The following is a 105,079-nucleotide window of genomic DNA, read 5'->3' as shown; positions in this document are numbered from 1 at the left end:
TCAATGCCCTCGGCACTGCCGAGATCATTCGCGTGGCATAACGCCAGCGGGGTAAGGGGAAGTCATGCCTCAGGCGTGAGTTCTGCAACAATGCCACAGCAGTGAGACAGCTTTTGCCATCCCGGTGTATCAGCGAAACTACGGCTGGACGCGTATGCATTTCCAGCAGCTGTTCAACGACATCTTGGCAACTGGCACGGATAAGAGCCAGTCAGGGCATTTTATCGGCAGCATCGTAAACGTCACCAGAAATATAGCGACAGAAATGGGCGTGGAGGCGCAGAATAGTGATTTGCCAGAAGGTAAGTCGAAACGCTACAACCTGAAGCCTTCGAAGCGAAGCCCAACGCTTTAAAAAGGTGAACACAAGTCGGAAGTTTGAGTCTTCCCACCTCAAGCGCACATCATTTTCGAAATGGCGGACAAAATGGGGGGTGAGCTCGCGTGAATACCGGTTAAGTAACTGATTGGAAATGGATATTCTCGGTGCAGTGGCGGAGAGGAAGGGATTCGAACCCTCGAGACGGTTCCCCGCCTACACACTTTCCAGGCGTGCGCCTTCGACCACTCGGCCACCTCTCCGCCGACCGCTTTAGCGTGAGGGCTAGGGCAGGTGCAAGAGGCTAGCCAAGGAAATCTTGCAAAAACATGCCAGAATTCGACGGCGCCTGTCGAAATCCTGACCCGACGTTGGGTAAGGTCGCCTGCCCACGCCCAATCCACGCGGCAAGTCGTCAGATATCCAGGGCGATGTTCACCCGGCGGTTCTGTTTGCCCTTGTTTTCGATCTTGCCCAGGCGCAGGTGGCCGATCTCGCCAGTGCGGGCGACGTGGGTGCCGCCGCAGGGTTGCAGATCGACGTGATCCCTGCCCTGCCCGATCCGCACCAGTCGGATCCGGCCGCTGCCGCGCGGCGGCATGACCGACATCGTCTTGACCAGCCCGGGATTGGCGTCGAGCTCGGCTTCGCTGATCCATTCTTCGCTTACCGTCAGATCGCGGTCCACAAAGGCGTTCAGCGCCGCCTCTATGGCATCGCGGTCCTCGGGCGGGTCGGGCATCAGGAAATCCAGCCGCCCCTTGCCCGCACCGATGGCCCCGCCCGTCACCGGCAGCGGGATCACGACCGACAGCAGGTGCAGCGCCGTGTGGACCCGCATGTGGCGGTGACGGCGCTCCCAATCCAGTTCCTGATGCAGCAGACTGTCCACTGGCGGCAAGGCTGATGCCTCCGCGGGAACAAGCACGCAGGTGTCGCCTTCGCCCTTCAGCGTCGTCGCGATGGTAAGCCGCCCGCCGTGCCAGCTGATGCGGCCACTGTCGCCGGGCTGACCACCGCCCGTGGGATAGAAGATAGACGCAGCGCAGACGATCCCGCCTTCGGGCGTATGCGCCAGAACACGCGATTCCGTCTCGCGCTGATAGGGGCTGGTGCGGAAAATCGGGTCGGTACTCATCTGTCTCCATCTCCGGCGTCAGCGCCGGTATCGTTTGTCACATCGCCTTCGTCATGCAGCGCGCCGCGGGCCGCATCCTTGTCCTGTGTGGGCTGCGGCGTCGAAGGTGGCTTGGCCGCAAGCGCGGAATGGTGCCTGTCCGCCGCGTCGGCAGAATGCAGGGTTTCGGGATTACGCAGCCAGATATCGCGCTGAGCAAACGGAATCTGGATACCCGCTGCCTTGAACCGTTCGGCGATCTGGTGATTCATTTCGGTTCGGATGTTTATCACGTGGTTGATGTCGACCAGAATGGCGCGGATCTCGAACTCCATCGCATTCTCGCCAAAGCCCTTGAAATAGACGTAGGGTGCCGGGTTCATCATCACCTGCGGGTGTTCGCGCGCGATGCCCAGAAGAATGGATTCAACCTGCCGCGTGTCCGACCCATAGGCCACGCCCACCGACACGATGATCCGGCCCAGCGAATTGCCGCGCGTATAGTTGGTCACGTTGCCGGTGATCAGATCGGCGTTGGGGATGATCACGTCGGTCCGGTCAAAGGTCTCGATCCGTGTGGCCCGGACCGAGATATCTTTGACATAGCCCATCTGGTCGCCGACCTGAATCCAGTCGCCTTCGGAAATCGGCCGTTCGATCAGCAGGATGATGCCCGATACGAAATTCTGCACGATGGTCTGCAGGCCGAAACCAACACCAAGCGACAGGCCACCGGCAACAAAGGCAAGCGAGGTCAGATCCAGCCCGGCCGAAGAAATCGCCAGCAGCGCCGATCCGATAACCCCGGTATAGCCAAGTCCCGCCACGATGGCATTGCGCCCGCCGATGTCGATACGCGTCTTGGGCAGGACAGAGTTGCGCAGCGCCCCCTGAATCAGACGCGTGACGGCGTAGCCTGCGAAAAAGACCAGGATCACCCCCAGGAAATCGGTCGGCGCGATACGCGTTCCACCCACGGTAAAGCCTGCGCCGAACCGGGCCCAGACCTCGGTCAGATCGGCAACCCGCGCGCCCCAGATCAGAGCCAGTGGCGGCAGCAGCAAAAGGACAAGGATAAAGCCCAGCAGCACCGGGATCAGGCTTTGCGCCTCTTGCACCGTCTTGCCGGTAAAGAGCTGGAAGGCGTCGCCGATAAACCGCTGAATCACCAGCCCGGTGCCGACCAGAAGCAGCGTGGCAATGGTCTGAAACACCAGTACATCCGACAGGTTGGCATAGCCAATGGCCGCCAGCACCGGTGCGGCAATCGCCAGAAGCAGGATCAGCTGACCAACGATGCGCGCGACACGCAGGCGGAAGTAGATCGCGTCCTGTGGCTCTTCGCCGCCTGAATCCCCTTGGGCACGCGCATCCCGCAGGGTCTGGCCCAGCCGGAACAGCAACAGCGCGCAAAGCAGGGTGATCGGGAAATTCAGCACCGCCGCGGTTTCCGGCCCGTAGGCGTCTATGCGGCCCAGCAGCGCCAGCGCCCCCTTGAGGACAAGAGCCAACCCGATCAGAGTCACGTAATAACGCGCCTGGGCGCGCCGCCTGCGCACGATCGGCAGGGTCGCCACATCGTCGTCACGCGAAAACGACTGTTCGGCCAGCCAGCGTACGAACAGCGCCACACCGATCCAGATCGGCAGCCGTTCCAGCATCAGTTCGACCCGGTCCCCCACCAAACCGCTGATCCGCACCGCCGTGGCAAAGGCATAGACCCCCAGCAGCGGCAGAACGATCTGCCCCAGTGACAGCACGAACTGCCAGACACCGCTGCCCCGGCGTGTGCGGCGGCGCAAGACATTCACACCCACATGCACCCAATGCGGCCCCCGCAGCGTCAGCAGCATTGTCAGCACCAACAGCGTAAGGACAGTCGGAAGCTTTGCGACGATGTCAGCGCCGCTCCCTTCCTTGGTCCAGGCCGCAGAAGTTTCCGATGCCAGCAGACCCGCAGAACGCACCAGATCCTGCAGCGCCACACTCCAGTAGCTCGGCAGCAACGGACTGGGTCCCAGGGCGAGCATCTCTTCGGCTTTGCGGGTCCGGATGACATTGTCGATCTCACGGATCATCCCGTCGGCCCGGGTATAGGCCTCTTCGGCAGCCAGCACCGGCGCGCGTTGCTGGGCAAGCTGGTCATTCAGCTCCTTGCGCCGCGCGGCGATGTCGGGTGCCTCCCGGGAACCCTCCTCGGGCACCGGCCCCAGCGCATCCAGCTGGGCCTGCAGCGTCGCAACCCGTGCCTTTTGTTCGGACTGGGCAGACTGGAACCGTTGGCGGTAACCCGCAATCTCTGTGCGCAGCGTTTCAAGGGACTTGTTCGACGCCTCGCCATCGGCAAGCGCAGTTTCGGCCCGTACGGCAGTGCTTTCCCATCGCTCGTAATCAAGTGCGCCCGGCGCCTCCGTCTGCGCAAGGCTCGCACAGACGGTGATGAGCAGAAACGTCAGCGCAAGGCAAAGCTGGCGCAGCAAGGCCATCAGACGTCCTCGAACACCCCGGGAATACTGGCCGGCGCGCGGTCCAGCCACTTGGGCACCGGCAGGCCTTTGGCAGTCAGGAATTCCGGATTGAACAGCTTGGACTGGTAGCGGTTGCCATAGTCACAGAGCACGGTGACGATCGTGTGCCCCGGCCCCATTTCCTTGGCCATACGGATCGCGCCCGCGACGTTGATGCCGGTCGAACCGCCCATGACAAGGCCCTCTTCGCTCAGCAGATCAAACACGATCGGCAGCGCCTCGTGGTCCGAAACCTGGCAGACGAAATCGGGCGTGAACCCTTCGAGGTTGGCAGTGATGCGTCCCTGCCCGATGCCTTCGGTGATGGAATCGCCCTCGGATTTGAATTCGCCCGTGGTGTAGAAACTATACAGCGCCGCCCCCATCGGATCGGCAAGACCCACCTTCACGCCCTTGGGCTGAAGCGCCATGCCGACGCCCGCGACCGTACCGCCCGACCCTGCGGCGCAGATGAAGCCGTCCACCTTGCCGCCAGTCTGTTTCCAGATCTCGGGGCCGGTGGTTTCGATATGCGCCTGCCGGTTGGCCACGTTGTCGAACTGGTTGGCCCAGATCACGCCCTTGTCCGATGTGCGCCCCAATTCTTCGGCCAGACGGCCGGAATAGCGCACATAGTTGTTGGGGTTGCGATAGGGCGCTGCCGGGACCTGCACCAGTTCGGCGCCGGCCAGACGGATCATGTCCTTCTTTTCCTGGCTCTGCGTTTCCGGGATGACGATGACGGTCTTGAACCCCATCGACGCCCCCACCAGCGCAAGGCCGATGCCCGTGTTGCCGGCCGTGCCTTCGACAATCGTGCCGCCGGGCTTCAGCAGACCCTTCGCCACCGCATCCTTGATGATATACAGCGCCGCGCGGTCCTTGACCGACTGACCGGGGTTCATGAATTCAGCCTTGCCCAGGATCTCGCAGCCAGTCTCTTCGCTGGCCTTGTTCAGCCGGATCAGCGGTGTGTTTCCGACCGCGTCGGCCAGATCTTTTGCAATGCGCATGAAGGTCCCCTTCCAGACATGTTTTCCACGATGTAGGCCGCGTATGGCCTGAACTCAAGCCGCAGCGCGCAGGGCCAGCGTGGCGTCGTTTGGTCAACCCTAGGGGCTTCGCACCCAAACGGCCATCCGAAACAGGCCCCTAGCCCGGAATCAAGCGCGCCGGGCGCGCGCTGCGCAGGCGTCACACTGCGGCCCGCAGCCCGTCCCGCTTGCGCGCCAGCCACAGCAACATCATCACCAGCGGCCCGACATTGATCTCTCCACTATCGACCAGCGCCATCGCGGCATCAAAGCTGATCACATGGCTGCGGATATCTTCATTCTCTTCGGCTATGCCATTCAACCCTTCGTCCCGCTTCTCCAGCGCACAAAGCCCCAGAAAACAGTGAAAGAATTCGGTCGTATAACCGGGCGACGGATAGACATTCACCATCGGTCGCAGATCGCCCAGCGTCAGACCGGCCTCCTCGACCGCCTCGCGCCGCGCACAATCCGCCGGATCTTCGCCGGCATCGACCAGCCCCGCAATCGGCTCCAGCACCCAAGGCGCCGGATCGCCCCGGTGCACCGGACCATAGCGCAGCTGTTCGATCAACATGACCTGATCGCTCACCGGATCGTAGGGCAGCACAAGGGCGGCATCAAAGGCCACATAGGCCTCGCGCGACACAACCTCGCTCTGGCTGCCGTCAAAACGCCGGTGCTGCAGATCAAACGCCCTGATCCGGAAAAATCCATTGTAACCGGGCCGATAGCGCAGGATATTCACGTCATCCCGGGTCATGCCACTGCGCAGGGTCTGCGGTGCCGCCAGCGCCGCCAGTTCCTGTGCCCATCCCCGGGCACAGAAGAACGGCCATAGCTGCTGCACCTCGTCGACCGGCATCACGCCGAACTGGACCATCACCTCATGCGCCGCACTCAGGGTCATCGCCCCCCAGCGTGCGGCCCATTCCGCCAGATCCCACGGCGCCCCGGCCTGCCAGCGCCCGGGCGCCGGGAAATAGACCTGTGCCCTTGCCTGCCCAGCGCCGCTGCGAACCGTCACCTCGCGCAGGTCATATTGAAACCCACCCTCGTAATAGTTCAGCCGCGCCACATCGCCGTCACTCAGACCCCGCACCAACAGGCCCGCCACCCGCGCGCCCTCGGCCTGCGCGATCATAGGAAAGGAATGCCCGGCGACCCACCAGGCCCCATGATCGTCCAGCACCGCCGGAACCGCGCCGATCTGCGCCGCCGGTCGGTCCAGCACGATCTCAAGCAGCGGCACATGGCACAGGGTGCCGTAGAAAAACAGATCTGCCATGCCGTCAGTTACAGCTGCAAAGGGGGTGGTGGTACATGGCGGCTGGGAACATTGGTCTATCCTGGTCTGCTGATTGTGATCTGCGTCACATCGCAGTTACCGCTGTGAAACGTCGCGGCACAAGAGGCGAGGTAGAAATTCCACATCCGCCGGAACCTGTCGTCAAAGCCAAGCCTTGCCACCTCGTCCCACCTGTCGTTGAATGTTTCATGCCAGCGCCGCAGCGTCTGGCTATAACTCGGCCCGAACTCGACAGACTTTGCCACCGCCAGCCCGGCTTTGCGCACCTCTTCACGCAGCACCACCGGGCTGGGCAGCATGCCACCGGGGAAGATGTACTTCTGAATGAAATCCGGGCCGCGCCGATATACCTCCCAGCGCTTGTGCTGAACCGTGATGATCTGCAGCGTCGCCTGCCTGCCCGGTTTCAACCGTTCGCGTACCGCGTTGAAATAGACCGGCCAATACTTCTCGCCCACGGCCTCGAACATCTCGATGCTGGCGATACCGTCATAGCTGCCACGCGCGTCCCGATAATCCTGCAGCTTGATCGTCACCCGATCCGACAACCCCGCCTTCGCGATCCGATCTACCGCAAAATTGTACTGCTCCTGCGAAATCGTGAGGCCGGTAACCTTCAGCCCGCGCTCCCTTGCGGCATATTCGGCAAATCCCCCCCAGCCGCAGCCGATTTCCAGCACATGGTCCCCCGGAGACACCCCCATCTGGTCCACCATACTAGCATATTTGGCTATCTGCGCCGTCTCGGTGCTTTCCTGCCCAGTCTCGAACAGCGCCGATGAGTAGGTCATCGTGTCATCCAGCCACAGCCGATAGAAATCGTTGCCCAGATCGTAATGGTGGCTGATGTTGCGGCGTGCCTGCCGCTTGGAATTGCCCTGCCACCAGAACCGCAGCCGCTCAAACGCCCGCACCAGCCCCATCCCGGGAAACCCGTCATACAGCGCGTCATTATCCGCATGCACCAGATCCATGAACGCCATCAGGTCCGGTGTGCTCCACCACTTGTCCAGGTAGGCATCGCAGAACCCCAGATCGCCCTCGCGGATCAGGCGGGCAAAGATATCCGGGTTGTGAATCTGCAGCTCGGCCACCGGCCCGGGATTGCGCCCCTCTGCGCGAAACACCCGTCCATCCGGCAACACGAAATCGATGCGCCCTTTGTTCATGTCTTTCGACATCTCGAAGACTTGCGGAAAATACCGTGGCAGGCCCGTCTGGTCTTTGGTCTTGGTCAGGATCATAGGCACGCCCATCTGCGGAAAATCGACACAAAGGCTACGCCCGGCCAAGCCGCTATAGCAAGTGTTAACCAATTTCTTCACTCAGAAATCCCTGTTTGCATAAGCATTCAGCGCCGTCATGCGCCCCTCTGCGACGTCAACCACCGGCGCGGGATAGGGATCGCGGGGCGACAGGACCCATTGCTTTGGGATCGCGTCAAAATAACTCAACGCATCCCGCGAAGGTTCCAGACGGCCTTCGGCAATCCAGCGATCGGCATAGGCATGGGCGGGGTCGAATTTCTTCAGCTGGGTCACCGGATTGAACACCCGGAAATAGGGCGCCGCATCCGGTCCACACCCGGCCGCCCATTGCCAACCCATGGCATTGCTCGCCGGATCCCAGTCGATCAGCGTATCCTCGAACCATTTCAACCCGATCCGCCAGTGACACATCAGGTGCTTGGTAAGGTACGACGCAACAATCATCCGCCCCCGGTTGTGCATCCGCCCGGTCACATACAATTCACGCATCGCCGCATCGACAAACGGAATCCCCGTGCGCCCCTGCCTCCAGGCGATGACTTCGGCGCTCTGTTCATCCTCACTCCAGGGAAACCTATCCCAACCTTCCTTCCAGTTGTCCGTCAGGATGCGCGGCGTGTGCCACATCAGATGATAGGCGAATTCGCGCCAGACCAGTTCTTTCAGGAACGTCTCCGCCCCGGCCTTGCCCACATTCCGCGCCCGCAGCCCCGCGTGCCAGCATTGTCGCGGTGTGATTTCCCCCAGCGACAGGTTCTCTGACAGACCCGAGGTGCCATCGACCCCGGGCAAATTGCGCGCCTCGACATACTCGCCCACCTTATGCGCCATGAAATTGCCCAGCCGCTCCTGCGCCGCCGCCTCGCCCAACCGCACAAAGGGGCGCACCACGTCAGCGCCACGCCGCATAGCCGCGCCCAGCGCCCAATCCGCCAGAGCTTCACTTTCCGGCCAGACCTGCGGCGCCGGTATATTCAAAGGCTGTGCCAAAGGCTCGGGCACCTCCCGCTCCTTCACCGCCTTCCAGAACGGCGTGAAAACCTTGTAGAACCCGCCCGCCCCGGTCTGAACCTCCCAGGGCTCGAACATCAGATGCCCGGCAAAGCTGCGCGCCTCGATCCCGCGATCCACCAACGCCTCCTTGACGGCAGTGTCCCGCTCCACGCCTTCGGGGTCATAACCCCGCATCCAGTAGACCGCCTCGGCCCCGGTTTCCTCGACCAGCGCCTCCAGCACCTCGCGCGCAGGCCCGGACCGCAGCACCAGCCGACTGCCCACGGCACGCAATGCCTTTGCGTGATGCTCCAACCCCAGACCCAGCCGCCACTTCGGTGCCGCGCCCAGCCGGTCGACACTCGCGTCCTGCACAAAGACCGGTATCACCGGACATCCCGTAGCGATGGCCGCGACCAGCGCCGGATGATCGATCAACCTCAGATCCCGCCGGACCCACAATAGGATCGGTGCCTCACCTGTCATATCTGTCTCCCTGTCCCGCTCACTCACATAGCCCGCCAGATCAGAGATCAAACACAGCGACACCCGCCCTCACAACCCACGCTCCGCCGCGAACAGGCCGTTGCCCCTCAGCCAGCACCAGAAACCAGCGCGCGCGGCACGCGCGCTCAATCGGATCACGCCCAGACAAAAGGCCCCGGAGTCTCCTCCGGGGCCCATCAGCATCTCAAAGCAGACCGGGGATCAGCTCCGGCGTTCTGCCTGCAAGCCCCGAAAGATGGACCAGCACATCACCAGCAACACGATGGTGAACGGCAGACCCGTGGAAATCACCATGCTCTGCAACGACTGCAATCCGCCCGCCGACAACAGCAGCACAATGGCCACCGCACCTTCGAAGATGCACCAGAACACCCGCTGCGTCACCGGGGCGTCAACCTTGCCACCCGCCGTGATCGTGTCGATCACAAGTGATCCGGAATCCGACGAGGTCACGAAAAACACCACCACCAGCAAGATGCCGATAAAGCTGGTGATACCCGACAAGGGCAGCGCATCCAGCATCTTGAACAGCTGCAATTCCAGCGGTGCGTCCTGTGCCGCCGTATAGCCGTCAGCAACCACCTGATGAACGGCCGTGCCGCCAAAGACAGACATCCACAGCACGCAAACGAGACTTGGGATCAACAGCACACAGACCACGAATTCGCGTACCGTGCGCCCGCGTGATACCCGTGCGATGAACATGCCCACAAAGGGCGACCAGCTGATCCACCACGCCCAGTAAAACGATGTCCACCCTTGGGAAAAGTTCACATCCTCACGCCCGACCGGCATCGAAAGTGCCGGCAGATACTGCAGATAGGCGCCCAGCGCGTCCACGAACCCCGTCAGGATCATCAGCGTCGGCCCGACGAACAGCACAAACAGCAGCAGCAGCGCCGCCAGTCCCATATTGATCTCGGACAGCACCTTCACGCCGCCATCCAGACCACGCAGCACCGAAATCAGCGCAATCGCGGTGATCCCTGTGATCAGCAGCACCTCGGTCGTCGATCCAAGGGGTATCCCGAACAGCTCGTTCAATCCGGCACTCGCCTGCGTCGCGCCGAACCCCAGCGATGTCGCAAGGCCAAACAACGTGGCAAATACCGCCAGAATATCGATCACATGCCCCGGCCAGCCCCAGACACGCTCGCCCAGGATCGGATAAAAGGCCGAGCGGATCGTCAGCGGCAGACCCTTGTTATAGCTGAACAAGGCCAGCGCCAGCGCCACGATGGCATAGATCGCCCAAGGGTGCAGTCCCCAGTGAAAGATCGTCGCTGCCATACCCAGACGAACCGCGGCCGCCTCGTCACCGGCAGCAGCGCCCAGCGGTGCCCAATCCGTACGAACGCCGCCTTCGGATGCCACCCCGCCCATGGAGGATGAAAAATGGCTCATCGGCTCGGACACGCCATAGAACATCAGGCCAATGCCCATCCCGGCCGCGAACAGCATCGCAAACCAGCCGATATAGGTGTAATCCGGGCTTGCCTCCCTGCCGCCCAGCCGGACCGAACCCAGCGGGGTCACGATCAGAAAAAGGCAAAAGATCACAAAGATGTTCGCCGCGCCCAGAAAGAACCAATCAAACCCCTTGGTGACGCTGTTGAACAGCCAGCTGAAGACCGCGCCGGACTGCTCTGGCAGGGCCAGCGTGTAGAACACGAAGGCGACGATGCTCAGCCCCGAGATCAGAAAGACCGGGTTGTGAATGTCAAATCCGAACGGCCCGATCGAACTTTCGATATTGTCCTGCCCAATCGTATACTCCGTATCGATCAGATCCGAACGCCCTTCCGGGGCGGGTATGCCCTCGGTGCCACTGGCGTCTGTCATTTAGAAACTCCCTGTCCTGTTATGTTTCTTCACGTAGCCTGCTGTCAGCGCACGACCAGCACAGAGACCCGCGCATGTGTTGCCAGCGTTCCGCCATTGGACGGCCAGACATAGTCGGTCAGATTGGGAATATGGCTTGCCATCACGACAAGGTCCGCCCCCGTCTCTGTCACCGCCTTCAACAGCGTGGGATCCAGATCGATCGTCGGATCATGGCTTGTCATCGCATGCGCCTCGGTCTGGATGCCGCGTCCCTTGGCCTCTGATCTGGCAAAGGCCTCCAGCTTTTCGGCGAACTCCTTTGGCGTATGCGCAACTGAGGACGGCGTTGCCGCCGACACCCCGACATAGATCGCCACTGCACCATGCAGTTTTGCCAGGTCCGCCGCGCATGTCAGCGCCTTGTCCAGCTTTCCGGCATGTGCCAGATCGACCGGCACCATGATCCGTTTGAACATGCTGATCTCCTTTGTTTGCTTTCGCGCTGCCCCGGTGTTGTCCGCGCATTGCACGGTGCAATCGCAAGGCACCATATCGGCGCCATACCGGTCGGACAGCAGCGGCGTTTCAGCTTCCGAGTGTGGACATACTGCACGAAAACAACCGCATCCGCACCCCGGCTGCGGAAATTCCTTGGAAAATCAGAAAAACGGGCCGCCCCGTACCCCGGAACGGCCCGCAAAAGGCTGTCTTCTGACTGGCGTCAGGCGTTGACGTCGACGACCACCCGGCCCTTGACCTGCCCCTTCAGGATGTCCGCCCCCAGCTGCGGCAGATCCTCCAGCGTCGCGGGCTGTACCATCGCCTCGAGCTTGTCCATCGGCAGGTCCCGCGCGATGCGTGCCCAGGCCCGTACCCGGTTATCATAGGGCTGCATCACCGAATCGATGCCCAGCAGGTTCACACCGCGCAGCAGGAACGGCACCACCGTGGCAGGCAACCCCGCCCCCCCGGCCAGACCCACGGCCGCGACAGAACCACCGTATTTCATCTGCCCCAGCACCCGCGCCAGCATCGCGCCACCCACGGCATCGACACAGCCCGCCCAGGTCTCGGCCTCAAGCGGGCGCTTCACCGTCTCGGCCAGCTCCTCACGCGCCACGATCCGCGTGGCACCCAACCCCTTCAGGTAATCCTCGGTCTCGGGCCGCCCGGTCACCCCGGCCACCTGATAGCCCAGCTTGGCAAGGATCGCCGTCGCCACCGACCCGACACCGCCCGCAGCCCCGGTCACCAGCACCTCACCCTTCTCGGGCGTCAGGCCATGATCCTCCAGCGCCATAACCGCCAGCATCGCGGTAAAACCGGCGGTGCCCACCGCCATCGCCTGCCGCGTATCCAGCCCCTCGGGCAGCGGCACCAGCCAATCGGCCTTCACCCGCGCCTTCTGCGCATATCCGCCCCAATGGGCCTCACCCACACGCCAGCCGGTCAGCACGACCTTGTCGCCGGGCTTGTATCGCGCGTCTGACGACTCCTCGACCACCCCGGCAAAGTCGATCCCCGGCACATGCGGATAGTTTCGCACCAACCCGCCACCGGGGCCCACACACAACCCGTCCTTGTAGTTCACCGTCGAATAGTCGACCGCGACCAGAACCTCGCCCGCAGGCAGATCCTCAACCCCGATCTGCTTGACAGCGGCTGACGTCTTTCCCGTCTCCGCATCCTTCTCGACCACAAGTGCCTTGAACATCGCAATTCCTTTCCTGTGCAGGACCATCCGCCTGCGTCATCTATCCATAAATATCCCAAGGGGTCTCGGGGGCCCGAACCCTCACTCCGACCTGAACCTCAACTCCGGAAAACCCCGCGCAACCCCGACATCACCCGTTGCGGGATGGCGGGTGGGGCGTCGCGGCACGCGCGCGTCACCCCGACATTCCAAACTCACGCCTTCGGACCCTTCCAGTCGATCGGACAGATCTCTGCCGACTTGCCGCCAAAATCCCAGATCCGGCCATAGTCACGCACCTTGGACTTCAGCCCCTTCGCCGCGATGATATCCGGGCCCATCCAGTACTTGGAATTGCTGATCATCACCGGATGCTCCGGGTCCGCACCCTCCAGCATCTCGATCTCGCCCTGGATCTTGCGGCCGATATACAGCCCCCGCTTGCGCCCATCCCGCACGATTTCGACCTTTTCGCGCTCGGCCCCCACGATCTCGCTCACCAGCATGGTGAACAGCCCCGTCGTCCCGCCCGCAGCGCCCGAAAAGATCTGCAGCAACCCGTTGTAGGCCTTGCCCGACGCCCGCTCGTCCACATAGGCGGCGACCTTCCAGCCGCCCTCGGCCATGCGCCCCGGGATTTCGACCATCAACCCGACGTTCAGCCCGGCCAGCGACTCGCCCTCGTAATGTCCGGCGTCGATGGCAATCGCCATCCAGGCGTAACAATGCCCCTCGGTTGGGGGATGCGCGCCAAGGCTCACCACGCAGGGACAGAAGACCGTGCAGGAACAGTTCAGAAACAGCTCCCCCTTGATCGCCCAGTCCGTCGGCGCCATCTTGCGCCGCTTCGGGTTGGCCATACGCTGATCGATGCGCTGGCTGACGGGCAACCTGTCCGCCCCCGCTACACGTTCTATCGCCATTCTTTCCTCCTCAGATCAGACCCAAAGCCACGGCGCAAACCCCACGACAGCGCCCGCCACGATCAGCAACGCCCCCATCGGCCTTGTCACATAGTGCCCCACCTGCGGCAGTTTCTCGACCACCATGAACAACGTGGCAAGGCCCATCCAGGTCAGGCTCATCACCCCGCCGACAAACCCCAGCGCCATGAACCCCCAGCAGCACCCCAGGCAGAACACCCCCAGCGATGCCCCCATCCGCAATCCGCCATCAAACCCGGTGCGCCAGTGGCCGAGAAAATAAAGCGTCGGCGCATGGCAGACGCCATGGCACAGCTCCTTGGCGCGGCTAAACTGGAACGATCCAACAACCACCAGCAACCCGGCTGCCAACCAGCGCGACTTCGCTATCCCCAGCATGTCGATCAACCCGGCGAACAGCAGCCCCAACTGCGCCGCCGCGATCAGCGCCGCGAAGCCGACCCAGACCGCGAAATACCCCAGCACCACCCCCAGCCACCCGGCCCGGGTGCCATTGGCACTGACCATCAGATCCTCATAGGCGCGCAAGGTCGGCACCATGGTCGGCAGCATCATGGCCGCCATCATCACGGCCCACATCGCGAAAAGCGGCCCGAACCGCGCCATCGGCATATCCATCGTCATGCGCGGATCCATCCCGCGCATCGCCTCAGTCATGGTATCGGGGCGCCCCAGCAGGTCCAGTCCCATGTCGGCACTCATGACATACATCACCGCCCAGGACACCAGAATGGCCGCGAAAAAGCCCAGCCACAGCCCGCTACGAATGATGCCTTGCATGGCGTCCTCCCCGACTCATGTCTTGACCATATGAATGTCAGACATTTAAATACCGATCAAATCCTAATTGTAAGACATATGAAAATCATGCCGTCCAACCCAGCCGATCTCTCGGCCCAGATTGCCCAGTCGATCCGCGACGCCATTCTGGCGGGCAGGCTTCTTGTTGGCGAACGCCTGCCGTCGGAATCCGAACTGGCCGAACAGTTCTCGGTCTCTCGCCCCACGGTACGCGAGGCGCTGAAACGTCTGGCCGCGCAGAACCTCATCCGCACCCAGCGGGGTGCCACCGGCGGTGCCTTCGTCAACCACCTCTCGTACGAAGAGGCGCACAACCAGCAGATCACCACCTCGACCCTGCTCCTGTCAATGAACGCCATCAGCTTTGATGTGGCTTGCGAGGCGCGCTATGCCTTGGAACGCGCCTGCGCACCCCTGTCGGCGCAGCGCCGCACGGATGCCCACCTCAAATCCCTGCGCGCTGAAATCGGCACACAAAGCGAACCTGACCTCCCGGACGAAGCCTTCTGCGCCTCGGACGTCGCCTTTCACCGCGCTCTTGTCGATGCGGCGGGCAACCCGGTGCTGTCTTATCAGCTGGCAGGCGCGGTCGAAGCGATGCAGCCGCTGATGAACATGATCACTTTCACCGCCCGCTCGCGCGTCAGGATCATCGGCTTGCACAGCCAGATCGCGGATGCGTTGGAACGTTCCGATGCGGCTGCCACCGACGCGTCCCTACTCCGGCTCGAATCCTATACCCGCGACCTTGGCCGTGACGTGCTGGCCGCCCGCGCAAAAGGCTGAGCCATACCGCCAGCCATACGAAAACCATACGCTTTCCATACGCCTGCCATATCGCCTTTCGCCGCGTTTTCCCTTGGCTTTACGGGTGACTCCAGCGTCTCTCCCGGCCAACCGGCGCCGCTATAAATGGCATGCAGATACCTGAACGACCCCCATTGAAAAGCCGCACTATCGGCCCTATATTCAACTTGTCTGGCAACAGACTATGAACATAAACGCGCTCGTAATACGCGGATCGGACCCGGGGGCGGTACCCGGCCACTCCACCATATACCCGCTCATTTGGCGGCCATGGGGTGGAAATAGGATCGACGAACGTCTAAAGGGGTTTTGCTTTGTTTCGGTTAGGTACCACCGTTATCGGTCCGAAAAGTACAATTGCAAATGACAATCGTGCTCCGATGGCTGTTGCCGCGTAAGCGGTACCAAACATCGAAAACTTAAGCCCTTGCGCCTAGCAGCGTAAGGCGGGGTTCGCAGGCACCTGGCAACAGAAGCCTGCACTTTCCCCCCATCATTATAACTCTGTCCTTGACCGGAAACCGGATCCGGCGCCCAATGCCCCATGCTGCGCGCTGCATTAACCCTTCATTTACTACTTCAAGCAAGCCTTGCAAGCGCTTGTGAAACCGCACTTCTTTTGACAATGGACGTGTCAAATTCGGTCGATCCCAGTGAATACCGCCTGCAGGTGGACGGCCTTGCCGACGCGCTGCTGGATCCCGAAATCGCAGAAATTCTTGTACGCGACAGCGTCGCCCTTTCGGTCATCCAGTGGTCCGGCATTGACAGCCAGCAGCACACGCTGCCCTGGACCCGGATGCGCAGCCCGCTGGATGTCAGGAGTTTTTCCGCCGCCGCCCGCGCCATGCCACGCGCCTTTGTCCTGTCCGACACCGCCCCGGCCGAGGCGCTGTCCTATGCGCTTGACCGCTTCACCCAGGTGCCGGACTGCAAGCGCCGGATCATCGACGTGTCGGGTGACGGCACCCCCAATGCCGGATCAGAGGTCGGCCCGCTGCGCCGCCGCGCCGAACGCATGGGGATCACGATCAACGGCATCGCCATCGAATCCCTTGGCGTCGCGATCACGAACTTCTACCGTCGCCACCTGATCACCCGGGACGGTTTCGTCGTCACCGCACGCGGCCACCGCGATTACCCCCGCGCCATACGGATCAAAATCCTGCGTGAAATCAGTAAGGTACTTGGTTAGACACGCCTCCGCCAGTTGTGTCATTGACAGCTACCACCGGCACACGCACTCCTTCGCCGACAGGATAAAACGCCTTACGGAGTCCCGCGATGCCCCCTCCACCCAGTTGGCCCGAGATGTTGCATGTGTTCGGCCGCATCGGCCTGCTGTCCTTTGGCGGCCCGGCTGCGCAGATCGGCGTGATGCACCGCGAGTTGGTGGACGAACGGCCCTGGCTTAGCGAACAGCAATTCCTGAACGCTCTTGGCTTTTGCATGCTGCTGCCGGGCCCCGAGGCGATGCAGCTTGCCACCTATGCCGGCTGGCGTCTGCGCGGCACTGCTGGCGGGCTGCTGGCCGGGCTGCTGTTTGTTCTGCCCGGCGCGCTGGTCATTGCCGTGCTCACGCTTCTTTACGCCCGTTACGGCACCCTGCCGCAGACAGAATCTCTCCTGCTGGGCATCAAGGCAACGGTCATTGTCATCGTATACGAGGCCCTGCGCCGCCTGATGCGCAAGGGCTTGACCGGCCCGGCCATGTCCTGGGTTGCGGGTTTAAGTTTCGCCGCCATCTTCTTGTTCCAGATCCCTTTTCCGCTACTCATCCTTGCCGCCGCCGCCTTCGGCGCCACCCGCGCCAGCCCCGCGCCTGTGCAACAGACCCTCCCGACTGGAACGTTCCGACCGGGCGTGATCCTGCTCTGGGCCACGCTCTGGCTGCTGCCGCTACCGCTGCTTGCCCTCAGTGGGCAGACCCTGCTTTTCGACCTCTCGGCGTTCTTTGCCAAACTCGCCGTGGTCACCTTTGGCGGGGCCTATGCGGTACTGGCCTATATGGCACAAGAGGTGGTGACCGCCCGGGGCTGGCTTGACCCGCTGCAGATGGTCGACGCGCTTGGCCTTGCGGAAACCACGCCGGGGCCGCTCATCCTCGTGACCCAGTTTGTCGGGATGCTGACCGGTTACACGGCGGGCGGTACGGGCCTTGCACTGGCCGCCGGGGCGCTCACGCTCTGGATGACTTTTGTGCCCTGCTTTCTGTGGATTTTCGCCGGGGCGCCTTATGTCGAACACCTGCAGACCCGCCCACGCCTGCAATCCGCCCTTGGAGCCATAACCGCAGCGGTGGTCGGTGTGATCCTGAACCTCTCGGTGTGGTTCGCTCTACACGTCGTGTTCAACACGGTCACACAAGTCAACTTTGGCCCGCTCTCCCTGCCCATTCCCGACCCCGCCAGCCTGCGATCTGACGCGCTGATACTGACCGCCCTCGCCGCATTGCTTCTTCTGGTCCTGCACCGGGGGCCGCTGATCACTCTGCCGCTCATGGCACTGGCGGGTTGGGCCCTGTCGCTGCTCTGATAACACGCAACGCTTTGCCGGATGCCGCTGTAACGCCGCACCGGGAAAAATGCGCTGGCGTCCCCTTTTGTTTCGCGGCAAATAGAATATGCTGAGACCACAACCAGAAGGGATTGCGGCATGTCCCGCGGGATTGACTACGGAAATTTGATGCATCGCGCGATGCGTGGCCTCATCCAAGAGGTTCTCACAGCCGTTCAGGCCAACGGTCTGCCGGGTGATCACCATTTTTTCATCACCTTTGACACCGCCCATCCGGATGTGGAAATTGCTGACTGGCTGTCGGACCGCTATCCGGGCGAAATGACGGTGGTGATGCAGCATTGGTACGACAATCTTGACGTCACGGATGAAGGTTTTTCGGTTTCGCTGAACTTTGGCGAAGCACCCGAACTGCTGTATATCCCCTATGATGCGATCAAGACCTTTGTGGATCCCTCTGTCGAATTCGGCTTGCGCTTTGAAACGCACGAAGACGACGAGGAGGACGATGAAGAACCGGCCCCCGCCCCGGCCAGCATCGACAAAACCGACGAACCGGCGGCCAAGCCAAAGCTCGGCAAATCCGGAAAACCGGATAAAAAGGATGCCGATGTGGTCAGTCTGGACAGTTTTCGCAAATAACAGGGCCCGGCAGTTGATCTTGCCGATTGCCCCCTGACCTCGCGGACGGTAAACCGCGCGTAATTGCACAGGACAGGAACATTTCATGGCCCCGACATCCGCAACCCGCACCGAAACTGACAGCTTTGGCCCGCTTGAGGTCCCCGGCGAGAAATATTGGGGCGCGCAGACCCAGCGTTCGATCATGAACTTTCCCATCGGCTGGGAACGTCAGCCGGTCGCCATCATCCGCGCGCTTGGCGTGATCAAGAAAGCCTGTGCAACGGTCAACATGGCCCAGGGCGACATGGAAGCCGAAGTCGGCAATGCCATCACCGCCGCCGCCCAAGAGGTGATCGAGGGCAAGTTCGACGACAACTTCCCGCTGGTCGTCTGGCAAACCGGATCCGGCACGCAGTCCAACATGAACGCGAACGAGGTCATCTCGAACCGCGCGATCGAAGTTCTGGGCGGCGTCATGGGCTCCAAAAAACCCGTACACCCCAACGATCACTGCAACATGGGCCAGTCGTCGAACGACACCTTCCCGACCGCGATGCACGTCGCCATCGGGATGATGGCACGCGACACCCTGCTGCCTGGCCTGCGCAAACTGCACGCGGCCCTTGCCGCGAAGTCCGAAGAATTCAAGGACATCATCAAGATCGGGCGCACCCACACACAGGATGCCACGCCGCTGACACTGGGTCAGGAATTCGGCGGCTATGCCCATCAGGTGGCCAAGGGCATCGCGCGCGTCGAAATGTGCATGCCCGACATCTATGAACTGGCGCAGGGCGGCACCGCCGTCGGCACCGGCCTGAACACCAAGGTGGGCTGGGATACCCGCGTCGCGGCCGAAATCGCAGCCATCACCGATCTGCCGTTCGTCACGGCCCCGAACAAGTTCGAAGCCCTCGCCGCCCATGACGCGATGGTGATGTTCTCGGGCGCGCTCAAGACCGTTGCGGCCTCACTCTTCAAGATCGCCAATGACATGCGCCTGCTCGGCTCTGGCCCACGCTCGGGTCTGGGTGAGCTGATCCTGCCGGAAAACGAACCCGGCTCGTCGATCATGCCCGGCAAGGTCAACCCGACCCAGGCCGAGGCGCTGACCATGGTCTGTGCGCAGGTCATGGGCAATGATGCGGCTGTCGGCTTTGCCGGATCGCAGGGGCATTTCGAACTGAACGTCTATAACCCGATGATGTCCTACAACGTGCTGCAATCCATGCAGCTTTTGGGTGACGCGGCGGGCAGCTTTACCGACAACATGGTGGCGGGCACACAGGCCAACACCACGCGGATCGACAAGCTGATGAAGGAATCGCTGATGCTGGTAACGGCGCTGGCGCCGACCATCGGCTATGACAACGCCACCAAAGTGGCCAAGACGGCGCACAAGAACGGCACGACCCTCAAGGAAGAGGCGATTGCGCTCGGCTTCGTCGATGAAGAAACATTCGACCGCGTCGTGCGGCCGGAAGACATGATCGGACCCAAGGGATGAGCAATCTCACCAACCTGAACAAGGCCCGCAAGGACCGTAAACGCGACGCCGAAAAGCGGGACGCCAACATGCACTCCGCGAAATTCGGACGCAGTGCTGCCGACAAGCAGGCGCTTTTGGCCAAGATGAGCAAAGCCGCCAAGGCGCTGGACGGCCATAAGATTGATGATAAGGACGCGTGAGCGCGCGTCCCGTCAAACGCTCTCTGACCCTGCGTGGTCACCGGACTTCGGTGTCGCTGGAAGATGCCTTCTGGGCTGCCTTCCGCGACATCGCCGCAACCGAGGACAAGCCGATCAACCAGCTTGCTGCTGAAATCGATGCCGCACGGGAGCCGGATGTCGGGCTGGCCTCAGCCATCCGGGTCTTCGTGCTCGCACGATTCAGAGAGCGTTAACCGGGAAACGCGATGCTTTGTGGATGAGCACGCGTCATAGTTTCATTTCACCAGATATCTGGTTCCGGCAGATCTTCTCTGCCAAGGCCGCGCGCGACGGCGGCATCGTCCGCCGCTCTCTGCGCGACATCGATCGCATGATTGGACGCGAACCGTTCGAACGTGAATTGCACAGACGCGGCTACAGTGCCGTCTTCAATGCCGGGCAGGTCGTGATCTTCTGCAACAACGAACCTGTTCAACTGATGGCGTCGTCACAGCCACCCGCGCAAATGTTTTCATAAAACTTTTGCCAAGACTTTTCGCAAAAGTCTTGGTCCGGCGGCCCCGGATATATCCAAAGCCCGCCGAACCGAAATTACACAGGTTACAGTGACGCCTGATAGATCTTGTCGATATTGCCACCCAGCGCCGCGTTGAACTCTGCGTCGGACTGCTGCTTGCTCAGCCCCTCGGTCAGTGCGCGGGAAAAGCTCGCGATCATCTTGCCATTCTGCGCCAGACGGGCGCAGGCATCATCGGTCGAATAGCCGCCCGACAGCGCCACAACCCGCAGCACTTTGGGGTGATCCGCCAGAACGTCGTAGATATTCGCCTCTGTCGGGATCGTCAGCTTCAGCATGACGTCCTGCCCGTCCTCCAGAGTGTTCAGCTGCTTCAGAATCTCGTCCCGCAGCATCACCTCGGCCTCTGCCTTGGTCGCGGAATGGATGTTCACCTCAGGTTCGATGATCGGCACCAGACCCGCCGCGACAACCGTTTTGGCCACCTCGAACTGCTGCGCCACCACGGCGGCAATGCCGTCCGCGTTGGCCTCCTGAATGACAGACCGCTCCTTGGTCCCGAAGATGCCGAATTTGACTGCATCGGCCAGAAGCGCGTCCAGCTCCGGCATCGGTTTCATCATCTGCACGCCGTTCGCTTCGTCTTCCAGACCCTTGTCGATCTTCAGGAACGGCACGATGCCACGGTCTTCCCACAGCAGCGCTGCCGTCGGCTTGCCATTCACCTCGGCCCGCATCGTGCGTTCGAACAGGATCGCGCCCAGCACTTTTTCGGATGTGAAATCCGGCGCCAGAATGATCCGCGATCGCATCGCGTGAATCTCGCCATACATCTCTTCGTCGCCGGAATAGCTGCCCTCGTCCACGCCATACAATTTGAGCGCTTTCGGGGTTGAGCCGCCGCTCTGATCCAGCGCGGCAATGAAGCCCTTGCCGGTTTTCATGCGCTCGGCCTGAGCCAAAAATGTTGCCGATTTCTGTGCCATTGTCGTTCCACCACCCTTGCTGATCACGTTTGCAAAAGTCCTAAGGGAAAGATCCACACGATGGTAGGGACTCGTCACAGGTTTAGCGCTAACCTACTGAAATTAAGCGCTCCCTGCCCCGTGCGCTGCAACAGACTTGCTTTATCAACCTGCGGCAGTCCATCAAATCCGCTCAGGATGGGCAACAAAACCATGTTGTCGGAAGCGTTAGCCCAGCGTCGCCAGCGCGGGAAAATTCTCAAGGAGCCAGAAGGAAAAGCTTGAAAACGCCCCGGTCAGAAGCGCCAGACCGACCACGATCAGCAGCAAACCCATAACCCGTTCGATGACCTTCATATGCCGTTTGACCCGGTTCATCAGCGTCATGGCCCGGCTTAGGAAAAGGGCGGCCAGAAGGAACGGAATACCAAGGCCGGCCGCGTAGATGCCCAGCAACAGGGTCCCGCGCATGACCGATGCCTCGGAGGCTGCAAGCGACAGGATCGCGCCCAGCTGTGGCCCGATGCAGGGCGTCCAGCCAAAGGCGAAAGCAAGGCCAAGAACATAAGCGCCAAAGGCCGATCCGCCGCTGTCGCCCGCCTCTATTCGTGCCTCGCGGTCGAGAAAGGGAATGCGGAAGATGCCCAGGAAATGCAGGCCAAAAATGATCACGACAACGCCCGATATGCGCGACAGAAGCACCTGATTTTGCAGAAAGAACGCGCCAAAAGCTGAGGCCGTGAACCCAAGCAGCAGGAAGACCGTCGACAGCCCCATGACAAAGAACAGCGCCGCTGTTACCGCCCGGAACCGGGCTGACCCGCCGTTCTGCATCTCGGCCACACTGACGCCGGACATGAAGGCCAGATAGGGCGGCACGATGGGCAGCACGCAGGGGCTCAGAAACGACATCAAGCCCGCCAGAAGTGCGACGATCATTGCGGGCGCAAGCCCCGCGTCGATGATTTCGATTCCGAACATGTGACCGACATAGTGCATTGTTCCAGCGGCGTCACGCGACCAGCCGTCACAACCCTGTGGACAGCCTGTAACACTCCGCCTAAGTCATCTGGCATGACACATGATCTTGACGCGACCGGGCTGCTTTGCCCCCTGCCCGTACTCAAGGCGCGCAAGCGTCTGATGGCGCTATCGACGGGTGAGATCCTGTCCCTGCGCACCGACGACCCCGCTGCGGTGATCGACGTACCGCATTTCTGCGCCGAGGCCGGGCACCAGCTTCTGACATCGTCAGAGGACGGGTTGGCCATGGTCTGGACCATTCGCAAGGGCGGCTGATCAGCCTGCGCGGCCCCACAACACCCCACATAAAAAAGCCCCGGCGCATTTGCCGGGGCTTTTGCTTTTCTATTCTCAGAAAGGCTTAGCGCCCGATCGACCACCAGCCGCGTTTCTTCGGCTTCGAATCGCCCGGCTCATCGCTTTCAGACTCGGCAGGCTCCATCACCTTTTCAGGCTCACTCGCCGCCGCTGAAACTGGATCTGCCTCGGGCACAGCGACTACCGCGGCCGGGGTCTCAGCGACCACTGGCGTTTCGATAGCCTTCGGCGCCTGAACAGCTTCGGGTTCCGCAGGTGCGTCCGCGACCACCTCGCTCGCCTCGTCTTTAGCGACTTCGGCTGTCGGCTCCGGGGTTACCACCTCGGGTGCCTGAACCGCTTCGGGCTCGGGGGTGGTCACAGCTTCTACCGGGGCCGGGGCAGCCTCGGCAACTTCAACCGCCGGAGCCGCCTCGGTTGCCGTAGTATCCGCGACAGCTTCGACCGGCGCTTCTGCAACCACTTCGGGCTTTTTGCGCGTGCGGCTGCGGGTCCGCTTGGGCTTTGGCGCTTCTTCAGCCGTGGCCTCAGGTGCTTCGCCCTCTGCCGGGACCTCCGCCACTGGTTTCTTGGCACGTGACCGCGTCCGCTTTGGCTTGGGTGCTGGTGCGGCCTCTTCTGTCGGCGCCTCATCCGCCTGAACGACTTCGGAAGGTACCTCGGAAGGTGCTTCCACCGGTGCCTCGGCTGGTGTCACGGCATCGCCGGAACCCTGTGTCTGGGGCACCGCATCGCCGTTGTCATCTCCATCGCCGTTCTGATCGCCATTCTCGGCTCCACCAGCGCCCTTGCCCCGGCTGCGCCGACGCCGACGACGGCGCTTTTTCGGTTTGCCATCGTCATCCGAAGCCTCGGACTGCGGCTGGGTTGCCGCCTCGGGGGCTTGCTGTGTCTCTTCGACCTCAGCCTCCTCCTCGTCTTCGTCCTCGTCGACCTGATCTTCGTCGACCTGATCCATCAGCGACGTATCGACCGACACCACATGTGCCGTCACTTCGGGCACGGTACGGGTCGCGGTCTTGAACTTTTCAAGGCTGAAATCGGGGCTGACCAGATGCGGGTCGCCTTCGATCCGCACGGCCATGCCATAACGGATCTCGATCTGGGCGATATGTTCGCGCTTCATGTTCATCAGGTAGTTGGCGATGCCCACCGGGGCCTTGACCAGCACCTCACGCGAACGCTTGCGAACGCCCTCTTCCTCGATCTCGCGCAGGATGGACAGCGCAAGGTTATCGTCGGACCGGATCAGACCGGTGCCGTGACAGGCCGGGCATGGGGCGGTCGTTGCCTCGATCATACCGGGGCGCAGACGCTGACGGGACATTTCCATCAGGCCAAAGCCGCTGATCCGGCCCACCTGAATACGGGCGCGGTCAGTCTTGAGCTTGTCCTTGATCTTCTTCTCGACGGCGAGGTTGTTCTTGCGCTCGTCCATGTCGATGAAGTCGATCACGATCAGGCCCGCAAGGTCGCGCAGACGCAGCTGGCGCGCAACTTCTTCGGCCGCTTCCAGGTTGGTCTTGGTCGCGGTATCCTCGATCGAGCCTTCCTTGGTGGCACGGCCCGAGTTCACGTCGATCGCCACAAGCGCCTCGGTCACGCCGATCACGATGTAACCGCCGGATTTCAGCTGCACCGTCGGGTTGAACATCGAAGACAGGTAGCTTTCCACCTGATAGCGCGCGAAAAGCGGCATCTGTTCGGCGTAATGCTTCACGTTCTTGGCGTGGGACGGCATGATCATCTTCATGAAGTCCTTGGCGATGCGATAGCCGCGCTCGCCCTCGACAAACACCTCGTCGATGTCACGGTTATAAAGATCGCGGATCGACCGTTTGATCAGGTCGCCCTCTTCGTAGATCTTGGCCGGCGCGATGGATTTCAGCGTCAGCTCGCGGATCTGCTCCCACAGGCGCTGCAGGTATTCATAGTCGCGCTTGATCTCGGTCTTGGTACGCTTGGCCCCGGCGGTGCGCACGATCAGGCCGGCACCTTTCGGCACCTCGATGGTCTGCGCGATTTCCTTGAGCTTGGAGCGGTCGGCGGCGTTGGTGATCTTGCGCGAAATGCCGCCGCCACGGGCGGTGTTCGGCATCAGAACGCAGTAACGACCGGCGAGCGACAGATAGGTTGTCAGCGCCGCGCCCTTGTTGCCGCGCTCTTCCTTGACGACCTGCACCAGCAGGATCTGGCGCACCTTGATGACTTCCTGGATCTTGTAGCGCCGCGGGCGGGGTTTGCGCACGGGGCGGAAATCTTCTTCGGTGTCCTCATCGGCGATGGATTCGATGGTTTCGTCCCGGTCCGAAGCCAGCTGACCTTCGTCCGATGCCTCGTCGTTGCCGTTGTCGTCGCCATCCTGATCGTTGGTCGGCTCTTCGACCGGGGTCGCGGCGACGGTTTCCATCGGCGACAGGCCTTCGGTGTCCGCGCCATCCTCGTCGTCGAGGTCGATGGTTTCCATCCCCGACACTTCCTGAGTGGCGGTCGCATCGTCAGAACGCGTGGCCTCGGGCTTGGAGCGCGTCCGTGACCGGCTGCGCGAACGTTTGGGCTTGTCTTCCTCGTCCTCACGCTGCTGAGCTTCGGCATAGGCCTGCTCTTCGTCCATCAGCGCCTTACGGTCGGCGACGGGGATCTGGTAGTAATCCGGATGGATTTCGGAAAAGGCAAGGAACCCGTGACGGTTGCCGCCGTAGTCGACAAAGGCCGCCTGAAGCGACGGTTCGACCCGGGTTACCTTTGCAAGGTAGATGTTGCCAGCTAGCTGGCGTTTGTTTTCAGATTCAAAATCGAACTCCTCGACCTTGTTTCCGTCAACCACCACGACGCGGGTCTCTTCCGCGTGGGTGGCGTCGATAAGCATTTTCTTAGCCATTTTATCCGTTTGCACGCCAAACGCGCGCTGTGCCCTGGCGGGTGCAGCGCGGTATGGGGGTGTCTTGTCAAGGCGAGGGGCGGCGCGCAGGCAGGCAAGGACCTGTGGTCACTTGCGGTTTGCCTCAATGATATTGCGCGCGTCATCGCGGTTCTTCTCCGACGCATAAGCGGTTAGATCTGGTTGGATCCCGTCCGTTTGCGCCCATTTAATGCCCGACGCTATAGTGGCGCCCAGGCGAACTTGGTGGCCTTTCGGCCCTATCGGTCTGTCCAGATCGCGGGGAAATCCCGGGTCGACCTGTCCAGCGAAACTCGTGCGGCGTCTCGCGATACGCGAAAACGGCCTGCCAGACAGCATAAGGCCACGGCGCATGTCATGACAATGGGCAATCGTCCGGGCGGCGGATTTGCTGCCATTAAAGTTGTCAGCTGTCAACGCCCGAAGGGTGCAGGCCCCGCCCGATGCACACTAGGCGGGACCTGCCGGAAATTCTGTTGCAGGAAGGTGCCTTAGCCTTCAAACGCCTTCAACCGCTTGATCAGGCTCGACGTGTCCCAGCGCCCGCCGCCAAGGCTCTGCACGTCCTTGTAGAACTGATCCACCAACGCGGTCACCGGCAGCGACGCCCCGACCTCGTCCGCCGCATCCAGGCAGATGCCCAGATCCTTGCGCATCCAGTCCACCGCGAAACCGTGTTCGAACTTGTCGTCCAGCATCGTCTCGTAACGGTTGGCCATCTGCCATGACCCTGCCGCACCCTGGCTGATCACCTCGACCACCGCGCACCCGTCCAGACCCGCCTTCTGGGCAAAATGCAGCGCCTCTGACAGACCCTGCACCAGTCCGGCAATGGCGATCTGGTTGCACATCTTGGTCATCTGGCCGGCGCCGCTCTCGCCGATCCGGCGACAGATGCGGGCATAGGCGTCGATCACCGGCATCGCCGCCTCAAAGGCTGCTGCATCGCCACCGCACATCACCGACAGCGCGCCATTTTCGGCCCCCGCCTGCCCGCCCGAAATGGGGGCGTCCACAAACGGCACGCCGATGCTTTTCGCGGCCGCATAGAGTTCAGCCGTCACATTGGCCGACACCGTTGTGTGATCGACAAAAATCGCGCCCCTGCCCATCCCGGCAAAGGCGCCCTCATCCCCCAGACAGACCGAGCGCAGGTCGGCATCATTGCCGACACAAGACATCACGAACTCTGCGCCGCGCGCGGCCTCGACCGGAGTTTCCGCCATCGCGCCGCCATGTTCCGCGACCCAGGCCGCGGCCTTGGCGGTGGTGCGGTTGTAGACGGTGACATCGTGCCCGGCCTTGGCCAGATGCCCGGCCATCGGATAGCCCATAACGCCCAAACCCAGAAATGCGACTTTTGCCATGTTCGGCTCCCTCTTTTGACCTGTTCCCCCAAGTCGTGCCCGCTGGGTCGGCCCTTGGCAAGGGGGGCCGGGCGGGTTAACCCGGAGCCCACGCTCAACTGGCGCTCAAGACGGAGACGAACATGGGGTTTCTATTCAGATGGCTGCTGCGCCTTGCCTCGGCAGCTGTCGTTCTGACCGTTCTGGCGGTGCTGGTGGTCTACTACCTCGGTTCCCGGTCCCTGCCCGACTACAACAAGACGCTGGTGGTTTCGGGCCTGACTGGCGATGTCGAAATCGTGCGCGACAATTCCAACGTCCCCCACATCATGGCACAGTCGGACGAAGACGCGTTTTATGGCCTTGGTTATGCCCATGCGCAGGATCGCCTGTGGCAGATGACGCTGCTGCGCCGCACGGTGCAGGGGCGGCTGTCGGAAATCTTTGGCGCCCGCACCGTCGAGACAGACAAACTGTTGCGCAGGCTCGACCTTTATCCGCTGGCAGTGCTGTCTGTCGACGCACAGGATGCCCGCACACGCGCAGCGCTTGAGTCATACTCGGCCGGCGTCAACGCCCGGATCGCCGAAATCAACCGCGACTCGTTGGGACGGGGCGCGCCTGAATTTTTCCTCTTCAATGCGCCGCTGTCCCCCTGGCGGCCCGCAGATTCCATCGCCATCGTCAAACTGATGGCACTGCAACTATCCGGCCAAATGCGGGATGAGGTGCTGCGTGCGCGCACCTCGCTGCTGCTGCCTGATGCCGACCGGGTGGCCGATATCCTGCCCGACATGCCCGGCGAAGGAGTGGCCGCCCTGCCGGAATATGCATCGCTCTTCCCGGATCTGCCGCAATTCGCCCAAGGCCAGAATATCGGCAATGACATGCTGATGCCGGTTGCCCCGCGTGGTCTGGCCGGGGCATCAAACGCCTGGGCCGCAGCACCGTCACGCTCGGCCTCGGGCGGCACCCTGCTCGCCAACGATCCGCATCTCAGCTTTACCGCCCCGTCGATCTGGTATCTGGCGCGCTTGCAGCTAAGCTCCGGTGGGGTGATCGGCGGCACCATTCCCGGCGTTCCCGCGATCATGCTGGGCCGTTCGGAAAAGCTGGGCTGGGGCATCACATCATCCTATCTCGATGATCAGGACCTTTATATAGAAGAGCTGAACCCCGAGAACCCCGAACAATACCGTACCCCGGATGGCTGGAGCCGGTTCCGCACCCGCAAGTCCATCATCGACATCAAGGACTCCGCCCCGATCACCGTCACCCTGCGTTGGACGGAAAACGGCCCGGTGCTGCCCGGCACCCAGTTCGATCTGAACACCGTGACCCCGCCGGGCCATGTGGCGACCCTGGCCTGGACCGCGCTTTCGGCGCGCGACACATCGATGTCGGCGGCCATCGGCATGATGCATGCCGGGTCCGTGACCGAGGCACTGAAAGTCTCCGAAGGATATGTTGCCCCATCGCAAAACCTGACCCTGATCGACAGGGATACCATTGCGCTCAAGACCGTTGGCGCCATGCCGCGCCGGGATGCCAACCACCAAAGCCTGGGGCGCTTGCCCAGCCCCGGCTGGCGGTCTGAGAACCGCTGGCAGGGGATCCTGCCCTATTCCACCAACCCGGAATTCGTCGCGCCCGCGGGAGGAATTGTGGGCAATACCAACAACAAGATTATCGATCGCCCCTTTCCGATGCATATGAGTTTCGACTGGGGGGATTCTCAGCGCGTGGTGCGTTGGCAGGGCCTGATGCAGGGACGGCAGGTGCACACCCGCGACAGCTTCATCGAGGCGCAGCTTGATACCGTATCGGTCACCGCGCGCACCCTGCTGCCGCTGATCGGCGCAGATCTCTGGTATACAGGAGAGGCAGCACCGGACGGCACGCCCGAACGTCAGCGCCAGCGCGCGTTGCAGCTGTTGGCTGACTGGAACGGCGAGATGAACGAACACCTGCCCGAACCACTGATCTACGCCGCTTGGCTGCGCGCCCTGCAACAGCGGCTGATCCGTGACGAACTGGGCCCGCTCGCAGAAGAATTCGACCATGTGGAGCCTCTGTTCATCGAACGGGTCTACCGCGATGTGGATGGCGCATCGGTCTGGTGCGACATCCTGCGGTCTGCCCCGGTCGAAACCTGCACACAGATCGCACAGCTGGCGCTGGACGATGCCCTCGTCTGGATCGGCGAGAAGTTCGGCACCAACCTGGAATCCCTGCGCTGGGGAGAAGCGCATCAGGCGACCCATGACCATACGGTGCTGGGAAAGATGCCGGTGCTGCGCTATTTCGTGAACATCCGCCAAAGCACATCCGGCGGCGACAACACGCTCCAACGGGGGCAGACCTCAGGTCAGGATCCGGATCCGTTTCAGAACGTGCATGGTGTCGGCTATCGCGGCGTTTATGACTTTGCCGACCCGGATTCATCGGTCTTCGTCACCGCGACGGGGCAATCCGGGCACTTCCTGTCACGGCACTATGATGATCTGGGGCAACTCTGGCGGCGGGGGGAATACATCCCGATGTCGCTTGATCTTGACCTGGCGCAGGCAGCCGCAGTGGGGATCACGCATCTGGTACCGGAATAAGGCTGGCAGAAATTGTGCTGACGGCACCGGGCCATCAGTGAGGGGCGTTGCCCCTCACACTCCAAAGAATACTTTTAGGAAGATAAAGGGGCAGGTTTCTCTTTGATGCAGAGTGCGGCGGCCCTGGCAATCGGCGTCAGAGTTTTTCGAACTGCCGCGCATCCTGTGCCGTCCAGCGCACGGTAACGTCGAAACCGTCTTCGCCCTGCGTTTCCGTTTCGATCAGACCCTTCTGATGCAGCCATGCACGACGCTTGCCCTGATCGAAAGGAATGTGCAGATCCTGCACCGTCTTCGCGACTTCCAGCAGACCGGTCACAGTGGCCAGAAAACCCGGCAACCCCTCGCCCGTCAGGGCCGAAACGGCGTGAATGTTCGGGTCCCTGTTGGCGCGGTTGACGGCAGCGTCATGCGCCTCGCCCTCAAGCAGATCGACCTTGTTCCAGAGCTCCAGAACCGGGACATCGTCGCTCGCACCAAGTGACTTCAGGATGGTGCGGACATCCCGCGCCTGTTCCTCGGTATTCTCATGGGCGATGTCGCGGACATGCACGATGAGATCAGCCGCCAGTACCTCTTCCAGAGTGGCGCGAAAGGCCGCGACCAGTTCGGTGGGCAGGTCCGAGATGAAACCAACCGTGTCCGACATGATCACATCCAGCCCGCCGTCCAGCTTGACCGTGCGCATGGTGGGATCGAGCGTCGCAAAAAGCATGTCCTTGGCCATCACATCCGCCCCAGTCAGGCGGTTGAACAGCGTGGATTTTCCGGCGTTTGTATAGCCGACCAAGGCAACAATCGGATAGGGCACCTTGGCGCGCGCCGCGCGGTGCAGGGTGCGGGTCTTGGCCACCTTGTCGATCTGGCGGCGAATGCGCACTAGCTGGTCGTCGATGGCGCGACGGTCCGCCTCGATCTGCGTCTCGCCGGGGCCGCCGACAAAACCAAGCCCGCCACGCTGGCGTTCGAGGTGGGTCCAGGCGCGGACAAGGCGCGTGCGCTGATAGGACAGCGCGGCCATTTCGACCTGAAGCACACCTTCACGCGTGGCAGCGCGATCGGAAAAGATTTCAAGGATCAACCCGGTCCGGTCCAGAAGTTTGACGTTCCATTCCTTTTCCAGGTTGCGCTGCTGCACCGGTGTCACGGGTCCGTCGACGAGCACGAGTTCGACCTCGGCCTCGGCAAAAATCTCTTTCAGCTCGGCAATCTTGCCTTTGCCGAACAGCTTGCCGGCATGTGCCTTGGGCAGCGGCACGACATTGGATCCGACGACCTCCAGATTTGGCAGGGCCGCTGCAAGAGCCACCGCCTCGGACAAAGCTGTGGCGGCGACACGGCGGGCGCGATCCGATTTGATATCAGGATGCAGAACCCAGGCGCGGGTCACATGATCTGCGTGTTCTTTCAATTGTTGTCTTCACCGTCATACAGATTGATCGGCTGGGCCGGCATGATGGTCGAAATCGCATGCTTGTAGACAAGTTGGGATTGGCCATCGCGGCGCAGAAGGACGCAGAAATTGTCAAACCAAGTGATCACGCCCTGCAATTTGACGCCATTGATCAGGAAGACCGTGACTGGAACCTTAGTCTTGCGGACATGGTTCAGAAACGCATCCTGTAGGTTCTGTTTGTCGGAAGCCATTGAAATTGCCTTTTTTTCTTGTTCGCACTCCAATTACGGCGCGCCCTCGTTACCGCAAGTATGTAATGCGGCCCGGGGAACTTCCAGCGGAAATTCAACGATTATTTGCGGTTGCGGCAGAGTTGTCGCGCTGTGACGCTACTCTGACCAGAGCTCGGGCGTGAGGATCACGATCAGTGCGAGCATTTCCAGACGGCCCAGAACCATGGCCAGACACATGATCAGTTTCGTCTCGGGTGCCAGAGCAACAAGGTTCAGCGCCACCTCGTCCGCGAACACGATCAGGGGTCCGGTGTTGGACAGCGTGGCAATCGCAAGGATCATTGAGGATTCAAAATCAACGTTCAGCGCGGTAAAGGCAAGGGTCGTCGCCGCCAGCACCAGCGCAAAGAGCATGAAAAAAACCCAGGCGATGAATGCCCCTTCACGCCGGACGCGCACCGACAGAAGGCCGGAGCGACCGATGGAATTCGGGTGAATCAGCTTTTCCAACTCGCGCACGCCGTTGAGGTAAAGCAGGAACACCCGCAGCAACTTGACCCCGCCCGCCGTGGTGGCCACGCCCCCGCCGATCACCGCCAGTGCCATCAGGATCAGCCCCGGCGTGGCAAGGCCGGACCAGCCCTGTGCCGTGGCCCAGTCCACACTGACAAACCCGGTGGTGGTCAGGAAAGACAGCGTGGTAAAGATCGCCCCCCAAAGCGCATGCAGGGCCGCGATCAGGTTCTCTTCGTCGCCGACTTCGAACGAGGCGAGCCAGTGGCGCAGAAACAGGATGGACGGGACCAGAACCACCAGGGCCAGACCCATGCGGAATTCGGGATCATAAAACAGCCGGTTGCGCGACGCGTGATTGGTGTCGCCAGAGAAGGTCAGGCGCGACAGCGCAAAGAACATGAAGCAGAACAGGATCACCTCGCCGGCAAAGCCGCTGGAGGTCCCCGCCATCCCCCCGACCGGAGAGATGCCCGAGGTTGCCATGACCGACATGGCATGGCTGATCGCGACCAGAGGCGCATCCCCGGCCATCAGCAACAGGATCCAGACCGTCAGCGTCAGCCCGGCATAGACAGGGAACAGTGCACTTGTGGTGCGCGACAACCGCCGCGCCACTTCTGATACATTGTGGCGACTTTCCCCATTGGGCGTGGATTGCCCCGGCTCACCACTTGCCGTCACTTCGAATCCACCCAGCGTCAGCGGGGCAAGGATGGCAGCGGCCGAAATCCACATGAGCAATCCCCCCATCCATCCGACCAGTGCCCGCCAAAGGTGTTCGGGGCCCGACAGGCGCGCCGCTTCAAACAGGGTCGCGCCGGTGGTGGTAAGACATGACAGCATTTCGAAGTAGGCGTTGAGAAAGCTGGTGTTGCGCACGGCTCCATAGAACGGAACCGCCAGGATCAGCGGCAACACCGCAAAGGCGGCCAGCAGGGACAGCAGCTGGCGAAAGGCGCTTTGATTGTGTGGCCGCGTTCCGACGGCAATGCCGATCATGGTACACAGAACCAGCCCCACCACGCCGGGATACAGAAAGGCGCGCGCGTCCCGAAAATCTTCGATCGCCAGCGCAAAGGCAGCCGGAATAACCATCGCGGCGCAGGCGATGCCCGCGAGCAGAAGAAAGAACGGCAGGGCGAGCAAGCGGTTCATGGTTCAGAAGAAATCGATCGAGACCTGGAGCAGGCGCTCGACCTCGGCCACATCTTTGGCAAGTGCGAAAATGACGATGTGGTCGCCCTCTTCGATCTGCAGGGCACCGGTCAATTTGACCACCTTGCCCTGTTTCAACACGCCCCCCACCAGCACGCCTTCCGGGAAATCGATATCGCGCAGTTTCTGACCCGCGATGGGCGAAGTGGACAGAACTTCGGCTTCGATCACCTCAGCCTCGGCATCGCCGATGGAGTAAACGGCGCGCACCCGTCCGTGACGTATGTGGCGCAGGATCGAACTGACAGTGGTCGAGCGGGGATTGATATAGGCGTCGATCCCCAGCGGTTCGAGCAGCGGGATCAGCGTGGGGTCGTTGATTAGCACGATGGCCATCTTGCAGCCCGCCGCCTTGGCGCGCACAGCGGCCAACATGTTGGTCTTGTCATCATCGGTGACACAGAGAACGGCATCGGCCTTTTCGATGTTCGCCTCGGACAAAAGCCCCGCATCCAGCCCGTCGCCGTGCAGCACGATGGTCTTTTCCAGTGCTTCGGCAGCGCGTTCAGCGATCAGGCGGTTCTTTTCAATCACCTTGGCGCGCACACGCTCGGCCCGGGATTCGAGCTCGCGCGCCACGGCAAGGCCGACGTTGCCACCACCGATCAGCACCACGCGTTCCTGTTTGCGGTGCGATTTACCAAAGATTTCCATCGTGCGCCGGATGTCGTCCGCATGGGTGATGACATAGGCCGAATCCCCGACGAACAGTTGATCGCGCGCCTCGGGGGCGAACAGCGTGCCGTCGCGCCGGATCCCCACCACAACCGAACGCAGAGTCGAAAACAGGTCGGTCAACTGGCGCAGCGGCGTGTTCACGATGGCGCAGTCTTCCTCAATCGTAAGGCCCAGAAGCTTGGCCTTGCCGTCAAAGAAAATCTCGGTGTCAAAGGCGTTGGGAATGGCAAGGCGCTGCAATGCGGCCTCGGCCACTTCGCGTTCAGGGCTGATCACCACGTCGATCGGCATGTGATCGCGCCGGTAAAGATCGGAATAGATCGCCGTCAGATAGCTTTGTGATCGCAGCCGTGCGATCTTGCGCGGGATATTGAAAACCGAATGCGCCACCTGGCAGGTCACCATGTTGACCTCATCCGAATAGGTTGCGGCGATGATCATATCCGCATCCCGGGCCCCTGCCCGGTCCAGCACATCGGGATAAGAGGCAAAGCCAGAAATTCCCTGCACATCCAGCGTATCGGTCGCCCGGCGCACGAGGTCGGGATTGTTGTCTACCACGGTCACATCGTTGCGTTCGCCCGAAAGATGCCGGGCAATTTGCCAGCCGACCTGACCTGCGCCGCAGATGATGACTTTCATGCCGAGATCCCCGAGCCAATTTCAAACGTGAATGGCACGCCCGGCGCAAAGGGTCAATTCGGCACCGTGCGGCGTGATGGAAACAGGCCGCAAACTGGCAGACAAAGCAGCCTGCCAGCCCAGCACAATTGCCCCAAACGCCCGGCGCGGCTTAACCTGCGGTTTCTTCTTCGGCCTGAGCGATCCGTGGACCGCCTTTTGCCCCGGTCACCACGCCCAATGACTTCAGCTTGCGGTGCAAGGCCGACCGTTCCATCCCGACAAATGTGGCCGTGCGGCTGATATTCCCGCCAAAACGGTTGATCTGTGTCAGCAGGTATTCCCGTTCAAACGCCTCGCGCGCTTCACGCAGCGGCAGCGTGGCGAGAATGCCGGACAGCACGACGCGGCCCTCTTCGCCACCCATAGCAGTGTCCTGCGGTAGTTCGCGCGCCTCGATCTTGCCCGTGCCATCGCCCAGTATCAACACGCGCTCCACAAGGTTCTTGAGCTGGCGCACATTGCCCGGCCAGACCATCGTTTGCAGCAACGCCACGGCGTCTTCGGACAACTCGCGCAGAGCGAGACCCTGCGTCTTGTTGCAAAGTTCGATAAAGTGCTGGGCGAGCAGGGGAATATCCTCGCGCCGTTCCTCAAGGCTGGGCACAGCAATCGGCACCACGTTCAACCGATGGTACAACTCCTGACGGAAACGCCCGGCGTCAATTTCCACCGCCAGATCCCGGTTGGTCGAAGAGATGACCCGCAGATCCACGCGCACCTTGTCGCCGCCGCCGACCCGGGTGAACTGTTGATCAACCAGCACACGCAGAATCTTGGACTGGGTCCCCAGCGGCATGTCCGCCACTTCGTCGAAATAGATCACACCACCGTGGGCCTGCTCCAGCAACCCGGGTTCGACTCCGCGATCGGCAGTTTCACGGCCAAACAGCATCTCTTCCATCGACTCGGGCGCCACGCCCGCGCTGTTGACGGTGACGAAAGGTGCGTTGGCGCGGGCGGAATGGGTGTGAATATAGCGCGCCGCCAATTCCTTGCCCGCGCCCGCAGGCCCCGACAGCATCACCCTGCCATTGGATTTGGTGACCTTGTCAAGCTGCCCCATCAAAACGCGGAAGGCGGCACTGTCTCCCATCATCTCGGCGGTGGTGGTTTCGCGGCGCTTGAGCTTCTGGTTCTCACGGCGCAGGCGCGACGTTTCCATAGCGCGCCGGATCACAACCAGCAACTGATCGATATTGAAGGGCTTTTCGATGAAATCGTAGGCCCCCTGCTTGATCGCCGCGACGGCGATCTCGATGTTGCCGTGGCCCGAAATGATTACAACCGGCACATCCGGGTTGTCGCGTTTGACGGTTTTCAGGATGTCGATCCCGTCCATCTTGCTATCCTTGAGCCAGATATCGAGGATCAGCAAAGCGGGCAATTCCGAGTTGATTTCCGCCATCGCCTCGTTCGAATTCCCGGCAAGCCGGGTCGAATAGCCTTCGTCTTCGAGGATGTCACCGATCAGCTCGCGGATGTCACGCTCGTCGTCGACGATCAGAATGTCACTCATTGTACTCTCCTCAACACTTTAAGCCGTTTCTTTTTTAGGTATGTGCAGGTCAGGCCCTGCCTGAATCAGGGGCAGTCGGATGACCGCCATCGCTCCTGCATGGGTCGCGCCGTCAAACACCGGCGCATCTTCGAGAGTGAGGCTTCCGCCATGCTCTTCGATGATCTTCTTGACGATGGGCAGGCCAAGGCCGGTACCCGATGAACGGGTCGTCACGTAGGGTTCGAACAACCTTGCGCGGTCCACAGGAAGGCCCGTGCCATTGTCCATGATACGGATTTCGGCTTTGCCATCTACCGCGGCCGCGCTTATGCGGATTTCCGGCGCATACGCTGGATCAGGTTCGTTTTCGCGCCGGGTTTCGATGGCTTCGCCGGCATTCTTGATCAGGTTGGTCAGCGCCTGACCAATCATCGCATGATCCACACTGGTCCCCAGCTGCCTTGTCCCCAGATCGACGACGAAACGAACATCCGGCTGTCCGCTTTCTTGCAAGGACACCGCATCACGCAGCAGGTCCACAAGGTTTTCCTGCTGACGGTCGGGCTCCGGCATCCGCGCGAATTTCGAAAATTCATCCACGATGCGGCGCAGTATGTCTGTCTGGCGCACGATCACATCGGTCATGTGGTTCAGGCTTGCCGCCTGTTCGGCATCAAGTTGTTTACCGAACTTGCGGGTGATGCGCTCCGCCGACAGCTTGATGGGCTGCAAAGGGTTCTTGATTTCGTGCGCGATGCGACGGGCGACATCGCCCCAGGCCGCCATCCGCTGGGCACTGACAAGGTCGGTCACGTCGTCAAAGGCAACCACGTACCCCTCAAGGCTGGCATCCTCGCGACGCCGGGTCGCAACGCGGACAAGCAGGTTTTCAAGGCGCCCTTCTCGGCTGACCTTGATTTCCTCTTGCACGGTTTCAACGCCGGTCTCGCGGAGCCGGGCGAACAGGGCCGCAAATTCCGGCACCGCGACCGAGATCGGCACAGCACGCTGGATATCGGATGAACCCAGCAACTTTTGCGCAGAGCGGTTGACGAAAGTGATCTCGCCTTCCGCATCAAGGCCGACAACACCCGAAGTGACCGACCCCAGTACGGAATCAAACAGCCGCTGGCGGCGTTCGATCTGGCGGGTATTGTCCACAAGGGTCTGGCGCTGCCCCTTTAGCTGGCGGGTCATCTGGTTGAAATAGCGGCCCAGCATCGCGATTTCGTCATCGCCATCTTCTTCGATCACCTGCACGTCAAGATCACCGGAACCGACCCTCTGCGCCGCGCCGGTCAAACGGCCCACCGGTCGGCTGAGACGTTCGGCGAACCACAGACCCAGCCATGTCGCCGCAAGGATCAGCAGAACCGCAAAGCCAAGGTAAAGCAGTGCAAAATCGAACAGCCGCCTGCCCCGTTCGCTCTCCTGCTGCTGATAAAACTTTGCCGTCTGCTGGGTATCGTCGAGCAGGTTGAGGATGCCGCCATCGACCTCTCGACTGACATAAAGATAGCGGTCCACAAAGGCCTTGAGCGGCAGAAGTGCGCGAAACTCGTTGTTATCCCAGTCTTCGATCACGGCAATTCCGGCCTCGGTCGCCTCGGCGATCTTGGCAGCACCGGGGTTTTCGAAATCGAACAGGTAGGATCGTTCACCCCGTGCCCGAATTTCGCCCGTGCTGTCGATCACATAGGCTTCGCGCAGGCCGCGCTGGATCTGCGCCTGTCCCTGGCTCAGGATCTGGCGCAGCTCTCCATCGTCAAGGATGAAAGTGGCGCGACGGTTCGCATCCAAAAAATCGCCCAATGCCTGCGCATCCTGCACAAGGCCCTCGCGGTGTTCCGCCTCATAGGCTTCGGCCGCACTGAGCGATGCGCCGACGACATTGCGCACCCGTTCGGAAAACCACGTCTCAAGCCCGATGTTGATAGTGAGCACGGCAAAGACCGCGACGGTGATCGTGGGCAGCAGCGCCATGAGGGCGAAAACACCCGTCAACCGCAGATGCAACCGGGACCCGGCGGATTTTGCGCGTCGCGCGGCGATCATTCTGGCCACCCGCTGCAACACAAGTGCGGCAAGCAGAAGCACATAGATCAGATCCGCCAGCAGGACGAGCCGCAGGTTCAGCTGCTGCCCGCCGCCCTGATCGAATGGACCCAGCACCAGAAAGGTCGCAACAGCCAAAATCGGGCCGAGAAGAACCAGTCCCAAGGTCGCTACATTCTGCAGCTTGCGTGTCCGTCGCATACGAACCAGTCGAGACCAGTTCAAGGAACGTGCCCAGGTGGCCACAGCCAAACCTCTTCCAGATGTGCCGCTTTGCGCAGCTAACCGCCATATGTTGTGGTCTCTTCACCGCTAGATGCGGCGCGGCCACAGTTATGTGGCCCTTTTACATCAATTTGCGGCGGCGTGTCACGCGTATATCTAGGTCAGTGATTTTCTTACGCAGCGTATTGCGGTTGATTCCCAGAAGATCGGCACATTTCGCCTGATTGCCGCCGGTGGCGTCCAGCGCGATCTCGATCAGCGGGGCCTCGATCTCACGCAGGATGCGGGTATAGAGGCCCGGAGGTGGCAACATGTTGCCGTGCAGGTCAAAATACCGGCGCAGATGGCGTGCAACCGAGGTGCCCAGCTTTTCGCCATCGCCCCCACGCAGCACGGGGCCGGTATCGGGCTGGTTACCCAGCACGGATTCCACCTCGGGGCGGGTGATTTCCTCGGCACGGCTGGTCAACGACAGGCGCCGCACCGCGTTTTCCAGCTGGCGCACGTTGCCGGGCCAACTGTAGGCGCGGAACAATTCGTTTGCATCCTTGGACAGCCAGCGCTTTGGGCCGCCTTCCCTTTCGGACCGGGTAAGAAAATGTTCGGTGAGCAGCACGATATCTTCCACCCGCTCGCGCAGGGACGGCACAAAGATGGTGGCACCGCCAAGGCGATAGTAAAGGTCCTGACGGACAAGGCCGTCTTCCATTGCCTGCGACAGGTCGGTCTGGCTGGTGGCCATAAAGCGCGGCGCGTGTTCGCCGGGTACATCCATCATGCGAACGATGCGGGCCTGCACCTCATCGTCAAAATCGGTGATCTCGTCGATCAGCAGCGTGCCGCCCTTGACCCGCGCCAACACCCGTGCCGGACCTTCAAGGTCGGACAGATCTGAACTGGTCACCGTCACGAACGGCAGGTTGCGCCGATCGGAAAAGTCGTGAACCGCACGGGCGATCAGGGATTTACCGGTGCCGGATTCCCCACAGATCAGCACCGGCAGGTCGGTGTTCATCACCCGTGCCACCAGACGATACAGCGCCTGCATGGCGGGCGTCTTGCCCACCAGAGGCAGTTCGTCCGGACCGTCCGCATGTTCCATCCGCTCCTCGCGCCGGGGCGCGATATTACGCGACTCAAGCGCACGGGCCGTACGCTTCATCAGGTCCGGCAGATCAAAGGGTTTCGGCAGGTAGTCGTAAGCCTCGGCTTCGGCGGCCTGAATGGCCGTCATGATGGTGTTCTGCGCCGAAATCACGATGACCGGAAGGCCCGGCCGATCCTGTGCAATCTTCGGCAACATCTCAAGTCCGTTGCCATCGGGCATGACCACATCCGAAATCACCACGTCGCCCTTGCCCTCGGCGACCCAGCGCATCAGCGTGGTCAGCGAAGAGGTGGCATGTACCTTGCATCCGGCGCGGGTCAGTGCCTGCGTCAGAACCGTGCGGATCGTGCGGTCGTCATCCGCGACCAGAACCGTGCCATCCATCAGTCTTTCTCCTGTTTTTCTCGCGGTGCCATGGGCAGCGATATGCGAAATACGGTGCGTCCGGGTACGGATTCCACGGAAATCCAGCCGTCGTGGTCGGACACGATCTTGCTGACCAGTGCCAAGCCGAGGCCGGTGCCGTTTTCCTTACCAGACACGAAGGGTTCAAAAATTTCGCTCTTGATATGGTCCGGCAGCCCCGGGCCATCGTCAATGATTTCGATTTGCAGCGGCAAAGACTGGCCTGATCCGTCGGCGCGACGCAGTCGGAAGCTGTGTTCATAGAACGAATGCAGGCGGATGGTGCCGCCCTTGGGATCTGCCGCCTCTGACGCGTTCTTGAGCAGGTTCAGCACCACCTGCAACAGTTGGTCAGGATCGCCGTGCGCCAGCGGCAGTGAGGGGTCGTAATCCTCGACGATCTTCATATGCGCGCCGAACCCCAGCAGGGCCGAACGGCGGGCGCGGTCCAGAACGTCATGCACATTGACCTCGCGCCGTTCTGGCGGAGAGATGTTGCCGAACTGTTCGACCTGTTCCAGCAGCTTCACGATGCGGCGGGTTTCCTGCACGATCAGATCTGTCAGTTCCTGGTCTTCCTTGCTGAGTGACATCGACAGCAGTTGCGCCGCGCCCGTGATACCGGCCAGCGGGTTCTTGATCTCATGGGCAAGCATCTCGGCCATGCCGATGGCGGATTTCGCAGCCGATTTGACCGAATTGTTCTGCGTCATGCGTCCGGCAAGTTCGCGCGGGCTGATCAGCAGGATGGTCCATCCGGGACGGCCCTGCACCGGTGCCATCTGCAGATTGCACACCAGCGGCGCGCGCCGTCCGTTGCCGACATCCACATCGTTGACGAACAGTGGCGTGCCATTGGCGCGGGCGCGGGCAAGGCTTTCTTCAAGCGGGGCATCAACGGTAAGACGGTCCCAGATCGGCTGTCCCATCAGCCACTTGGATGAGTTGTTCATGAACCCTTCGGCGGCCGAGTTCATGTCGGCGATACGCTCTTCGGCATCAAGAAGGATCGCCGGAACCGGCAGCGACGACCACAGCATCAGATCGGTTTCGGCGTTCATGCGGCGGCCTGTTCGGGCTGTCCAACAGCATCCTTGATCAGGGTGATGACACGCGCGGGATCACGGTCTGTCAGGATCAGACGCCGCAGATCGGCGGGCGTTCCAGCCTGATCCATGTACCAGCCAAGGTGTTTGCGCGCCACGCGCACCCCCAGATCCTTGCCATAAAAGGCCAGCATTGCCTCGTAGTGTGCACAGATCATGTCGATCAGATCCGTGCCTTGTGGAACCTCCGGTGCGCGGGTGCCATAGAGGGCGGAGGCGATTCCCGCCAAGACCCAGGGTTGGCCCTGCGCGCCGCGCCCGATCATCACGCCGTCAGCGCCAGAGGCATCCAATGCGGCGCGGGCAGTGGCGGCATCGGTGATATCGCCATTCGCCACAACCGGGATAGATACAGATTCCTTGACCGCGCGGATCGCAGCCCAATCGGCACTGCCTTTGTAAAACTGGCAGCGCGTGCGCCCATGGATCACCACCATCTGCACCCCTGCACCTTCGGCGCGGCGCGCCATGTCTGCCGCATTTAGGCAATCCGAATCCCAACCCAGCCGCATCTTGAGCGTTACGGGCACATCGACCGCCCCCACAACCGCTTCGATCAGGGTCAGCGCGTGATCCGGATTGCGCATCAGCGCCGAACCGGAATAGCCGCCCACGACTTTTTTCGCCGGGCAACCCATGTTGATGTCAATCACGCGGGCACCGTTGGCCGCGACCATACGGGCGGCCTCTGCCATCCAATAGGCATCCCGACCGGCCAGCTGGACAGAAGTCTGCGCCGCGTCCAACCCCAGTTCCGCACGCTCACGGGTGCCGCGCCGGGCCTGAACCATCTCCTGACTGGCGACCATCTCGCTTACCACAAGGCCCGCGCCAAAGCGCGACACGAGGCTGCGGAACGGCAGGTCGGTGATTCCCGCCAGCGGAGCCAGCAGGACCGGTACAGAAAGCTGTGTCTGGGCAAGCTTGATCGTCAAGCGCCTATTCCTTGTGCAGTTGATCAGCAGGTAGCGTGACAGCGCGTAGCATACAATGATCCCAAAGGATTTCGCAGCCGCAGAATTATTGGTTGCTTAATTCTTAGGCATAATCCCGCCAGCGATTGCACCGCCTTGCCGCAACGCCTAAACGGGGAGCGGGAAAGAGGATGCGCCATGACCATCGCCGCTTTGATCGTCGCCGCTGGCCGTGGCACCCGCGCGGGCGGCGCGGTTCCCAAGCAATGGCAACAGCTTGGCGGCAAACCGGTGGCGCGCTGGACGCTGGAACGGTTCGCACACCTCGATCATCTTGTACTCGTCGTGAACCCGGATGACATGGGTCGGGCCGAAGCGGTTTGCAAGGGTCTGCCTGTGACACTGGTCGCGGGGGGCGCGGATCGGGCGGGTTCGGTGCGCGCGGGGCTTGAGGCTCTGGTAGATTCGGCGCCGGATCTGGTCCTGATCCATGATGTGGCGCGGCCCTGTGTCGAACGTCGGGTGATCGATACGGTGATCGATGCGCTGGCAGGCGCCGATGCCGCCGCCCCTGCCCTGGCGGTGACGGATGCCCTCTGGACCGGTGCGCAAAATCAGGTCAGCGGCACCCGGGATCGGAGCGGCCTTTACCGAGCACAGACACCGCAGGGCTTTCGCTATGACGCGATACTTGCCGCCCATCGCGCGCACCCCGGCGGCGCGGCGGATGACGTTGAGGTAGCGCGCGCCGCTGGTATTGCTGTGCTCATCACCCAAGGCGATGAACGCAACCTCAAGATTACCGGTCCCGACGATTTCGCCCGGGCCGCAGCCTTACTGGAGACTGGAATGGATATTCGCCTTGGCAACGGGTTCGACGTGCACCGCTTTTGCGACGGGGACCACGTCATGCTGTGTGGCGTCAGGGTCGCGCATGACCACGGCCTTGACGGGCATTCGGATGCCGATGTGGGCATGCATTCGGTGACGGATGCGCTTTATGGCGCGCTGGCAGAGGGCGATATCGGACGGCATTTCCCGCCCTCTGACCCGCAATGGAAGGGTGCAGAAAGCCACATCTTCCTGCGTCACGCGGTGGGTCTTGCCCGGGAAAAGGGGTACGAGATCAGCAATATCGACGTGACGCTGATCTGCGAATTCCCCAAGATCGGCCCGCATGCGGGTATTATGATGGAAAAGATGGCACAGATCATGGAGTTGAGGATGGATCAGGTTTCGGTCAAGGCGACCACATCTGAAAGGCTGGGCTTTACCGGGCGCGGCGAAGGTATCGCGGCGCTTGCCACCGCAGCGCTGGTGCGGGCATGAGCAAGCTTGTCACAACCGTTCTGGGGGTCGGCTATCTGCGCCCCGCGCCGGGCACCTGGGGTTCGCTCGCGGCATTGCCGCTGTTCTGGGTCTTGCATGTGCTGGGTGGCTTCTGGCTGGCGCTGATTGCAGTGGTCGTAATGCTTGCGCTTGGCTGGTGGGCGACACAGCAGGAAATCGCGGGCAAGGCAAATCAGGACCCGTCAGAGATCGTCATCGACGAGGTCGTGGGCCAGTGGATCGCGCTTTTGCCGGTCTCCTTTGGCGCAGGCATGATGGGGGTGGACGTGCTCAGGCTCTGGCCCGGCTGGGTCGCGGGTTTCCTGCTGTTCCGTCTGTTCGACATCTGGAAGCCCTGGCTTGTCGGCATGGCCGACCGGCGTGGCGGTGCATTTGGCGTGATGCTGGACGATGTTATTGCCGGCGTATTCGCGGCGCTGGTCGCCATCGTGCTGGCGGGCGTAGCACACGGGTTTCTGATGTGAGCCAGACGCTGGCACAAGCCATCCTGGCAAAGGCCATGGCGCAGGGCCGGACAGTGACCTGCGCCGAAAGCTGCACCGGTGGCATGGTCGCGGCGGCCCTGACGGATGTCGCCGGATCGTCCGATATCTTCGAGCGCGGCTTTGTCACCTATTCCAACCGCGCCAAGCAGGAAATGCTGGGCGTCACTGCCGCGACGCTGGAAACGTACGGTGCCGTGTCCGAAGAAGTCTGCGCAGAAATGGCGGTGGGCGCACGGGCCGCAGCCGGGGCAGATGTGGCGGTTTCGATCAGCGGTATCGCCGGTCCGGGCGGGTCAGAATTCAAACCCGAGGGGCGGGTGTGCTTTGGTCTGGCGGACGCTTCGGGAGTGCGTTGCGAAACCATCGAATTTGGTGCCTTGGGCCGGGCGCAGGTGCGGGCCGCGGCGACACGGCATGCGCTGGAACTGATCCTCGCGGCGCTGAAACGCACCTGAGGGCGATTAGCCCCGCCTCAGATCAACGCCGCGCCGATATCCGCCGGTGCAGCCTCTTCATCTACCAGAGACACAAGCAGCGACACGCGCTCCGCCCCAATCAGGCTTTCCGCCTTGGCCTGCACCTTTGCCCGCCTCTGCTCCAACGGGATTGCGCCGGTCAGATCATGCCGGGCGAGCCGTTCGGTTCCGTCCTTCATCACTAGGGTGATCTGGCTGGCCGTTTCGGCCACATCCTCGTTACCGATAACAACGACCCGGTCGCGCAGTGCCGTGATGCGCGCATCCGCACACAGCGCGTCGGTATAGCTGTCGAGCCGCGCGGTATCCTGGCCCAGAAGCCGCATCGCCAGCACCTGAGTATAAGAAAACTTGGCCTGAAGTCCGGTTTGCGGCGTAGCAATGTTGCACACAGTCAGCCAGCGCGGATGGGTAGACACCCGGATCTGTGCGACATCGTCAGGCGTCACCCCACCAATCGCGACAAGCGCTTCGAGAGCGGCGTGAAGACCGTGGCAGCAGGCGTGGAATTTGTGACTCACATCGGTGAAATGCCAGTCCACCCCCAGCCGATCCAGCGCGGATGGATCGGATTCGCCGTGATGCGTCGCCCCGAACCCCTGCGCGCAGTCCATCGCATCGCGGCGCGGGACAAAGCCGTGGCTGACCAGCAGCGCGGCCTCGACCCCGTTGGCGGCTGCGATCCCGGCGTTGAACGGCTTGCCCATACTGCCGAACTGCGCCTTCAGCCCCGAGGCGCGCGTCGCCAGAAGGCCCAGCACATCAGCCATCCCATCCGGACCCAGACCCAGCAACCGCCCCGCCGCAAGACCGGCACCAAAGGCCCCCGCCGTCGCGGTCTGGTGAAAGCCGATCTGGTAGTGCCCGCGTCCCAGCCAAAGGCCGGTGCGCACCGATGCCTCGCAACCGATCAGGCAGGCCGTCTGGAACGCCGCACCGGACGCGCCCACACGTTCCGCCACCGCCAGCGCGGCAGAGACAACGGCAACTGAGGGATGCCCGATATGTGCGAAATGGGTGTCGTCGTAATCCAGCGCATGGCTGACTGATCCGTTGATCAGTGCCGCCATTCGCGCGGGAACACGCTGCGCCATCGCCAGCGCATGGGCCTGTTCGTCGCCGCCCTCTTCGTTTGCCAATGCGCGCACAGCCTTGGCCACCGGTTCGTCGCGCCCGGCAATGCCGACCGCAAGCCAGTCAAGGATCGAAAGACGCATGACCGCACGCACCGACGCGGGAATGTCACCGGCATCAAACCCAGCCGCGAATTCCGCCAGCGCCGGGGTTACCGCCGCCCTTGTTGCCTGATCCTTCATCGCGTGCCCCTCCGGTTACCGGCGGAGCATATCATCGGGTGCTCAGCCGTAAAGCTCTGCCGCGCGGCGTTCGAATGCCCGCACGACGCGCTGCATCGCCTCGTTGAACACAAGGCCGATGATGCGCTGAAGCATCGCGTTCTTGAACTCGAAGTCGACGAAAAACGCCACCTCGCAGCCGCCTTTAACGTCCCGGAAGGCCCAGTTCGATTTGAGATAGCGGAACGGACCGTCCAGATATTCAGTGTCGATCTGCATGTCATTCGGGTGCAGCGTCACCCGGCTGCCAAAGCGTTCGCGGAATACCTTGAAACTGATCACAAGGTCGGCGAGCATCACGCTGGAGTCGCCTTCGGGCGTGACCGAACGGATACGTGCAGCCGCACACCAGGGCAGGAATTTCGGATAATCCTCCACATCGGCCACCAGATCGTACATCTGCCGGGCGGTGTAGGGTAAATTTCTGGTCTCTGAATGGGTGGTCATGGGGCCTCGTGTCTGTGTTGCGTCCCGTGGATCGCCGCGACCCGTTTGCGCCGTGACATTGGCCGAGTAAGTCGTATGCTGCGCCCGGAAAATCAAGGGCAACCAGCAAGAGAGCTTCATGACACAACGTCCCTACGTTATCGACGAGTTGATTTCGGCCAAGGCCATTGCGGCCAGGATCGAGGTGCTGTGTCAAAAAATTCACACAGAATTCGAAGGCACCGACAAGCTGGTGGTGGTGGGCCTTCTGCGCGGCTCTTTTGTCTTCATTGCCGACCTTGTGCGGGAACTGACCCTTCCGGTCGAGGTCGATTTCCTTGAGGTGTCGTCCTACGGCGATGCCATGCAAAGCAGCCGCGAAGTGCGCATCCTCAAGGACCTGCGCGGCCAGATTGAAGGCCGCGATGTGCTGGTTGTCGAGGATATCGTCGACACGGGCTATACACTCAGCCATGTCACAAACCTGCTCAATTCGCGTAATCCCGCACGGCTGCGCACCATTGCCCTGCTGGACAAACCGTCGCGCCGCGAAGTGGATTTCAAGGCCAACTGGACAGGATTCGAAATTCCGGACGAATTCGTCGTCGGCTACGGCATTGATTACGCCCAACGCAATCGCAACCTGCCCTATATCGGCAAGGTCCGCTTTCCGGATAGTCCTGAGACATAAACTGGCGGCATGTTTTTCACGTGCCGCGACGCGTGCGATCACCCGACAGGGGGTCACGATAACTTTAGTTGCACCAAATGCGTGATTTAACGTTACCTTTGGTCATGCATTAGGGAGATCATGATGAAAAAGACATTTGCTCTGCTGGCCGGTCTGGCCGTTTTCGCAACCGCCCCCGCTTTTGCCCAGGACGATTTTTCCGGTCACGTAAAGGCCCGTCAGGGTCAGTTTCGTATTCTGGCGATCAACCTTGGCATACTGGGCGGCATGGCCAAGGGCGAAACGCCCTATAACGCCGAGATGGCACAGCATGCGGCGGATTCGCTGGTGGCTGTTTCGCATATCTATGAACCACCGCTCTGGCCCGAAGGGTCCGACAACATGAGCATCGATGGCACCCGTGCCCTGCCGTCGATCTGGGACGAGCGCGATGATTTCCTGTCCAAATGGGATGCACTGGGCGTCGCGGTCGCCGGTATGCAAGAGGTCGCGGCCACCGGTCAGGCGGCCATCGGCCCGGCAATGGGCAAGGTTGGTGGTGCCTGCAAGGCCTGCCATGACAAACACCGCGCGCCCAACAACTGACAACAGGGATGCGTAAGGCCCTGACATTTGTGGCGCTCGCGGCCCTTGTGGCGGTCGGCGCCGTGCTGTTCGTGACCAGGCCCACGCCCGTGAACGAGGCCGCGTTTTCCAACCTGACCGGCAGCGACACGCAGGGCGAATTGGTGTTCATTGCCGCAGGTTGCGCATCCTGCCATCACGCCCCCGATGCCAAGGGAGAGGCAAAGTTGGTACTGGCGGGTGGGCAGCGTTTCGTGTCGGATTTCGGTACGTTTGTTGCGCCCAACATCTCTCCCGATCCGCAGGCCGGGATCGGTGGCTGGACACTGACCGATTTCGCCAGCGCAGTGACGCGGGGCGTGTCGCCCGAGGGTCAGCACCTCTATCCCGCCTTTCCCTACAGCGCCTACACGCACATGGTGCCACAGGACGTTGCTGACCTTTGGGCCTATCTGCGCACGCTTCCCGCCAGCGACGTGCAGAGCCAACCACACGAGGTCGGATTTCCCTTCAATATCCGCCTTGGCCTTGGTCTCTGGAAGATGCTTTTCATGTCGGATCAATGGGTTGTGGCCGACACCGATGACGAATCCCTGACCCGTGGGCGCTATCTGGTCGAGGCGCTGGCGCACTGCGGCGAGTGCCACACGCCGCGCAATGTTCTGGGCGGATTGCAACGGAATGCCTGGCTGAGTGGTGCCGAAAACCCAGACGGGCCGGGGCGTATTCCGGCGCTGACACCGGACAAACTGACCTGGTCGGAAACCGATATCGCCTACTACCTCGAAACCGGATTTACCCCGGATTTCGACAGCGTCGGCGGGCATATGGTCGAGGTGGTGGAAAACTTTGGCAAACTGCCCGCATCTGACCGTGCGGCGGTTGCGGCCTATCTCAAGGCCCTACCCGAACCGGCGAAAAACTAGCGATTCCGGCATATGGCAACCGTATGGAAAGCGTATGGTTTTCGTATGGCTGGCGTATTGCTGCTCCGGTGGCCCGGGCCGCCGGCATTGCGCTTATTCTGTTTCAAGATACGCAAATCCGGCGGCGCAGTCAGCACCACCGCAGGTCAGGCGCGCGCCAGTTTCGCCTCACGCGCCGCACGCAGCCGGGCAAAGTCATCGCCCGCATGATAGGATGACCGCGTCAGCGGGGTCGCCGACACCATCAGGAAGCCCTTACCCAGCGCGGCCTTTTCGTAACCGGCGAATTCGTCCGGATGGACGAAACGGTCGACGGCATGGTGTTTGGGGGTTGGTTGCAGATACTGGCCGATGGTCAGGAAATCGATATCGGCGGCGCGCATATCTTCCATCACCTGCATGACGGCCTGCCGGTCCTCGCCCAATCCGACCATGATTCCGGATTTGGTGAACATCGACGGATCCATTTCCTTGACCCGCTGCAGCAGGCGCAGTGAATGGAAATATCGCGCCCCGGGCCGCACCTCGGGGTAAAGGCCGGGCACTGTTTCCAGGTTGTGATTGAACACATCGGGCCGCGCGGCCACGACCTTTTCCAGCGCTTCCGGGCCACATCTGATGAAATCGGGCGTCAGGATTTCAATCGTTGTGCCGGGGCTGCGGTGGCGGATGGCGCGGATGGTCTGGGCAAAATGCTCGGCCCCGCCGTCCTCTACGTCATCGCGATCAACGCTGGTGATCACAACGTGGTTCAGACCTAGTTTCTGAACCGCATCGGCCACCCGGCCCGGCTCAAACGCATCAAGCGCCTCGGGTGGTTTGCCTGTGGCGATATTGCAAAAGGAACAGGCGCGGGTACAAACCTCGCCCATGATCATCATCGTGGCATGGCCCTGCGACCAGCATTCGCCAACGTTCGGACAGCTCGCTTCTTCACAGACGGTCACAAGCTTGTGTTCCCGCATGATTTTGCGCGTATCGGCATAACCCTGACCGCCCGGTGCACGCACACGAATCCAGTCGGGTTTCTTGGGTTGGGGATTATCCTTGCGCTTCGCCTTTTCGGGGTGGCGCTGCTCGGGTATCTTGAGATCTCGCACTTGGTCTTCCCCCCGCAAATTCCTGACACATGCCCTATAGCATAAGGGACTGCAGTGGGCAGTACCAGTGCTGCATAGCCGTCATGCAGCACTGAGCATCCCCAATTTTAGCGAGTGCCCCAGCAGCCATCTGAGGCAGCTTGCTTGACCCCACGGGCGCTGCACATTCCCCCCTAGCCGATCAGCCCGCCGCCTGCGCCGATGGTTGCATCGTAATGGCGGTGCAACCGCTGCAGCGCGATGCGCAACACGATCTTTCCGGAACGCGCTGACCAGCCCATTCGCTTTTCCGCAGTTTCCAGCCCCTCAAGGTGGCAACAGCAGCGCATTGCCACATCGGCGAGTCCCGGTCCCAGCTCTCTGAGCGCCGCTGCAACCCGGGTGCGCGCCGCTTCGGCACCACGCGGGACTTCGGTGCCGCACCGGCTGGTCTCGCCGCCGGTTGTCAGGAACTGATCCCAATTCTGCCCGACGCGGGCGTTCATCTGGCTCAGCTCGAAATCCTCGCGCAGGCGTTCGCCGGCGCTTACCAGATCGTCGCCCAGAAACGGCGAGCCGTCCCTTTCACGCCGCCGGGCAAGGGCCGCCAGAGGGCTGTCGCCGACCGAATAGCGCGTGCGCGCCCCGCGCGGGTCAAGCTCCTGACGCTCCATCTCGTCCTCTGCCGCGCGCCCCGACAGCTGCCCTGCGGCAAAGCTGGACTGAGCTTCGGCGAAGCCACGCAGACGGCTTTCCTGTTCGGCCATCAGCATGCTGAGCGCGGCGCGCCCCGCCGCAGTGATCCGGTAGCGCGCAATACGGCCGGGCGTCACGCAGGCGATCCAATCCTTGAGGGCCATGGCCTGGGCGATCGTGCTGTCGACAACGGCCGTGCGGGTCGTGCCGCCATCGGCCGTATCGCGAACGACAACGGCCTTTTCCATTTCCGCCGCCACGGCCAGCATCGCGCCGGTTTCGCTGAGACGGCGCAGGATGCGCCGGGCCTCGCGAGCCAGCGTTTTCTGGTCGACGTTTGCGGGGTTTGAAGAGACTGAGGCATTCATCTTGGCAGTTTCCTTTTGATGCTGTCCGACGTCCGTTTGTGAGAGCTGTTGACCCAATCGGCGCAGCGCCGCGTCAACAAGTGGATCGTCGCGTCGGTTTTCCAGTTTGCGCACCTGGCGCAGGACGGTCGAGGCATGGCAGCCCGCCTGTCTGGCCAGGGCTCGGATCGGCAACCCGGTTTCGATGTGAACGAGGTAATTCCGCGCGGCTTCAGGTACCCAGCCAGGCAGGGCATCTTCGATCAAGTCACGCGGCGTGCGGATCATAGTCCGGCTTCCTTTTTAGGCGGCTGAGATATCCACAGAGATATCCCCAACAGTTTTCGGAACATTTGCGGTTTATCGTTACTTGCTGGTTAACAAATTTACACATGCGTAAGGATTGTTGCGAATTTATAAACAGTTGTGAACACCGCGGGCGGTTTCTGGCAGCACTACGCAACGCCCTCGTGACTCGTGGCATCAGTGTCCCGAACCATGAGGGAGATACCCATGTCCAACGCTCTTAGAATTTTCGAATCGATTCGCCGCCCCCGCCTGCTGATCCGTACTGCCCGGATCGGCGTGGCTGACTACCGACGCAGCACGCAGCTGCATCGCCTGCTGGGGGCCTCCAGCCTACCTGCCCACGGCACGGCGCTGGAGAGGTTGATCGAGATTGAAAAGGACCTGGAACAGCGCCGCACGGATTGTGCAGCGTCCTATTCCGTGAGCCGCCACATCGAGGTGCTGGTCGCAATGATGGGAGAGGCGCAGCTGCTGCGCGCCTCATACACCCCGGTTCTGGTCGCTGGCTGACGCGGAAACAGCCTAGAGAAACGCGTCCGGGACAGAGGCCTTTTTCTGCGCGACAAAGGCCTCGAGCGCCTCTGCGATGGCCGGGTCAAGCGGGGGTTTCTGATAGGTGTCCAGCTGCCGTTTCACGCGCTGTGTGGCCAGAGCCATCGTGTCGCGTGCACCCTCTTCGCTCCAGGTCTCGAATGGCTTGTAGTCGAACAGATCCGAGCGCCAGAAGGCCGTCTTGAAATTCGCCTGTGTATGGGCACAGCCAAGGTAATGCCCGCCCGGTCCGACCTCGGCGATGGCATCCATCGCCTGGGCATTTTCGTCGATCTGAACGCCCTTTGCGAGATGGTGAAGTGCTCCGAGCTGGTCCGCATCCATCACGAATTTCTCGTAGGATGACACCAGCCCGCCTTCAAGCCAGCCACAGGCGTGCAACATAAAGTTCACGCCGGACAAAAGCCCCATATTCAAGGAGTTGGAGGTCTCGTAGGCGGCCTGCGCATCGGGCAATTTCGACCCGCAGAAAGACCCCGCCGACCGGTAGGGCAGTCCCATCCGCCGCGCCAGTTGCCCGGCACCATAGGTGATCAGCGACGCCTCGGGCGTGCCAAAGGTGGGCGCACCCGAATTCATGTCGATCGAGGTCACGAATGCGCCAAAGATCACTGGCGCGCCAGCGCGCACAAGCTGCGAATAGGCGATGCCCGCCAGAACCTCGGCCAGGACCTGCGTCAGCGTTCCGGCGACGGACACCGGGGCCATCGCCCCCCCGACGATAAAGGGGCTGATGACACAAGCCTGATTGTTGGCCGCATAGATTTCAAGCGCGCCCATCATCGTGTCGTCAAATGTCATCGGCGAGTTGATGTTGATCAGGCTCGTCATCACCGTGTTGTCCTGCACGAACTGCTTGCCGAACAGGATCTCGCACATGTCGACCGAATCCTGCGCCCGGCTCGGCTCGGTCACCGACCCCATGAAGGGCTTGTCCGACAGGGTCATATGGGCGTGCAGCATATCAAGATGCCGTTTGTTCACCGGCACATCCGTCGGCTCGCATACCGTGCCGCCTGAATGGTGCAGCCATTTCGACATGTAGCCGAGCTTCACGAAATTGCGGAAATCCTCTATCGTGGCATAGCGGCGGCCCTTTTCGGCGTCATGCACGAAGGGCGGGCCATAAACCGGCGCCAGAACAAGGTTTTTCCCACCGACGACGACGTTGCGTGCAGGATTGCGGGCGTGCTGGGTGTACTGCGCGGGCGCGGTGCTGCACAGTTGACGCGCCAGACCGCGCGGGATGCGGACGCGCTCGCCCTCGACCTCGGCGCCAGCGGCACGCCAGCGATCAAGTGCGGCGGGATTATTGACGAAATTCACGCCAATCTCGGCCAGCACCGTTTCGGCGTTGGCCTCGATGATCTCCAGCGCCTCTTCGGTCAGCACTTCGAAATTGGGGATGTTACGCTCGATATACTTCGCCGTCTCAAGGCTGATGGCTGTGCGTTCGGCCCGCCGGGCTGCCCCGCCGCCGCCGCGGGTGCGTCTACCGGTTGCTGCTTCAGTCATACGCCCATCCTTCGGCAAGTGGGCCACACGGGCCCCCAGAGTTTTTCCGGTGTTACCCCGCGGTGTCCTCCGGCTGAGGAGTGTTTGCGCCACTTCAGGGGCAAAAGCGACATCCTGCAAAAAGTGGTGACACAATACATTCTCACGTTTAGATATTTGATACTGGGAATGTGTTTCCGGGGACAAGGCCCGCTTCAGAGGCTGACAAAACAACATTGACCTGCCGGAACACGTCAGGTCAGGGAGGAACAGTATGAATTATTCGGATTTCCGCCGCAAATGCGCGGCCGGAGGGATTGCGGCAACCTGCCTGTTCGGGGCTGGACCGGCTGCGGCCACCAACGGTTACATGGCCAATGGTTACGGCGGCGGGGCAAAGGGTATGGCGGGGGCCGGCGTCGCCGTGGAAGCGGGCGTTCTCGGGCTTGCGCAGAACCCGGCATTCGGGACGCGGATCGGAAACGTGGCCGGGTTCTGCCTGACCGGGTTTGCGCCCAAGCGCGGCTATTCCGTTTCGGGGGCCGGACCGATCACCACCGGATCGCAGACCAGTGTGAACGACGCCTTTCTCATCCCCTGCGGCGGGGTGAATTTCCAGCTGAACGACCGCACATCACTGGCATTGTTCGCCTTTGGCAACGGCGGCATGAACACGCAATACGCCACAAACCCCTTTACGCCGGGTTATGGACCGTCGGCCACAGCGCCGCTGGGCGTGAACCTGGAACAGTTATTCCTGTCTGCCAGCCTTGCCTATGACGTGAACGAACGCTTGAGCTTTGGCGTCGCGCCGATCCTAGCCATTCAACGCTTCAGCGCGACCGGACTCGAAAATTTCGACAACGCATCCTATTCCTCCAGCCCCGGTGACATGACCAACAACGGTGACGACTGGTCCACCGGATTCGGCCTGAACCTTGGTGTGGCTTATGAGGCATCTCCCGGCCTGACGCTGGGGGCATCCTACCGGAGCCGCATCAACATGGAGGAGTTCCATAAGTACAAGGGCCTGTTCGCCGAACAGGGCGATTTCGATATCCCCGCCGTCGCCACCGTCGGCCTCGCCTATACCCTGCCGCAGCAACCACGCCTGACGCTGACGGCAGAATACCAGCGAATCTTTTACGGGGACGTGAAATCCCTGGCAAACACCGGAACCGCGATCACCGCCCCCTTTGGTGCGGACGACGGCCCCGGCTTTGGCTGGGACAACATGGACGTGATCCGCGTGGCTGCGATCTTTCGCAGCACCGACCGGTTGATGTTGCGCGGCGGCGTGTCCTACGCCACCCAGTTCGCCGAGAAGGAAGAGGCGTTGCTCAACATCGTGGCGCCTGCAACGCCGCAGTGGCACCTTTCCGTGGGTGGGACCTATAAGGTCAACGACAAGTGGAGCATCACCTCTTCTTTCACCCATGCCTTCAGCAACGAGATCTCCGGCATCAACCCGGCGCTGTCGCCAGCACAGCCGATCACGCTGCGCATGGAGCAGAATGAATTCGCAATCGGCGCGAGCTATCGCTGGTAGAACAGTTTCTATTGCGAAAGACCGGGCCCGGGCACCGGATAAGAATTGCGTCGCATCCGGGGCCAAAGTGACTTTTACCGGCGCGCCTGCCGCGGCGTGTCCGGGCACGACTGATTTTTGCGAAAATGCGCGCTTTAAGATAGTATTCAGGGATTGGACCTCAGAACAGCGTCATCTCGCGTCTGACAGGCGCGGTTAGAGTCACCTCAACGCGATGGATCCGCCATGAACCGACATGCCCTTGCCCTCTCCCTTTTTGCCACGACATTTTGCGCCGCCGCCCCGTCCTATGCCGAAGACCTGTGCCTGGGCTTTGGCCCGCAGACACCGCGCGACATCGGCATGCACATCGGTAGCAACCCGCGCAGCTTTTCCCCCGCGCCCGGGCCAGAGGCGATGAACCTGTGCAACCTGCACACCCATACCAATGCCGAACACAAGGGTCCGGGCTTTTCGCTCTCAGCCGGTGACGGCGAAAACGGCGGCTTTCAGTGCAACGAAACCGCGACGCTAAGCCCGAGCGACCTTGCCGAGCCCGAAACTGGCCACACGAGCTTTCACGGCGTTAAACCGGGTGACACGATCGAGGTGCACTGGGTCTACACCTCCTGTGACGTATCCCCCGGACCGGGCCTTGGGTCATGCTCCTCGGCCGCCTGCGCCAATCCGCAGCTGCGCGTCGAATCGCAGGTCTTTCTTGTCGTGAACGATCCCGGCGCTCTGGATTTCGGCGATTACGCCAAAGTCACCGTTGGCGCGAACGGCCGGTTCCAGCCCGCGGCCCTGCCCTCGGACACCGGCACTCCGGTTCTGTTTGCGGGTTCGACCACCGGGCCAAGCTATACCGAGGCGATCTGTTCGCCGATGCAAGTCACCTGGAACGTCCGCCCGACCTGCGCGCGTCTGGACATCTCCTCTCTCAATCGCTGGGCGGCAGAGGGCAATGTCTTTGAAGAAGAGCACAGCCATGGTGTTCGCCAGCTGGTGACAGCGCCAGAACTGCTATCGCCGATCAACTAAAACGACCCGCCAAACGGCGCGGGCGGCATGGGGCGCCGCCCCTACCGCCTGCGCCGTCACCCCCGGTGTATTTTTGGGCAGATGAAGACTGGCGAAGGTCCGTTTTCATTTTCCCTGAACCATGCCCGCCAGTGGCGTTTTGATCCTGTCCACAGCGCGCATGCTACGGCGCAACGCCTCTGCTGGATTCACTGCAATGACCACAGTCCTCTTGCGCCGCGTCCCGCTTGGCCCTAATGGGCAGATATGACCCAAACCCAGCATGACCGCCTGTTAATCATAGACTTTGGCAGTCAGGTGACGCAGCTCATCGCGCGCCGCCTGCGTGAACTCAATGTCTATTGCGAAATTCACCCTTTCAACGCCGTGACGCCCGCCTTTCTGGCCGACTTCGCACCCAAGGCGGTGATCCTGTCCGGGGGGCCGTCCTCGGTCTTTGACGACGGCGCACCACAGCCCCCGGCCGAAGTTTTCGAACTCGGCGTTCCGGTTCTGGGCATCTGTTATGGCCAGCAGGTCATGATGCACATGCTTGGCGGGCATGTTGAACGTGGCCACGGCACCGCCGAATTCGGCCGCGCCTATGTGACCCCGACCGAAGACAGGATTGACCTGCTCAACGGATGGTTCCTCGAACAGCGCGAACAGGTCTGGATGAGCCACGGCGACCACGTGTCGAAAATCGCACCCGGGTTCAAGGTCTATGGCACCTCCCCCAACGCGCCTTTCGCCATCACCGCTGACCTCGACCGCCGGTTCTACGCCGTGCAGTTCCACCCCGAGGTGCATCACACCCCGAACGGCCGCACATTATACGAAAACTTCGTAAAGGATGCCGGGTTCACCGGCGACTGGACGATGGAAGCCTACCGCGAAGAGGCGATCCGCAAGATCCGCGATCAGGTCGGCAACAAAAAGGTAATCTGCGCGCTGTCCGGCGGCGTCGACAGCTCTGTCGCCGCAATCCTCCTGCACGAGGCGATCGGCGATCAACTTACCTGCGTCTTTGTCGACCACGGGTTGCTGCGTCTGAACGAGGCGACCGAAGTCGTCACCATGTTCCGCGAACATTACAACCTGCCCCTGATCCACGCCGATGAATCCGAGCTGTTCCTTGGCAAGCTTGACGGCGTCAGCGACCCCGAGACCAAGCGCAAGATCATCGGTGGATTGTTCATCGACGTCTTCCAGAAGTACGCCAACCAGATCGAAGGCGCGGAATTCCTCGCTCAGGGCACGCTTTATCCCGACGTGATCGAATCGGTCTCCTTCAGCGGCGGCCCCTCCGTCACGATCAAGAGCCACCACAATGTCGGCGGCCTGCCGGAAAAGATGGGCCTCAAGCTGGTCGAACCCCTGCGCGAACTGTTCAAGGACGAAGTGCGCGCATTGGGTCGCGAACTTGGCCTGCCCGACAGCTTCATCGGACGTCACCCCTTCCCCGGACCGGGTCTGGCCATCCGCTGCCCCGGAGAGATCACGCGCGAAAAGCTGGAAATCCTGCGCAAGGCGGACGCGGTCTATATCGACCAGATCCGCAAGCACGGGCTTTATGACGAAATCTGGCAGGCCTTTGTCGCGATTCTCCCGGTGCGCACAGTCGGCGTGATGGGCGACGGGCGGACCTATGATTTCGCCTGTGCCCTGCGCGCCGTGAACAGCGTCGATGGCATGACGGCGGATTATTATCCCTTCACCCATGAATTCCTGGGCGAAACCGCGACCCGCATCATAAACGAGGTCAAAGGCATCAACCGTGTCACCTATGACGTGACCTCCAAGCCTCCCGGCACGATCGAGTGGGAATGAGCAAGAGCTAAGGGGGTTTTCGGACTGACAGCTTGCGAAAACCTCCCTCGAACGCGCTTGGTGGACCATTCTTCCGATCCAGAGTTGAGCAATCAGATATGTCCATGATCCATCTGACCGGCACCCTGACCTGCGCCCCCGACCAGCAGCAAAAGGTACGCGACGCCCTGCCCGACCACATTGCTCTGACCCGCGCAGAGCCCGGCTGTCTGGAATTCGAAGTGGTCGAAACGCAGCCGGGCACCTTTGCAGTGTCGGAACTCTTCATCAATCAGGCGGCGTTCGACGCCCATCAGGCCCGCACCCGTGCCAGCGCATGGTTCGGCGTGACCAATGGCATAACGCGCGATTACAAGATCACCGAGGCCTGATCCCGTCTTGCCAATCCCTGCTGGTTAACGGCAGATGCTTGGCAGGAGTAGGAGCCCCCGAAATGTCCCTGAATTCGAACACATGAGCGACACCCTGCGCGCCAGCCTCTGGATGATCGGGGCGATCCTGTCCTTTACCTCAATGGCGGTGGCGGGCCGCGCGGTCAGCCTCGATCTCGATACATTCGAGATCATGATGTACCGCAGCCTGATCGGCCTGACGCTGGTGCTGACGGTTGCGACCCTGGCGGGCACGCGCAGCCAGATCACCACCCGCAGCCTTGGCCTGCACCTGATCCGCAACATCAGCCATTTCACCGGGCAAAACCTGTGGTTCTTCGCCATCACGGTGATTCCCCTGGCACAGGTCTTTGCGCTCGAGTTCACCGCACCACTCTGGGTCATGGTCCTGTCACCGCTGGTGCTGGGCGAACGGCTGACGCGGACACGGGCCATATCCGCAGTGTTCGGCTTTATCGGCATCCTGATCGTCGCGCGCCCCAGCCCGGAAACCATTGATACCGGGCTGCTGGCCGCCGCCGGCGCTGCCGTCGCATTTGCCCTGTCAGCGGTATTCACCCGCCGCCTGACACGGACCGAAACGATCACCTGCATCCTTTTTTACCTAACCGTCATGCAGGCAGCCTTTGGTCTGATCTGTGCGGGTTTTGACGGCGATATCGCCTTGCCCAGTGCCGCGAACTGGCCCTGGATCGTGGTGATCGGCTGTGCCGGGCTGGTGGCGCATTTCTGCCTGACGACGGCACTGCGCATCGCCCCCGCCACGGTTGTGATGCCCATTGATTTCGTGCGCCTGCCAGTGATCGCGATCCTGGCGATGCTGATCTATGCCGAACCGTTGGACCCTTATGTCTTTCTGGGTGCAGCAATTATTTTCGCCGCGAACTACTTCAACATCCTGCATGAAACGCGAGGTGTGGCTGGAACGTAACGTCACGCGTCCCTGTCGCCGATGTGACGCTAAGTCAAAGATTGAATGGTGACCGAACCGATGTAGCGTCCGGGCTGAGGAGAGACTTTTTTCAGGGATGAGGACAACATGAATAAAATACTGGTTGGCGCTTCCGCGCTTGCCCTTGCTGCGGGGACCGCTTCGGCGGGCGGCATCGAACGCACGACGCAATCCGCGATGGTGCTTTATGAAAAAGGCAACCATGCTGAACTTTCGTTCGGCTTTGTTTCGCCATCGGTCACTGGCACCAGCCGGACCCTTGTGGCGGACATCGACAACGTCGCCAGTTCTTTCTGGCTACCCAGCGCCGCGATCAAGATGCAGTTCAGCGACACGCTGTCGGCGGCGCTGATCATCGACCGTCCTTATGGCGCGGACATTGCCTATGAAGACGGCAATCCGATGCTGGGCGGAACCACTGCGGAAGCCTCCAACACCGCGATCACTGCCCTGCTGAAATATCAGTTCAACCCGAATTTCAGCGCTTTCGGCGGCCTACGTCATTCCCAGGCCGACGGTGATATCCAGCTGCGCGGCGCCGCTTATGGCGCAGTCAACGGCTACGATCTGAACCTCAAGAGCAACGGCGCCTATGGCTATGTGCTCGGCGGTGCCTATGAGCGTCCCGATATCGCGCTGCGCGTGGCACTGACCTACAATTCGAAAATCACCCATGACTTCAAGACGACGGAAAGCGGCCCGCTGGTCGATCCCGACGGCCCCGGCCCCGCGCCCGCGATGCCCCTGCTGAACGGCTCTTCCACGACAGACGTCGATCTGCCCGAAAGCTGGAACCTCGAATTCCAGACCGGTATCGCCGCTGACACGCTGCTTTTCGGTTCGGTGCGTTACGTCAAGCATTCGCAGTTCAAGCTTGATTCAGAGCAGTTCGTGACCGTGGTCGGCAGCGGCCTGATCGACCTTGAAGATACCACCACTTACCGTGTTGGCGTCGGTCGCCGGTTCAACGACCAGTTCTCTGGTTCGATCGCCGTCGCCTACGAAGCCGCTGGCGACAAGCTGGTATCACCGCTGGCCCCGTCCACCGGCTATACCAGCGTGACACTGGGCGGATCCTACAGCGTGACAGACAGCCTGACCCTGTCGAGCGGGATCAGCTATATCTGGCTGGGCGATGCGCAGCCTGAAACCGGCACCCCCGATGTGGCCCGCGCCGATTTCGAAAACAACTCGGCCGTCGGCCTTGGCGTCAAGATCGCTTACAAGTTCTGATACAATTCTGAGATGAACAAATGGACCGCCCAGCCCTCGTGCCGGGCGGTCTTTTTTTGCGCCAACACTATTGCCGCAAGATCCGGGTCGCACAGATCAACCGGTTTGGCATAGAACCCGGGAATGACACAGCAAACCTCGCTCTCTGCCCGCGCCTGGGCTGAACTCGCCCTTCTGGCCCTGATCTGGGGCGGCTCGTTCCTGTCCATTCGCACGGCCCTGGACGAAATCGGGCCGCTGACATCCGTGCTGCACCGTACCTTCTGGGCCATGGCCGTGCTCTGGATCTTTATCGCCCTGCGCCGGATGTCCCTGCCCCGCGATCCCCGGATCTGGGGCGCTTTCCTGATCATGGGGCTGCTCAACAACGCCATCCCGTTTTCCCTGATGGCCTGGGGGCAGTTGCATATCCCCAGCGGGCTGACGTCCATCTTCAATGCCGCCACGGCGATCTTTGGCGTGCTGGTCGCGGCGCTGGTCTTTGCCGATGAACGGCTGAGCGCGCGCAAGGCCACCGGCGTCATGATCGGCTTTGCCGGGGTGGCCATCGCCATCGGCCCCGGCGCGCTGCACTCTTTCGACATCACCTCGCTTGCGCAGTTGGCCGTGCTGGCGGGCACCCTGTCCTATGCCTGCGCCGGGGCGTGGGCGCGCAGCACCCTGCGCGGCGTGCGCCCCCAAATAGCCGCAGCCGGGATGCTGACCGCTTCGACCCTGATCATGGCACCCCTCACACTCTGGTTCGAAGGTGTGCCCAGCCTGTCCCTGCTCCCCGAAACATGGGTTTCCATCGGCTATTACGCCGGCATCGCCACGGCGCTGGCCTATCTTCTCTACTACCGCGTGCTGGCCATGGCGGGCAGCGGCAACCTCATGCTGGTGACACTGCTGATCCCGCCGGTTGCCATCACCCTCGGCGCGCTTGTAAGGGGCGAGGCACTGTCGCACGCCGCCTACGGCGGGTTTGCCCTGCTCGTGCTGGGGTTGCTGGTGATCGACGGGCGAATCTTCCAAAGGATCAGGCACAGGGCCAAGCGGAACGTTTGACGCCACCGCGCGCTCTGGCTACCAACAGGTCACACACTCTGACCAAAGGCGCGCCTCCAATGCTCTATGACTCTGCCGATGCCTGGCTTTCCGCGCCCCGCAAGCGCGTTCTTCTGTTTGCCATGTCGGGTCTGGGCAAGACGCATGTATCCGACATGCTGCGCAAACGCGGCGACTGGTTTCACTACTCGATCGATTACCGCATCGGCACCCGCTACATGGGCGAATATATCGCCGACAACGCCAAGCTGCAGGCGATGAAGGTGCCCTTCCTGCGCGACCTGCTGATGAGCGATTCGATCCACATCGGATCGAACATCACCTTTGACAACCTTGCCGCCGTGTCGGCCTATCTGGGCAAACCGGGGGATGAGGCCCGGGGCGGCCTGCCGATCAGCTCCTATCAGCGCCGACAGGATCAGTTCGCCCGCGCCGAAAAGCAGGCGCTGCTGGACACCGGCTATTTCATCGACCGGGCCGAAGAACTCTATGGCTATCCGCATTTCGTCTGCGACACCGGTGGGTCGATCTGTGAATGGGTCGATGCCGACGATCCCGCCGATCCGATCCTGTCGGAACTGTCGCGCCACTGCCTGATGGTCTGGATCCGTGGCACCGAGGCACATACCGAAGAATTGATCCGCCGGTTCGACCGCGCGCCCAAGCCGATGGCCTATCAGCCGGAATTCCTGATGCGGGTCTGGACGGAATACCTGGCGCTGAACAACTGCGCCGAAACGGATGTGGACCCCGATGCCTTTATCCGCTGGACCTACGCTCAGGCCCTCGCCCACCGCCAGCCGCGCTACGAAGCCATGGCGCGCAACTGGGGCATCACGGTCGAGGCGTCCGATCTGGCCGATGTCAGCACCCAGCAGGGATTCGAGGCGGTGATCGCTCAGGCGCTTTCCCGGCAAGGCTGACCAGCGCCCGGCGGTCGGACGTAGCATCTGGCGCGGCGCTTACTTACCTCCCGTCAACCACCCAATACGCCCGCGGCTTGTGATAGCCGCCGCTCTGACCTATCTCTGACCCGCCGATATGCAAGGATCCCAAGATGCCGATCAAGCTGCCCTCCGACCTGCCCGCCTACGCCGTTCTGTCGCGCGAAGGTGTCATGGTCATGCCCGAGGATGCCGCATCCCATCAGGACATCCGGCCCATCCGCATCGGCCTGCTCAACCTCATGCCCAAGAAGATCCAGACGGAAACCCAGTTCGCCCGGCTCATCGGCGCGAACCCGCTGCAGATCGAATTCAGCCTGATCCGCATGTCCGAACACGAGACCAAGAATACCGCCGCCGAACACATGGAGGCCTTCTACCGCCCCTTCTCCGAAGTCGAGGCGAGCGGAGAGAAGTTCGATGGCCTGATCATCACCGGCGCCCCGATCGAACATCTGGATTATACCGATGTCACCTACTGGGATGAACTCACCCGGGTGTTCGACTGGACCCAGACCCATGTGCATTCGACATTCGGCGTCTGCTGGGGCGGCATGGCGATGATCAACTATTTCCACGGCGTGCCCAAACACCTGCTGCCGCACAAGGCCTTTGGCTGCGCACGTCACCAGAACCTTGCGGCCGCCTCACCCTATCTGCGCGGCTTTTCCGACGACATGGTGATCCCCGTCAGCCGCTGGACCGAACTGCGCCGGGACGAGATCGAGGCCGCAGGCCTGCCGGTGCTGATCGACAGCCACGACACCGGCCCCTGTCTGGTCGAGGATACCGACCACCGCGCACTCTATATCTTCAACCACCTGGAATACGACAGCGACACGCTGAAACAGGAATACGACCGCGACGTAGCAGCCGGTAATCCGATCAACGTACCCGCCAATTACTACCCCTCGGACGATCCCAGCCAGAAGCCCCTGAACCGCTGGCGCAGCCATGCGCATCTTCTCTATGGCAACTGGGTCTCCGAGCTCTACCTGACGACTCCCTTCGACATGACGCAGATTGGCCAGGCAAGCACCGATTTGCGCAAGTAGCGCAAAGGTGCCTGTATGAGTATCCGTATCCTGATCTTTCTGTCGCTGGTCCTTCTGGCGGGCTGCTCTGCGCTGGTCAGCCAGCGCAACGCCACGCGCGAGGCAGAGGCGCTGCGCAATTGGCCGCCCATCGGGCAGTTTTTCGATCTGGGTGACGGGCGCCGGGTACATGCCTATGTGACCGGGTCCGGGCCGGATCTGGTGCTGATCCACGGCGCGTCCGGAAATCTGCGTGATTTCACCTTTGATTTTGTCGACCGGGTCAAAGACCGCTACCGGGTCATCGCCTTTGATCGCCCCGGCCTTGGCTATACCGACCGGGCATCGGACGCCTACGGTGGTGCGTTCAACGCGACAGCCGAAAGCCCCGCAGAACAGGCCGACATGCTTTGGGCCGCAGCGCAGAAACTGGGCGTGAAGCGGCCCATCGTGTTGGGGCACTCCTATGGCGGCGCGGTCGCCATGGCCTGGGGGCTGGACCACCCGGCGTCGGCGCTGGTGATTGTTTCGGGCGCGACCATGCCATGGCCCGGGGATCTGGAATTTTCCTACACCCTGCTGGGCTCTGCCATCGGCGGGGCGGTCGTGCCCCCCGTCATCACCGCCTTTGCCGGAAATGAGCAGGTCAACGCCGTGGTCGCCGATATCTTTGCGCCCAACCCGGTGCCTGCGGGTTATGCACAATACGTCGGCCCCCGCCTGACGCTGCGCCGCGCGTCCCTGCGCGCCAACAGCCGCCAGGTGAACAACCTGCGCCCGCACGTGGTCACGATGTCGAAACGCTACCCCACCATCACTCTGCCGGTCGAACTGGTGCATGGCGGCGCCGACACCACCGTGGGTCCCGACATTCATTCGCGCCCGCTGCATGCGCTGCTGCCCAACAGCCGCCTGACCATCCTGCCCGGCGTCGGACACATGCCACACCATGCGCAACCCCAGGCAATTGTCGATGCCATCGACCGCGCGGCACAAAAGGCAGGGTTGCTCTGAAGCTTGACGCAGGCAGATCGGGCCGCCACTCTGACCAGCGGTCAGGGGTGCGCACGGCATGGATATTCGGGCGAAAGTAACGATCTACGGCTTAACGCTCGGTCCGCTCGGCGCCGTCGTAGGCAATGTCTGTGGTTGGGTCTGGGCGATACTGCCCTGGCTGAGCCTCGCGATAACAATCCTAGCCGCCGTCCTGATCGAATCTGACACTTACCGTCCCCGTCTGCGGCGTCTTTTTGCGCCGGGTCGCGCAGGCAGCCTTTATCGACGCGCCCTGATCCGGGTTGCCCGCTGGCCGCGCGACTGGCGTATGTACAATTGGGCATTGCGGTTTGCGGTGATCTATCCAATCGGCATTCCGCTAGTGCTGTGGATCTATCCGGGATGGCGCGCGGCGCTGGGTGGAATAGAGTTCATAGCAGCCCCCGGCGCTACGTGGCAACGGATTGTGATGTTTTGCGCAATTGCCACATATATTTTTTCTTTAACGAAATTGGCATCAGCCGTCCCCAAAATCTTTTGGAAATTTTGGGGACGGCTGATCGCAGGCGCAGGCTCACTCGTATTGGCAGTCGCAGTCGCCGCCGCATTCTCTAGCTTAGGCACATTTGTATTGGCATTAGCAGTCGCATTGGGAGTCGCATTGGGAGCCACAGCCGCAGGTGCATTCGCAGGCGTACTCCCGGTCGCACTCGCATTCGGATTTGCATTCGCTGTCGCAGGCGTAGGCGAAGTTGGAAGCGCAAGCCTAGTCCCAATCGCAGGCGCAATCATAGTGGACAGATATTCGGAGAAAGGGTTCGGGCGCGCCGCCTATTTCCTTTACACAGTTCTGCTGTTGTCAGGTCTTTTCGCAACCCTACCCATTGCCAACTGGGCCGACAGCCAAACAGGCAACCGTGTAACTTTCCTCTTTGTTGGCATTCTCCCCCTTCTCAACGCGATATTTGACTATGCCTCATATGCCCTGACCTGGACGCTGTTGCGCGCAGGCGTCCTCCGCCCGCGCCGCGCTGTTGTCCTTGGCATCTTCGACCTTGCTGCCGCCTGCGGGCTTTTTCTGATTTCCGGCGCGGGGATGGTCATCGCGGTGGCGGGGGCCAATACCCTGTCCGGGGTTGAACTCTATCCGCTGGCCGACCTTTTTCACGGCATCCGGGACACCCCCACAGACTATCTCTGGCTTTATGTGATGCTCTTTTCCACCCTGTTACCCACTGTGCTGCACGCCGGAGTCGGCATGTTCAGCCTCGGCGCCCTGCTGCCCAAGGCATTCCGCCGCACGCTACAGGGGATGATCACCGACAAAGACGCGCTTGCCGCGACGGCTGCCCCGCTGCTCATCGGGCTTTACTGGACCACCTGTCTGCTGATCCCCTGTCTCATCGCATATGCGTTCTACCAACTGATCGCGCACTGGTATCCCTACCCGCTCGCCTGGTACCTGAACTGGCTGGAACATATCGCCTGCTGGATGGGTCCGGCCTCCTGCCCGCTTTGATTGCATTGCGTTAACCCGCTTAACATCCCATATTGTCTTCAAAAGACAGGACAACTCTCATGGATCTTCCCTATGACGGCGCCATCAGTGCGTTTTTCGAAAATGACGCCCCGAAGGAAGTGCGCGAAGCCATCCAGCGGGCGGAAAAGGACGACGTCCTGAATCCCAATCACCCCTATTCTGAACAGATGCCAAAAAAAGCCTATGAAAAGGAATTGCACAGCCTGCAGATCGAGTTGGGCAAGATGCAGGCCTGGGCCCGGGAAACCGGCGCACGTATCGCCATCCTGTTCGAGGGCCGCGATGCCGCCGGCAAGGGCGGCACGATCAAGCGATTCCGCGAAAACCTGAACCCGCGCGGTGCGCGTCTGGTGGCCCTGCCCAAACCCTCGGACACCGAGGCAACGCAATGGTATTTCCAGCGCTACATCCAGCACCTTCCCGCCGCGGGCGAAATCGTGTTCTACGACCGGTCGTGGTACAACCGTGGCGTGGTCGAACATGTTTTTGACTTCTGCACCCCCACACAGCGTGAACATTTCTTTGCCCAGGTGCCGGATCTGGAAAAGATGCTGGTCGGGGACGGCCTGCACCTGTTCAAACTTTGGCTGAACGTCGGACAGGCAGAACAACTGCGCCGCTTCATGGAACGCGAAAGCGATCCGCTGAAACAGTGGAAACTCAGCTGGATCGATGTCGAGGGGCTGAAACGCTGGGATGCCTATTCCAAGGCGATCCCCGAAACCCTGACCATCACCCACACCCAGGCCGCACCATGGACGGTGATCCGTTCGGACGACAAACGCCGTGCCCGGCTGAATGCGATCCGCACGGTGCTGTCGGGGCTGGACTACAAGGACAAGGACCACAAGGCGCTTGGCAAGATCGACGACAAGATCTGCGGCGGCCCCGAGCTTTGGGATGCCTAAACGCGGCTACCATCACGGCAATCTGGCGCAGGCGCTGGTCGATGCCGCCCTGACCCTGATCGAGGCGAAGGGCCCGACCGGTTTCACCCTGTCAGAAGCGGCGAAACAGGCAGGCGTCACGCCCGCGGCAGTCTACCGGCACTTTTCCGGCCGCGAGGATCTGATCGCCGAAGCCGCCCTTCAGGGCTATGAAATCTTCGCCGATCTGATGCAATACGCCTATGACAGCGGCCAACCCTCGGCCCTTGCGGCGTTCGAGGCGACGGGCCGCGCCTACCTTGCCTTTGCGCGCAAATATCCCGGCCATTACATCGCGATGTTCGAAAGCGGTATCTCGGTCAATCACTCTCCCGCTCTGGCCGAAGTGTCGGCCCGCGCCCGCGGCGTACAGGAACGCGCGGCCGCCGGTCTGTCGCGACACATACCCCCGGCAAAACGCCCGCCGGCGGCGATGGTCTCGGCGCATATCTGGGCGCTCAGCCACGGGGTGGTCGAACTTTACGCCCGCAATTCCCCCGGCACCCAAAGCCCCTACCCACCCGAGGATCTGCTTGAATCCGGCATCGGGATCTATTTGCGCGGGTTGGGGTTACTACCACCAGACGGCTGATCCAGCCACCTTACCGGCCTTGGCGAGCCACAAGAACAGATTTCATGCCTCCGGCGGCGATATTCAGGCCCCGGAGAAGACAAGGAATAGCGAAAGCCATGAAAACCGAAAAGACATTCATACTCGGGCTTGGGGCGTCAAAGTCCGGCACCACATGGATTCAGACCTACCTGCACCGCTCGGAAGGCGTCGATATGGGGCGGTTGGGCGAATACCAGATCTGGGATGCGCTGCACCTGCCCGCCAACAGCCGCTACCGCGTGGCCCGGCCCGGCGTTTGGACGCGGTTCGAGGCGGCGCTGGCGGCGCGCCTTGGCCTGCCGATCAAATCGTCGGCCTTTCGCTACGATCTTCAGCAAAACCCGGAACGCTATTTCGACTATTTCCAACAGCGTCTGGCCCAGCCCGGAATCCACATCACCGGCGATATCACTCCGGGATATGCGGGCCTGCCTGTCGCTGTACTGCAGGACATAGACCAGACCTTTGCGGCCCGCGGCATCACGGTCAAACCCGTCTTTGTCATGCGCGACCCGATCGAACGCGCCTGGTCCATCCTCAAGATGCGCCGCCGCAAGGGGCGTGTCCCCGGCGAATCGAGCCAGCAGCAAAGCTTTGAGGACCGCTTTCGCGAGGCCATCAGCAGCGGGCTTGGCGTCACATATGAAACATCCCTGCGCAACATTTATGCCGCCTTTGGCACCGATCGCCCCTATATCGGCCTGTTTGAAACGATGTTCACCGCAGAATCCGTGCAGCGGCTTAGCGACTTTGCCGGCGTTGCGTCCGACCCTGCCGCCAGCACCCAACGGGTGAACGACTCAGGCGATCGCTCGGGCGTGAACCCCGACCTCGCGCGCGAAGTGTTTCCCGCCTTCGCCGCTGACTATGCCTATTGCCTGACCCATTTCCCGCAGGCCCGCGCTGTATGGCCACACGCCCATCTGGCAGGCTAAGGTCCAAACGCGAAAGGGCGGTCCGAAGACCGCCCTTTGCAAAAACGTACAAGCGACAAGATCAGCGCTTGGAGAACTGGAAGCTCTTCCGGGCCTTGGCGCGACCGAACTTTTTCCGTTCCACGACGCGGCTGTCGCGGGTCAGGAAACCGGCGGCCTTCAGGGCTGCGCGCAGCGACGGATCGTACAGCTGCAGTGCCTTGGAAACACCGTGCTTCACAGCGCCGGCCTGACCAGACAGACCGCCGCCCTTGACCGTTGCGACAACGTCGAAATGGTCTTCGGTACCGGAAACGGTGAACGGCTGCTTCAGGATCATCTGCAGCACGGGGCGTGCAAAGTAATCGTTGATCGGCTTGCCGTTCACGATGACCTTGCCGGAGCCCGGCTTGATCCAGACGCGGGCGACCGCATCCTTACGCTTGCCGGTTGCATAGGCACGACCCAGCGCATCACGCTGCGGCTCACGCGGAGCAGCCATTTCGACAACGGCTTCAACGTTGGCAGCGGTGCCCAGCTCTTCGAGGGAGTTGATTTGCTCAGCCATTATTGTGCCACCCGGGTGTTCTTGGAGTTCATCGACTTCACATCCAGCACTTCGGGGCTTTGCGCCTCGTGCGGATGCTCGCCGCCTGCATAGACGCGCAGGTTGGTCATCACGGACCGGCTCAGACGGTTGCCCGGAAGCATGCGCTTGATCGCCTGGACGACAACCCGCTCGGGGTGCGCGCCTTCAAGGATCTGCTGCTTGGTGCGGGACTTGATGCCGCCCGGGTGTCCGGTGTGCCAGTAAAAGTGTTCCTGACGCTTGTTGCCGGTCATCTGCACTTTTTCAGCGTTGATGATGATCACGTTGTCGCCCATATCCATGTGCGGTGTGAAGGTCGGCTTGTGCTTGCCACGCAGACGCATGGCGACAATCGAGGCAAGACGGCCCAGCACCACGCCTTCGGCGTCGATGATGATCCATTTCTTCTCGATGTCTGCAGGTGTTGCAGAGAAGGTTTTCATAATGGGGTTACCCTTGGTTTGACGTGTCCCGGACCGATGCTTGGCGCACAGGCCCGCGAAATCCGATTGCCGGGTTATACGGCCTGCACGCGCACAGTCAAGCGCGCCTTACCCAATTTAAAGAAGCCAAATCAATAACTTAAAAATAAGGTATCTGAATACCCCACTATTTGCCCGCCCGGCACAGCCTCTCACCGCCCCATCCCCTCCGGGGCTCGCCTCTCAACCCGCACCAGAAACCAGCGCGCGGCGCAGACGCGCTCCGCCGGATCAGGTCCGGTCAGACGGAAATCTGCTCGGGCGGATTGTCCAGAAGCCCCCGCAGCCGCCCCATCGCGGCCTCGAAACTTGCCATGGTTACCTGCGCATTGATCCCGATCCGCACCGCATGGGGCGCAAAACCGTCGCGCAGGCCGAATTCGTCCGCCGCCCGCACCTGCACGCCCCGCGCCTCGGCCGCCTGACAGAACGCCCCGGCCCGCCATCCGGCCGGCAGATGCAGCCACAAAAACGGCATGTCCGCCCGCCAGACAAGGTCATGCCCGCCCAGAATATTCACCGCCGCCCGGATATACCGCTCCAGCTCTTCGCGCACCCGCGTCATGATCTCGGGTGTTTCGGGCCGTGTCAGGATATCTTCGGCCAGATCCGCCAAGGGCCGCGCCAGCCCGAAAAAGCCATGCTCGGCCACCCGCCGCAAATCCGACCGCCGCCCCCGTGGCGCCACGGCAAAACCGATGCGCAGCGCCGGGGTGATGGTCTTGGAAATGGACGAGACATACCAACTCTGCTCCGGCAACAGCGCACGGTAGGCCAGTTCGCGCGACCGCCCGACCCGGTAACAGTCATCCTCGAGGATCTGCAGCCCGGTGCGGCGCGCCACCTCTGCAATCTCGCGGCGACGTTCCAGCGGCGTGAACAGCCCCGTCGGATTGTGCATTTCCGGAGAGGTACAAAGCAGCTGCGCATCATGTTTGCGTACCAATGCCTCAAGCGCCTCTGGTACAATCCCATGTTCATCCATCGGCACGCCGACCACCTCGGCCCGCAGCAATTCCGCAGCCCGGCGGAACCCGACATAGGTCAGCTCTTCCAGCAGCACCACAGGACGCCGCCCGCGCAGCACCGCCTGCATGACCAGCGAAATGCCATTCTGCCCGCCATGGCTCAGCACGATATCCTCTTGATCAAGCGATCCAAGGGGCGTCCCCTTCAGCCAGCCGATCACCGCGCTGCGCGCAGGCTCGAACCCCTCGCGCGACGGATAGTTCAACAGGCTGGACGCAGGCCGATCTGCCAACCGCCCAAAGGCATCGCGGATCATGTCCACCTGCCCCATATCGGGCAATTTGGGCGAAAACAGGCTGACCTGATCGGTGTCTTCGGGCGCATTGTGCTGCTGCCATTTGATGTCGCGCTGCAGGTCCCGCGACACGGGATCGGCCACAAATGTCCCCCGCCCGACCTCTGCCCGCAGGGCGCCCTCGTCCGTCAGAATGGTATAGGCGCGCGCCACCGTGCCGGGTGTGATGCCCAGCGACCAGGCCAACTCCCGCACCGGCGGCAACCTGTCGCCAACGCTCATCATCCCATCCGCCACAGCCGCCCGGATTGCCCCGGCAACCGCGCGATACTTGGGACCCGTCCCGCCGGACTCATAACGATCCAGAATTGTATCCATTACAATCTTTCTCTCGACGCCGCACAATCGGCATTGTATCAATTTTCTTGTAGCAATATCGCTACATTGTGTCAATACAATTTCAAGGAGTTATCCCATGACACCGGCATCGCACGCCCCGCATATCGCCTTTCTCAGCGCCGAGTCCCATCTCGCCCCGCTGCCGGCCTTTGCGTTGTTCGCGGCGGTGGTGCTGACGAAATGGAGCTCCCGCCACCGAACCCGCAAGGCGCTTGCCCGGCTCGAGCCGCACTTGCTCAAAGACATCGGCCTGGACTCGCAAACCGCACGGCACGAGGCCAGCCGCATGTTCTGGCAGGGCTGATCCCTGACCTGTCAGACCTCTTCCCTGGGCGCGGTTCATCCGCGCCCTTTTTTACAGCAGCCGCGGTTCATCCGCGCCCTTTTTTTCACAGCAGCCGCGGTTCATCCGCGCCCTTTTTTCTCGGCAGCCGCGGTTCATCCGCGCCCTTTTTTCGCCGTCACCGCCCGTCCCTCTAACGCCTCGGCGGCAGCGAATAGGTCAGTGAGGCGCGCGCCACAGGCTCTGTCCCGCCTTCGGAAAACATCTGCACGTCACAGACCGACAACGCCCGCCCCAGCTTCAACACCCGGCACTGCGCCAGCAAATCCGCGCCCGCCTCGGGTTTGCGCATGAAGTCGATGGAACAGTTGGTGGTGACCGCCAGCGCCTCTTGCCCGATCCGGGCCATCGTCGCCACATATGCCGCCACATCCGCCAGCGCGAACATCGACGGCCCCGACACCGTCCCGCCGGGGCGCAGATGCTCGTCCTTCACGAAAAGCCGCATCACCAGCAGATCCTCGTCCAGCCGGTCAATCCCGAACATGCCCCGCACCTGCGGAAACACCTCGTCCAGAAACGGGCCCATCTCCTCGGCTGTGACCTTCAACGCCATGCTTGTTCTCCCCTGACCTGCCCGGCTAGGCTGCCGCCATCCGAGGGGGAGGACAAGATGCCAATCGTAATCCGCACTGACACCGGCGCCATCCGCCATCTTCAGCTGAACGCGCCCGACCGGCTGAATGCCCTGTCCGATGCCATGCTCGCCGCCCTTCAGGCCGAATTCGACGCCCTGATGCACGACCGCACCATTCGCGCCGTGATCCTGTCGGGCGCGGGCAAGGCGTTCTGTGCCGGACATGACCTCAAGGAGATGACCGCCGGGCGACAGAACCCCGACGGTGGCGGGGCGTATTTCAAGGATCTGTTCGACCGCTGCGCCACCCTGATGCAGACCATCCCGCGCCTGCCCCAGCCGGTGATCGCGCAGGTGCACGGCATCGCCACCGCCGCCGGATGTCAGCTGGTCGCCACCTGCGATCTGGCCGTTGCCGCGACGGACACCCGGTTTGGCGTCAACGGCGTGAACATCGGGCTGTTCTGTTCGACCCCCATGGTGGCCCTGTCGCGCAACATCCCCCGCAAGCAGGCGTTCGAGATGCTGACCACCGGCCAGTTCATCAACGCCGCCCGCGCCGCCGATCTGGGCCTGATCAACCGCGCCGTCCCGCCCGAAGATCTGACCGTTGAAACCCGGACCCTCGCCGACGCGATCGCGGCCAAACTGGCATCCGCCGTCACCATCGGCAAACAGGCGTTCTACGAACAGATCCAGATGCCGCTGGACCGCGCCTATGCCTATACAGGCGAGGTGATGGTCAAGAACATGCTTGACCGCGACACCGCCGAGGGCATCGCCGCCTTCCTCGAAAAACGCGCGCCCGACTGGCCCCAAGACTGAGCCATACCCCCAGCCATACGAAAACCATACGGTTTCCATACGCTTGCCATACCGCCGTTTCGCAACCCCGTGACAAGCGTCGCCAAAGCGCCTAAATGGCGTCCATGACAAAACAGCTACACATCGTCGGCGGCGGAATGGCCGGATCCGAGGCCGCCTGGCAGGCCGCAAACCGCGGCATCCAGGTGGTTATTCACGAGATGCGCCCGAAGGTTAAGACCTTCGCGCACAAGACTGAAAACCTTGGGGAAATGGTCTGCTCCAACTCCTTCCGTTCGGACGATTCCGAACAGAATGCGGTGGGACTGCTGCACTGGGAAATGCGCGCCGCAGGTGGGCTGATCATCTCGACGGCGCATGAACACCGCCTGCCCGCCGGCGGCGCACTGGCCGTGGACCGCGACGCCTTTGCCGAAACCATCACCGCCAGATTAAGATCGCACCCCAACATTCAGATTTCACACGATGAAATATCGAAATTACCCTCCGACGGGCACTGGATCATCGCCACCGGCCCACTGACCTCCGAAGGTCTGGGCAAGGCAATTCAGGCCGAAACCGGCAGCGAAGCACTGGCCTTTTTCGACGCCATCGCCCCGATCCTCTATGCCGACTCCATCGACATGTCCAAGGCCTGGATGCAGTCCCGCTATGACAAGGGCGAGACCGAGGAAGAGCAGCGCGCCTACCTCAATTGTCCAATGGATAAACAGACTTACGAGGCATTCATCGACGCGCTTCTGGCCGCCGACAAGACCGAATTCCACGAAGGCGAGACGGCCGGATATTTCGATGGCTGCCTGCCGATCGAAGTCATGGCCGAACGCGGCCGCGAGACATTGCGCTTTGGTCCGATGAAACCGGTCGGCCTGACCAACCCGCATCAACCGGATATTAAGGCATATGCAGTAGTACAGCTGCGCCGGGACAATGCGCTTGGCACGCTGTACAACATCGTCGGCTTCCAGACCAAAATGAAATATGGCGCGCAGAAGGACGTTCTGCGCATGATTCCGGGACTGGAAAACGCTCAGTTCGCGCGCCTTGGTGGCATTCACCGCAATACCTTCCTGAATTCGCCCACCCTGCTTGATCATCAGATGCGCCTGAAATCAAAGCCGAATATCCGTTTTGCCGGTCAGATCACCGGGGTCGAGGGCTATGTTGAATCCGCCGCGATGGGCCTGCTAGCCGGGCGGCTCGCTACGGCCGAAATCCTTGGCCTTGATCTGCCGCAGGTACCGCAGGACAGCGCCCATGGCGCGCTTGTGCATCACATCACCGGCGGGGCCGAGGCAAAGACCTTCCAGCCGATGAACGTCAACTTCGGCCTTTTCCGCCCGCTTGACGGCGTCAAGGGGGGCCGCCGTGGCCGCGTGACCCGGTACAAGGGCTATACCGACCGCGCCAAGGCCGCCTGGACCGGCTGGCTCGATACTCAGAAACCAGACGCCGACGCGGCAGAGTGATTGACCGTGCCCATGACCGAGACATTTCTGGACATGGGCACGGTGACACAGGGTGACAGGCAATTTACCTTTCGATACCAGAAACGCGGTTTCTTGCGAGGCAGAAGCGGCTCAAACCACCTGATAAATAACATTAGCTTCAACACCTATACATCTGAAAGTAAATGACTTTTATCACAAGATTCGCGCCGTCACCCACTGGCCCTCTGCATCTTGGCCATGCCTATTCCGCGCTTCTTGCCCATGACATGGCCCGCGCCTGTGGGGGCTGTTTCCTGCTCCGGATCGAGGATATAGACCGCACCCGCAGCAAGCCCGAATGGGAGCGTCAGATCTATGACGACCTCACATGGCTTGGCCTGCGCTGGGACGCCCCCCCCATGCGCCAGTCGGATCGCCTCGGTGCCTATGACGCCGCACTGGAGTCGCTTTGGGTCCGCGGCCTCGTCTATCCCTGCACCTGCACCCGTCGCGATATTGCCGAGGCCGCCAGCGCGCCGCAGGAAGGCGGAGATCCTGTCAGCGGCCCCGACGGTGTGGTCTATCCCGGCACGTGTCGCAACCGGCCCAGACCGACGAAGCGCCCCACGGACACCGCCCTGCGCCTCGACATGGCCGCCGCGCTCAACTCCCTGGAATCGGAACAAAATCCGCCGCTTTGTTTCACCGAAACCGGCTCCGGACCGCAGGGTGAAACCGGGGAAATACTGATCACGCCAGACGATCTGCTGCACCTTGTAGGCGATGTCGTTCTGGCGCGCCGCGACATGGGCACATCCTATCACCTCTCGGTGGTTGTCGATGATGCCGCCCAGAATATCAGCCACGTCATCCGGGGCGCGGACCTGTTTAAGGCAACCCAGATTCATGTGGTTCTGCAAAGGCTTCTTGGACTTGCCTCACCTGAGTACCACCACCACAGGCTCATCCGCGACGAGGCGGGAAAACGGCTTGCCAAACGTGACGACGCGCGGGCTCTGGCGAAATACCGCGCCGAAGGATGCACGCCCGACGATATCCGCGCCATGGTGGGAATGGAGCCGACCCCGGCTTCTTCTCTTCAATAATACGCAAAAAACGACGGCAACAGCTGACGTTGGCCTCAGGTCATCGGCGCCATCAGTTCCACTTCTTCCCCCTCGCGCACCGCTGAATAAAAACAGCTGCGCCGGTTGGTATGGCAGGCCGGACCGGTCTGGCGCACGACAACCAGCAGGCAATCCCGATCACAATCGATACGCAAATCCACCAACTCCTGCACATGGCCCGAAGTCTCTCCCTTGACCCAAAAGGCCCCGCGCGAGCGTGACCAATAGGTTACCCGCCGCTCAGAAAGGGTTCGCGCCACGGATTCGGCGTTCATCCAGGCCATCATCAGGACCTCGCCGCTGTCGGCGTCCTGCGCAATTGCGGGAATCAGACCGCGCGCATCATAGACCAAAGTCGAAGGATCGAAGGACATAGGCAAAAACCTTTTTGCATCGGCAGAGATGACCCCTATTTATGTCGCAGGCAGCCAGAGGGAAAGCCATGTCCGGCGAAAACGATCTTATCAAGCTCTACTCCACCCGCATCCTGGCGCTCGCGGCAGATATCCCGAACACCCGGCGCCTTGATGCGCCCGATGCCACGGTCAAGAAGCGTTCGCCGCTCTGCGGATCTACCGTAACCGTGGATCTGAACATGGCGGACGGCAAGGTCAGTGCCTTTGGTCAGGATGTAAAAGCCTGTGCCCTCGGTCAGGCCGCGGCCTCGGTGGTGGGCGCGGCGATCGTGGGCTGCACCCCCGAAGAAATCGTGGCCGCGCGCGATTCGCTGCGCGCCATGCTGAAATCCGGTGGCCCCGCCCCCGCGGCGCCCTTCGACGGATTGGAAGTTCTGCGCCCGGCGGTGGACTACAAGAACCGTCATGCCTCGATTCTGCTCACACTCGAAGCCTCGGCCGAAGCGGTGGAAAAGGCGCTCTCGGAAGACTGCGCATAACAAAACATCCGCCAATCCCACGCGAAGTGCTACTGCCGCGCAGGAATTCCGCGCGATTTTCACCAATTATCAACCATGTTCCGGCATGATTGAACACGAGCGTAGGTCCCTCAAACAAGTTTACAGGCAAAAAAAGCCGCCGCACTTCGGGGATGAAGGCGGCGGCAAGGGGCGCAAACTGTCGGGACCCGGGTCAGCTTTGGCTTGGGGGTAAGGCACCCCCGTTCGGGACAGGACAGGCAGTGTCAGTCGCGCGCATCTAATTTGGGACAGGATGCGAAAACGCCCGGCACAGTTCACGCTGGCAGGAAACTGAAATCAGGTGAAAGCAGGCAGATGAAGCCCCACAACAAGCATGACAATAAGACTTAGCGCACCAATGGCATCCGGCAGGAGCGTCTCCTGCGAGCGATGGATGGCTGTTCTGATCTGATCCAACATCTTGTCACCTCCGTTGAGCATCTATCTGTTGCCCCTTTGTTCTCATACACTTTACGTTGTGTAAAGAACTTTATGAGAACAAATATGAAACAAAAAGTGGTCAGGCGGCATTCATCCCCAACCGATCTGACAAAACGACCTTGTGTTGTTAGGGCGAAATCACCCGACAGAGATCAGACGGATCGCCTCATCCTGGCGCATCAGCCATAGCAAAACCCGCGCCGCCTGCCCTCTGGGACCGGTCAGATCGGGGTCTTCGGCCATCAGGGCACGGGCATCGGACTGCGCAACAGCCATCAACCCCGCCTGATGATCCATATCTGCAATACGGAAACGCGGTAGCCCGGACTGGGCCGTGCCGATCAGATCACCCGACCCGCGCATTTCCAGATCGACTTCTGAGATACGAAATCCATCCTCGGTTTCGCGCAGCGTGGTCAGCCGTTTCGAACCCGTCTCGCTCAGTGGCGGCTGATACAACAATAGACAGGTCGAATCCTGATCCCCCCGCCCCACACGTCCCCGCAACTGGTGCAGTTGGGCAAGCCCAAAACTCTCGGCCTGTTCGATCACCATGATCGTGGCGTTGGGCACGTTCACCCCCACTTCGATCACCGTGGTCGCGACCAGAACCGATGTCCTCCCCGCAACAAAGTCCGCCATTGCCGCGTCTTTTTCGGCATGCGGCAATTGACCATGGACCAGCCCGACGACACCCTCGCCCAGCACGGCGCGTAGCCGTTGGAAACGCTGTTCGGCAGCCATAAGCTCGACCTGTTCGCTTTCTTCCACCAGCGGGCAAACCCAATAGGCCTGACGACCCTCTGCGATAGCCTTGCGAAGATGGCTCACCACCTCATCCAACCGCTCCAGTGACACCAGAGCCGTCTGGATCGGTTTGCGCCCGGGCGGCTTTTCGTCCAGCACAGACACATCCATGTCACCGTATTGCGCCAGCGCGAGGCTGCGCGGGATCGGCGTCGCCGTCATGACCAGTACGTCCGCGGCCGCGCCCTTGCGCCCCAGTTCCATCCGCTGGCGTACGCCAAACCGGTGCTGTTCGTCCACGATGGCCAGCCGAAGGTCCTGAAAATGCACATCTTTCTGGAACACAGCATGGGTGCCGACAAGGATCTGGATATCACCTCGTTCCAGTGCAGCCAACTTTGCCTGCCGTTCGCTGCCCTTGTCCCGCCCCGTGAGCAATTCCAGCACCACCCCCGCCGCCTCGGCCAGAGGTTGCAGGCCTTCCAGATGCTGGCGGGCGAGTATCTCGGTTGGGGCCATCATCACACCCTGTCCGCCCGATTCCACCGCTACCAGCAGCGCCATGAAGGCGACCAGCGTCTTGCCCGAACCAACGTCACCCTGCAGCAACCGGTTCATCCGCTCGGGCCGTGCCATGTCCGCCGCGATCTCTTCGGTTGCCCGCAATTGCGCGCCCGTGGGCCGATAGGGCAAGGAGTTGAGCACCTTGTTGCGCAAGGTCCCGGACCCCACCGAAGCAAAACCGGGCGCGCGCCGCCGATGCGCCCGGGCCATTGCCAAGGTCAGCTGATGCGCCATGAACTCGTCATAGGCCAGCCGCATCCGCGCGGGCGCGGTCGCGGAAATATCCGCCATCGACTGCGGCGCATGGGCCTGCCGAAGGGCCTCGCGCCAGTCCGGCCAGTCCTCTTTCGCCTTCTGCCCCGGGCTGATCCATTCCGCCAGATCCGGCAGGCGGTCGACAGCATCGGCAGCCGCCTTGGTCATCGTCTTGAGCGTCAGACCGGCCGTGAGCGGATAGACAGGCTCAAACGACGGCATGCCTTCTGCCTCATCCAGGCGCAGCACATGATCGGGATGGACCATCTGCGCCACGCCGTCGAACAGTTCGACCCGGCCCGATACGATTCGGCGTTGTCCGGTCGGTAATAGTTTCGAAAGATAGTCGCCCCGCGCGTGGAAAAACACGACCTGAAAAGAGATCTCGGCATCCTGCACCGTGATCCTATAGGCGCCGCCCTTGTTGCGCGGGGGGCGATGCTGGCCAATCTCGACCTCAACGGTGACCACACCGGGCAACACCGCATCCCTGACGGTGGGGCGCAAGGTTCGGTCGATACCGGAAACCGGCAAGGTAAAGACAAGATCGCGGGGAGCAACAATATCAAGCTGGCCTAGGGTCTGCGCCACTTTTGGTCCGACACCGGCCAACTTGGTAAGATCGCCGAACAGCGGAAACAGAACCTCGGGACGTCCGCTCATGCCTGCCCGATCAGGGTCAGCCAGCCGTCCTCATCCAGAATTTCGACCCCGAGCTCCAACGCTTTCTTCTCTTTCGACCCGGCCCCCGGGCCAGCCACAAGAATATCTGTCTTGGCCGAAACCGAGCCGGACACCTTGGCGCCCAACGATTCTGCCCGCGCCTTGGCCTCGGCCCGGGTCATGCGTTCCAACGTCCCGGTAAACACCACCGTTTTGCCCGCCACCGGGCTGCCGTCGGTCTTGGGCTGTTCGGCTTCCTGCACGTCCAGGTGTGCCACCAGCCGGTCGATCGAATCGCGCTCGGCCTGCTGTGCAAAGCTCGCCGTGAGGGACTGCGCCATGACCTTTCCGACGCCATCAATGCCAAGCAACTCGGCGTAAGCCGGATCATCGGGATCCGCAGCGGCACGCATGGCAGATTCGAATGCGTCCCAAGTACCGTAATGCCGGGCAAGTAGCGCTGAGGCCTGTTCGCCCACATGCCGTAGCCCCAGCGCAAAGATCACCCGGCGCAGGGCAATCCGGCGCCGGTCTTCGATCGCCGCAAACAGATTCTCTGCTGACTTTTCGCCCCAGCCTTCACGGTTTTTAAGCTGCTGCAGACCCGATCCATAGTTTTTTTGCAGATCGAAGATATCCGCAGGTTCCTTGATCCAGCCATCAAGATAGAACTGCTCCACCTGCTTGGCGCCCAGCCCTTCGATATCAAACGCGGCGCGGCCGACAAAATGTTTAAGCTTTTCGACCGCCTGCGCCGGACAGATCAGCCCTCCGGAACAGCGTCGCACTGCATCGCCTTCTTCGCGAATCGCGTCGCTATGACATTCAGGACAAACAGTGGGAAAAACGTAAGGTACGGAGCCTTCCGGGCGCTTGGCCAGGTTCACATCGGCGATCTTTGGAATGACATCGCCTGCGCGGTAGACCTGCACCCAGTCGCCGACGCGGATGTCACGCCCTTCGCGAATCGGCGCACCGGTCGAATCCTTACCGGCGATGTAATCCTCATTGTGTAGCGTAGCATTGCTGACCACCACGCCCCCCACGGTCACCGGTATCAGTCGCGCAACCGGGCTGAGCGCGCCCGTGCGGCCCACCTGGATGTCGATGGCATTCAGCCGTGTCCAAGCCAGTTCCGCGGGAAACTTGTGCGCTATTGCCCAGCGTGGCGTGGTTGATCGGAACCCCAGCCGCGCCTGCAACGCAAGATCGTTCACTTTGTAGACAACACCGTCGATGTCATACCCCAGCGTGGCGCGCTGCTCCTCAATCCGGGCATATTGGGCAAGGATTTCACCCGGACCGTTGCACAGCACAGTCAGCGGGTTGGTCTGAAACCCAAGATCGCCGAGCCGCGCGATTGCGCCCATCTGCGTGTCGCTCAAAGGTTCGGACACTTCGCCCCAAGCGTAGGCAAAGAATCGGAGTGGTCGTGATCTGGTGATTTCAAAATCGAGCTGACGCAGGCTACCGGCAGCTGCATTGCGCGGGTTGGCAAAGAGCTTCTGGCCTTTCGAAGCTTGCCGCTCGTTCAATGCTGCGAAATCGGCGTGGCTCATATAGACTTCGCCACGGACCTCTAGCAGATCCGGGGCGCCGAGCAGCACTTCGGGGATATCGTCGACCGTGCGCGCGTTGGCGGTAACATTTTCGCCCACCGCACCATCGCCGCGGGTGGCTGCGTGAATCAGTCGCCCCTGCTCATAGCGCAGGCTCAGCGACAGACCGTCTATTTTGGGCTCTGCGGTATAGTGCAGCTCTGCGGCCTCATCGAGGCCAAGATACCGCCGAACTCTGGTGTCGAATTCGGTGATCTCTTCAGCCTTGAAGGCATTGCCCAACGACAGCATCCGCACCGCGTGGGTTACTTTCGTAAAACCTTCGGCGGGAGCAGCGCCGACCTGATCGCCCGGGCTGTCATTGCGTTTCAGCTGCGGAAACCGATTTTCCAACGCGGCGTTGCGCTGCTTCAGACGATCAAATTCAGCGTCCGAAAGCTCTGGCGCATCCTCGGCATGATAAGCCCAGTTCGCCCGTTTCAGCAGCCCGGAGAGGCGCTTTAGCTCAGCGCGCGCCTCGGCTTCGCTCAGATCGTCCACCGCAATCTCTGACACCGGTTCCGGCCCTCTGAAAGTCGCATTCCCGGCTCAGTGATATGCGGCGGACCGGCGCAGGTCCAGAGGTTGTGTCGCCGCGGACTGTGGAAGGATCAGGCGCCGATAGCCAGAGGTTGCGCACGCTCTTTACCGCCATCAGGGTCGCGGAGCACATAGCCGCGCCCCCAGACAGTCTCGATATAGCTTGCGTCGCCGGTCGCCTCTGACAGCTTCTTGCGCAGCTTGCAGATGAAAACGTCGATGATCTTGAGCTCGGGTTCATCCATGCCGCCGTAAAGATGGTTCAGGAACATCTCTTTTGTCAGCGTCGTCCCCTTGCGCAGGCTCAGAAGCTCAAGCATCTGGTATTCCTTGCCGGTCAGATGCACCGATGATCCATTCACATCCACTGTCTTCGCATCGAGGTTAACCGCGATCTTGCCAGTGTTGATGATCGACTGCGAATGCCCCTTCGATCTGCGGATGATCGCATGAATCCGGGCAATCAGCTCGTCCCGATGGAATGGTTTCGTCAGATAATCGTCCGCTCCAAAACCGAATCCCTTGATCTTGTTCTCGGTATCGTCGGCGCCTGAGAGGATTAAAATCGGCGTATCGATCCGCGCAAGACGCAGCTGACGCAGCACTTCATGGCCGTTAATGTCCGGAAGATTCAGATCAAGTAAAATCAAATCATATTCATAAAGCTTAGCCAGATCGATGCCTTCCTCCCCAAGATCAGTCGCATAGACATTCAAATTGGCGTGGGTCAGCATCAACTCGATGCTTTTTGACGTCGTCGGATCGTCTTCAACCAGCAGCACTCGCATAGGCTGTCTCCGTTCATAAAAAAGTACATGTTCGAAACTGTACAAAATAGGTTAATGCTTGGTTACTTTATCATGAACGCAACCTAAGGATGCAGCAAGTAAAAAAGGCTTTTCAGCACTACCGGTATTTCTGAATTGACGTTGCTTTTAAGGCATCTTCGCCATGCGTAGCGACCGCCCTCACCCATTCATGCAGTTCATCTTCACTTAAATTGTAACGATCCAATGCCTGTTCCTCGGTAAGCATTCCATACAAAACCGCACGAACTACGTTCGCTTTACGCGACGCAACCCAGCGTTTTGTATCAGGCGGAGGCAGATCAGCGCGGGTCATGACCGAGCCATCCGGCAAATTCACGGCCCTTGGACCGTCTATTTTTTTCAGGTACATCTCGCATTCCAATCGTGGCTCTCTCTATCTGAGGGGAACGCGTTTAACGGCTGATGAAACAGCCCCTTGAGAATGCCTAGGATTTTCCTATATTCCTGTCGATCATCAGGAGATCACCATGCCCCTCGACCTGCCCAAGCTTAATTCGCTTGGCCTGCCAAAGCCCGTTTCGCAAACTCGTGTCGTCGTCGCCATGTCCGGCGGGGTGGACAGTTCTGTTGTGGCCGCCCAACTGGCAGAGGAAGGTTATGACGTTATTGGCGTGACGCTGCAGCTTTACGACCATGGTGCCGCGCTGGCGAAAAAGGGTGCCTGCTGTGCAGGACTCGATATCCACGATGCCCGCCGTGTGGCCGAAACCATGGGCTTTCCCCATTACGTTCTGGATTACGAGAATGTCTTCCGCGAGGCGGTGATAGACGAATTCGCAGAAAGCTATCTGGGCGGCGCGACCCCTGTCCCGTGCATCCGCTGTAATGAGCGGGTGAAGTTCAAGGATCTGCTGCAGACCGCGAAGGATCTGGATGCCGACTGCATGGCGACCGGCCATTATATTCAGCGCAAGATGGGTGCCCAGGGGCCCGAGTTGCACAGCGCGGCGGATGCCAACCGCGACCAGAGCTATTTCCTGTTTTCGACCACCCCCGAGCAGCTGGATTATCTGCGCTTTCCCTTGGGCCACCTTTCATCCAAGGCGGAAACGCGTGCACTGGCTGCAAAATACGGGCTGAGCGTGGCCGACAAGCCCGACAGCCAGGACATCTGTTTCGTGCCCAATGGCAACTACGCGAGCGTGATCGAGAAACTGCGCCCCGGTGCCGCAGAGCCCGGCGAAATCGTCGATACCGACGGCAAGGTTCTTGGCACGCACAATGGGGTCCTCCATTACACCGTTGGTCAGCGCCGGGGGCTTGGCATCGGAGGTCTGGTGGATCCGCTTTATGTGGTGAAGTTGGATGTTGATGCAAAGCGCGTGATCGTCGGACCGAAAGAGCTGCTTTCGACACGGATCGTACCTGTCCGCGAAATCAACTGGCTGGGCGACGAACCTTTCGACAGCCGGTCCGAATGGACTGTTTCCGTCAAGGTCCGATCAACCCGCCCGCCGCGCGAGGCGATCCTGCGCCCGCTGTCAGCAACGGAAGCCGAGGTCGAGTTAATCACACCCGAGGAAGGCGTATCACCTGGGCAGGCCTGTGTCTTTTACGATCCTGATAGCACGCGTATTCTGGGCGGTGGCTGGATCTGGCGCGGACATTAGTTGTCATGGCCGTTCATCGCGACGGCCATGAACGACCTTACGCAACGGGCAGCCTCCGAATGCTCTTCGGTATTTATTCAGACAAATTGAAGAAAATACTACAAAAATAGCCTTTAGCTTCCACAGAAGGCCACTTCTTTCGTCTTTATCCATCCCGAACGAATAATCTTGGGAATGCGCTTGTCTTCGGCAGGGCGCCCGCCCAAGTAACGGTCCCCCGAGGATCGAGCGGCGGCTATCGGTGCGTCAGACGCGCCGCAATGCCAGAACGGCGTTCAACCCGCCAAACGCAAAGGCGTTTGAAAGCACGTATTCCACCTTAACTTCGCGAGCCTCGTTCGGCACGACATCCAGGGCACATTCCGGGTCTGGCTCTTCGTACCCGATCGTCGGCGCGATCACACCATCGCGCAGCGCCATGATGCAGGCCAAAAGCTCAACCGCGCCGGTACCGCCAATCAGATGGCCGTGCATGGACTTGGTGGACGAGATCATCAGCGCGTCCGCATGAGTGCCGAAGACATCCGCCACTGCCGCGCATTCCGTCTTGTCATTGGCGGCCGTCCCTGTGCCATGCGCATTGATATAGCCCACCTTTTCACGTGAGATACGTGCATCAGTCAAGGCACCCGAGATGGCCCGGGCCGCCCCTTGCTTGGACGGCATCACGATATCCGACGCATCCGACGTCATGGCAAAGCCGACCACTTCGGCCATGATATCGGCACCTCGAGCGCGGGCGTGCTCGTACTCCTCAAAGACGAAGATGCCCGCACCTTCACCCTGAACCATGCCGTTTCGGTTGGCGCTGAAGGGCCGACAGGCATCGCGGCTCATCACGCGTAGGCCTTCCCAGGCCTTTACGCCGCCAAAGCACAGCATGGATTCCGATCCGCCCGTAACCATCGCCTTTGACATGCCCGAACGGACCATTGCAAAGGCCTGAGACATTGCGTGATTGGACGAGGCACAGGCAGTGGAGACCGTAAAACTGGGGCCCTTGAGGTTGTATTGCATCGACACATGGCTGGCAGCGGCGTTGTTCATGAGCTTGGGCACCACAAAAGGATGCACGCGGTTCTTGCCGTCTTCATAAACAGAGCGGTAGTTGTCGTCCCATGTGCTGACCCCGCCCCCGGCGGTGCCAAGTACCACGCCAGTTGTGGCCGCAAGTTCCCCGCTGAAAACCAGACCTGACTGGGTGATTGCCTCTTGCGCAGCCATCAGGGTGAACTGGGTGAACCGGTCATATAGCGTCAACTGCTGACGGTTGAAAATCGCCTCTGGCTCGAACCCCTTGACCTGTCCGCCGATCTTGATCGACAGACGGTCCACATCACGGAATTCGAGGTCGGTAATGCCACAGCGGCCTTCACGCATCGCCTCAAGCGTTTCAGGAACGGACTGCCCGAGCGCGTTAATCGTACCCGCACCCGTGATGACGACACGCTTCACGACGTTTTCTCGTCCACCAGTCGCTGGATTCCCTGCACAATGGTCTTGACCGAAGAGATATCAAAATCGCTCTCTTCCGGGTTGTTGGCATTGAAGGGAATGTTGATGTCAAATGCTTCTTCTATGGCAAAAATGCATTCGACAAGCCCCAGACTGTCTACGCCAAGGCTTTCCAGAGTGCTGTCCGCCTGCACCTCTTCCACATCGAGCAAGGCCTGTTCGGCGATGATCTCGCGTACTTTGGTTTCTACGTCCATGGTAAAGGATCCTTTAACGCGCTTTGCTGCGACGATCTAGTCAGTCTCATCCGGCTTGGAAACCGCTTTCTGCGATTTGGCGATGTCGCGCAACAGACGCGGCAGCCGACGCAGCGCCTTGTAGCTCTCTATATGTGTCTCCATTTTGACAGCCGGGTAGCCCAGCATCACGCGGCCCGCTGGTACGCTGGAAAGAACCTTGGTACCGCCGCCGGTGATCACGTTGTCACCGATGCGCAGATTGTCGCTGACTCCGGTCTGACCACCCAGCACCACGTTTCGTCCGATGACAGTGGACCCGGCGATGCCGACTTGCGAACAGATCAGGCAATCCTGTCCGATTATGACGTTGTGACCGACCTGCACAAGGTTGTCGAACTTGCAGCCATCACCGACAGAGGTGTCACGCACGCTGCCACGGTCGATGCAGGTATTTGCACCCAGCTCAACATCATCACCAAGCGTCACGGACCCCAGCGAATGGATGCGGGCCCAGGATTGTGCCGTGTCGGTACCCGTCTCGCCCAGCGTATCACGGGCACGCTCAACCCCTGACACTTCGGGTGTGACAAAGGAAAAGCCGTCTGCGCCGACGACCGCGCCGGGCTGGGCGATGAACCGCGCGCCGATTCGGACGCGGGCGCCAATACGCACGCCCGAATGGAGCAGCGCATCGTCGCCAATATGAGCATCCCAACCGATGTGGCATTGTGGGCCGATGACCGCCCCCGCGCCAATCCGCGCGCCTGCCGAAATGATACTGTAAGGACCAACCGACACCCCCTGCCCCAGCACCGCAGTCGGATCCACCAGCGCTGCTGGGTGGACACCGCTCGAATAACCCTGGCCGGGGTCCATGATCGCCGACAGCCCGGCCATCGCATAGCGCGGACGTTTCGACAGGATCGCCGCCTGTAGCCCATAGCTGCGCCAATCAGCATCGGCCCAAAGCATGGCCACCCGTGCTTGCCCCCGCCCCAGCGCCTCGGCATATTCCGGTCGCATGGCCAGGGCCAGTTGGTCTGCGGTCGCCGAGGCGGGCTCGGCCACGCCAATGACGATCAGATCGGTATCCCCCTCGGCCACTAGGCCAAGTGAAGACGCGATATCTTTGATGCTGTGGCTCATGGCAGGCTCCCGGGATCACCGGGAGGTTTTAGCTGCCTTGCGTCGGCAGGGCTACCCCTGCTTCGCTCAGCGCCGACCAGATCCGCGCGTCGCGTCCATAGATGTCGCGGCGATAGCTGGTCTTGCCCTTGGCCGAGGTGAAAGCGGTGCGGTAAATCAGATGCACCGGCACAGGCGTTTCCAGATTGATGCGCGATTCCTTTCCTGTACGCAGGCGCGAAAGGAACAGCCCCTCAGGGTCGCTGGTCTGCGCAGCGAGAAGTGCGACGGCAAAATCCCTGGGATCCGCAAGACGGATGCATCCATGACTGAAGGCCCGCACCTCCCTTTCAAAAAGGCTCTTCGAGGGCGTGTCGTGCAGATAGATGTTGTACTTGTTGGGGAACATGAATTTCACTTCCCCCAGCGCGTTGCTCGGCCCCGGCGGCTGACGCATCGAAAACGGAAAGCTCGACGCGCTGTACTGAGCGAAGCCAGTCGCCCGATCCACCTGCCGCCCGCTGCTGTCGGTGATCTGCAGATGCCCTACGGCGCCGGGGTCGTTGCGCAGTTTCGGGAGGTATTCTTTCACCACGATGGAACGCGGGACATACCAACTGGGATTGACCATCATGAATTCCATGACGTCGGAAAACTCGGGTGTTTCGCGATCCTCAGGAACGGCTCCTACCACAGCGCGCGTTTCAAAAGTCACCTTGCCGTCATCGATGATCTGCGCAGTAAAGTCCGTCAGATTTACGTTGATGTGCCGCTTGCCCAGACCTTCGGGGAGGTTCATCCAGCGTTCCCGCTCCATCGCCACAAGGATCGACTGAAGACGTTCTACGACGCTCACGTTGACCTCGCCCAAGGTATTCTGACCAGCGACCCCGTCTGCGGTTAGCCCGTGATCGGTCTGGAACTGCATGACGGCCGTCCGCAGTTCCGCATCGAAACTCGCGGACGCACTGCGGCTTATGTAGCCCATGGAAATCAACCGGTTGCGCAGGGCAACCACGGCAGCGCCGCTTTGCCCCTGTTCGAGCTTGTCGGCGATGACTTCCGGCCCCCAGCCGCCCTGCCCGGCCTTGCGTTCGAGCAACAACTTTTCCTTCATCAACCGCACGTATTCCTGCGACGTAGGCGCCAGCGCGCGCATCACGGTCCGCGGATCGCCGCGCGTGATTGATGTCAGGGTCACGACCGGGTCACGCAACGGCACCTCGCGCTTTATGCCCGACACAATCTTGCCCGGCGTCAGAATTCCGCTTTGGATATCATGGGCATAAGCTATGAAGGCGCGGCTCAGGGCCACCTCTACTTCGCCGCGTTCGCGCGATGTGCGGGCATTGCCCATCATCGCGACCAGAACATCGGCATTATAGCGTGCAACAGGCAGGCCATGTGCCCCGGCCATGGTCAAAGCCTCAAGCAGAATCTCACGACGCGCCAGATCCTGTGGCGAGTCACCGGTCCAGATCGGCTCGAAGTTCCGCCCGCGATAAAAGGCGGCGATGCCGTCGTCCCGGGATGCCGCTTCGGCAACAGCCTGCTTGAACGCCACGACCTGTGCCTGCCCGACCTGAGGCAACGCCACAACAAAGGATGCGGCGATCAGGGCGGCAAACAAAGCCCTGCGGTTCAGAGTTGACAGATGAAGCATATAGGCAAGTCCCCGGTGCGGCTGTAACGGTGCGGCTGTAATTAGTTTATCGTTGTCTCAGAGCGGGTTGAGCACTGTCCACTCACAATTGTCGTGATCGCGCAAGCGCCAACTCTATGGTGCCCAACGGCACCGGTCCATGATTGGTTCCTTGTGCGTTTCCGCCACAGCGATGCGGTTTTAAGCAGAATCTTGCCGAAAGTGGTTGATAATTCGGAAAGCCAATATTTCCGGGTTACAGAAAATTTACCAATATGGCATACCAAACTAGGCATCTGGGGATGAGATGGCAGTATCCGCGCAACGTCGCGGATGAACAGGTACAGACACGGGACAGGCTCTTTACCATGACCAATTCAAACGCTGGTGGCATCTCGCGGCGCGGCCTTCTTGGCGCGTTCGCGGCCACCTTGATTACAGCGGCACCAACCTACGCCAGTGCAGCAGGATTTCTACGTGGCGGCGGCGATATTCGCCGGGTCAAGATGTACAACGGCCGAACAGGCGAGCGTCTTGATATGATCTACTGGGTCGAAGGCGACTATATCGCAGACGCAGTTAAGGAAATCACCTACTTCATGCGTGATTGGCGAAATGATCAGATCAAATCTATAGATTTACGCACGGTCGATATAATGGCGGCGGCGCACAACATGATGGATGTGAGCGAACCCTATATGCTCATCTCAGGTTATCGCAGCCCGGCGACAAACGCCATGCTGCGCGCCCGGTCTTCGGGTGTTGCCCAGAATTCTCGCCACCTTCGCGGCGAAGCCGCCGACCTTCGTCTGGCCTCTCGTTCAGTCAATCAAATGGCTCGCGCGGCCTCTGCCTGCCATGCGGGCGGCGTAGGGCGATACACCGGTTCGAACTTCGTCCATATGGATTGTGGTCCGATCCGAACCTGGGGAAGCTGACGTTCGAATCGTCGGCAGACACAATCGCAATGTTATCAAGGCGCCTCCGGGCGCCTTCTTCATCTCCGGAACGTGAAGCAGGCGCGCGACGGGGATATCACTTTTCTCAGTCTACAAACGCCGGAACCGCGGTGCGGTTCCAATTATTCTGCATTCACTGAAGATTTTATTTCTCAAGGGAAAAATGGCGCGGTTGACGGGACTCGAACCCGCGACCCCCGGCGTGACAGGCCGGTACTCTAACCAACTGAGCTACAACCGCGCAACGCAACGGCAGAACAAGGGCAGTGATGGCGCGGTTGACGGGACTCGAACCCGCGACCCCCGGCGTGACAGGCCGGTACTCTAACCAACTGAGCTACAACCGCTCACTGCCGCATGGTCTCCCAAGCGTGAGGGGGTAATAGGGTGAGCATCCTGCCCCGTCAAGCGAGGAATTTCAGAAAAATCGCACCTCGGCAAAGCATCGTAAATCCCTACCCCCTGAGCTGCACATTCTGCGTCTCAGTGATCCGGTAGCGAGATGAATTCGCTGTCGTCCCCAGGCGGCAGATGGAATCGGCCATTCGCCCAGTCCGCCCTCCGCCCGGCCTCTTTAGCCTCTTCGATCCGCTCTTTTGGCGAGGCTACAAAATGCACCAGATATAACGCGGCCCTTCCAACGCCTCGCCACCCGGTAGCATGATCCGGGCACCCCGCTCTGCGGTAGTCAGGCTAATTCTGCCTCGGAAACAAAAGACCATCATCAGGCTGGCCTCATGACGCTCTGCGTCCAAGCCGCCCAGCACCCACGACCACATAGACACCGCGCGCTCCTCGTGATCATGCAGCCTTGGCAGTACAGAACCTGCCTCACGCATCGCGTTGGCGTAGAGCATTTCGGACGCTTTTTCCGGCGCGCGCTCGCCGTAAGCGCCATCAACGATCACCCGAACCTGCTTGTCGGCGCTTTCTAGAATCGGCGGTTCATGCCTTCCCACACGCATGAAATCCGAGGGGCGGCTCTGGTGATTTTGGGCGGTGAAACCGAAGTCTGAATACGGAATAAGGGCACCTGCTCTGTCTGGGTCGCATCCTTCGTCCGCTTGGAACAGGTAATGTCCACTCCGGCCAACGTCCAATTCACGGCTGCCGGTGCGATTCAGGCATCGGAGCCCAGCGAATCCCGGTGATGGATGCGCCCGCAGTAAAGATAACGGATGTTCGCCAGGCCGCATGCCGCACTTCGAATCCGCGCAGATCCCGTGCACGGGGAACGATCAGGCTCTCTATTGCGTCACCCTCGTTTCATGTCGGTCAATGGGGGGTCCAAGGCTGGATCCCAACCCATGGCGCTCATTCTCTTTCTGAAGGTCTAAAGGTGAAAATCTTGCCAGAACGATAGCCCAAAAACTGTGCAATCTGGCCCCCAAGGGATGCACATCTGCAGAAGCGCGCCGCATGCCACAATTGGCTTCATTCAATTGCGTCACATTTTACACGAAAAAGTGACATCACATCATCAAGATTTAACACTCGCAAACCTTTGAAAACGGGTACATATTTGCAAGGGTGTCGCTAATCCGCGTCAACTTGAAACGAGTCTGCGCCTTGCACCCATGAAACTATACACCCGCAAACTGAATCTCTGTTCCATTTTTGGTGACAGGTTCGAGATGAGCGTAAGCGATCTCGTCTCGCTTCTCAGAGACCGCAGAACGCTTATCTTTATCTGCCTTGCCTTGACGGTAATGTTCACTACGGACACGCCCGGGCTTCACTCGCACGTTGCAACATGGACTATGGTGCTGCTCTGGCCGATAGCGCTGGTCATCTATCTGGCGTCGGCATTCTTTGTCCTGATGCTTTACGGCCTCATTCAGCCGAGATTCCCGACCATGGTCTGGCCCCTGCCCCTTTCAAGCGCTATCGCCGTCGTGCCGGCGGCTACAGTCTGCGAACACTTAGGGCTGTACCTCGCGGGCTCATCCGTTGAGCCCGACATTCTCGCGCGGCTGATTGTGTTTGTGCCCACTGTTCAAGTGTTCGAGGCAGTGTTCTATCGTTTTGTCCTGCCGACCATGCGCCCTGAAGTTGCGTCAGTTGTCACGCAGCACGTTTCAGACGGGAACGAGACAAAAGCCGATACAAAGCGCGAACTACCGATCAGCAGTGCACGCCACCTGCTGATCGGCGATCAGAAGGTGCCGGTGGCCGGTGTCCGGCACATCGAGGCCCGCGAACACCATGTCCGGGTAACGTTGGACGGGTCAATCATCACACGTCGCGCCCGGCTTAGTGATATTGTCGCCCAGACCCAGCCCGAGGACGGATGCCAGCCGCATCGTTCCTGGTGGGTGGCCCGCAGCGAAACCATCGGAATCGAGCGTGAGGGCAACCGTCATGTTCTAAAGATGCGCGACGATATACGTATTCCCGTTGCCCGCACCCGACTGCTGGATGTGCAGCGATGGGTCGAACGGCATGTGCCAGATCCGACTGATCAGGAATCTGCCGAAGCCAAGGGTTGATCCAGAGCCTTCGTCAGAAGATCATCTCATCTCAGAGTCGGTGGATCATCCCTGCAATCGCGAAGGTAGCAGCAAGATCAGCAAGGGCTTGAGAAGCAGCAATCGCGCCCAGCAAGACAGCCAGCCCGATTTCGAGCCAAATGAGATTTGTCCGCTTCAAATAGCGTTTCCAATTCATGTTGCTCTGCCTCTGCCCGGCGTATTGTTATTGACGTCAAGGTGGTCAGTTCAGGCCAGAGCGCAAGCCAAAATGTCGTGACAATTTTTTCGATTGGCCGGTTCGCGCTGAGAGCAACGGCTATTCTACGAGAGGCGCATACTTCGCCGACCGTCAGGCCCTGCGCCGTCCTTGCCTTCAGGTGGGCCTGCCTTCCGGCGCTGCGACAAGACCGTCGATAAAGATATCGAGCAGGCGCAGCACCTGCGCCTCCCAGTCGGGTTCGGGCGGGCGTCCATAGCACAATGAATACACCATGGTGATCAGATCCTCGGCCGTTATGTCGCTGCGCATGGCTTCCTCAGCGATGGCACGCGACAGCAACTGTTCCAGCGCCTCCTTCATCCGGGCAGTCACGTCGGCGAACATGGCCTTTGACTCATCCGTCGCCACCACCGCCAATGCACCAAGCAACCCCCTTTTGGTGGCCACAAGTCCAACTACGGCATGCATCCATGCGCGCACTGCTGGTCCGCCCTGGCTGGTTACGTTCAATTCAGCCGCCAGTTCGATCAATTGTTCGACCTCGTGCCGATAGACCGCCTGAAACAGCGCCTCACGCGTCGGAAAATGCCTATAGAGCGTTCCGATGCCGACCCCGGCACTGCGTGCAACAGCCTCTAGGCTTGCCTCAGGTCCGCCCCGCCCTAGGATTTCCTTAGCGGCCTCAATCAGCCGGTTACGGTTGCGCAATGCGTCAGCGCGGGGTTTGCGTCGGGCAGAATCCATCGTTCGGAAAATCTTTCCTTGATAAACGGAGGCATCCTCCGTATATTACTTTTAGTAAAACGGACCGAAGGTCCACTTTTCACAGTCCCCACCTACACCCGAACGGTTGCACAGACTACTGGCTCCGTCGCTCCCGTAAATTCCAGTTCCCTGTTTCCCAAGCCAATGGAGGATTCATGTCCTATACCATCAGCCTGACCGTCAACGGCGATCGCCGTGATGTGACGTTCGAAGACGCGCGAGTCACACTGCTCGATCTGCTGCGCGAACGACTGGCCCTGCCCGGCACCAAAAAAGGCTGCGATCGTGGCCAGTGCGGTGCCTGCACGGTTCTAGTCGACGGGCGGCGTATCAATTCCTGCCTCACGCTCGCCGTCACTCTGGACGGAGCAGACGTGACAACAATCGAAGGCCTTGCCAGGGGCGATGTGCTGCACCCGGTACAGGCGTCCTTTGTCGAACATGATGGGTTTCAGTGCGGCTACTGCACACCCGGCCAGATCATGAGCGCGGTCGGGTTGATCGCCGAAGGCGACGTCGGCACCGACCCCGAACGCATCCGCGAGGGCATGAGCGGCAACCTGTGCCGCTGCGCCGCCTATCACGGAATAACCGAAGCCGTTCTGGACGCCGCCCGCCGCATGACAGACGACAAGACAAGGAAATCCGCATGAACCTGTTTGATTACCTCCGTCCCGCCTCAGTGTCCGACGCCATCGCCGCATGGCAGCCCGGAGCCGCCTATCTGGGCGGGGGCACCAATCTTGTCGATCTGATGAAAACCGGTGCCCTGCAACCGGGCAAGGTGATCGACATCGCCCGCCTGCCCGGCCTTGACCGGATCGAAAGCCTGCCGGATGGCGGCACCCGGATCGGCGCGCTGGTCAAGAACTCTGTTCTGGCTGGTGATCCGGACTTTGCCGCCGCCTTCCCGATGATTGCAGAGGCGCTGGCATCCGGTGCCTCTGGTCAGCTGCGCAACGCCGCTACCCTGGGCGGTAACCTGATGCAGCGCACGCGCTGCGTCTATTTCCAGGACCCGCACAGTGCCTGCAACCGCCGTGAATCCGGTAATGGCTGCGGCGCACTTGGCGGGGACACACAGAACCATGCCGTCCTAGGCTGGAATGACGCCTGCATCGCAACCAATCCGTCGGATCTTTGCGTGCCACTTGCCGCGCTTGACGCCGTGGTCGAAACGCAGGGGCCGAACGGTCGGCGCGACATCGCCTTTGCGGATTTTCACCGCCTGCCCGGGGATACTCCCGAACGTGAAACCGCACTGGAACCGGGTGAACTCATCCTTGCCGTCCGCCTGTCATCCAACGCCGCTGCATCATACCAGAACAGTCGCTACCTCAAGCTACGGGAACGGACCTCATTTGCCTTTGCCCTCGTCTCGGCTGCGGCTGCTCTACAACTGAAGGATGGCCGCATAACCGAGGCGCGCCTTGCCATAGGCGGCGTCGCCGCCAAACCCTGGCGCGTACCCGCTGCCGAGGCGCTAATGTTGGGTCAGCCCCCCGACACCGATCTCTTCCGCCGCGCCGCCGCCGTCGCGCTGGAGGATGCCACACCTTCCGGCAACAACGGCTACAAGATCGACCTCGCCCGCCGCATTGCCGCGCGTTCCCTCGCGTTGGCCGCCGCCGGAACGCCTACGCGAATGCCGGCGCTTCCCGCCTCTGTATTCGGAGAGTCCGCTCATGTCTGATATCCTTGCCCTCGCCCCCCGCTTTGGTTCGAACTCGGGCCAATCGCTCACCCGCCGCGACGGTGTCGCCAAAGTCACCGGAACTGCCACCTTTGCTGCGGATAACCACCCCGACGGTCTGCTTTATGCGGTCTATGTTCCGGCCACGATCGCCCGTGGCACCGTCACGCATCTTGATGTGGCCGCAGCCAAGGCCCACCCCGGCGTGGTCGAGGTCATCACCCCCGAGAACCGTCCGCCGCTGGCAGGCGATCCAGATTCCAAACCCTTCATGTTCGCCTTTCGCTTTGAGGCGCTGCAGAACAATACCGTCCGCTATGCCAACCAGCCCATCGCGCTGGTGCTGGCCGAAACCTTCGAGGCCGCAACAGAAGGCGCGCGATTGCTGAATCCGCTATATGATGCACAGCAGCCTCGGATGGGGTTGGACGGCGATGCGCCCTTTACCCCCGAATCCGGCGGGCTGGGCCTGCCGGGAACCACGGTACACGGTGACATCGACGCGGGGCATGCCGCCTCCGCGCAGGACATTGACGTGACCTATGAGACGCCGGAACAATATCACAATGCCATGGAAACCCATGCCGTTGTCGCCCAATGGAACGGCGACCATGTGACGCTCGATATTCCCAGTCAGGCCATCGTCATGCAGCGCGGGGCCTTCGGTTACTACTTTGGCATCCCGCCAGAGAATGTGACGATCCGCAGCCCCTATCTGGGCGGTGGCTTCGGATCCAAGGCAATCATCAACGGGCCGCAGATACTGGCGATCCTTGCGGCCCGGATGACCGGACGGCCGGTCAAGCTGATGCTGAGTCGCGACCAGATGTTCGGCCCCTCGGGGCATCGCGGCGCCACACGCCAGCGGCTGCGCATCGGCATTGATACTGACCACAGGATGACCGTGCTCGACCATAATTCGCTGGCCACCACATCGACTTTTGATACCTTCGTGGAAAGCGCAGCGAACGCCTCGCAAGGGCTCTATGCCGCCGGGGCGCTGCGGTCGGCCCATCAGGGTGTGCGGATCGACGCAGGGACACCCGGACCAGTGCGCGCGCCGGGCGAGGCGCCGGGATCAGCAGCGCTGGAATGCGCCATGGACGAAATGGCCTACAAGGCGGGGATCGACCCGCTGGAGTTCCGGCTGAAGAACTATGCCGAAACCGAACCCGGGACCGGAAAGCCCTATTCATCCAAGGCTCTGCGCGACTGTTACGCCCAAGGTGCGGCCCGGTTCGGCTGGGCCGGACGGCCCCTTGCCCCGCGCCAGATGACGGACGAAAACGGCATGCTGGTCGGTTGGGGCATGGGCACGGCACTTTTTGCAGCACCCATGTTCGCCGCCCAGGCCCGCGCCGTGCTGCGCCCCGACGGCACCGGACTGGTGGAAACCGCCGCAAGCGACATGGGACAGGGTGCCTGGACCGCCCTTGCCCAGATCGCGGCCGACAGCCTTGGCCTGCCGATGGACCGGATCGAATTCCGCTCTGGCACTTCGGATCTGCCGGATGCCGGGATTGCCGGCGGATCGGCCCATACGGCCACCGCAGGGGGCGCATTACATGCGGCCGGCACGGATGCGATCCGCCGACTTGCGGAACTCGCCACCGGCGATCCCGATTCACCGCTTTATGGCGCCGGTAACGCCGGGGTCATCGCGCGGGATGGGCGTTTACATGCCCGCGACGACGACACTCGCAGCGAAAGCTTTGCCGACATCATCACCCGGGCGGGCGGTGCCGAAGTCGAAGGCAAGGGCAGCGCATCCCGCACCGCCGAAGCTTCGGCCGCGCACGCCATGTATTCGCACGGTGCCGTCTTTGCCGAGGTAAAGGTCGACCCGGACCTGTTCCAGATCCGCGTGACACGCCTGGTCGGTGCCTTTGCCGCCGGGCGGATCATCAACCCCAAACTCACCGAAAGTCAGCTTATGGGCGGGATGATCTGGGGCATTTCCTTTGCCCTGCACGAAGAGGCCCGGTTCGATCAGCGCACCGGCCGGATCATGAATGCCGATTTGGCGGGCTATCACATCCCGGTCAATGCCGACGTCAGCGGGCTTGAGGTGATCACGGTGCACGAGGATGATCCCCATGTGAACCCGCTCGGCATCAAAGGTGTAGGCGAAATCGGCATCACCGGCACAGTGGGCGCAATCGGCAATGCCATCTGGCATGCCACCGGCACGCGTGTCCGCCACTTTCCGATCCGCATCCCGGATCTGCTGACCGGCGCGTAAACGAAAACCGGCCCCGCTGCACGTTAGGCAGCGGGGCCGGTCAAAGTCTAGGTGTGGGGCGGCCCGCAAAAGGCCGCCCCACAGGCGTCAGAAGTTCAGCGAAATATCGCGGTGGACCGAACTACACGAGGCGACGAACAGCGCCTGTTCACGCGGCAGGCGCGGTTGCTGGCGCAGGCCGATGGTCCCCTGGATCGCAAGGTCATACTTGCGAATTTCCGGCAATAGTTCGCGCTCGGCGCGGCTGCGCCATTCCATTTCGCTGACAAGCAGCGCCTGCGCCTCGGCGACCAGATTGGCCGCCTCCTGGGGATCAGGCGAGCGACTGTCGATCTCGCGCCGCGCGTCAGACAGCAGACTACGAATATCGCCCGCACCTGCCACATCGCCCACCATACGCTCGACCTCCTTGAACCGTTCATCCGCGGTATCGCCATCCATGGACATGACATCAGCCGCCAACGCATCAATCGGCGCTTTCAGATCGCTCAATGCACCAGCCGCAGCGATGATCTGCCTCAGCTCCACAACCGGCTCATAGGCCTGATCGACAGTGCGGCGGTAGATGTTGCGCGTTTTCCGGTCATCAGCGGTGATCTTGCCGTAGGCTGCCTGATTGTCAGCCCAGCTTTCGGGGATCTGCGCCATCAGCGCCGCCTTGCGTGCCTCAAGCTTTTCGACGCGCGCCTTCAGTGCTTCGGTATCGCCAAAACCCCGAGTGATGCGAAGCTTCAACTCCTCAAGCGTGGAATCAATCCGTCTGGCATCGCTCTCCAATCCGCGCACGACCGTATGCTCGGGCCGATACTCAACGGCACCTTCCTCCAGGCGTACCTTCAACGCCTCGATCTCTTGCATCAGCGGGATCGCCTCCTGCGCCTTTTCGATGCCGCCGGCAAAGTCTTTGGCCAGTCCCTTGGGCAGATAGGAAATATCCAACGCGGCGGCACGGTCGATTGCGTCGCGGATTGCATCGCCGTTCTGGTCGAATTGTTGCGCGACGTAGTTCTCGACACAGAACTGCAGCGCCGGATTGATCGGTGGCGGCGCAGTTTCTGAGGTCAGCGACGAACGCGTGGGCAGATAGTTCACCAGCGGCGGATAGGCCGCGACGATGACCAGCGCGAGCAACTGCAGGCCAATGAAAGCAACCACGCCCTTGTAGATCTGGATTGTACGCACAGCCGCCGGGGCCACACCACGTAGATAGAACAGCGCGAATCCAAACGGCGGAGTGAGGAATGACGTCTGGATGTTCAAACCAACCATCACGCCCAGCCAGACGGCGCTCACGTTTGCCTCGGGGTCGGCCAGCAGGATTGGCGCAACGATGGGAACGACGACCACGGCGATCTCGATAAAGTCGAGAAAAAAGCCGAGGACAAAGATAACGCCCATGACGATGATGAACTTGGTCCAGAAGCCGCCGGGCAACCCTTCGAGGAAATGCTTTACCAGTTCTTCGCCCCCAAAGGCACGAAAGGCAGCGGTCAGCATCGCCGCACCCAGAAGGATGATAAAGACAAGGCTGGTCGTCTTGGCCGTCTCGACCATGACACCGGTCAGGGCGTCCTCAGTCTTGTAGGCGCGGTATCCGCTCCAGGCGATGGAAACGACGATCAGGATCACACCGAAGCTTGCCAATTGAATGCCCAGGACATCGCGGTCTGACTGGACATTCTGGATGTTGGTGTTGAAATTGGCCAGCACGAAGGTGAGCATCAACAAACCCAGCAGCGCCAGCGCAGCAGGAAGATAGCGCAGCCTGCCACCCGGATGCAGCCGGTAGCCGGCCATGACCATCGCGCCAACGGCACCAATGGCACCGGCCTGGTTCACCGTAGCGATACCGGCGATGATCGAGCCAAGCACAAGAATGATCAGCGCCAGCGGCGGCACCATGGCAAGGAACACCTGACCGGCAAAGCGGAAGTCATACTTGCCCTCATAAGGCACTGCAGGCGCATATTTCGGCCGCAGGATGGCAACACCCAAAATGAACAGAATGTAGAGCCCCACCAACAGCATACCCGGCACCAATGCGCCCAGGAACATGTTACCGGCACTGGTCGACACGACCGCGAATTCCGACGGCATCACGATCTCGCCCGTGACTGCCTTGTACAGCGACTGACGGGCCTGCCCCGCCTGATCCGTCGCCGAAGCAAGCTGGTCGGCGAGGATGATCAGAACGATGGAGGGCGGGATGATCTGCCCCAGCGTGCCAGAGGCGGCGATGATCCCCGACGAAAGCGGGTTGGCATAGCCGTTGCGCATCATCGCGGGCAGGGAAATCAGGCCCATGGCGACCACGGTCGCCCCAACGATCCCGGTGGTGGCGGCCAGCAAGGCGCCCACAACGACGACCGAAATGCCAAGGCCGCCCGGAATTGGACCGAAAAGTTGCGCCATGGTGACCAGAAGGTCTTCGGCGATCTTCGACCGCTGCAGCATGATCCCCATGAAAATGAACAGAGGAATGGCGATCAGCGTATCGCGTTCAGGTTCCCAATAGACTCCCCGAAGGTTTGTCACCCCCGCGCTCAGCCATTGCGACGGGCCGCCGGATTCAAAAAACGCATCGGTGCTGCCCGTGAACAGGTAACCGGATCCCGCTGCCAGCAGGACCGTGATGATGGCCGATCCCGGCAGGGCGAATGCCACCGGATAGCCAGAGCCAAGTGCTGTCGCCATGATGAGGATCAGCAGGAGAAGAAAGAAAAGTTCCATATGGGGGTCCTGCCTGACTTACATCATTTCGGCGTGCGTTTCGCGCCCGCCGGGTTCGCCGCGTCGGTCTGCGACGGCCTCAAAAAACTGGGCGACGAATTGAAACATCATCGTCACCGCAAAAACGGCCAGAAAGCCGGCCATGAAGTATTTCACATACATGCCAAAGCCGGATTGTGTGACCTCGAACACCAGGATCGGCCCGACAATGATGCTGGACGATGACCCGAAACCGATGATCAGGATGGTCCAGCACATCGTCATGCCCAGCAGCACCGCGCCAAAGGCGTTGGTGCGCCCCTGTTTGCGCCGCGTCATGCCAGCATAAAGCAGATCAACCCGCACATGCCCGTCCTCAAGCAGTGTATAGGCCGAGGCGAACAGGAACAAAGCGCCGTACCAGAACCGGACCAGGTCGGACATGAATGCCTGTTCATAGGAAAACACGAACCGGCTCAGGACGATCAGCAGCTCGGCCATCACAACCAGCAAGGCGAGCCATGTGAAGGCGATGCCGCGCGTTACAGCGGCAATGGCGATGCCCAGCAGGATCAGCGGTACATGGAAATACATGCCACGGTATTGCGACCTGACCAGATTGCCGGCGATTTCCGACCCAACCAGCTGATCCAGCGTGTCGGTTACCCTCAGCATCGATACCAGCGCATCCCCGACGCCGACCAGAACAACCACCCAAAAGGCAGCGCGGATAAGGAATGTGTTGAATGCAGTGATCCGCGCAGCGTCATCGCGCAGCGGTGTGTCCGGGGTGCGCAGCACCAAGAGGAAAGCGATAATGGCGGCAACAAAATACAAGACGACCTGCACCGCAGCCAAACCACCGCCACCCGTCATAACCGCAGCGGCGCCCGGCAGACCAAACCAGAACGTTAATATGGAATTGGCGAGAAAGGCCGCCAAAAGGGCCAGTATCATCCAGCCAAATGAGCGCGCAATAATGGCGCGCCCTGCGATTGCTTCGCTCATGCGGTTTCCCCCTGAAGTGCCGTTTTTTTTGGTCACCGGGGCGGCGGAACCGCCCCGGTGGTGTCCGGCCAATTGTTGACCGGACACATATCAAGCCTCAGAGATCGAGGTAACGGTTCCGCTTGGTCACGTAGGGCGCATCAGAATAGTTGGTCCAGAGACCTACGTTCTTACGCGCATCAAGGAAACTATCGTAGATCTCGGCAGAAAGCGGGCTGTGCTCGCGCGCTTCCTCGATGACCTCAGTAGAGGCTTCGCCGAATGCCTCATAGACGTCGTCGTTGAATTCACGCAGCTCGACACCGTATTCATCGACCAGCTTGTTCAGGTAGATGCCGTTGTTGTAGTTGGTTTCGGCGGCCTGGGCTGCGTTCTCTTCGGCACATGCAGCAATGATGATCGCCTTGTCGTTTTCGGGAACAGTGGCCAGCCACGCGGCATTTATCCCCATCGAGAGCTGCGAGCCCGGCTCGTGCATACCCGGCCAGTAATAATACTTTGCCGCCTCATAAAGCTTGAGGAAATAGTCGTTCCACGGGCCAACCCATTCGGTCGCGTCGATCGCGCCGGACACGAGGTTTTCGTAGATCTGACCACCGGGAAGCGACACAGGCGATGCGCCGCACTTTGCCATGACGTCGCCGCCAAGGCCCGGAATACGCATCTTGAGACCTTTGAGGTCCTCGGGCGAATTGATTTCCTTGTTGAACCAGCCGCCCATTTGCACGCCGGTGTTGCCGCATGGGAAACCCGCGATACCAAATTCATCGCCCAGCTTGTGCAGCAGTGCCTGACCGCCGCCGAACTTCATCCAGGCGTCCATTTCGGTATATGTCAGACCAAAGGGAACGGCTGTGAAAGGTGCCCAACCAGGGTGCTTGCCTTTCCAATAGTAGTCGGCACCGATGTAGGCCTGTGCGTTGCCCGAAGCGACTTCGTCAAAGCTGTCGAAGGCACCGACACGTTCGCCAGCGGCGAAATACTGAACCGCGATGCGGCCTTCAGTCAGTTCTTCGATCCGTGCGGCCAGGCGCTGCGCGCTGGTCCCCAGACCGGGGAAATCGCGGCCCCAGGTCGAAACGATAACCATATCCATCCGGCTTTGCGCCAGCGCCGGTGTCGCCAGTGCCGCAGCACCGACTGTACCGCCAGCAGCAGCTTTCAGAAACTTGCGTCTTTCCATTGGTCGTATCCTCCTTGTTGGTCTGCCGCAGACCGCCCTCCCCGGGCGGCTCCAACCATGCGGCGACTATTTTTGTTATGTCTCAGCGGCTTGCGAATTCTGCCAGGCAGGACCTGCAGCCCAGAGACGACAGTTATTTGGCAGACCTATAACTTTGGCCAACCATATTCCTGCAACTTAACGGCAACCCATACATACCTCGCCTGAATTTTACGCAAAACTGTCGATGTTCGCCTTCTTTTATGCTCCCACCTCAGTCTCAGACGCGGATCTGCACCCATTTGGTTGCCTGCCCACAGCGCCTCAACTTGCCCCGCATGTCAAGTGCCGAGCAGACCTTCCACGGCCTTACGCAAGAACACCTCGTCGGCGGGGCTTTGCTGTGGATTGCCACCGCGGTGCCCCCAGACGGTGGTCATCTCTGCGTAATGGCCATTGAGGATGCGCGCGGCCTCGGCCCGGATGTCGCGGGCGCGGAAATAAAGATCCGTACTGGCTGCCATATGAACCACACGCGCGGTAATCGCCCCAAGGGCCGCGTCCATATCACCACCAAAGCGATCATTGGCGCTGATATCGCTGCACTGCCATGTATCAATCAGCGACAACAGGTTGTGCGGATCGCGGTGCAGAAACGCCTTGTCCCAAGTGGCTGACAGATAGGCGGCAACATCGCTGTAACCGAGTTTTTCGAACACCCTTTCGCGGTAGAACGCCTGCGACAGCGCCCATCCGGCATAGACCCGGCCAAAGGCACTTAGCCCACGTTCCGGATGCGCGGTGAATTTCTGCCCGTCCCACGCCGGGTCCGTGATCAGCGTCGCCCGCAGGGAATCGAGAAACACCCAGTTGTGTACCGACGTCTTTGCAGTACCGCAGATGGTAAAGATCCGCGCCACCGCGTCGGGGAACAGCGCGCCCCAGTGCAGCGCCTGCTGCGCCCCCATGGACCAGCCATAGGCCAGCGCCAGCCGATCAATCCCCAAGTGGTCGGTGATCAGCCGATGCTGGGCCGTTACGTTATCCACATGGCTGAAACGCGCAAACCGCCCCGTCACCGGGTCCCGCTGCATGGTGCTGGGCGAAGACGAGGCCCCGTTGCCGAACATGTTGACGGCGACGATAAAATACCGCGTCGGGTCTAGGATCCGCCCCGCCCCGATCAACCACGCGACATCCGCATCGACGACCCCGTAAGAGGTCGGATAGATGATGGCGTTCGAACGGTCGGCATTCAGCGTCCCGTAGGTTCGATAAGCAAGCGTCGCCTCCGGCAGGACATCGCCCGACTGCAGGGGAAAGTCCGCGATCTTGTAGGTTTGTAATCGGGGAAGCGTGTCTGTCATGCGGTGTGTTCCTGTCCAGTCCGACAGAATGAACCTGACACAGATGCGCCGCAGGTCAAACGGCCATGGCGCTGCGCGCGTTGACCGCGATCCCCGCGGGATCGGTACCCACCTTCAACGCGGGATTTTGGGGCATCCGGCCCCAAAATGCGACTTACCAGGCCGCCAGCGACATGCTGGGCACCGTCCGCATATCCGTCGGTTCTGATCGGTCGACATAGTCCCAGGTCGCCAGTGCGATCATCGCGGCATTGTCCGTCGCCCATTTCAGCGGCGGCAGACACGGCTGTACGCCGGTTTTGGCACAGATCTCACCCACAAGGTCACGGATCTGTGGGCTGGCGGCGACTCCGCCCACCACGACCAGTGACTTTGCCTCATATTCCCCAAGCGCACGGCGCACCTTGGTGCCCAGCACATCAAGGCAGGCCGCCACAAATGACGCAGCCACATCCGCGCGGTCCACATCCGGGTCCTTTTCCAGCATCCGCGCCACGCTGGATTTCAGCCCCGAGAACGAAAACTCATACCCTTCGCGGATCATTGGGCGTGGAAAGCGGTGTACCGCCCGCCCTGCCCGCGCCAACCGGTCCAGCGCAGGACCGCCCGGCATGCCAAGGTCCAGCATCCGCGCCACCTTGTCATAGGTCTCGCCCACTGAATCGTCACGGGTGGTGCCCAGAACCGTAATCTCGGTCGTGCTTGTCATATGGCACAGCAATGTATGCCCGCCCGATACCAGCAGCAGCAGCGCCGGATAGGTGATCCGCTTTTCGTCAAGATCAGGGCTGCGCAGATGGCCGCGCAGGTGATTGACGCCGAACACCGGCTTGCCCCAGGCCAGCCCCAGCGCCTGCGCCGTGTTCATCCCCACGATCAGCGATCCGATCAGCCCCGGCCCGCGTGTGACACCAATAGCCCGCAGTCGCCCCGTGTCGGAATCGATGGCTTTCAGTACCTTGTCGACCGTAGGCAACACCGCCTCCAGGTGGGCACGGCTGGCGAGTTCGGGAAAAACCCCGCCGAATTCGGCATGGATGTCGAATTGCGACACGGTTTCGCAGGCAATCACCCGCCCCCCGCGATCCACCAGCGCAACCGAAGTGTCATCGCAGGACGTCTCGATCCCGAGGATAAGGTCAGCCCCGCTCATGAACCCAGATATCCCGCAAGCGCGTCCGGGGGGATCACGCCAACCCGTTCGATGACCGGCGGCACCCGGCAACAGTTGACCAGCGTCGATGGCATCGCGCCACATTCGCGCCCCTCGATCACCATGTCTGGATGGCCGGTAAGCTGCGCGGCGGCAGCGGCGGCATTGCCGAGCGTCCCCATCCCGGATCGGTTCGCGCTGGTGACGAGCAGCGGACCAGTGCGGTCGATCAGCTCCAGTAGAAAGGCATCATCAGGCATCCGGAAAGCCAGTTCTTCCCGTCCACGCAGCCAATCCGCCCTGCCCGTTTCGTGCAGACCAACGGCAAGGGTCAGTGGCCCGGGGCAGAAAGGCGAATCGATCAGCGCGCGCGCCTGATCGGTGACCTTGGCGCCAATGGCCTCCAGCTGTTCGATATTGGACACCATCACCGCAAGGTTCTTGTGTCCCGGCCTGTCCTTGAGCGTAAATATCCGCGCAACGGCAGCGGCATTATCCGGCAGCGCCGCGAGACCAAAGACCGTATCTGTGGGCAGCAACACGACACCGCCCGCCTCAAGACAGTCGGCAGCGCGCCCCACAAGGGGGGCCGATCCTGCTGTGGCCCTCGCATCGGTCATGGTATTTCATCCTTCAGCATCTCATGCCCCGTCGCAGAGAGAATTAGGGATCCGCAGGACATAGGGCAACCGTTGCAAACGGTGACCGGGTCGTACTGGCCCGCCGGTACCCACGCAACTCAATTCCTGCGTCCCCCATGTGCCAGTCAAACCAGCGCGATACCTTCGGCAGAAGTGATCGGTTCCAGCACCGCAACACCGCCCACACGCGACGGGGCGCGGCGCGTGGCACGCGCAAAGTTGTCAAGCGCAGGCGGGTCGATGTCCAGCAGCTGCAGTCCGTCTACCAACTGCGGATCAAGCCGAAGCCGCGCCAGCGGCCCCACGACTGCAATCTCTCCATGGCCCGCAATCAGTGGCCCAAGGGCATCCTGGGGCTGATCGCAGCCGGATTGCTCAAGCTGCCCCTGTCGGAAAAACGCCCAAAAGACGAGCCCGCCCTGCGCCGGGCGCATGCTGCAAATCGGCAGATCACAGGTCTTGCGCGCCTCTAGCATCAGCAGCTCAAGCGCCGAAACGCCCGACAGCCCGGTCGCACTGCCAAAGGCCAGAGCATTGGCGAAACTCACCCCTGCGCGGGTCGAAGACAGCCCGCCAGGGCCCAGATCAACGCAGATCTCGCCGATGTCGGCAAGTTCGCAACCAGCTGCCGCCATCAACCTCTCAAACAGATCGCCAAGGTTCCTAGACTGCGTATTCCTGTCGCTTGCGTTGATCTCGTGCAGGAGGGCGCCATCCTCTGACAGAAGACCCAGCCCAAAGGCGGCAGAAGACGTCTGAATGATCAGCCTCATTTGGTCAGCCCCTTTTTGGACAATCGCCGGGCAAGGTCCGTGATCCCCGTCTCCCAGCGGCTGCCCTCAGCGTTGAAAGTATAGACCCGCGCCTCGGACTCCGGGTCCTGAAAGGTAATGCTGGTCTGCAGGTGGTCGGGAAAGGCCTCCCTTACCCGTTCGCCCCATTCGATCAGCGCAACCGCTTCGGGAAAAAACTCCTCGATCCCGAGGTTGTAGAATTCCCGGACACCGCTCAGGCGGTACGCATCGATGTGAAACACCTCGAATCCCGGGCAAGTGTAGATATTCGAGATCGCATAGGTCGGGCTGGATGGCTGATCCTCGCACCCGAGCGCCTGACACATCAGGGTGACAAAGGTGGTCTTGCCCGCCGCCAGCGCCCCGTCCAGCAGGATGACATCGCCGGGCGTAAGCACCTCCGCGATCACTTCGGCGAGTATAGCAGTTTCGGCAAGGGTCTTGCAGGCAACCGACAGGCTGCCGTCTTCCCTATCTGCGGCGCACTCATGACCCTGAGCCATTGGACTCGTCTCCCTGATCGTGATGATTTGAGGGCAGTCCCCCGGTTCGCGGATGTGGATAACCCATGCGCGGCCCGGGTTCCAGTTGCGAACAGAAGGACCTGCCACGCACGATCACGCAGGGCTGAAACGATTAACGCAACCATTTCCCTTCCGCCATTCACCCCGAAATGACACTGAAAATGGCTGCTTAAGCCCCGCAACCCCGCCGACTTGCGCGATCGGCGTGGTGGCTCCCATCATGCAACGGAAGCTGGCCAGTTCATAAGACAAGAGGGGGCGTGTGGGCAGATCCCCTCTCATGGTTTCTAAGCAAACCACTGCCGGGCAGATTGATGCGCCAGAACGGCATATCCGTTGTCAGGAC

97 protein-coding genes, 3 tRNA genes and 1 other RNA gene are annotated in these 105,079 nt (G+C 61.2%); 44 read left to right on the top strand and 57 right to left on the bottom strand.

Annotated features, from left to right (window positions below; translation table 11 throughout):
• Positions 1-82: 82 nt before the first annotated feature.
• Positions 83-355: a GmrSD restriction endonuclease domain-containing protein gene (locus CHB75_RS16830; protein WP_089272616.1), complete on the top strand. Its 273-nt coding sequence runs from the start codon at positions 83-85 to the stop codon at positions 353-355.
• Positions 356-492: 137 nt separating this feature from the next.
• Here CHB75_RS16830 and CHB75_RS16825 read toward each other — a convergent pair.
• The 12 genes from CHB75_RS16825 to CHB75_RS16770 all read right to left on the bottom strand — a co-directional run bounded on the left by CHB75_RS16825 (position 493) and on the right by CHB75_RS16770 (position 14,295).
• A tRNA-Ser gene (locus CHB75_RS16825) sits at positions 493-582 on the bottom strand.
• 152 nt (positions 583-734) lie between these two features.
• Complete coding sequence (locus tag CHB75_RS16820; protein WP_089272614.1) at positions 735-1,457, bottom strand: alanyl-tRNA editing protein; 723 nt, start codon at positions 1,455-1,457, stop codon at positions 735-737.
• Positions 1,454-3,922 (bottom strand): DUF3772 domain-containing protein, encoded by a 2,469-nt coding sequence (locus CHB75_RS16815; RefSeq protein WP_089272612.1) that lies wholly within the window; start codon positions 3,920-3,922, stop codon positions 1,454-1,456. Before CHB75_RS16815 ends, CHB75_RS16820 begins: the two co-directional genes overlap by 4 nt.
• Positions 3,922-4,956: a cysteine synthase A gene (locus tag CHB75_RS16810; protein ID WP_089272610.1), complete on the bottom strand. Its 1,035-nt coding sequence runs from the start codon at positions 4,954-4,956 to the stop codon at positions 3,922-3,924. The genes CHB75_RS16815 and CHB75_RS16810 overlap by 1 nt, the downstream gene beginning before the upstream one ends.
• A 181-nt stretch (positions 4,957-5,137) precedes the next feature.
• The gene (locus tag CHB75_RS16805; RefSeq protein ID WP_089272608.1) at positions 5,138-6,265 is read right to left on the bottom strand and encodes an NUDIX domain-containing protein; all 1,128 of its coding nucleotides are present in this window, start codon (positions 6,263-6,265) and stop codon (positions 5,138-5,140) included.
• Between the two features lie 56 nt (positions 6,266-6,321).
• A complete protein-coding gene (locus CHB75_RS16800) occupies positions 6,322-7,530 on the bottom strand; it encodes an SAM-dependent methyltransferase (protein ID WP_089272606.1) in 1,209 nt (402 codons plus the stop codon).
• 81 nt (positions 7,531-7,611) lie between these two features.
• Entirely contained in the window at positions 7,612-9,033 is a 1,422-nt protein-coding gene (locus CHB75_RS16795) for a cryptochrome/photolyase family protein (protein WP_089272603.1), read from the bottom strand.
• 222 nt (positions 9,034-9,255) lie between these two features.
• Positions 9,256-10,896 (bottom strand): BCCT family transporter, encoded by a 1,641-nt coding sequence (locus tag CHB75_RS16790; protein ID WP_089272601.1) that lies wholly within the window; start codon positions 10,894-10,896, stop codon positions 9,256-9,258.
• Between the two features lie 44 nt (positions 10,897-10,940).
• Positions 10,941-11,354, bottom strand: coding sequence for a universal stress protein (locus tag CHB75_RS16785; RefSeq protein WP_089272599.1), 414 nt, complete (start codon positions 11,352-11,354; stop codon positions 10,941-10,943).
• Positions 11,355-11,599: 245 nt separating this feature from the next.
• Entirely contained in the window at positions 11,600-12,592 is a 993-nt protein-coding gene (gene acuI / locus CHB75_RS16780) for an acryloyl-CoA reductase (RefSeq protein ID WP_089272597.1), read from the bottom strand.
• Positions 12,593-12,786: 194 nt separating this feature from the next.
• The gene (locus tag CHB75_RS16775; RefSeq protein ID WP_089272595.1) at positions 12,787-13,494 is read right to left on the bottom strand and encodes a DUF1326 domain-containing protein; all 708 of its coding nucleotides are present in this window, start codon (positions 13,492-13,494) and stop codon (positions 12,787-12,789) included.
• Between the two features lie 15 nt (positions 13,495-13,509).
• A complete protein-coding gene (locus CHB75_RS16770; RefSeq protein WP_089272593.1) occupies positions 13,510-14,295 on the bottom strand; it encodes a DUF2182 domain-containing protein in 786 nt (261 codons plus the stop codon).
• A gap of 78 nt (positions 14,296-14,373) precedes the next feature.
• On the opposite strand from CHB75_RS16770, the gene CHB75_RS16765 reads away from it, so the two are divergent.
• The 9 genes from CHB75_RS16765 to CHB75_RS16725 all read left to right on the top strand — a co-directional run bounded on the left by CHB75_RS16765 (position 14,374) and on the right by CHB75_RS16725 (position 20,452).
• The gene (locus CHB75_RS16765) at positions 14,374-15,102 is read left to right on the top strand and encodes a FadR/GntR family transcriptional regulator (RefSeq protein ID WP_089272591.1); all 729 of its coding nucleotides are present in this window, start codon (positions 14,374-14,376) and stop codon (positions 15,100-15,102) included.
• Between the two features lie 151 nt (positions 15,103-15,253).
• Positions 15,254-15,607, top strand: a transfer-messenger RNA (tmRNA) gene (gene ssrA / locus CHB75_RS16760).
• A gap of 60 nt (positions 15,608-15,667) precedes the next feature.
• Positions 15,668-16,318, top strand: a complete 651-nt coding sequence (locus CHB75_RS16755; RefSeq protein WP_089272589.1) for a DUF1194 domain-containing protein — start codon at positions 15,668-15,670, stop codon at positions 16,316-16,318.
• 89 nt (positions 16,319-16,407) lie between these two features.
• A complete protein-coding gene (chrA, locus tag CHB75_RS16750; protein ID WP_089272587.1) occupies positions 16,408-17,658 on the top strand; it encodes a chromate efflux transporter in 1,251 nt (416 codons plus the stop codon).
• A gap of 120 nt (positions 17,659-17,778) precedes the next feature.
• Complete coding sequence (locus CHB75_RS16745; RefSeq protein WP_089272585.1) at positions 17,779-18,282, top strand: SspB family protein; 504 nt, start codon at positions 17,779-17,781, stop codon at positions 18,280-18,282.
• An 85-nt stretch (positions 18,283-18,367) separates the two neighbouring features.
• Positions 18,368-19,771, top strand: a complete 1,404-nt coding sequence (fumC, locus tag CHB75_RS16740) for a class II fumarate hydratase (RefSeq protein ID WP_089272583.1) — start codon at positions 18,368-18,370, stop codon at positions 19,769-19,771.
• Complete coding sequence (locus tag CHB75_RS16735) at positions 19,768-19,953, top strand: DUF4169 family protein (protein ID WP_089272581.1); 186 nt, start codon at positions 19,768-19,770, stop codon at positions 19,951-19,953. Before fumC ends, CHB75_RS16735 begins: the two co-directional genes overlap by 4 nt.
• Positions 19,950-20,168 carry a ribbon-helix-helix domain-containing protein gene (locus tag CHB75_RS16730; RefSeq protein WP_089272579.1) on the top strand — a complete coding sequence of 73 codons (219 nt, stop codon included), beginning with the start codon at positions 19,950-19,952 and terminating at the stop codon, positions 20,166-20,168. Before CHB75_RS16735 ends, CHB75_RS16730 begins: the two co-directional genes overlap by 4 nt.
• 23 nt (positions 20,169-20,191) lie before the next feature.
• Positions 20,192-20,452 carry an N-(5'-phosphoribosyl)anthranilate isomerase gene (locus CHB75_RS16725; protein ID WP_089272577.1) on the top strand — a complete coding sequence of 87 codons (261 nt, stop codon included), beginning with the start codon at positions 20,192-20,194 and terminating at the stop codon, positions 20,450-20,452.
• An 83-nt stretch (positions 20,453-20,535) separates the two neighbouring features.
• Here CHB75_RS16725 and CHB75_RS16720 read toward each other — a convergent pair whose 3' ends face one another.
• Together CHB75_RS16720 and CHB75_RS16715 are read right to left on the bottom strand one after the other, a co-directional pair.
• Positions 20,536-21,438 carry a fructose bisphosphate aldolase gene (locus CHB75_RS16720; RefSeq protein WP_089272575.1) on the bottom strand — a complete coding sequence of 301 codons (903 nt, stop codon included), beginning with the start codon at positions 21,436-21,438 and terminating at the stop codon, positions 20,536-20,538.
• Positions 21,439-21,645: 207 nt separating this feature from the next.
• Entirely contained in the window at positions 21,646-22,398 is a 753-nt protein-coding gene (locus tag CHB75_RS16715) for a cytochrome c biogenesis CcdA family protein (RefSeq protein ID WP_089272620.1), read from the bottom strand.
• A 93-nt stretch (positions 22,399-22,491) separates the two neighbouring features.
• Here CHB75_RS16715 and CHB75_RS16710 point away from each other — a divergent pair, with 93 nt between their 5' ends.
• Positions 22,492-22,716, top strand: coding sequence for a sulfurtransferase TusA family protein (locus CHB75_RS16710; protein WP_089272573.1), 225 nt, complete (start codon positions 22,492-22,494; stop codon positions 22,714-22,716).
• An 85-nt stretch (positions 22,717-22,801) separates the two neighbouring features.
• On the opposite strand, the gene CHB75_RS16705 is transcribed toward CHB75_RS16710, so the two are convergent.
• Together CHB75_RS16705 and CHB75_RS16695 are read right to left on the bottom strand one after the other, a co-directional pair.
• Positions 22,802-25,639: a ribonuclease E/G gene (locus CHB75_RS16705; protein ID WP_089272571.1), complete on the bottom strand. Its 2,838-nt coding sequence runs from the start codon at positions 25,637-25,639 to the stop codon at positions 22,802-22,804.
• A 512-nt stretch (positions 25,640-26,151) separates the two neighbouring features.
• Complete coding sequence (locus CHB75_RS16695; protein ID WP_089272567.1) at positions 26,152-27,027, bottom strand: NAD(P)-dependent oxidoreductase; 876 nt, start codon at positions 27,025-27,027, stop codon at positions 26,152-26,154.
• Positions 27,028-27,149: 122 nt separating this feature from the next.
• Here CHB75_RS16695 and CHB75_RS16690 point away from each other — a divergent pair, with 122 nt between their 5' ends.
• Positions 27,150-29,612, top strand: coding sequence for a penicillin acylase family protein (locus tag CHB75_RS16690; protein WP_089272565.1), 2,463 nt, complete (start codon positions 27,150-27,152; stop codon positions 29,610-29,612).
• 136 nt (positions 29,613-29,748) lie between these two features.
• Here the strand turns inward: CHB75_RS16690 and hflX are convergent, their stop codons facing one another.
• The 9 genes from hflX to dusB form a co-directional block, all read right to left on the bottom strand.
• The gene (gene hflX / locus CHB75_RS16685) at positions 29,749-31,023 is read right to left on the bottom strand and encodes a GTPase HflX (protein ID WP_425439511.1); all 1,275 of its coding nucleotides are present in this window, start codon (positions 31,021-31,023) and stop codon (positions 29,749-29,751) included.
• Positions 31,020-31,259: an RNA chaperone Hfq gene (hfq, locus tag CHB75_RS16680; protein WP_089272563.1), complete on the bottom strand. Its 240-nt coding sequence runs from the start codon at positions 31,257-31,259 to the stop codon at positions 31,020-31,022. The genes hflX and hfq overlap by 4 nt, the downstream gene beginning before the upstream one ends.
• Positions 31,260-31,397: 138 nt before the next feature.
• Entirely contained in the window at positions 31,398-32,912 is a 1,515-nt protein-coding gene (locus CHB75_RS16675) for a TrkH family potassium uptake protein (protein ID WP_089272561.1), read from the bottom strand.
• A 3-nt stretch (positions 32,913-32,915) separates the two neighbouring features.
• Positions 32,916-34,292 carry a Trk system potassium transporter TrkA gene (gene trkA / locus CHB75_RS16670; protein WP_089272559.1) on the bottom strand — a complete coding sequence of 459 codons (1,377 nt, stop codon included), beginning with the start codon at positions 34,290-34,292 and terminating at the stop codon, positions 32,916-32,918.
• A 151-nt stretch (positions 34,293-34,443) separates the two neighbouring features.
• Positions 34,444-35,850: a nitrogen assimilation response regulator NtrX gene (ntrX, locus tag CHB75_RS16665; RefSeq protein ID WP_089272557.1), complete on the bottom strand. Its 1,407-nt coding sequence runs from the start codon at positions 35,848-35,850 to the stop codon at positions 34,444-34,446.
• 18 nt (positions 35,851-35,868) lie between these two features.
• A complete protein-coding gene (locus CHB75_RS16660; protein WP_089272555.1) occupies positions 35,869-38,088 on the bottom strand; it encodes a sensor histidine kinase NtrY-like in 2,220 nt (739 codons plus the stop codon).
• Between the two features lie 145 nt (positions 38,089-38,233).
• Positions 38,234-39,604 carry a response regulator gene (locus CHB75_RS16655; protein ID WP_089272553.1) on the bottom strand — a complete coding sequence of 457 codons (1,371 nt, stop codon included), beginning with the start codon at positions 39,602-39,604 and terminating at the stop codon, positions 38,234-38,236.
• Entirely contained in the window at positions 39,604-40,686 is a 1,083-nt protein-coding gene (locus CHB75_RS16650; protein WP_089272551.1) for a two-component system sensor histidine kinase NtrB, read from the bottom strand. The genes CHB75_RS16655 and CHB75_RS16650 overlap by 1 nt, the downstream gene beginning before the upstream one ends.
• Positions 40,683-41,666 (bottom strand): tRNA dihydrouridine synthase DusB, encoded by a 984-nt coding sequence (dusB, locus tag CHB75_RS16645; RefSeq protein WP_089272549.1) that lies wholly within the window; start codon positions 41,664-41,666, stop codon positions 40,683-40,685. The genes CHB75_RS16650 and dusB overlap by 4 nt, the downstream gene beginning before the upstream one ends.
• A gap of 177 nt (positions 41,667-41,843) precedes the next feature.
• Here dusB and CHB75_RS16640 point away from each other — a divergent pair, with 177 nt between their 5' ends.
• The 3 genes from CHB75_RS16640 to CHB75_RS16630 are packed head-to-tail and all read left to right on the top strand — an operon-like array spanning position 41,844 to position 43,935.
• A complete protein-coding gene (locus tag CHB75_RS16640; protein WP_089272547.1) occupies positions 41,844-42,974 on the top strand; it encodes a bifunctional 2-C-methyl-D-erythritol 4-phosphate cytidylyltransferase/2-C-methyl-D-erythritol 2,4-cyclodiphosphate synthase in 1,131 nt (376 codons plus the stop codon).
• Positions 42,971-43,459 (top strand): phosphatidylglycerophosphatase A family protein, encoded by a 489-nt coding sequence (locus CHB75_RS16635; protein WP_089272545.1) that lies wholly within the window; start codon positions 42,971-42,973, stop codon positions 43,457-43,459. The genes CHB75_RS16640 and CHB75_RS16635 overlap by 4 nt, the downstream gene beginning before the upstream one ends.
• Positions 43,456-43,935, top strand: a complete 480-nt coding sequence (locus tag CHB75_RS16630; protein ID WP_089272543.1) for a CinA family protein — start codon at positions 43,456-43,458, stop codon at positions 43,933-43,935. The genes CHB75_RS16635 and CHB75_RS16630 overlap by 4 nt, the downstream gene beginning before the upstream one ends.
• Positions 43,936-43,952: 17 nt before the next feature.
• On the opposite strand, the gene CHB75_RS16625 is transcribed toward CHB75_RS16630, so the two are convergent.
• Positions 43,953-45,272, bottom strand: a complete 1,320-nt coding sequence (locus CHB75_RS16625; protein ID WP_089272541.1) for an MmgE/PrpD family protein — start codon at positions 45,270-45,272, stop codon at positions 43,953-43,955.
• Positions 45,273-45,314: 42 nt separating this feature from the next.
• Positions 45,315-45,758 (bottom strand): type II toxin-antitoxin system RatA family toxin, encoded by a 444-nt coding sequence (locus CHB75_RS16620; protein ID WP_089272539.1) that lies wholly within the window; start codon positions 45,756-45,758, stop codon positions 45,315-45,317.
• Between the two features lie 118 nt (positions 45,759-45,876).
• Between CHB75_RS16620 and hpt the strand changes: the two genes are divergently transcribed.
• The 3 genes from hpt (at position 45,877) to CHB75_RS16605 (ending at position 47,918) form a co-directional block, all read left to right on the top strand.
• On the top strand, positions 45,877-46,428 hold the full coding sequence (gene hpt, locus CHB75_RS16615; protein WP_089272537.1) for a hypoxanthine phosphoribosyltransferase: 552 nt from the start codon (positions 45,877-45,879) through the stop codon (positions 46,426-46,428).
• A 123-nt stretch (positions 46,429-46,551) separates the two neighbouring features.
• Complete coding sequence (locus tag CHB75_RS16610; RefSeq protein ID WP_089272535.1) at positions 46,552-47,013, top strand: c-type cytochrome; 462 nt, start codon at positions 46,552-46,554, stop codon at positions 47,011-47,013.
• Positions 47,014-47,021: 8 nt separating this feature from the next.
• On the top strand, positions 47,022-47,918 hold the full coding sequence (locus CHB75_RS16605; protein WP_089272533.1) for a c-type cytochrome: 897 nt from the start codon (positions 47,022-47,024) through the stop codon (positions 47,916-47,918).
• A gap of 146 nt (positions 47,919-48,064) precedes the next feature.
• Here the strand turns inward: CHB75_RS16605 and lipA are convergent, their stop codons facing one another.
• Together lipA and CHB75_RS16595 are read right to left on the bottom strand one after the other, a co-directional pair.
• Positions 48,065-49,018: a lipoyl synthase gene (lipA, locus tag CHB75_RS16600; protein WP_089272531.1), complete on the bottom strand. Its 954-nt coding sequence runs from the start codon at positions 49,016-49,018 to the stop codon at positions 48,065-48,067.
• A gap of 173 nt (positions 49,019-49,191) precedes the next feature.
• The gene (locus CHB75_RS16595; protein WP_089272529.1) at positions 49,192-50,328 is read right to left on the bottom strand and encodes a DUF6456 domain-containing protein; all 1,137 of its coding nucleotides are present in this window, start codon (positions 50,326-50,328) and stop codon (positions 49,192-49,194) included.
• A 225-nt stretch (positions 50,329-50,553) separates the two neighbouring features.
• Between CHB75_RS16595 and CHB75_RS16590 the strand changes: the two genes are divergently transcribed.
• Positions 50,554-50,859: a DUF6477 family protein gene (locus CHB75_RS16590; RefSeq protein ID WP_089272527.1), complete on the top strand. Its 306-nt coding sequence runs from the start codon at positions 50,554-50,556 to the stop codon at positions 50,857-50,859.
• Positions 50,860-50,871: 12 nt separating this feature from the next.
• On the opposite strand, the gene CHB75_RS16585 is transcribed toward CHB75_RS16590, so the two are convergent.
• The gene (locus CHB75_RS16585; protein ID WP_089272525.1) at positions 50,872-52,416 is read right to left on the bottom strand and encodes a trimethylamine methyltransferase family protein; all 1,545 of its coding nucleotides are present in this window, start codon (positions 52,414-52,416) and stop codon (positions 50,872-50,874) included.
• A 253-nt stretch (positions 52,417-52,669) separates the two neighbouring features.
• Between CHB75_RS16585 and CHB75_RS16580 the strand changes: the two genes are divergently transcribed.
• The 14 genes from CHB75_RS16580 to CHB75_RS16515 all read left to right on the top strand — a co-directional run bounded on the left by CHB75_RS16580 (position 52,670) and on the right by CHB75_RS16515 (position 67,385).
• Positions 52,670-53,944 carry an OmpP1/FadL family transporter gene (locus CHB75_RS16580; protein ID WP_089272523.1) on the top strand — a complete coding sequence of 425 codons (1,275 nt, stop codon included), beginning with the start codon at positions 52,670-52,672 and terminating at the stop codon, positions 53,942-53,944.
• Positions 53,945-54,169: 225 nt separating this feature from the next.
• Positions 54,170-54,964, top strand: a complete 795-nt coding sequence (locus CHB75_RS16575; protein WP_089272521.1) for a delta-class carbonic anhydrase — start codon at positions 54,170-54,172, stop codon at positions 54,962-54,964.
• A gap of 246 nt (positions 54,965-55,210) precedes the next feature.
• Positions 55,211-56,773, top strand: a complete 1,563-nt coding sequence (gene guaA, locus CHB75_RS16570; RefSeq protein WP_089272519.1) for a glutamine-hydrolyzing GMP synthase — start codon at positions 55,211-55,213, stop codon at positions 56,771-56,773.
• Positions 56,774-56,877: 104 nt separating this feature from the next.
• Entirely contained in the window at positions 56,878-57,144 is a 267-nt protein-coding gene (locus CHB75_RS16565) for a putative quinol monooxygenase (protein WP_425439510.1), read from the top strand.
• 82 nt (positions 57,145-57,226) lie between these two features.
• On the top strand, positions 57,227-58,096 hold the full coding sequence (locus CHB75_RS16560; protein ID WP_089272515.1) for a DMT family transporter: 870 nt from the start codon (positions 57,227-57,229) through the stop codon (positions 58,094-58,096).
• A gap of 108 nt (positions 58,097-58,204) precedes the next feature.
• On the top strand, positions 58,205-59,350 hold the full coding sequence (locus CHB75_RS16555) for an OmpP1/FadL family transporter (RefSeq protein ID WP_089272513.1): 1,146 nt from the start codon (positions 58,205-58,207) through the stop codon (positions 59,348-59,350).
• Between the two features lie 123 nt (positions 59,351-59,473).
• Positions 59,474-60,397 (top strand): DMT family transporter, encoded by a 924-nt coding sequence (locus CHB75_RS16550; RefSeq protein ID WP_089272511.1) that lies wholly within the window; start codon positions 59,474-59,476, stop codon positions 60,395-60,397.
• A 59-nt stretch (positions 60,398-60,456) separates the two neighbouring features.
• A complete protein-coding gene (locus tag CHB75_RS16545) occupies positions 60,457-61,320 on the top strand; it encodes an ATPase (protein WP_089272509.1) in 864 nt (287 codons plus the stop codon).
• 134 nt (positions 61,321-61,454) lie between these two features.
• Entirely contained in the window at positions 61,455-62,396 is a 942-nt protein-coding gene (locus tag CHB75_RS16540; protein WP_089272507.1) for a homoserine O-succinyltransferase, read from the top strand.
• Between the two features lie 15 nt (positions 62,397-62,411).
• The gene (locus CHB75_RS16535; RefSeq protein WP_089272505.1) at positions 62,412-63,389 is read left to right on the top strand and encodes an alpha/beta fold hydrolase; all 978 of its coding nucleotides are present in this window, start codon (positions 62,412-62,414) and stop codon (positions 63,387-63,389) included.
• Positions 63,390-63,447: 58 nt separating this feature from the next.
• Positions 63,448-64,890: a hypothetical protein gene (locus CHB75_RS21400; RefSeq protein ID WP_141135128.1), complete on the top strand. Its 1,443-nt coding sequence runs from the start codon at positions 63,448-63,450 to the stop codon at positions 64,888-64,890.
• A gap of 59 nt (positions 64,891-64,949) precedes the next feature.
• Positions 64,950-65,819, top strand: a complete 870-nt coding sequence (ppk2, locus tag CHB75_RS16525) for a polyphosphate kinase 2 (protein ID WP_089272501.1) — start codon at positions 64,950-64,952, stop codon at positions 65,817-65,819.
• Positions 65,812-66,429, top strand: coding sequence for a TetR/AcrR family transcriptional regulator (locus tag CHB75_RS16520; protein WP_089272499.1), 618 nt, complete (start codon positions 65,812-65,814; stop codon positions 66,427-66,429). The genes ppk2 and CHB75_RS16520 overlap by 8 nt, the downstream gene beginning before the upstream one ends.
• A 98-nt stretch (positions 66,430-66,527) precedes the next feature.
• On the top strand, positions 66,528-67,385 hold the full coding sequence (locus CHB75_RS16515) for a hypothetical protein (protein WP_089272497.1): 858 nt from the start codon (positions 66,528-66,530) through the stop codon (positions 67,383-67,385).
• 61 nt (positions 67,386-67,446) lie between these two features.
• Here the strand turns inward: CHB75_RS16515 and rpsI are convergent, their stop codons facing one another.
• The 3 genes from rpsI to CHB75_RS16500 all read right to left on the bottom strand — a co-directional run bounded on the left by rpsI (position 67,447) and on the right by CHB75_RS16500 (position 70,077).
• Entirely contained in the window at positions 67,447-67,932 is a 486-nt protein-coding gene (rpsI, locus tag CHB75_RS16510; RefSeq protein WP_089272495.1) for a 30S ribosomal protein S9, read from the bottom strand.
• The gene (rplM, locus tag CHB75_RS16505; protein WP_089272493.1) at positions 67,932-68,396 is read right to left on the bottom strand and encodes a 50S ribosomal protein L13; all 465 of its coding nucleotides are present in this window, start codon (positions 68,394-68,396) and stop codon (positions 67,932-67,934) included. The genes rpsI and rplM overlap by 1 nt, the downstream gene beginning before the upstream one ends.
• A gap of 280 nt (positions 68,397-68,676) precedes the next feature.
• Entirely contained in the window at positions 68,677-70,077 is a 1,401-nt protein-coding gene (locus CHB75_RS16500; protein ID WP_089272491.1) for an aminotransferase-like domain-containing protein, read from the bottom strand.
• A 97-nt stretch (positions 70,078-70,174) separates the two neighbouring features.
• Between CHB75_RS16500 and CHB75_RS16495 the strand changes: the two genes are divergently transcribed.
• Complete coding sequence (locus CHB75_RS16495; RefSeq protein WP_089272489.1) at positions 70,175-70,402, top strand: DUF1127 domain-containing protein; 228 nt, start codon at positions 70,175-70,177, stop codon at positions 70,400-70,402.
• Positions 70,403-70,574: 172 nt separating this feature from the next.
• Here the strand turns inward: CHB75_RS16495 and CHB75_RS16490 are convergent, their stop codons facing one another.
• Positions 70,575-70,997, bottom strand: a complete 423-nt coding sequence (locus CHB75_RS16490) for a PaaI family thioesterase (protein WP_089272487.1) — start codon at positions 70,995-70,997, stop codon at positions 70,575-70,577.
• A gap of 57 nt (positions 70,998-71,054) precedes the next feature.
• On the opposite strand from CHB75_RS16490, the gene CHB75_RS16485 reads away from it, so the two are divergent.
• From CHB75_RS16485 to gluQRS, 3 genes are all read left to right on the top strand, one after another.
• Positions 71,055-71,843: an enoyl-CoA hydratase gene (locus CHB75_RS16485; protein ID WP_089272485.1), complete on the top strand. Its 789-nt coding sequence runs from the start codon at positions 71,055-71,057 to the stop codon at positions 71,841-71,843.
• 104 nt (positions 71,844-71,947) lie between these two features.
• Positions 71,948-73,312 (top strand): methylenetetrahydrofolate--tRNA-(uracil(54)-C(5))-methyltransferase (FADH(2)-oxidizing) TrmFO, encoded by a 1,365-nt coding sequence (gene trmFO, locus CHB75_RS16480; protein ID WP_089272483.1) that lies wholly within the window; start codon positions 71,948-71,950, stop codon positions 73,310-73,312.
• A gap of 164 nt (positions 73,313-73,476) precedes the next feature.
• Positions 73,477-74,379, top strand: coding sequence for a tRNA glutamyl-Q(34) synthetase GluQRS (gene gluQRS, locus CHB75_RS16475; RefSeq protein WP_089272481.1), 903 nt, complete (start codon positions 73,477-73,479; stop codon positions 74,377-74,379).
• Between the two features lie 35 nt (positions 74,380-74,414).
• On the opposite strand, the gene hisI is transcribed toward gluQRS, so the two are convergent.
• On the bottom strand, positions 74,415-74,774 hold the full coding sequence (hisI, locus tag CHB75_RS16470) for a phosphoribosyl-AMP cyclohydrolase (protein WP_089272479.1): 360 nt from the start codon (positions 74,772-74,774) through the stop codon (positions 74,415-74,417).
• 68 nt (positions 74,775-74,842) lie between these two features.
• Between hisI and CHB75_RS16465 the strand changes: the two genes are divergently transcribed.
• Complete coding sequence (locus CHB75_RS16465) at positions 74,843-75,295, top strand: iron-sulfur cluster assembly scaffold protein (RefSeq protein WP_089272477.1); 453 nt, start codon at positions 74,843-74,845, stop codon at positions 75,293-75,295.
• Between the two features lie 318 nt (positions 75,296-75,613).
• On the opposite strand, the gene CHB75_RS22385 is transcribed toward CHB75_RS16465, so the two are convergent.
• From CHB75_RS22385 to sciP, 5 genes are all read right to left on the bottom strand, one after another.
• Complete coding sequence (locus CHB75_RS22385) at positions 75,614-75,736, bottom strand: hypothetical protein (RefSeq protein WP_281253231.1); 123 nt, start codon at positions 75,734-75,736, stop codon at positions 75,614-75,616.
• Positions 75,737-75,895: 159 nt separating this feature from the next.
• The gene (gene recG, locus CHB75_RS16460) at positions 75,896-77,986 is read right to left on the bottom strand and encodes an ATP-dependent DNA helicase RecG (RefSeq protein WP_089272475.1); all 2,091 of its coding nucleotides are present in this window, start codon (positions 77,984-77,986) and stop codon (positions 75,896-75,898) included.
• The gene (gene ligA, locus CHB75_RS16455) at positions 77,983-80,100 is read right to left on the bottom strand and encodes an NAD-dependent DNA ligase LigA (protein ID WP_089272473.1); all 2,118 of its coding nucleotides are present in this window, start codon (positions 80,098-80,100) and stop codon (positions 77,983-77,985) included. Before ligA ends, recG begins: the two co-directional genes overlap by 4 nt.
• Positions 80,101-80,195: 95 nt before the next feature.
• A complete protein-coding gene (gene ctrA, locus CHB75_RS16450) occupies positions 80,196-80,912 on the bottom strand; it encodes a response regulator transcription factor CtrA (protein ID WP_089272471.1) in 717 nt (238 codons plus the stop codon).
• Positions 80,913-81,030: 118 nt separating this feature from the next.
• Positions 81,031-81,303: a CtrA inhibitor SciP gene (sciP, locus tag CHB75_RS16445; RefSeq protein WP_089272469.1), complete on the bottom strand. Its 273-nt coding sequence runs from the start codon at positions 81,301-81,303 to the stop codon at positions 81,031-81,033.
• A 118-nt stretch (positions 81,304-81,421) separates the two neighbouring features.
• Between sciP and mnmA the strand changes: the two genes are divergently transcribed.
• Entirely contained in the window at positions 81,422-82,564 is a 1,143-nt protein-coding gene (gene mnmA / locus CHB75_RS16440) for a tRNA 2-thiouridine(34) synthase MnmA (protein ID WP_089272467.1), read from the top strand.
• Positions 82,565-82,810: 246 nt separating this feature from the next.
• On the opposite strand, the gene CHB75_RS16435 is transcribed toward mnmA, so the two are convergent.
• From CHB75_RS16435 to CHB75_RS16420, 4 genes are read right to left on the bottom strand one after another with little or no spacing between them, the layout of a single operon-like run.
• Entirely contained in the window at positions 82,811-84,019 is a 1,209-nt protein-coding gene (locus CHB75_RS16435) for a beta-ketoacyl-[acyl-carrier-protein] synthase family protein (protein ID WP_089272465.1), read from the bottom strand.
• A complete protein-coding gene (locus tag CHB75_RS16430; protein ID WP_089272463.1) occupies positions 84,016-84,276 on the bottom strand; it encodes an acyl carrier protein in 261 nt (86 codons plus the stop codon). The genes CHB75_RS16435 and CHB75_RS16430 overlap by 4 nt, the downstream gene beginning before the upstream one ends.
• 36 nt (positions 84,277-84,312) lie before the next feature.
• Positions 84,313-85,404 carry a UDP-3-O-(3-hydroxymyristoyl)glucosamine N-acyltransferase gene (lpxD, locus tag CHB75_RS16425; protein WP_089272461.1) on the bottom strand — a complete coding sequence of 364 codons (1,092 nt, stop codon included), beginning with the start codon at positions 85,402-85,404 and terminating at the stop codon, positions 84,313-84,315.
• 28 nt (positions 85,405-85,432) lie between these two features.
• On the bottom strand, positions 85,433-87,046 hold the full coding sequence (locus CHB75_RS16420; RefSeq protein ID WP_089272459.1) for a L,D-transpeptidase family protein: 1,614 nt from the start codon (positions 87,044-87,046) through the stop codon (positions 85,433-85,435).
• A gap of 347 nt (positions 87,047-87,393) precedes the next feature.
• Here CHB75_RS16420 and mepK point away from each other — a divergent pair, with 347 nt between their 5' ends.
• Positions 87,394-87,963 carry a peptidoglycan L,D-endopeptidase MepK gene (gene mepK, locus CHB75_RS16415; RefSeq protein WP_089272457.1) on the top strand — a complete coding sequence of 190 codons (570 nt, stop codon included), beginning with the start codon at positions 87,394-87,396 and terminating at the stop codon, positions 87,961-87,963.
• Positions 87,964-88,148: 185 nt separating this feature from the next.
• Here the strand turns inward: mepK and CHB75_RS16410 are convergent.
• The 3 genes from CHB75_RS16410 to CHB75_RS16400 form a co-directional block, all read right to left on the bottom strand.
• Positions 88,149-88,225: transfer RNA gene (locus CHB75_RS16410), tRNA-Asp, on the bottom strand.
• 29 nt (positions 88,226-88,254) lie between these two features.
• A tRNA-Asp gene (locus tag CHB75_RS16405) sits at positions 88,255-88,331 on the bottom strand.
• A 258-nt stretch (positions 88,332-88,589) separates the two neighbouring features.
• A complete protein-coding gene (locus CHB75_RS16400) occupies positions 88,590-89,180 on the bottom strand; it encodes a pirin family protein (protein WP_342745313.1) in 591 nt (196 codons plus the stop codon).
• A 567-nt stretch (positions 89,181-89,747) separates the two neighbouring features.
• Between CHB75_RS16400 and CHB75_RS16395 the strand changes: the two genes are divergently transcribed.
• On the top strand, positions 89,748-90,473 hold the full coding sequence (locus CHB75_RS16395; protein WP_176439173.1) for a LytTR family DNA-binding domain-containing protein: 726 nt from the start codon (positions 89,748-89,750) through the stop codon (positions 90,471-90,473).
• A 31-nt stretch (positions 90,474-90,504) separates the two neighbouring features.
• On the opposite strand, the gene CHB75_RS21740 is transcribed toward CHB75_RS16395, so the two are convergent.
• Together CHB75_RS21740 and CHB75_RS16390 are read right to left on the bottom strand one after the other, a co-directional pair.
• Entirely contained in the window at positions 90,505-90,651 is a 147-nt protein-coding gene (locus tag CHB75_RS21740) for a hypothetical protein (RefSeq protein WP_176439172.1), read from the bottom strand.
• A 177-nt stretch (positions 90,652-90,828) separates the two neighbouring features.
• Positions 90,829-91,419, bottom strand: a complete 591-nt coding sequence (locus tag CHB75_RS16390) for a TetR/AcrR family transcriptional regulator (protein ID WP_089272453.1) — start codon at positions 91,417-91,419, stop codon at positions 90,829-90,831.
• Between the two features lie 176 nt (positions 91,420-91,595).
• On the opposite strand from CHB75_RS16390, the gene CHB75_RS16385 reads away from it, so the two are divergent.
• Genes CHB75_RS16385 through CHB75_RS16375 form a run of 3 tightly spaced genes read left to right on the top strand, consistent with a single transcriptional unit; the run spans position 91,596 to position 95,375 of the window.
• A complete protein-coding gene (locus CHB75_RS16385; RefSeq protein ID WP_089272451.1) occupies positions 91,596-92,093 on the top strand; it encodes a (2Fe-2S)-binding protein in 498 nt (165 codons plus the stop codon).
• Entirely contained in the window at positions 92,090-93,133 is a 1,044-nt protein-coding gene (locus CHB75_RS16380; protein WP_089272449.1) for an FAD binding domain-containing protein, read from the top strand. The genes CHB75_RS16385 and CHB75_RS16380 overlap by 4 nt, the downstream gene beginning before the upstream one ends.
• The gene (locus tag CHB75_RS16375; RefSeq protein ID WP_089272447.1) at positions 93,126-95,375 is read left to right on the top strand and encodes a xanthine dehydrogenase family protein molybdopterin-binding subunit; all 2,250 of its coding nucleotides are present in this window, start codon (positions 93,126-93,128) and stop codon (positions 95,373-95,375) included. The genes CHB75_RS16380 and CHB75_RS16375 overlap by 8 nt, the downstream gene beginning before the upstream one ends.
• 87 nt (positions 95,376-95,462) lie before the next feature.
• On the opposite strand, the gene CHB75_RS16370 is transcribed toward CHB75_RS16375, so the two are convergent.
• The 8 genes from CHB75_RS16370 to tsaE form a co-directional block, all read right to left on the bottom strand.
• On the bottom strand, positions 95,463-98,105 hold the full coding sequence (locus tag CHB75_RS16370; RefSeq protein WP_089272445.1) for a TRAP transporter large permease subunit: 2,643 nt from the start codon (positions 98,103-98,105) through the stop codon (positions 95,463-95,465).
• Positions 98,106-98,123: 18 nt separating this feature from the next.
• Positions 98,124-99,092 carry a TRAP transporter small permease subunit gene (locus tag CHB75_RS16365; RefSeq protein ID WP_089272443.1) on the bottom strand — a complete coding sequence of 323 codons (969 nt, stop codon included), beginning with the start codon at positions 99,090-99,092 and terminating at the stop codon, positions 98,124-98,126.
• A 97-nt stretch (positions 99,093-99,189) separates the two neighbouring features.
• Positions 99,190-100,275: a TRAP transporter substrate-binding protein gene (locus CHB75_RS16360; RefSeq protein WP_089272441.1), complete on the bottom strand. Its 1,086-nt coding sequence runs from the start codon at positions 100,273-100,275 to the stop codon at positions 99,190-99,192.
• Positions 100,276-100,595: 320 nt separating this feature from the next.
• On the bottom strand, positions 100,596-101,621 hold the full coding sequence (locus CHB75_RS16355) for an alpha/beta fold hydrolase (protein WP_089272439.1): 1,026 nt from the start codon (positions 101,619-101,621) through the stop codon (positions 100,596-100,598).
• Between the two features lie 154 nt (positions 101,622-101,775).
• Complete coding sequence (gene tsaD / locus CHB75_RS16350) at positions 101,776-102,774, bottom strand: tRNA (adenosine(37)-N6)-threonylcarbamoyltransferase complex transferase subunit TsaD (protein WP_089272437.1); 999 nt, start codon at positions 102,772-102,774, stop codon at positions 101,776-101,778.
• Complete coding sequence (locus tag CHB75_RS16345; RefSeq protein WP_089272435.1) at positions 102,771-103,394, bottom strand: L-threonylcarbamoyladenylate synthase; 624 nt, start codon at positions 103,392-103,394, stop codon at positions 102,771-102,773. Before CHB75_RS16345 ends, tsaD begins: the two co-directional genes overlap by 4 nt.
• Positions 103,395-103,540: 146 nt before the next feature.
• Positions 103,541-104,188: a tRNA (adenosine(37)-N6)-threonylcarbamoyltransferase complex dimerization subunit type 1 TsaB gene (gene tsaB, locus CHB75_RS16340; protein ID WP_089272433.1), complete on the bottom strand. Its 648-nt coding sequence runs from the start codon at positions 104,186-104,188 to the stop codon at positions 103,541-103,543.
• On the bottom strand, positions 104,185-104,712 hold the full coding sequence (gene tsaE / locus CHB75_RS16335) for a tRNA (adenosine(37)-N6)-threonylcarbamoyltransferase complex ATPase subunit type 1 TsaE (protein WP_089272431.1): 528 nt from the start codon (positions 104,710-104,712) through the stop codon (positions 104,185-104,187). The genes tsaB and tsaE overlap by 4 nt, the downstream gene beginning before the upstream one ends.
• Positions 104,713-105,079: the final 367 nt, after the last annotated feature.

The organism is Puniceibacterium sediminis (genome assembly GCF_900188035.1).
In the GTDB taxonomy this organism is placed as follows: Bacteria; Pseudomonadota; Alphaproteobacteria; order Rhodobacterales; family Rhodobacteraceae; genus Puniceibacterium; species Puniceibacterium sediminis.
Note: the sequence above shows the minus strand (reverse complement) of the source record. Positions and strands in the feature narration are given on the sequence as shown.

What these genes read in the sequence shown, in the direction of transcription:
- rpsI (WP_089272495.1), bottom strand. Translation starts at nt 67,932, where the DNA reads ATGGCTGAGCAAATCAACTCCCTCGAAGAGCTGGGCACCGCTGCCAAC.
- CHB75_RS16380 (WP_089272449.1), top strand. Translation starts at nt 92,090, where the DNA reads ATGAACCTGTTTGATTACCTCCGTCCCGCCTCAGTGTCCGACGCCATC.
- CHB75_RS21740 (WP_176439172.1), bottom strand. Translation starts at nt 90,651, where the DNA reads ATGAATTGGAAACGCTATTTGAAGCGGACAAATCTCATTTGGCTCGAA.
- lpxD (WP_089272461.1), bottom strand. Translation starts at nt 85,404, where the DNA reads ATGAGCCACAGCATCAAAGATATCGCGTCTTCACTTGGCCTAGTGGCC.
- CHB75_RS16795 (WP_089272603.1), bottom strand. Translation starts at nt 9,033, where the DNA reads ATGACAGGTGAGGCACCGATCCTATTGTGGGTCCGGCGGGATCTGAGG.
- CHB75_RS16765 (WP_089272591.1), top strand. Translation starts at nt 14,374, where the DNA reads ATGAAAATCATGCCGTCCAACCCAGCCGATCTCTCGGCCCAGATTGCC.
- CHB75_RS16720 (WP_089272575.1), bottom strand. Translation starts at nt 21,438, where the DNA reads ATGGCACAGAAATCGGCAACATTTTTGGCTCAGGCCGAGCGCATGAAA.
- CHB75_RS16535 (WP_089272505.1), top strand. Translation starts at nt 62,412, where the DNA reads ATGAGTATCCGTATCCTGATCTTTCTGTCGCTGGTCCTTCTGGCGGGC.
- CHB75_RS16775 (WP_089272595.1), bottom strand. Translation starts at nt 13,494, where the DNA reads ATGGCGATAGAACGTGTAGCGGGGGCGGACAGGTTGCCCGTCAGCCAG.
- CHB75_RS16790 (WP_089272601.1), bottom strand. Translation starts at nt 10,896, where the DNA reads ATGACAGACGCCAGTGGCACCGAGGGCATACCCGCCCCGGAAGGGCGT.
- CHB75_RS16465 (WP_089272477.1), top strand. Translation starts at nt 74,843, where the DNA reads ATGTCCGGCGAAAACGATCTTATCAAGCTCTACTCCACCCGCATCCTG.
- CHB75_RS16605 (WP_089272533.1), top strand. Translation starts at nt 47,022, where the DNA reads ATGCGTAAGGCCCTGACATTTGTGGCGCTCGCGGCCCTTGTGGCGGTC.
- CHB75_RS16625 (WP_089272541.1), bottom strand. Translation starts at nt 45,272, where the DNA reads ATGAAGGATCAGGCAACAAGGGCGGCGGTAACCCCGGCGCTGGCGGAA.
- CHB75_RS22385 (WP_281253231.1), bottom strand. Translation starts at nt 75,736, where the DNA reads ATGTTGGATCAGATCAGAACAGCCATCCATCGCTCGCAGGAGACGCTC.
- CHB75_RS16520 (WP_089272499.1), top strand. Translation starts at nt 65,812, where the DNA reads ATGCCTAAACGCGGCTACCATCACGGCAATCTGGCGCAGGCGCTGGTC.
- CHB75_RS16770 (WP_089272593.1), bottom strand. Translation starts at nt 14,295, where the DNA reads ATGCAAGGCATCATTCGTAGCGGGCTGTGGCTGGGCTTTTTCGCGGCC.
- CHB75_RS16660 (WP_089272555.1), bottom strand. Translation starts at nt 38,088, where the DNA reads ATGCGACGGACACGCAAGCTGCAGAATGTAGCGACCTTGGGACTGGTT.
- tsaB (WP_089272433.1), bottom strand. Translation starts at nt 104,188, where the DNA reads ATGAGGCTGATCATTCAGACGTCTTCTGCCGCCTTTGGGCTGGGTCTT.
- CHB75_RS16755 (WP_089272589.1), top strand. Translation starts at nt 15,668, where the DNA reads ATGCTGCGCGCTGCATTAACCCTTCATTTACTACTTCAAGCAAGCCTT.
- CHB75_RS16650 (WP_089272551.1), bottom strand. Translation starts at nt 40,686, where the DNA reads ATGAACGCCGAAACCGATCTGATGCTGTGGTCGTCGCTGCCGGTTCCG.
- CHB75_RS16690 (WP_089272565.1), top strand. Translation starts at nt 27,150, where the DNA reads ATGGGGTTTCTATTCAGATGGCTGCTGCGCCTTGCCTCGGCAGCTGTC.
- recG (WP_089272475.1), bottom strand. Translation starts at nt 77,986, where the DNA reads ATGAGCGGACGTCCCGAGGTTCTGTTTCCGCTGTTCGGCGATCTTACC.
- mnmA (WP_089272467.1), top strand. Translation starts at nt 81,422, where the DNA reads ATGCCCCTCGACCTGCCCAAGCTTAATTCGCTTGGCCTGCCAAAGCCC.
- CHB75_RS16610 (WP_089272535.1), top strand. Translation starts at nt 46,552, where the DNA reads ATGAAAAAGACATTTGCTCTGCTGGCCGGTCTGGCCGTTTTCGCAACC.
- acuI (WP_089272597.1), bottom strand. Translation starts at nt 12,592, where the DNA reads ATGTTCAAGGCACTTGTGGTCGAGAAGGATGCGGAGACGGGAAAGACG.
- chrA (WP_089272587.1), top strand. Translation starts at nt 16,408, where the DNA reads ATGCCCCCTCCACCCAGTTGGCCCGAGATGTTGCATGTGTTCGGCCGC.
- CHB75_RS16385 (WP_089272451.1), top strand. Translation starts at nt 91,596, where the DNA reads ATGTCCTATACCATCAGCCTGACCGTCAACGGCGATCGCCGTGATGTG.
- CHB75_RS16565 (WP_425439510.1), top strand. Translation starts at nt 56,878, where the DNA reads ATGATCCATCTGACCGGCACCCTGACCTGCGCCCCCGACCAGCAGCAA.
- CHB75_RS16585 (WP_089272525.1), bottom strand. Translation starts at nt 52,416, where the DNA reads ATGACTGAAGCAGCAACCGGTAGACGCACCCGCGGCGGCGGCGGGGCA.
- CHB75_RS16820 (WP_089272614.1), bottom strand. Translation starts at nt 1,457, where the DNA reads ATGAGTACCGACCCGATTTTCCGCACCAGCCCCTATCAGCGCGAGACG.
- CHB75_RS16635 (WP_089272545.1), top strand. Translation starts at nt 42,971, where the DNA reads ATGAGCAAGCTTGTCACAACCGTTCTGGGGGTCGGCTATCTGCGCCCC.
- CHB75_RS16800 (WP_089272606.1), bottom strand. Translation starts at nt 7,530, where the DNA reads ATGATCCTGACCAAGACCAAAGACCAGACGGGCCTGCCACGGTATTTT.
- tsaD (WP_089272437.1), bottom strand. Translation starts at nt 102,774, where the DNA reads ATGAGCGGGGCTGACCTTATCCTCGGGATCGAGACGTCCTGCGATGAC.
- CHB75_RS16365 (WP_089272443.1), bottom strand. Translation starts at nt 99,092, where the DNA reads ATGAGCGAAGCAATCGCAGGGCGCGCCATTATTGCGCGCTCATTTGGC.
- CHB75_RS16575 (WP_089272521.1), top strand. Translation starts at nt 54,170, where the DNA reads ATGAACCGACATGCCCTTGCCCTCTCCCTTTTTGCCACGACATTTTGC.
- CHB75_RS16735 (WP_089272581.1), top strand. Translation starts at nt 19,768, where the DNA reads ATGAGCAATCTCACCAACCTGAACAAGGCCCGCAAGGACCGTAAACGC.
- CHB75_RS16715 (WP_089272620.1), bottom strand. Translation starts at nt 22,398, where the DNA reads ATGTTCGGAATCGAAATCATCGACGCGGGGCTTGCGCCCGCAATGATC.
- hpt (WP_089272537.1), top strand. Translation starts at nt 45,877, where the DNA reads ATGACACAACGTCCCTACGTTATCGACGAGTTGATTTCGGCCAAGGCC.
- fumC (WP_089272583.1), top strand. Translation starts at nt 18,368, where the DNA reads ATGGCCCCGACATCCGCAACCCGCACCGAAACTGACAGCTTTGGCCCG.
- CHB75_RS16495 (WP_089272489.1), top strand. Translation starts at nt 70,175, where the DNA reads ATGACACCGGCATCGCACGCCCCGCATATCGCCTTTCTCAGCGCCGAG.
- CHB75_RS21400 (WP_141135128.1), top strand. Translation starts at nt 63,448, where the DNA reads ATGGATATTCGGGCGAAAGTAACGATCTACGGCTTAACGCTCGGTCCG.
- CHB75_RS16360 (WP_089272441.1), bottom strand. Translation starts at nt 100,275, where the DNA reads ATGGAAAGACGCAAGTTTCTGAAAGCTGCTGCTGGCGGTACAGTCGGT.
- CHB75_RS16675 (WP_089272561.1), bottom strand. Translation starts at nt 32,912, where the DNA reads ATGAACCGCTTGCTCGCCCTGCCGTTCTTTCTTCTGCTCGCGGGCATC.
- guaA (WP_089272519.1), top strand. Translation starts at nt 55,211, where the DNA reads ATGACCCAAACCCAGCATGACCGCCTGTTAATCATAGACTTTGGCAGT.
- CHB75_RS16420 (WP_089272459.1), bottom strand. Translation starts at nt 87,046, where the DNA reads ATGCTTCATCTGTCAACTCTGAACCGCAGGGCTTTGTTTGCCGCCCTG.
- CHB75_RS16430 (WP_089272463.1), bottom strand. Translation starts at nt 84,276, where the DNA reads ATGGACGTAGAAACCAAAGTACGCGAGATCATCGCCGAACAGGCCTTG.
- ntrX (WP_089272557.1), bottom strand. Translation starts at nt 35,850, where the DNA reads ATGAGTGACATTCTGATCGTCGACGACGAGCGTGACATCCGCGAGCTG.
- sciP (WP_089272469.1), bottom strand. Translation starts at nt 81,303, where the DNA reads ATGTACCTGAAAAAAATAGACGGTCCAAGGGCCGTGAATTTGCCGGAT.
- CHB75_RS16490 (WP_089272487.1), bottom strand. Translation starts at nt 70,997, where the DNA reads ATGGCGTTGAAGGTCACAGCCGAGGAGATGGGCCCGTTTCTGGACGAG.
- CHB75_RS16540 (WP_089272507.1), top strand. Translation starts at nt 61,455, where the DNA reads ATGCCGATCAAGCTGCCCTCCGACCTGCCCGCCTACGCCGTTCTGTCG.
- CHB75_RS16705 (WP_089272571.1), bottom strand. Translation starts at nt 25,639, where the DNA reads ATGGCTAAGAAAATGCTTATCGACGCCACCCACGCGGAAGAGACCCGC.
- CHB75_RS16345 (WP_089272435.1), bottom strand. Translation starts at nt 103,394, where the DNA reads ATGACCGATGCGAGGGCCACAGCAGGATCGGCCCCCCTTGTGGGGCGC.
- CHB75_RS16745 (WP_089272585.1), top strand. Translation starts at nt 17,779, where the DNA reads ATGTCCCGCGGGATTGACTACGGAAATTTGATGCATCGCGCGATGCGT.
- rplM (WP_089272493.1), bottom strand. Translation starts at nt 68,396, where the DNA reads ATGAAAACCTTCTCTGCAACACCTGCAGACATCGAGAAGAAATGGATC.
- CHB75_RS16550 (WP_089272511.1), top strand. Translation starts at nt 59,474, where the DNA reads ATGACACAGCAAACCTCGCTCTCTGCCCGCGCCTGGGCTGAACTCGCC.
- CHB75_RS16810 (WP_089272610.1), bottom strand. Translation starts at nt 4,956, where the DNA reads ATGCGCATTGCAAAAGATCTGGCCGACGCGGTCGGAAACACACCGCTG.
- CHB75_RS16555 (WP_089272513.1), top strand. Translation starts at nt 58,205, where the DNA reads ATGAATAAAATACTGGTTGGCGCTTCCGCGCTTGCCCTTGCTGCGGGG.
- CHB75_RS16500 (WP_089272491.1), bottom strand. Translation starts at nt 70,077, where the DNA reads ATGGATACAATTCTGGATCGTTATGAGTCCGGCGGGACGGGTCCCAAG.
- CHB75_RS16695 (WP_089272567.1), bottom strand. Translation starts at nt 27,027, where the DNA reads ATGGCAAAAGTCGCATTTCTGGGTTTGGGCGTTATGGGCTATCCGATG.
- CHB75_RS16710 (WP_089272573.1), top strand. Translation starts at nt 22,492, where the DNA reads ATGACACATGATCTTGACGCGACCGGGCTGCTTTGCCCCCTGCCCGTA.
- trkA (WP_089272559.1), bottom strand. Translation starts at nt 34,292, where the DNA reads ATGAAAGTCATCATCTGCGGCGCAGGTCAGGTCGGCTGGCAAATTGCC.
- CHB75_RS16545 (WP_089272509.1), top strand. Translation starts at nt 60,457, where the DNA reads ATGCTCTATGACTCTGCCGATGCCTGGCTTTCCGCGCCCCGCAAGCGC.
- CHB75_RS16355 (WP_089272439.1), bottom strand. Translation starts at nt 101,621, where the DNA reads ATGACAGACACGCTTCCCCGATTACAAACCTACAAGATCGCGGACTTT.
- CHB75_RS16725 (WP_089272577.1), top strand. Translation starts at nt 20,192, where the DNA reads ATGAGCACGCGTCATAGTTTCATTTCACCAGATATCTGGTTCCGGCAG.
- ppk2 (WP_089272501.1), top strand. Translation starts at nt 64,950, where the DNA reads ATGGATCTTCCCTATGACGGCGCCATCAGTGCGTTTTTCGAAAATGAC.
- CHB75_RS16785 (WP_089272599.1), bottom strand. Translation starts at nt 11,354, where the DNA reads ATGTTCAAACGGATCATGGTGCCGGTCGATCTGGCACATGCCGGAAAG.
- mepK (WP_089272457.1), top strand. Translation starts at nt 87,394, where the DNA reads ATGACCAATTCAAACGCTGGTGGCATCTCGCGGCGCGGCCTTCTTGGC.
- hisI (WP_089272479.1), bottom strand. Translation starts at nt 74,774, where the DNA reads ATGTCCTTCGATCCTTCGACTTTGGTCTATGATGCGCGCGGTCTGATT.
- CHB75_RS16485 (WP_089272485.1), top strand. Translation starts at nt 71,055, where the DNA reads ATGCCAATCGTAATCCGCACTGACACCGGCGCCATCCGCCATCTTCAG.
- CHB75_RS16815 (WP_089272612.1), bottom strand. Translation starts at nt 3,922, where the DNA reads ATGGCCTTGCTGCGCCAGCTTTGCCTTGCGCTGACGTTTCTGCTCATC.
- tsaE (WP_089272431.1), bottom strand. Translation starts at nt 104,712, where the DNA reads ATGGCTCAGGGTCATGAGTGCGCCGCAGATAGGGAAGACGGCAGCCTG.
- ctrA (WP_089272471.1), bottom strand. Translation starts at nt 80,912, where the DNA reads ATGCGAGTGCTGCTGGTTGAAGACGATCCGACGACGTCAAAAAGCATC.
- CHB75_RS16375 (WP_089272447.1), top strand. Translation starts at nt 93,126, where the DNA reads ATGTCTGATATCCTTGCCCTCGCCCCCCGCTTTGGTTCGAACTCGGGC.
- CHB75_RS16805 (WP_089272608.1), bottom strand. Translation starts at nt 6,265, where the DNA reads ATGGCAGATCTGTTTTTCTACGGCACCCTGTGCCATGTGCCGCTGCTT.
- CHB75_RS16560 (WP_089272515.1), top strand. Translation starts at nt 57,227, where the DNA reads ATGAGCGACACCCTGCGCGCCAGCCTCTGGATGATCGGGGCGATCCTG.
- gluQRS (WP_089272481.1), top strand. Translation starts at nt 73,477, where the DNA reads ATGACTTTTATCACAAGATTCGCGCCGTCACCCACTGGCCCTCTGCAT.
- CHB75_RS16640 (WP_089272547.1), top strand. Translation starts at nt 41,844, where the DNA reads ATGACCATCGCCGCTTTGATCGTCGCCGCTGGCCGTGGCACCCGCGCG.
- CHB75_RS16390 (WP_089272453.1), bottom strand. Translation starts at nt 91,419, where the DNA reads ATGGATTCTGCCCGACGCAAACCCCGCGCTGACGCATTGCGCAACCGT.
- CHB75_RS16580 (WP_089272523.1), top strand. Translation starts at nt 52,670, where the DNA reads ATGAATTATTCGGATTTCCGCCGCAAATGCGCGGCCGGAGGGATTGCG.
- CHB75_RS16595 (WP_089272529.1), bottom strand. Translation starts at nt 50,328, where the DNA reads ATGATCCGCACGCCGCGTGACTTGATCGAAGATGCCCTGCCTGGCTGG.
- CHB75_RS16590 (WP_089272527.1), top strand. Translation starts at nt 50,554, where the DNA reads ATGTCCAACGCTCTTAGAATTTTCGAATCGATTCGCCGCCCCCGCCTG.
- CHB75_RS16370 (WP_089272445.1), bottom strand. Translation starts at nt 98,105, where the DNA reads ATGGAACTTTTCTTTCTTCTCCTGCTGATCCTCATCATGGCGACAGCA.
- CHB75_RS16515 (WP_089272497.1), top strand. Translation starts at nt 66,528, where the DNA reads ATGAAAACCGAAAAGACATTCATACTCGGGCTTGGGGCGTCAAAGTCC.
- trmFO (WP_089272483.1), top strand. Translation starts at nt 71,948, where the DNA reads ATGACAAAACAGCTACACATCGTCGGCGGCGGAATGGCCGGATCCGAG.
- CHB75_RS16620 (WP_089272539.1), bottom strand. Translation starts at nt 45,758, where the DNA reads ATGACCACCCATTCAGAGACCAGAAATTTACCCTACACCGCCCGGCAG.
- hfq (WP_089272563.1), bottom strand. Translation starts at nt 31,259, where the DNA reads ATGGCTTCCGACAAACAGAACCTACAGGATGCGTTTCTGAACCATGTC.
- CHB75_RS16400 (WP_342745313.1), bottom strand. Translation starts at nt 89,180, where the DNA reads ATGCGGCCTGGCGAACATCCGTTATCTTTACTGCGGGCGCATCCATCA.
- CHB75_RS16655 (WP_089272553.1), bottom strand. Translation starts at nt 39,604, where the DNA reads ATGGATGGCACGGTTCTGGTCGCGGATGACGACCGCACGATCCGCACG.